The sequence below is a fragment of the Pseudomonas sp. 3B-A001-10F genome (genome assembly GCF_056313565.1).
This window is the reverse complement of sequence record NZ_JBQYFW010000020.1, coordinates 1-109734: the sequence shown is the minus strand read 5'-3', so window position 1 is coordinate 109734 and position 109734 is coordinate 1. Positions and strand designations below refer to the sequence as shown.

Annotated in this window: 114 protein-coding genes and 2 tRNA genes; 58 read left to right on the top strand and 58 right to left on the bottom strand. The window is 59.5% G+C overall.

Going from position 1 to position 109734, the window contains the following annotated elements:
- Positions 1–46: 46 nt before the first annotated feature.
- The 27 genes from AC0ZWN_RS18920 to recX all read left to right on the top strand — a co-directional run bounded on the left by AC0ZWN_RS18920 (position 47) and on the right by recX (position 20975).
- Positions 47–631, top strand: coding sequence for a phage tail terminator protein (locus AC0ZWN_RS18920; RefSeq protein ID WP_095050428.1), 585 nt, complete (start codon positions 47–49; stop codon positions 629–631).
- A complete protein-coding gene (locus AC0ZWN_RS18915) occupies positions 628–807 on the top strand; it encodes a DUF2635 domain-containing protein (RefSeq protein ID WP_093436496.1) in 180 nt (59 codons plus the stop codon). Before AC0ZWN_RS18920 ends, AC0ZWN_RS18915 begins: the two co-directional genes overlap by 4 nt.
- Positions 807–2303, top strand: a complete 1497-nt coding sequence (locus tag AC0ZWN_RS18910; RefSeq protein ID WP_095050429.1) for a phage tail sheath subtilisin-like domain-containing protein — start codon at positions 807–809, stop codon at positions 2301–2303. Before AC0ZWN_RS18915 ends, AC0ZWN_RS18910 begins: the two co-directional genes overlap by 1 nt.
- A 67-nt stretch (positions 2304–2370) precedes the next feature.
- A complete protein-coding gene (locus tag AC0ZWN_RS18905; RefSeq protein ID WP_085697365.1) occupies positions 2371–2718 on the top strand; it encodes a phage tail tube protein in 348 nt (115 codons plus the stop codon).
- The gene (locus AC0ZWN_RS18900; RefSeq protein WP_007908778.1) at positions 2715–3011 is read left to right on the top strand and encodes a phage tail assembly protein; all 297 of its coding nucleotides are present in this window, start codon (positions 2715–2717) and stop codon (positions 3009–3011) included. Before AC0ZWN_RS18905 ends, AC0ZWN_RS18900 begins: the two co-directional genes overlap by 4 nt.
- 130 nt (positions 3012–3141) lie before the next feature.
- Entirely contained in the window at positions 3142–4914 is a 1773-nt protein-coding gene (locus AC0ZWN_RS18895; RefSeq protein WP_476336081.1) for a phage tail tape measure protein, read from the top strand.
- Positions 4901–6139, top strand: coding sequence for a DNA circularization protein (locus tag AC0ZWN_RS18890; RefSeq protein WP_093436487.1), 1239 nt, complete (start codon positions 4901–4903; stop codon positions 6137–6139). Before AC0ZWN_RS18895 ends, AC0ZWN_RS18890 begins: the two co-directional genes overlap by 14 nt.
- A gap of 2 nt (positions 6140–6141) precedes the next feature.
- On the top strand, positions 6142–7191 hold the full coding sequence (locus AC0ZWN_RS18885; RefSeq protein WP_476336079.1) for a phage baseplate assembly protein: 1050 nt from the start codon (positions 6142–6144) through the stop codon (positions 7189–7191).
- 134 nt (positions 7192–7325) lie between these two features.
- Positions 7326–7835 (top strand): phage baseplate assembly protein V, encoded by a 510-nt coding sequence (locus AC0ZWN_RS18880; RefSeq protein ID WP_476336078.1) that lies wholly within the window; start codon positions 7326–7328, stop codon positions 7833–7835.
- Entirely contained in the window at positions 7835–8233 is a 399-nt protein-coding gene (locus AC0ZWN_RS18875) for a phage GP46 family protein (RefSeq protein ID WP_093436478.1), read from the top strand. The genes AC0ZWN_RS18880 and AC0ZWN_RS18875 overlap by 1 nt, the downstream gene beginning before the upstream one ends.
- Entirely contained in the window at positions 8223–9269 is a 1047-nt protein-coding gene (locus AC0ZWN_RS18870) for a baseplate J/gp47 family protein (protein ID WP_476336076.1), read from the top strand. Before AC0ZWN_RS18875 ends, AC0ZWN_RS18870 begins: the two co-directional genes overlap by 11 nt.
- Positions 9257–9856, top strand: coding sequence for a YmfQ family protein (locus AC0ZWN_RS18865; protein ID WP_093436472.1), 600 nt, complete (start codon positions 9257–9259; stop codon positions 9854–9856). Before AC0ZWN_RS18870 ends, AC0ZWN_RS18865 begins: the two co-directional genes overlap by 13 nt.
- Before the next feature lie 14 nt (positions 9857–9870).
- On the top strand, positions 9871–10752 hold the full coding sequence (locus tag AC0ZWN_RS18860) for a gp53-like domain-containing protein (RefSeq protein ID WP_476336075.1): 882 nt from the start codon (positions 9871–9873) through the stop codon (positions 10750–10752).
- A gap of 17 nt (positions 10753–10769) precedes the next feature.
- On the top strand, positions 10770–11189 hold the full coding sequence (locus AC0ZWN_RS18855; protein WP_476336073.1) for a tail fiber assembly protein: 420 nt from the start codon (positions 10770–10772) through the stop codon (positions 11187–11189).
- A 70-nt stretch (positions 11190–11259) separates the two neighbouring features.
- Positions 11260–12417: a phage tail protein gene (locus tag AC0ZWN_RS18850; RefSeq protein ID WP_476336072.1), complete on the top strand. Its 1158-nt coding sequence runs from the start codon at positions 11260–11262 to the stop codon at positions 12415–12417.
- Positions 12414–12929 (top strand): phage tail protein, encoded by a 516-nt coding sequence (locus tag AC0ZWN_RS18845; RefSeq protein WP_257357159.1) that lies wholly within the window; start codon positions 12414–12416, stop codon positions 12927–12929. The genes AC0ZWN_RS18850 and AC0ZWN_RS18845 overlap by 4 nt, the downstream gene beginning before the upstream one ends.
- 139 nt (positions 12930–13068) lie before the next feature.
- Complete coding sequence (locus AC0ZWN_RS18840) at positions 13069–14166, top strand: phage tail protein (RefSeq protein WP_476336071.1); 1098 nt, start codon at positions 13069–13071, stop codon at positions 14164–14166.
- A 7-nt stretch (positions 14167–14173) separates the two neighbouring features.
- Positions 14174–14740 carry a tail fiber assembly protein gene (locus AC0ZWN_RS18835; RefSeq protein ID WP_476336069.1) on the top strand — a complete coding sequence of 189 codons (567 nt, stop codon included), beginning with the start codon at positions 14174–14176 and terminating at the stop codon, positions 14738–14740.
- Between the two features lie 121 nt (positions 14741–14861).
- The gene (locus tag AC0ZWN_RS18830; protein ID WP_476336067.1) at positions 14862–15782 is read left to right on the top strand and encodes a gp53-like domain-containing protein; all 921 of its coding nucleotides are present in this window, start codon (positions 14862–14864) and stop codon (positions 15780–15782) included.
- Positions 15783–15784: 2 nt separating this feature from the next.
- Entirely contained in the window at positions 15785–16225 is a 441-nt protein-coding gene (locus AC0ZWN_RS18825) for a phage tail assembly chaperone (protein ID WP_476336066.1), read from the top strand.
- 32 nt (positions 16226–16257) lie between these two features.
- Positions 16258–17460, top strand: a complete 1203-nt coding sequence (locus AC0ZWN_RS18820) for a carbohydrate binding domain-containing protein (RefSeq protein ID WP_476336065.1) — start codon at positions 16258–16260, stop codon at positions 17458–17460.
- A gap of 10 nt (positions 17461–17470) precedes the next feature.
- A complete protein-coding gene (locus AC0ZWN_RS18815; RefSeq protein WP_476336063.1) occupies positions 17471–17689 on the top strand; it encodes a hypothetical protein in 219 nt (72 codons plus the stop codon).
- Positions 17690–17725: 36 nt separating this feature from the next.
- Positions 17726–18292: a glycoside hydrolase family 19 protein gene (locus AC0ZWN_RS18810; protein WP_095050439.1), complete on the top strand. Its 567-nt coding sequence runs from the start codon at positions 17726–17728 to the stop codon at positions 18290–18292.
- Positions 18271–18789: a lysis system i-spanin subunit Rz gene (locus AC0ZWN_RS18805; RefSeq protein WP_476336061.1), complete on the top strand. Its 519-nt coding sequence runs from the start codon at positions 18271–18273 to the stop codon at positions 18787–18789. Before AC0ZWN_RS18810 ends, AC0ZWN_RS18805 begins: the two co-directional genes overlap by 22 nt.
- Positions 18790–18856: 67 nt before the next feature.
- The gene (locus AC0ZWN_RS18800) at positions 18857–19357 is read left to right on the top strand and encodes a CinA family protein (RefSeq protein WP_186622122.1); all 501 of its coding nucleotides are present in this window, start codon (positions 18857–18859) and stop codon (positions 19355–19357) included.
- A gap of 83 nt (positions 19358–19440) precedes the next feature.
- A complete protein-coding gene (recA, locus tag AC0ZWN_RS18795) occupies positions 19441–20496 on the top strand; it encodes a recombinase RecA (protein ID WP_007908746.1) in 1056 nt (351 codons plus the stop codon).
- A gap of 8 nt (positions 20497–20504) precedes the next feature.
- Positions 20505–20975: a recombination regulator RecX gene (gene recX / locus AC0ZWN_RS18790; protein ID WP_476336060.1), complete on the top strand. Its 471-nt coding sequence runs from the start codon at positions 20505–20507 to the stop codon at positions 20973–20975.
- A 55-nt stretch (positions 20976–21030) separates the two neighbouring features.
- Here the strand turns inward: recX and AC0ZWN_RS18785 are convergent, their stop codons facing one another.
- Positions 21031–22149: an LOG family protein gene (locus tag AC0ZWN_RS18785; RefSeq protein ID WP_476336059.1), complete on the bottom strand. Its 1119-nt coding sequence runs from the start codon at positions 22147–22149 to the stop codon at positions 21031–21033.
- A gap of 350 nt (positions 22150–22499) precedes the next feature.
- On the opposite strand from AC0ZWN_RS18785, the gene AC0ZWN_RS18780 reads away from it, so the two are divergent.
- Complete coding sequence (locus tag AC0ZWN_RS18780) at positions 22500–22694, top strand: hypothetical protein (RefSeq protein WP_077571372.1); 195 nt, start codon at positions 22500–22502, stop codon at positions 22692–22694.
- Here AC0ZWN_RS18780 and AC0ZWN_RS18775 read toward each other — a convergent pair whose 3' ends face one another.
- On the bottom strand, positions 22695–23120 hold the full coding sequence (locus tag AC0ZWN_RS18775; protein WP_016985722.1) for a PA3611 family quorum-sensing-regulated virulence factor: 426 nt from the start codon (positions 23118–23120) through the stop codon (positions 22695–22697). It abuts the gene before it with no gap.
- Positions 23121–23306: 186 nt separating this feature from the next.
- Between AC0ZWN_RS18775 and AC0ZWN_RS18770 the strand changes: the two genes are divergently transcribed.
- Positions 23307–24056 carry a tRNA-uridine aminocarboxypropyltransferase gene (locus AC0ZWN_RS18770; RefSeq protein WP_476336056.1) on the top strand — a complete coding sequence of 250 codons (750 nt, stop codon included), beginning with the start codon at positions 23307–23309 and terminating at the stop codon, positions 24054–24056.
- A gap of 72 nt (positions 24057–24128) precedes the next feature.
- Here the strand turns inward: AC0ZWN_RS18770 and AC0ZWN_RS18765 are convergent, their stop codons facing one another.
- Positions 24129–24287 (bottom strand): hypothetical protein, encoded by a 159-nt coding sequence (locus tag AC0ZWN_RS18765; protein WP_476336055.1) that lies wholly within the window; start codon positions 24285–24287, stop codon positions 24129–24131.
- On the opposite strand from AC0ZWN_RS18765, the gene erdR reads away from it, so the two are divergent.
- Both erdR and AC0ZWN_RS18755 read left to right on the top strand, forming a co-directional pair.
- Positions 24280–24930 carry a response regulator transcription factor ErdR gene (gene erdR / locus AC0ZWN_RS18760; protein WP_093436424.1) on the top strand — a complete coding sequence of 217 codons (651 nt, stop codon included), beginning with the start codon at positions 24280–24282 and terminating at the stop codon, positions 24928–24930. The genes AC0ZWN_RS18765 and erdR overlap by 8 nt on opposite strands.
- Before the next feature lie 74 nt (positions 24931–25004).
- Positions 25005–25367, top strand: coding sequence for a diacylglycerol kinase (locus AC0ZWN_RS18755; protein ID WP_003222276.1), 363 nt, complete (start codon positions 25005–25007; stop codon positions 25365–25367).
- Here the strand turns inward: AC0ZWN_RS18755 and AC0ZWN_RS18750 are convergent.
- Complete coding sequence (locus AC0ZWN_RS18750; RefSeq protein WP_093436421.1) at positions 25364–26290, bottom strand: LysR family transcriptional regulator; 927 nt, start codon at positions 26288–26290, stop codon at positions 25364–25366. The two genes, AC0ZWN_RS18755 and AC0ZWN_RS18750, sit on opposite strands and share 4 nt — an antisense overlap.
- Before the next feature lie 133 nt (positions 26291–26423).
- On the opposite strand from AC0ZWN_RS18750, the gene fpr reads away from it, so the two are divergent.
- The gene (fpr, locus tag AC0ZWN_RS18745; protein WP_007908723.1) at positions 26424–27203 is read left to right on the top strand and encodes a ferredoxin-NADP reductase; all 780 of its coding nucleotides are present in this window, start codon (positions 26424–26426) and stop codon (positions 27201–27203) included.
- Positions 27204–27304: 101 nt separating this feature from the next.
- On the opposite strand, the gene tsaA is transcribed toward fpr, so the two are convergent.
- The 6 genes from tsaA to rimO all read right to left on the bottom strand — a co-directional run bounded on the left by tsaA (position 27305) and on the right by rimO (position 32778).
- Positions 27305–28003 carry a tRNA (N6-threonylcarbamoyladenosine(37)-N6)-methyltransferase TrmO gene (gene tsaA / locus AC0ZWN_RS18740; RefSeq protein ID WP_476336052.1) on the bottom strand — a complete coding sequence of 233 codons (699 nt, stop codon included), beginning with the start codon at positions 28001–28003 and terminating at the stop codon, positions 27305–27307.
- A 168-nt stretch (positions 28004–28171) separates the two neighbouring features.
- Positions 28172–28942 carry an SDR family oxidoreductase gene (locus AC0ZWN_RS18735; protein WP_476336051.1) on the bottom strand — a complete coding sequence of 257 codons (771 nt, stop codon included), beginning with the start codon at positions 28940–28942 and terminating at the stop codon, positions 28172–28174.
- Positions 28943–29071: 129 nt separating this feature from the next.
- Positions 29072–29542, bottom strand: coding sequence for a YehS family protein (locus tag AC0ZWN_RS18730; RefSeq protein ID WP_007908719.1), 471 nt, complete (start codon positions 29540–29542; stop codon positions 29072–29074).
- A 72-nt stretch (positions 29543–29614) separates the two neighbouring features.
- On the bottom strand, positions 29615–30325 hold the full coding sequence (locus AC0ZWN_RS18725; RefSeq protein ID WP_476336050.1) for an rRNA pseudouridine synthase: 711 nt from the start codon (positions 30323–30325) through the stop codon (positions 29615–29617).
- A 191-nt stretch (positions 30326–30516) separates the two neighbouring features.
- On the bottom strand, positions 30517–30990 hold the full coding sequence (locus AC0ZWN_RS18720) for a GNAT family N-acetyltransferase (protein ID WP_093436409.1): 474 nt from the start codon (positions 30988–30990) through the stop codon (positions 30517–30519).
- Between the two features lie 450 nt (positions 30991–31440).
- Complete coding sequence (gene rimO, locus AC0ZWN_RS18715) at positions 31441–32778, bottom strand: 30S ribosomal protein S12 methylthiotransferase RimO (protein ID WP_102355718.1); 1338 nt, start codon at positions 32776–32778, stop codon at positions 31441–31443.
- A gap of 350 nt (positions 32779–33128) precedes the next feature.
- Here rimO and AC0ZWN_RS18710 point away from each other — a divergent pair, with 350 nt between their 5' ends.
- Positions 33129–34970, top strand: coding sequence for a potassium transporter Kup (locus AC0ZWN_RS18710; RefSeq protein ID WP_443218371.1), 1842 nt, complete (start codon positions 33129–33131; stop codon positions 34968–34970).
- Positions 34971–35166: 196 nt separating this feature from the next.
- Here AC0ZWN_RS18710 and AC0ZWN_RS18705 read toward each other — a convergent pair whose 3' ends face one another.
- The 5 genes from AC0ZWN_RS18705 to AC0ZWN_RS18685 all read right to left on the bottom strand — a co-directional run bounded on the left by AC0ZWN_RS18705 (position 35167) and on the right by AC0ZWN_RS18685 (position 40670).
- Positions 35167–35493 (bottom strand): DUF3077 domain-containing protein, encoded by a 327-nt coding sequence (locus AC0ZWN_RS18705; RefSeq protein WP_476336049.1) that lies wholly within the window; start codon positions 35491–35493, stop codon positions 35167–35169.
- Positions 35494–36080: 587 nt separating this feature from the next.
- Positions 36081–37376 carry a virulence factor family protein gene (locus tag AC0ZWN_RS18700; RefSeq protein WP_095126537.1) on the bottom strand — a complete coding sequence of 432 codons (1296 nt, stop codon included), beginning with the start codon at positions 37374–37376 and terminating at the stop codon, positions 36081–36083.
- Positions 37376–40015, bottom strand: coding sequence for a bifunctional lysylphosphatidylglycerol flippase/synthetase MprF (mprF, locus tag AC0ZWN_RS18695; protein ID WP_476336048.1), 2640 nt, complete (start codon positions 40013–40015; stop codon positions 37376–37378). Before mprF ends, AC0ZWN_RS18700 begins: the two co-directional genes overlap by 1 nt.
- Positions 40016–40294: 279 nt before the next feature.
- Positions 40295–40371 (bottom strand) — tRNA-Met (locus tag AC0ZWN_RS18690).
- 222 nt (positions 40372–40593) lie between these two features.
- Positions 40594–40670 (bottom strand) — tRNA-Met (locus tag AC0ZWN_RS18685).
- A 280-nt stretch (positions 40671–40950) separates the two neighbouring features.
- On the opposite strand from AC0ZWN_RS18685, the gene dinB reads away from it, so the two are divergent.
- Positions 40951–42012 carry a DNA polymerase IV gene (gene dinB, locus AC0ZWN_RS18680; RefSeq protein WP_095049107.1) on the top strand — a complete coding sequence of 354 codons (1062 nt, stop codon included), beginning with the start codon at positions 40951–40953 and terminating at the stop codon, positions 42010–42012.
- Between the two features lie 93 nt (positions 42013–42105).
- Here the strand turns inward: dinB and AC0ZWN_RS18675 are convergent, their stop codons facing one another.
- The 4 genes from AC0ZWN_RS18675 to AC0ZWN_RS18660 form a co-directional block, all read right to left on the bottom strand.
- Positions 42106–43059, bottom strand: a complete 954-nt coding sequence (locus AC0ZWN_RS18675; RefSeq protein ID WP_093436376.1) for a hypothetical protein — start codon at positions 43057–43059, stop codon at positions 42106–42108.
- Between the two features lie 17 nt (positions 43060–43076).
- Positions 43077–44792, bottom strand: coding sequence for a proline--tRNA ligase (locus AC0ZWN_RS18670; protein WP_476336045.1), 1716 nt, complete (start codon positions 44790–44792; stop codon positions 43077–43079).
- A gap of 129 nt (positions 44793–44921) precedes the next feature.
- Entirely contained in the window at positions 44922–46481 is a 1560-nt protein-coding gene (locus AC0ZWN_RS18665) for an AmpG family muropeptide MFS transporter (protein ID WP_476336044.1), read from the bottom strand.
- Positions 46482–46524: 43 nt separating this feature from the next.
- Positions 46525–46878, bottom strand: a complete 354-nt coding sequence (locus AC0ZWN_RS18660; RefSeq protein WP_194933846.1) for an MGMT family protein — start codon at positions 46876–46878, stop codon at positions 46525–46527.
- Between the two features lie 164 nt (positions 46879–47042).
- Between AC0ZWN_RS18660 and AC0ZWN_RS18655 the strand changes: the two genes are divergently transcribed.
- Positions 47043–48050 carry a DUF481 domain-containing protein gene (locus tag AC0ZWN_RS18655; protein ID WP_476336043.1) on the top strand — a complete coding sequence of 336 codons (1008 nt, stop codon included), beginning with the start codon at positions 47043–47045 and terminating at the stop codon, positions 48048–48050.
- A 118-nt stretch (positions 48051–48168) separates the two neighbouring features.
- Here the strand turns inward: AC0ZWN_RS18655 and AC0ZWN_RS18650 are convergent, their stop codons facing one another.
- Positions 48169–48378, bottom strand: a complete 210-nt coding sequence (locus AC0ZWN_RS18650) for a cold-shock protein (protein ID WP_002554837.1) — start codon at positions 48376–48378, stop codon at positions 48169–48171.
- Between the two features lie 354 nt (positions 48379–48732).
- On the opposite strand from AC0ZWN_RS18650, the gene dcd reads away from it, so the two are divergent.
- Together dcd and AC0ZWN_RS18640 are read left to right on the top strand one after the other, a co-directional pair.
- The gene (gene dcd, locus AC0ZWN_RS18645; RefSeq protein ID WP_093436360.1) at positions 48733–49299 is read left to right on the top strand and encodes a dCTP deaminase; all 567 of its coding nucleotides are present in this window, start codon (positions 48733–48735) and stop codon (positions 49297–49299) included.
- A gap of 107 nt (positions 49300–49406) precedes the next feature.
- On the top strand, positions 49407–49616 hold the full coding sequence (locus tag AC0ZWN_RS18640) for a hypothetical protein (RefSeq protein WP_007918615.1): 210 nt from the start codon (positions 49407–49409) through the stop codon (positions 49614–49616).
- A 46-nt stretch (positions 49617–49662) separates the two neighbouring features.
- Here AC0ZWN_RS18640 and pdeM read toward each other — a convergent pair whose 3' ends face one another.
- The 11 genes from pdeM to AC0ZWN_RS18585 form a co-directional block, all read right to left on the bottom strand.
- Positions 49663–50319 carry a ligase-associated DNA damage response endonuclease PdeM gene (gene pdeM / locus AC0ZWN_RS18635; RefSeq protein WP_476336041.1) on the bottom strand — a complete coding sequence of 219 codons (657 nt, stop codon included), beginning with the start codon at positions 50317–50319 and terminating at the stop codon, positions 49663–49665.
- Positions 50316–52805: a ligase-associated DNA damage response DEXH box helicase gene (locus tag AC0ZWN_RS18630; RefSeq protein WP_476336040.1), complete on the bottom strand. Its 2490-nt coding sequence runs from the start codon at positions 52803–52805 to the stop codon at positions 50316–50318. The genes pdeM and AC0ZWN_RS18630 overlap by 4 nt, the downstream gene beginning before the upstream one ends.
- A gap of 178 nt (positions 52806–52983) precedes the next feature.
- Positions 52984–53748 carry an ABC transporter ATP-binding protein gene (locus AC0ZWN_RS18625; protein WP_476336039.1) on the bottom strand — a complete coding sequence of 255 codons (765 nt, stop codon included), beginning with the start codon at positions 53746–53748 and terminating at the stop codon, positions 52984–52986.
- A 13-nt stretch (positions 53749–53761) separates the two neighbouring features.
- The gene (locus AC0ZWN_RS18620; RefSeq protein WP_476336037.1) at positions 53762–54880 is read right to left on the bottom strand and encodes a succinylglutamate desuccinylase/aspartoacylase family protein; all 1119 of its coding nucleotides are present in this window, start codon (positions 54878–54880) and stop codon (positions 53762–53764) included.
- A 28-nt stretch (positions 54881–54908) separates the two neighbouring features.
- A complete protein-coding gene (locus AC0ZWN_RS18615) occupies positions 54909–55619 on the bottom strand; it encodes an ABC transporter permease (protein ID WP_093436336.1) in 711 nt (236 codons plus the stop codon).
- On the bottom strand, positions 55616–56344 hold the full coding sequence (locus tag AC0ZWN_RS18610; RefSeq protein WP_476336035.1) for an ABC transporter permease: 729 nt from the start codon (positions 56342–56344) through the stop codon (positions 55616–55618). The genes AC0ZWN_RS18615 and AC0ZWN_RS18610 overlap by 4 nt, the downstream gene beginning before the upstream one ends.
- Positions 56345–56400: 56 nt before the next feature.
- Positions 56401–57183 carry a transporter substrate-binding domain-containing protein gene (locus AC0ZWN_RS18605; RefSeq protein WP_007918608.1) on the bottom strand — a complete coding sequence of 261 codons (783 nt, stop codon included), beginning with the start codon at positions 57181–57183 and terminating at the stop codon, positions 56401–56403.
- A gap of 223 nt (positions 57184–57406) precedes the next feature.
- A complete protein-coding gene (locus AC0ZWN_RS18600) occupies positions 57407–59095 on the bottom strand; it encodes an ATP-dependent DNA ligase (protein WP_476336033.1) in 1689 nt (562 codons plus the stop codon).
- Positions 59092–60126: a ligase-associated DNA damage response exonuclease gene (locus AC0ZWN_RS18595; protein ID WP_476336031.1), complete on the bottom strand. Its 1035-nt coding sequence runs from the start codon at positions 60124–60126 to the stop codon at positions 59092–59094. The genes AC0ZWN_RS18600 and AC0ZWN_RS18595 overlap by 4 nt, the downstream gene beginning before the upstream one ends.
- A 520-nt stretch (positions 60127–60646) precedes the next feature.
- Positions 60647–63097 (bottom strand): penicillin acylase family protein, encoded by a 2451-nt coding sequence (locus tag AC0ZWN_RS18590; RefSeq protein WP_476336030.1) that lies wholly within the window; start codon positions 63095–63097, stop codon positions 60647–60649.
- Positions 63098–63288: 191 nt separating this feature from the next.
- Positions 63289–63933 (bottom strand): glutathione binding-like protein, encoded by a 645-nt coding sequence (locus AC0ZWN_RS18585; RefSeq protein ID WP_476336028.1) that lies wholly within the window; start codon positions 63931–63933, stop codon positions 63289–63291.
- Between the two features lie 146 nt (positions 63934–64079).
- Between AC0ZWN_RS18585 and AC0ZWN_RS18580 the strand changes: the two genes are divergently transcribed.
- A complete protein-coding gene (locus AC0ZWN_RS18580; protein ID WP_476336083.1) occupies positions 64080–64637 on the top strand; it encodes a cysteine hydrolase family protein in 558 nt (185 codons plus the stop codon).
- A 232-nt stretch (positions 64638–64869) separates the two neighbouring features.
- On the opposite strand, the gene AC0ZWN_RS18575 is transcribed toward AC0ZWN_RS18580, so the two are convergent.
- From AC0ZWN_RS18575 to AC0ZWN_RS18560, 4 genes are all read right to left on the bottom strand, one after another.
- A complete protein-coding gene (locus AC0ZWN_RS18575) occupies positions 64870–65073 on the bottom strand; it encodes an SEC-C metal-binding domain-containing protein (RefSeq protein WP_034154967.1) in 204 nt (67 codons plus the stop codon).
- A complete protein-coding gene (locus AC0ZWN_RS18570) occupies positions 65070–65564 on the bottom strand; it encodes an LEA/WHy family protein (protein ID WP_093438814.1) in 495 nt (164 codons plus the stop codon). The genes AC0ZWN_RS18575 and AC0ZWN_RS18570 overlap by 4 nt, the downstream gene beginning before the upstream one ends.
- Before the next feature lie 115 nt (positions 65565–65679).
- Entirely contained in the window at positions 65680–66156 is a 477-nt protein-coding gene (locus tag AC0ZWN_RS18565; protein ID WP_095049121.1) for a YchJ family protein, read from the bottom strand.
- Positions 66157–66160: 4 nt separating this feature from the next.
- Complete coding sequence (locus tag AC0ZWN_RS18560; protein WP_476336027.1) at positions 66161–66658, bottom strand: DUF6231 family protein; 498 nt, start codon at positions 66656–66658, stop codon at positions 66161–66163.
- A gap of 199 nt (positions 66659–66857) precedes the next feature.
- Here AC0ZWN_RS18560 and AC0ZWN_RS18555 point away from each other — a divergent pair, with 199 nt between their 5' ends.
- From AC0ZWN_RS18555 to AC0ZWN_RS18540, 4 genes are all read left to right on the top strand, one after another.
- Positions 66858–67553 (top strand): PA1041 family peptidoglycan-binding anchor lipoprotein, encoded by a 696-nt coding sequence (locus AC0ZWN_RS18555; protein WP_007918596.1) that lies wholly within the window; start codon positions 66858–66860, stop codon positions 67551–67553.
- Positions 67554–67644: 91 nt separating this feature from the next.
- Positions 67645–68367, top strand: coding sequence for a PA1041 family peptidoglycan-binding anchor lipoprotein (locus tag AC0ZWN_RS18550; RefSeq protein ID WP_476336026.1), 723 nt, complete (start codon positions 67645–67647; stop codon positions 68365–68367).
- A gap of 162 nt (positions 68368–68529) precedes the next feature.
- Positions 68530–68811, top strand: coding sequence for a DUF1145 domain-containing protein (locus AC0ZWN_RS18545; protein ID WP_095049124.1), 282 nt, complete (start codon positions 68530–68532; stop codon positions 68809–68811).
- Positions 68804–69562 (top strand): hypothetical protein, encoded by a 759-nt coding sequence (locus AC0ZWN_RS18540; protein ID WP_095119206.1) that lies wholly within the window; start codon positions 68804–68806, stop codon positions 69560–69562. The genes AC0ZWN_RS18545 and AC0ZWN_RS18540 overlap by 8 nt, the downstream gene beginning before the upstream one ends.
- Before the next feature lie 238 nt (positions 69563–69800).
- Here the strand turns inward: AC0ZWN_RS18540 and AC0ZWN_RS18535 are convergent, their stop codons facing one another.
- Complete coding sequence (locus tag AC0ZWN_RS18535; RefSeq protein ID WP_476336025.1) at positions 69801–70265, bottom strand: CopD family protein; 465 nt, start codon at positions 70263–70265, stop codon at positions 69801–69803.
- 99 nt (positions 70266–70364) lie between these two features.
- On the opposite strand from AC0ZWN_RS18535, the gene dinG reads away from it, so the two are divergent.
- From dinG to pdxH, 5 genes are all read left to right on the top strand, one after another.
- Complete coding sequence (gene dinG, locus AC0ZWN_RS18530) at positions 70365–72509, top strand: ATP-dependent DNA helicase DinG (RefSeq protein ID WP_007918588.1); 2145 nt, start codon at positions 70365–70367, stop codon at positions 72507–72509.
- A 95-nt stretch (positions 72510–72604) separates the two neighbouring features.
- Entirely contained in the window at positions 72605–75076 is a 2472-nt protein-coding gene (locus AC0ZWN_RS18525; RefSeq protein ID WP_476336024.1) for a beta-galactosidase, read from the top strand.
- A gap of 190 nt (positions 75077–75266) precedes the next feature.
- On the top strand, positions 75267–76412 hold the full coding sequence (locus tag AC0ZWN_RS18520) for a serine hydrolase domain-containing protein (protein WP_476336023.1): 1146 nt from the start codon (positions 75267–75269) through the stop codon (positions 76410–76412).
- A gap of 113 nt (positions 76413–76525) precedes the next feature.
- Positions 76526–77626 carry an OmpA family protein gene (locus tag AC0ZWN_RS18515; RefSeq protein ID WP_476336022.1) on the top strand — a complete coding sequence of 367 codons (1101 nt, stop codon included), beginning with the start codon at positions 76526–76528 and terminating at the stop codon, positions 77624–77626.
- A gap of 24 nt (positions 77627–77650) precedes the next feature.
- The gene (pdxH, locus tag AC0ZWN_RS18510) at positions 77651–78298 is read left to right on the top strand and encodes a pyridoxamine 5'-phosphate oxidase (RefSeq protein ID WP_476336021.1); all 648 of its coding nucleotides are present in this window, start codon (positions 77651–77653) and stop codon (positions 78296–78298) included.
- A 5-nt stretch (positions 78299–78303) separates the two neighbouring features.
- On the opposite strand, the gene AC0ZWN_RS18505 is transcribed toward pdxH, so the two are convergent.
- Positions 78304–78540, bottom strand: coding sequence for a hypothetical protein (locus AC0ZWN_RS18505; RefSeq protein ID WP_186623678.1), 237 nt, complete (start codon positions 78538–78540; stop codon positions 78304–78306).
- A gap of 168 nt (positions 78541–78708) precedes the next feature.
- Between AC0ZWN_RS18505 and AC0ZWN_RS18500 the strand changes: the two genes are divergently transcribed.
- Complete coding sequence (locus AC0ZWN_RS18500; RefSeq protein WP_007969461.1) at positions 78709–79173, top strand: outer membrane lipoprotein; 465 nt, start codon at positions 78709–78711, stop codon at positions 79171–79173.
- A 75-nt stretch (positions 79174–79248) separates the two neighbouring features.
- On the opposite strand, the gene AC0ZWN_RS18495 is transcribed toward AC0ZWN_RS18500, so the two are convergent.
- The 5 genes from AC0ZWN_RS18495 to nhaA form a co-directional block, all read right to left on the bottom strand.
- The gene (locus tag AC0ZWN_RS18495) at positions 79249–79500 is read right to left on the bottom strand and encodes a pyocin S6 family toxin immunity protein (RefSeq protein ID WP_476336020.1); all 252 of its coding nucleotides are present in this window, start codon (positions 79498–79500) and stop codon (positions 79249–79251) included.
- A gap of 25 nt (positions 79501–79525) precedes the next feature.
- Positions 79526–79771 carry a colicin E3-like toxin immunity protein gene (locus AC0ZWN_RS18490; protein WP_134176828.1) on the bottom strand — a complete coding sequence of 82 codons (246 nt, stop codon included), beginning with the start codon at positions 79769–79771 and terminating at the stop codon, positions 79526–79528.
- A gap of 53 nt (positions 79772–79824) precedes the next feature.
- Positions 79825–80079, bottom strand: coding sequence for a colicin E3-like toxin immunity protein (locus AC0ZWN_RS18485; RefSeq protein ID WP_273914332.1), 255 nt, complete (start codon positions 80077–80079; stop codon positions 79825–79827).
- A gap of 7 nt (positions 80080–80086) precedes the next feature.
- Positions 80087–81301 (bottom strand): S-type pyocin domain-containing protein, encoded by a 1215-nt coding sequence (locus tag AC0ZWN_RS18480; RefSeq protein ID WP_476336019.1) that lies wholly within the window; start codon positions 81299–81301, stop codon positions 80087–80089.
- A gap of 171 nt (positions 81302–81472) precedes the next feature.
- Positions 81473–82657 carry a Na+/H+ antiporter NhaA gene (gene nhaA / locus AC0ZWN_RS18475; protein ID WP_016986581.1) on the bottom strand — a complete coding sequence of 395 codons (1185 nt, stop codon included), beginning with the start codon at positions 82655–82657 and terminating at the stop codon, positions 81473–81475.
- A 250-nt stretch (positions 82658–82907) separates the two neighbouring features.
- Between nhaA and AC0ZWN_RS18470 the strand changes: the two genes are divergently transcribed.
- Entirely contained in the window at positions 82908–84002 is a 1095-nt protein-coding gene (locus tag AC0ZWN_RS18470) for a PLP-dependent cysteine synthase family protein (RefSeq protein ID WP_476336018.1), read from the top strand.
- 132 nt (positions 84003–84134) lie between these two features.
- Here the strand turns inward: AC0ZWN_RS18470 and AC0ZWN_RS18465 are convergent, their stop codons facing one another.
- The 3 genes from AC0ZWN_RS18465 to AC0ZWN_RS18455 all read right to left on the bottom strand — a co-directional run bounded on the left by AC0ZWN_RS18465 (position 84135) and on the right by AC0ZWN_RS18455 (position 87158).
- On the bottom strand, positions 84135–85748 hold the full coding sequence (locus AC0ZWN_RS18465) for an NAD(P)/FAD-dependent oxidoreductase (protein ID WP_476336017.1): 1614 nt from the start codon (positions 85746–85748) through the stop codon (positions 84135–84137).
- A 97-nt stretch (positions 85749–85845) separates the two neighbouring features.
- The gene (locus AC0ZWN_RS18460) at positions 85846–86499 is read right to left on the bottom strand and encodes a COG3650 family protein (RefSeq protein WP_095049137.1); all 654 of its coding nucleotides are present in this window, start codon (positions 86497–86499) and stop codon (positions 85846–85848) included.
- Between the two features lie 59 nt (positions 86500–86558).
- A complete protein-coding gene (locus tag AC0ZWN_RS18455; protein ID WP_476336015.1) occupies positions 86559–87158 on the bottom strand; it encodes a short chain dehydrogenase in 600 nt (199 codons plus the stop codon).
- Between the two features lie 104 nt (positions 87159–87262).
- Here AC0ZWN_RS18455 and AC0ZWN_RS18450 point away from each other — a divergent pair, with 104 nt between their 5' ends.
- Positions 87263–88177, top strand: coding sequence for a LysR family transcriptional regulator (locus tag AC0ZWN_RS18450; RefSeq protein WP_476336014.1), 915 nt, complete (start codon positions 87263–87265; stop codon positions 88175–88177).
- A gap of 111 nt (positions 88178–88288) precedes the next feature.
- Here the strand turns inward: AC0ZWN_RS18450 and AC0ZWN_RS18445 are convergent, their stop codons facing one another.
- The 4 genes from AC0ZWN_RS18445 to AC0ZWN_RS18430 are packed head-to-tail and all read right to left on the bottom strand — an operon-like array spanning position 88289 to position 90732.
- Entirely contained in the window at positions 88289–88765 is a 477-nt protein-coding gene (locus AC0ZWN_RS18445) for a DoxX family protein (protein ID WP_099758192.1), read from the bottom strand.
- Complete coding sequence (locus AC0ZWN_RS18440; RefSeq protein WP_116254516.1) at positions 88762–89520, bottom strand: HvfC/BufC N-terminal domain-containing protein; 759 nt, start codon at positions 89518–89520, stop codon at positions 88762–88764. Before AC0ZWN_RS18440 ends, AC0ZWN_RS18445 begins: the two co-directional genes overlap by 4 nt.
- Positions 89517–90404: an MNIO family bufferin maturase gene (gene bufB / locus AC0ZWN_RS18435; protein WP_093438708.1), complete on the bottom strand. Its 888-nt coding sequence runs from the start codon at positions 90402–90404 to the stop codon at positions 89517–89519. Before bufB ends, AC0ZWN_RS18440 begins: the two co-directional genes overlap by 4 nt.
- A 25-nt stretch (positions 90405–90429) precedes the next feature.
- Positions 90430–90732, bottom strand: coding sequence for a BufA1 family periplasmic bufferin-type metallophore (locus tag AC0ZWN_RS18430; protein ID WP_034154994.1), 303 nt, complete (start codon positions 90730–90732; stop codon positions 90430–90432).
- A gap of 266 nt (positions 90733–90998) precedes the next feature.
- Here AC0ZWN_RS18430 and AC0ZWN_RS18425 point away from each other — a divergent pair, with 266 nt between their 5' ends.
- Positions 90999–91250 (top strand): hypothetical protein, encoded by a 252-nt coding sequence (locus AC0ZWN_RS18425; protein WP_476336011.1) that lies wholly within the window; start codon positions 90999–91001, stop codon positions 91248–91250.
- Positions 91251–91303: 53 nt separating this feature from the next.
- Positions 91304–91537 carry an acyl carrier protein gene (gene acpP, locus AC0ZWN_RS18420; protein WP_476336010.1) on the top strand — a complete coding sequence of 78 codons (234 nt, stop codon included), beginning with the start codon at positions 91304–91306 and terminating at the stop codon, positions 91535–91537.
- Between the two features lie 115 nt (positions 91538–91652).
- Here acpP and AC0ZWN_RS18415 read toward each other — a convergent pair whose 3' ends face one another.
- The 5 genes from AC0ZWN_RS18415 to AC0ZWN_RS18395 all read right to left on the bottom strand — a co-directional run bounded on the left by AC0ZWN_RS18415 (position 91653) and on the right by AC0ZWN_RS18395 (position 96654).
- The gene (locus tag AC0ZWN_RS18415; RefSeq protein WP_008082262.1) at positions 91653–92354 is read right to left on the bottom strand and encodes an ABC transporter ATP-binding protein; all 702 of its coding nucleotides are present in this window, start codon (positions 92352–92354) and stop codon (positions 91653–91655) included.
- Positions 92355–93122, bottom strand: a complete 768-nt coding sequence (livG, locus tag AC0ZWN_RS18410) for a high-affinity branched-chain amino acid ABC transporter ATP-binding protein LivG (RefSeq protein ID WP_041478028.1) — start codon at positions 93120–93122, stop codon at positions 92355–92357.
- Positions 93119–94375: a high-affinity branched-chain amino acid ABC transporter permease LivM gene (locus AC0ZWN_RS18405; protein WP_093438700.1), complete on the bottom strand. Its 1257-nt coding sequence runs from the start codon at positions 94373–94375 to the stop codon at positions 93119–93121. The genes livG and AC0ZWN_RS18405 overlap by 4 nt, the downstream gene beginning before the upstream one ends.
- Positions 94372–95295, bottom strand: coding sequence for a high-affinity branched-chain amino acid ABC transporter permease LivH (livH, locus tag AC0ZWN_RS18400; RefSeq protein ID WP_007918526.1), 924 nt, complete (start codon positions 95293–95295; stop codon positions 94372–94374). Before livH ends, AC0ZWN_RS18405 begins: the two co-directional genes overlap by 4 nt.
- 231 nt (positions 95296–95526) lie before the next feature.
- On the bottom strand, positions 95527–96654 hold the full coding sequence (locus tag AC0ZWN_RS18395; RefSeq protein WP_093438696.1) for a branched-chain amino acid ABC transporter substrate-binding protein: 1128 nt from the start codon (positions 96652–96654) through the stop codon (positions 95527–95529).
- A gap of 352 nt (positions 96655–97006) precedes the next feature.
- Here AC0ZWN_RS18395 and AC0ZWN_RS18390 point away from each other — a divergent pair, with 352 nt between their 5' ends.
- On the top strand, positions 97007–97327 hold the full coding sequence (locus AC0ZWN_RS18390) for a DUF2288 domain-containing protein (RefSeq protein ID WP_186623706.1): 321 nt from the start codon (positions 97007–97009) through the stop codon (positions 97325–97327).
- 279 nt (positions 97328–97606) lie between these two features.
- On the opposite strand, the gene AC0ZWN_RS18385 is transcribed toward AC0ZWN_RS18390, so the two are convergent.
- Complete coding sequence (locus AC0ZWN_RS18385) at positions 97607–99805, bottom strand: hypothetical protein (protein ID WP_095049146.1); 2199 nt, start codon at positions 99803–99805, stop codon at positions 97607–97609.
- 194 nt (positions 99806–99999) lie between these two features.
- Between AC0ZWN_RS18385 and AC0ZWN_RS18380 the strand changes: the two genes are divergently transcribed.
- Positions 100000–100896 (top strand): NAD(P)-dependent oxidoreductase, encoded by an 897-nt coding sequence (locus tag AC0ZWN_RS18380; RefSeq protein ID WP_476336006.1) that lies wholly within the window; start codon positions 100000–100002, stop codon positions 100894–100896.
- Here the strand turns inward: AC0ZWN_RS18380 and AC0ZWN_RS18375 are convergent.
- The gene (locus AC0ZWN_RS18375) at positions 100787–103069 is read right to left on the bottom strand and encodes a putative bifunctional diguanylate cyclase/phosphodiesterase (protein ID WP_476336005.1); all 2283 of its coding nucleotides are present in this window, start codon (positions 103067–103069) and stop codon (positions 100787–100789) included. The two genes, AC0ZWN_RS18380 and AC0ZWN_RS18375, sit on opposite strands and share 110 nt — an antisense overlap.
- A gap of 149 nt (positions 103070–103218) precedes the next feature.
- Complete coding sequence (locus tag AC0ZWN_RS18370; RefSeq protein ID WP_034155003.1) at positions 103219–103587, bottom strand: YkgJ family cysteine cluster protein; 369 nt, start codon at positions 103585–103587, stop codon at positions 103219–103221.
- A gap of 301 nt (positions 103588–103888) precedes the next feature.
- On the opposite strand from AC0ZWN_RS18370, the gene AC0ZWN_RS18365 reads away from it, so the two are divergent.
- Complete coding sequence (locus AC0ZWN_RS18365; protein ID WP_476336003.1) at positions 103889–105238, top strand: spinster family MFS transporter; 1350 nt, start codon at positions 103889–103891, stop codon at positions 105236–105238.
- 181 nt (positions 105239–105419) lie between these two features.
- On the opposite strand, the gene rapA is transcribed toward AC0ZWN_RS18365, so the two are convergent.
- Positions 105420–108266, bottom strand: a complete 2847-nt coding sequence (gene rapA, locus AC0ZWN_RS18360) for an RNA polymerase-associated protein RapA (protein WP_476336001.1) — start codon at positions 108264–108266, stop codon at positions 105420–105422.
- 252 nt (positions 108267–108518) lie between these two features.
- On the opposite strand from rapA, the gene AC0ZWN_RS18355 reads away from it, so the two are divergent.
- From AC0ZWN_RS18355 to ccoM, 3 genes are all read left to right on the top strand, one after another.
- Positions 108519–108860, top strand: a complete 342-nt coding sequence (locus AC0ZWN_RS18355) for a hypothetical protein (protein ID WP_003222394.1) — start codon at positions 108519–108521, stop codon at positions 108858–108860.
- 116 nt (positions 108861–108976) lie between these two features.
- A complete protein-coding gene (locus AC0ZWN_RS18350) occupies positions 108977–109138 on the top strand; it encodes a hypothetical protein (protein ID WP_007918490.1) in 162 nt (53 codons plus the stop codon).
- A 145-nt stretch (positions 109139–109283) separates the two neighbouring features.
- A complete protein-coding gene (ccoM, locus tag AC0ZWN_RS18345) occupies positions 109284–109397 on the top strand; it encodes a cytochrome c oxidase subunit CcoM (RefSeq protein WP_003222396.1) in 114 nt (37 codons plus the stop codon).
- Positions 109398–109734: the final 337 nt, after the last annotated feature.

The window sequence follows — 109734 nt, the reverse complement described above, 5'->3', positions numbered from 1 at the left end:
CTCCTACAGGGGCCTGCGGTAACCCCCACTATTTTGGAACACCCCCATGAAGATCACCCCGATCCTCACGCAATTGCGTGGGCAATGCCCTGGCTTTGCCAATCACATTTCGGTGGGTGTCGATCTGGCGCTGCTACAAGGCAACCCGGATCTGCCGACACCTTCGGCCCACATGCTGCCACTGGCCGACTTGGCGAGTGAAAGCACCACCCAAAACCTCACCACCCAACCGATCCGCGACCGCTTCGAAATCGTCCTGGTGCTTGACGCCACCGACGCTACAAAAGCGCTGGATCTGTTGCACGACCTGCGCGCCGAGTTGTGGCGCGCGCTGGTCGGTTTCAAACCTGATTCCACCTACAGCGCCATCGTTTACGACGGCGGCGAGATGGTCTCGATCAACAGCAGCCGCGCCTTTTACCGGCTGCGCTTTTTTGCCGAGTTCCAGCTCGGCCGCAATCTGCCGAGTCAGCCTGCGGAGAGTTGGCACGAACGCGAACTGGACGGTTTGTCGTCCTTTACCGGGGCCACCGTGCGGGTCGATGCGATCGACCCGGCCGACCCCAACCTGAAACGCCCGGGCCCCGATGGGCGCGTGGAAATGACTTTCTCTGGAGACGTAACCCCATGAGCAATCGCATCACCGTACTGCCGGCCGCTGGCCGTGTCGTACCGGACCCGGAGGCGGGCGATCTGCTGCCGGCCGAAGGCCGTGAAGTGCTGGACAGCGCCTGGTGGCGCCGACGTCTGGCCGACGGCGATATCACCCTCAAAACCGCACCAGCCAAACAAAAGGGAGCCAAATAATGGCGATCGGATTCAGCAACATCCCCGCGGACATTCGTGTACCGCTGTTCTATGCCGAAATGGACAACTCGGCCGCCAATAGCGCGAGTTCGACCCTGCGTCGTCTGATCGTCGCTCAGGTCAACGACAACATCGCGCCGACGGAAGTCGGCAAACTGGTGCTGGTGTCCAGCGTTGCGCTGGCGAAAAGCATCGGTGGCCAAGGCTCGATGCTCGCCTCGATGTACGAGACCTTCCGCAAGGCCGACCCGATCGGTGAGATCTGGTGCCTGCCGCTGCACAACACCGAAGGCGCGATCGCCAAAGGCGTGCTGACCCTGACCGGCACCGCCACTCAGGCCGGCGTGCTCAATCTGTATGTCGGCGGCGTGCGTGTTCAAGCCACCGTGGTCAACGGTGCCACCGCTGCCCAAGCGGCCACCGCCCTGGCGCAAAAAATCAACGCCACCGCCGACCTGCCGGTCAGCGCTGCCGCTGCCGAAGGTGTGGTCACCCTGAACGCCAAATGGACTGGCGACAGCGGCAACGACATCAGCCTGCAATTCAATCGCCTGGGCAAGAGCAACGGCGAAGAAACCCCGGCTGGCCTGACCACTGCAGTCACTGCCATGACCGGCGGTGCCGGTGTGCCGGATCAGGTTGAAGCCATTGCCGCGCTGGGTGACGAGCCGTTCGAATTCATCGCACTGCCATGGTCCGATCTGTCGACCCTCAACACCTGGCAAGCGGTCATGGATGACAGCACCGGTCGCTGGTCGTGGGCCAAGCAACTGTTCGGTCACGTCTACAGCGCCAAGCGCGGCACCGTCGGTACGCTGGTCGCAGCAGGCCAGGCGCGTAACGATCAGCACATGACCATTCAGGCGCTGGAGCCGGGCGTACCGCAACCGTTCTGGGTACAAGCGGCGGCACTGGCTGCGCGCACTGCGGTGTTCATCTCTGCCGACGCCAGCCGTCCGACCCAGAGCGGCAGCCTGCCGGGCGTTGACCCGGCACCGGCGAGTGAGCGCTTCACCCTGACCGAGCGTCAGTCGCTGCTCAACTACGGCATCGCCACCGCGTACTACGAAGGCGGCTACGTGCGCATCCAGCGCTCGATCACCACTTACCAGAAAAACGCTTACGGTCAGGCCGATAACTCCTACCTGGACAGCGAAACCATGCACCAGTCGGCGTTCATCGTGCGCCGTCTGCAAAGCGTGATCACCAGCAAGTACGGCCGGCACAAACTGGCTTCCGACGGCACCCGTTTCGGCGCCGGCCAGCCAATCGTCACCCCAGCGACCATTCGCGGCGAGCTGATCGCGCAGTACGCCAAGCTGGAACTCGAAGGCCACGTGGAGAACGCCGAGCTGTTCGCCGAGCACCTGATCGTCGAGCGCGACGTGCAGGACCCGAGCCGCGTGAACGTGCTGTTCCCGCCGGATTACATCAACGGTCTGCGCGTGTTCGCACTGCTCAACCAGTTCCGTCTGCAGTACGACGACGCGGCTTGATCGCCGCGTTTGACCACCAGCATTCAGCCCACCGCGTGTGGGCTTTTTTATTCAAGGGAGTAACACCATGGGTCAACTGATTGCAGGCACCTGCTACGTCAAAGTCGACGGTGCACAACTGACTATCAACGGCGGCTGCGAAGCCCCGCTGATGGCCGTCAAACGCGAAACCGTCGTACCGGGTTTCTACAAGGAAACCGACGTCGCGCCGTCGTTCAAAGTAACCGCGCTGCACACCGCCGACTTCCCGCTGAAGAAGCTGATCGAAGGCACTGACATCACCGTCACCTGCGAATTCAGCAACGGCAAAGTCTACGTGCTGGCCGGTGCCTACCTGGTCGAAGAGCCGGTTTCCAAAGGCGATGACGCCACCATCGAACTGAAATTCGAAGGCATCAAGGGGACCTGGCAATGAGCGGCGCCGTGAAGCTTCAGGTTGCGATCGAAGCTCACGGCGAGCCCCTGACCGAACTCGTCCTGCGCCGTCCGACGGTGCAGGAGGTGCGAGCGATCAAGGCGCTGCCGTACAAGATCGACAAGAGCGAAGAAGTCAGCCTCGACATGGACGTGGCGGCCAAATACATCGCCGTGTGCGCCGGTATTCCACCGTCGTCGGTCAACCAGTTGGATCTGGCTGACCTCAATGCGCTGAGCTGGGCCGTTGCGAGTTTTTTCATGAGTGCGGCGTCGGCGCCATCACCGACCTGATCGCCGTCGCCTATGACCTGGCCTGGTTCTGGAAGGTTGACCCCGAACAGATGATGGCCAGGCCACTGGATGTGCTCCGCGAATCGCTGGAGCACGCGCAACGGATCAATGCGATGCAGCAGGTGCAGTGATGGCAGACGAAGAAAACAAACTGAAAACGCCGGTGCTGATTACGGGCATCGATGAACTGTCGCCCAAACTCGGCGCCCTGCGAGTCAAGGTCGAGAGCTTCAAGAACAATCTCGAACAGACCGGCCTCGGTAAGCTGGACATCAGTGGCCTGTTCAAGGGCGGCAGCGTGATCACGCCGTTCGTGGACGGGATCAAATCGGCGGCGGCGTTTCAGGGCAAATTGACCGAAGTCAGCGACACGGCAAAAACCGTCGACCTGCCCGCTACGCCGAAAGTCGCTGCGCAAAACATGAACGTGTTCAGTGCGTCGATGGAAAAGGTTTCCGCAGCCGTGGACGCGGCACTGGTGCCGGCGGTGGGCGCGTTGGTGGTCGGGCTGGAACCGATGCTGACCCAGGTCGGCAGCCTGCTCGCCGATAACCCGAAACTGGTCGAAGGCCTGGCGGCGGGGGCAATTGCCTTCTCTGCCATGCAAACCGCCGTTACCGGCATGACCCAGGTGATGGACGTGATGAGCATGGTGCTCAAGACCAATCCGATCATGTTGATCGCCATGGGTATCGCAGTGGCGGCCGGTTTGATTTATGCCAACTGGACGCCGATCAGCGCTTTTTTCAAAGGCATGTGGGAGGGCGTGAAAAACATCGGTGTGAGTGCGATGGCGACGTTGCGCTCGATCCTTGACTGGCGACCGCTGGATGCGCTGGCGGCTTTGTGGTCACCGATCGCGGGATTCTTCTCGGGCATTTGGGACAAGGTCAAAACCGTCACCGCGCCAGTGATCGACTTCTTCAAATCGGTGTTCTCGTGGACGCCCGCCGGCATGATCCTGGAAAACTGGGCGCCGCTGACCGGTCTGTTTTCGGCGATCTGGGAATTGCTCCAGGCCTTGAGTGTGCCGGTGATGGCGTTCCTCAAAGGTCTGTTCGACTGGACACCGTTGGGCATGATCATCAACAACTGGGGGGCGATAACGGGCTTCTTCGGCTCGATCTGGACGGCGCTGCAACCGGCGGCGCAAGCCATCAAGGACTTCTTCGGCACGTTGTTCGACTATTCCCCTCTGGGCATGATCGTCAACAACTGGGGCAGTATCGTGGCCTTCTTCGAACCGGTCTGGGCCGCATTGCAAACCTCGGCGCAGCAGATCAAAGGCTTCTTCCAGAGCCTGTTCGAATGGTCGCCGCTGGAACAGATCGCGATGTACTGGCAACCGATCAGCGAAGTGTTTTCGGCGCTGTGGGGCGTGGTGCAGGCGTTGGCCGCACCGGTACTCGAGTTTTTGCACAACATGTTCGAATGGACGCCGTTGGGGCAGATCATCAAGAACTGGGGGCCGATCACCGAGTGGTTCGGCGAGTTGTGGCAAAAACTGCAAACCGTGATTGCGCCGATCAAAGAGTTGTTCGACGGCGGCTTTGCCGGACTGATCGCCAAGGTCACTGGCAAGGTTGAAACGTTCACCGAAGCTCAGCGCCAGACCAACGCCGAAGGCAAAGGCGAACTGGCACCCGCGTTCTTTGGGGCAACGCCGCAAGCAGCCAACGGTGCACTGCAAAGTGGTTCGTTGCCACAGAGTTCTGGCGCACTGATTCAACAAAGCGCAATCAACAACCGCACGCAACTCGAAGGCGGCCTGACCGTGCGCTTCGAAAATGCGCCGGCAGGGCTGCGTACCGATCAACCGCAAACCAATCAACCAGGGCTGGCGCTGTCTTCGCGCATCGGCTATCGCTCGCTGTCGGCAGGAGGTTCCAATGAACTGGCGTGACCGTTTGTTGCCGGCATCCTTTCGTGGTGTCGGCTTCTGGATCGATCAGGCGAAAACCCCGGTCGGTCGCAAAGGTCAGTTGCATGAATACCCGCAACGCGACCTGCCGTATTTCGAGGATCTGGGCCAGCAGGCCAAGACTCACGACATCACGGCATTCATCATCGGCGCCGACTGCCTGGAGCAGCGCGACAAGCTGCTCAAGGCATTGGAGGCGGGCAATGGTGAGCTGGTGCATCCGTGGCTCGGGCGCCTGCAAGTCAAGGTCGGTGAGTGCGACATGACCCATACCCGCCAGGACGGCGGGCTGGTGACGTTCAGTCTGAAGTTCTACCCCGATCGGCCGTTGCCGTTTCCGACCGCCACCGTCAGTACGCAAAAAGTCCTGTTGGCCAAGGCTGACACTTTGCTGGGGTCCGCAGTGTCGCGTTTCGAAGAGGTCATTGTCCGGATTCAAGCGGCACGGATTGGCATTAACAATCTGCGAAACAGCCTGACCGGGGTGTTCGATGTGATTAAGGAACAGCTGAAACCACTGATCGCGCAATACAAGGAAATCACTGAACTGGTCAGAGCCGTCAAGGAGTTGCCCAAGGAAGTGGCGGCGGAGTTCAAGGGGTTGCTCGGCGATATCAAGGAGCTCAAGGCGTTCGCGAAGGAGGGCTACCGTGGCGTGATTGCCGACGTGTCCCAACAACTCGAAGCGATTCGCAAGGCTGATGCGCCGAAGATCACCACGGGCAAGGACACCAATGCGGCGGCGCAAGCCATGGCCGATCTGGTGCAGGACACTTTGATTGTCAAAGTGGCGCAATGGGTCGCTTCAATGCCGGTGGCGGCGAAACCGGTGAAGTTGCTGTCGACCCCTTCCTTGGATCAGCAGTCGAAGCAGCCGATTTCTCGACAGGAAGTGCCGGCTACCGACGATTTACAGGCGCTTCAAAAGGACTTGGTCGAGGCGCTCCAAATGGCCAAAAACAAAGCCGGTCCAGCGCACTATCAGGCTATCAGCGACGTGCAGGATGCTCTGGTGGCGCACCTCAAAGCCGTAGCGTCATCGGGGGTGCGTCTGGTCACCAAGTCGTTTCAGGAAAGTTTGCCGGCACTGGTAGTGGCTTACAAACAATTCAGTGATGCGACACGGGTGACCGAAGTGGTCCAGCGTAACGGAGCGACCAACCCGTTGTACCTGCCACCCAACGACGTGAAAGTCTCTCGGGAGTAGTCATGGACGTAATGGACAACCATGTCACGCTGACCGTCAACAACATGGAATACGGCGGCTGGAAAAGCGTGGAAATCACCGCTGATCTGGAGCGCCAGTTCCGCACCTTCAAACTCGACATCACCTGGCAGTGGCCAGGGCAGACGGTGGATCATCGGATCAAACCGGGTGACCCCTGCGAAGTGAAAATCGGCCAGGACCTGGTGCTCACCGGCTATGTGTTCAAGGCCCCGATTCGCTATGACGGACGCCAGATCAGCCTGAGCATCGAGGGCAGTTCCAAGACTCAGGATCTGGTCGATTGCGCTGCCAGGAACACGCCGAACCAGTGGCAGGAACAACCGCTGCTGAGCATCGTTCAGGCTCTGGCGATGGAGTACGGGCTTATCGTGGTCAATGAAATCCCCGAGACCGCGCGGCTGACCAAACACACGATTGTGCCGGGAGAAACGGTGTTTCAGTCGATCGACCGTTTGCTCTCGCTGCTGCGGGTGTTTTCCACCGATGACGAGCAGGGTCGGCTGGTGCTGGCCAAGCCGGGCAGCGGTGGGCGGGCCAGTGATGCGCTGGAGCTGGGCAAGAATATTTTGTCCGCCAGCGCGTCGATGGATCAGAGCCAGGTGTTTTCCGAATACCGGGTGATCGGCCAGCAGAAAGGTTCGGACAAGAAGAGCGGGGCGGCAGTCAGCGAGGTTGAATCCAGCGCGACCGATCTGAGCTTCAAACGTCGACGCACCACGATCATCAACGAGGGCACCGCGCTGACGTTCGAACTGGCCCAGCAGCGCGCCCTGTGGGAGAGCGCCACCCGTATGGGCCGGGCGCAGACCACCACCTATCAGGTGCAGGGCTGGCGCCAGTCCAACGGCGATCTGTGGCGCCATAACACGCTGGTCAAGGTCACGGATCCGGTGCTTGGATTTGATGGCGACATGCTGATTTCCAAAGTCACGTATTCGCTGTCGGCGCAAGGCTCGGTGACCACGCTGCAAGTGGCGCCGCCGCATACCTTCGATGCCAATCCGACACCCCCTAAGAAAACTTCAGCCTGACTCCGAACCCTGTGGGAGCGAGCCTGCTCGCGAAAGCGCTGGCAGCTTCAACATCAAATCGCCTGACCCACCGCATTCGCGAGCAGGCTCGCTCCCACAGTGGATCGCGTGATGCCTACCTTTGAGGACAATTCATGAGCCTACTGACACGCCTGCTGGCGCGCGGCACTGTCGTGCTCGCCAATTCGGCATCCAAGCTGCAATCGCTGCAAATGCGCCTCACCGCCGGCGAAGTGAACGACGACATGGAGCATTTCGAACCCTACGGCTTCACCAGTAACCCGCTGGCCGGCGCCGAAGGTGTCGTCACTTTTCTCGGCGGCGACCGCTCCCACGCCATCGCGCTGGTCATCGCCGACCGCCGTTATCGCCTGCAATCGCTGGCGTCGGGCGAAGTGGCGATCTACACCGACGAAGGCGACAAAATTCACTTCAAGCGCGGGCGGATCATCGACGTCGAAACCGCCACGCTGAACATCCGCGCCAGCAGCGCGGTGAACTTCGATACGCCGGTGATCAACCAGACCGGCAAGATCGTTTCCACCGGCGATCAGTTGGCCGGCGGCATCAGCCAGATCAAACACGTGCACGTCGGCGTACAGGCCGGCAGCGGCCAGACCGGCGCGCCGGCAGGAGGCAAGTGATGCTGATCAGCCCAAACCTCCACGCCGCGCTGACCCGCGCCGTACTCATCAGCCTGTTCACCTGGCGTCGCGCCGCCGATGACGACGCCCTCGACGACGAAGAACGTTTTGGCTGGTGGGGCGATACCTTTCCCACCGTCGCCGACGATCGCATCGGCTCGCGGCTGTGGCTGTTGCGCCGGGTCAAGCTGACCCGACAAACGCAGATGGACGCCGAGTTCTACGCCCGCGAAGCCTTGCAATGGCTGATCGACGACGGCCACTGCAGCGCCATCGACATTATCAGCGAACGCCTCGACGCCCAGCGCCTGAACCTGCGCACGGTCCTGACCCTGGCCGACGGCGAACGTCTGGACATCAACCCCGATAACAGTTGGCAGGTGATCTATGCCGTTTGAAACCCCTTCGCTGCCGGTGCTGATCAAGCGTACCCAAAGCGACCTGGCCGGCGATTCGCTGCGCCAGTCCGATGCGCAAGTGCTGGCCCGTACCCTCGGTGGCGCGGCTTATGGTCTGTACGGTTATCTCGACTGGATTGCCGAGCAGATCCTGCCCGACAAGGCCGATGAGTCGACCCTGGAGCGCATTGCCGCACTGCGTTTGAACCAACCGCGCAAACCCGCGCAAGTCGCCACCGGCAGCGTCAGTTTTACCGCCACGGCCGGTGCCGTGCTGGATGTCGACACGTTGTTGCAAGCGAGCGATGGCCGCACCTACAAAGTCACCACCGCACGCACCACCGTCAATGGCAGCAACACCACTACCATCGCGGCGTTGGATGCCGGCAGCCTCGGTAATGCCGACGCCGGTCTGGCGCTGACACCGGTGCAACCGATTGCCGGCGTGGTCGGCAACAGTTTCGTGGTGCTGGCGCCGGGTCTCAGCGGCGGCGTGGCACGGGAAAGTCTGGAGTCGCTGCGCTCGCGGGTGATTCGTTCCTACCGCGTGATTCCCCACGGTGGCTCGGCCAGCGACTACGAGACGTGGGCGCTGGAAGTGCCGGGCGTAACGCGCGCCTGGTGTCGTGGCGGCCTGCTCGGGCCGGGCACGGTGACGGTGTTCATCATGCGTGATGAAGACCCGCAACCGGTGCCCAACGATGAGCAATTGGCGGAGGTTCAGAACTACATCGAACCGCTGCGTCCGGTGACTGCGGAAGTGCACGTGCAGCGGCCGATTCAGGTGCCGGTGGTGTATCGCTTCAAGAGCGTCAACCCGGACACCACCGCCGTGCGTGCCGCCGTTGAAGCGCAATTGCGCGACCTGCACAACCGTGAGGCCGATCTGGGTGTGCCGTTGCTGATCAGCCATATCCGCGAAGCCATCAGCAGCGCCGGTGGTGAGTACGATCACACCCTGACCGCGCCGGCCGCTGACGTGCCTGCCGGGCAAAGCGAACTGCTGACCTTCGGAGGTTGCGTATGGGGGGCATAAGAACCGCCGCGCAATATCAGGCGCAGCTGCGCGCCTTGCTGCCCAGTGGCCCGGCGTGGGACCCGGAACGGGTGCCGGAACTAGAAGAAGTGCTGCAAGGCGTCGCCGTCGAACTGGCCCGCCTTGATGCCCGCGCCGCCGACCTGCTCAACGAGATGGACCCGGCCGGCGTCAGCGAACTGGTGCCGGACTGGGAACGGGTGATGAACCTGCCCGACCCGTGCCTGGGCGCCACGCCACTGTTCGACGACCGCCGCCTCGCCGTCCGCCGTCGCTTGCTCGCGGTCGGCAGCCAGGCTGTCGGTTACTACATCGACATCGCCAAAAGCCAGGGCTACCCCAACGCCACCATCACCGAACTCGAAGCCCCACGCATGGGCCGCTCGCGTTTCGGCTCGGCGCATTGGGGCACTTGGGAAGCGCAGTTCATGTGGACGCTCAACACCGGCGGACGCTTGCTGCTGGGGCGACGCTTCGGCGCGAGCTATTGGGGTGAGCGCTTCGGCGTCAATCCGGGCTCGGCGCTGGAATGCCTGATTCACCGCAGTGCGCCGGCGCATACCAAGGTGCACATCAATTATGACTAGGGAGGAATGAGTGGATGGATTATCCGAAGAGCATGCCCGGTGTCGGTTTGGTCAACAGTCGTTTTGTCGATGAGAACCCGATCACCGGAACCCCTGGATCGTTGATTCCTGCGGAGTGGGGCAACGCCCTTACCGAAGAGGTGTTGGCGGTTATCAAAGCGGCGGGTATCGAACCGACCGAAGGCTTGAACACCCAACTGCTCGAGGCCATCCGTGGCAAAAAGCTGTTTGAAACGCCGCCACAATTCGATGTCAGTCAGAAAGTCGCGACGACGGAGTTTGTGCAGCGCGCACTCGGCAGTCTGGCGGGGCAGACCAATTACGTGGGTGATGTTTCGTTGACGGTCGCTGACGTCGGCAAACTCTCGATCTTCACCAGCCCAGGTACGGTGACCCTGCCGGAATGGTCAACTGTGCCTGCGGGAGGCTTGGTGTCGCTGGTCGCAGGTTCCGGTAGTTTGAACGTGAAAGTCAGGAGTGGCGAGAGTCTGGGCACCGCCAGCGCTGGTGCACCGGATAACACGTTGTCATTTGTCGGTGGCAGCTACGTTACTTTTCGCCGGCTTCTGCTCGGTGGTGGCTGGGGCCTGGATTCTGGTGATGGTGCGCTCAAGTACTCGCCAGCGTTTACCGCTTCCTTGAACACTGCAGGCGGCTATCAGCGTTTGCCCAGTGGCCTGATCCTGCAATGGGGACTGGCCACGGGCGGCGCACTCAGCGAAACCATTACCTATCCGATTGCCTTTCCCAAAAGCGTGCTCTTTCTCTCGGGCGGCGATCTTTCACCGGCATTCTCCGACCTGCGCTTTTCCCTTTACCGACTCTCGCAAAGCCAGTTTCAGCGCTTCTCCAATGCTGACCCTGGTGGCTGGAACTGGTTCGCCATCGGCTTCTGAAATCAACGGTGAATGAAATGAAATACATTGATTTTGATGCCCAGGGCGAACTGCTTGGGCGCTATGACTCGGCGATTCACACGCAGATGCCTGCCACTGCTGTAGAAATCTCTGATGAGCTGTTCCTGCGCACGATCGAGGAACGCGACGGCATCTGGAAGTGGACCGACGGCAAGGTCACCAAACATGCATTGCCGAACGTATCGCTGCTGGTTGAAAGCGAACAGCGAGCATCGGCCCTGGCGCGACGTGACGAGCTGCTGGCTGAAGCCGATCAGCAGACCGTCGGTATGGCCGATGCCTACATTGCAGGATTGCTGGATGCCGAAGACATGCAGCGGTTCAAGGCGTATGCCTCCTACAAACTGGCGCTCAACAAGATCGACAGGCAGCCAGGTTATCCGCAGAACGTCGACTGGCCAGTGCTACCGGCTTGATGCTCTTTCTGACATGAAGCCTGCAAAACAGCTTCGTAAACAGTCACCCAGAATAACGGGAGGTCCCCGCGTGGATTATCCAAACAGTGTGCCCAGCGCCGGATTGGTGAATGGGAAGTTCGTTGATGAAAACCCGATGATCGGAACGCCCGGATCGCTGATTCCGGCGGATTGGGGGAATGGGGTCACGCAGGAAATTCTCAACGTGATCAATGCCGGGGGGCTGACCCCCGATGAGAAGAAATACGATCAGTTGTTGCTGGCGATTCAATCGGTGACGGCCAAGGGCTGGAACCAGGATCTGGCGTTGCCGCTATCGGCTTTGCCTTTGCCAACCGTTGCCACGGCGGATGCCCGGTTAACCATCACGCCAGCCGCCGTATCGAGCAGTGGCGGGCGAGTGTCCGTACCGGCGGGCGTATACGTCAGCCTTGGTCAGGAAGTGGTGGCGGGTCAGTTGGGGCGTTCACGTACTTTCACTACCCAGGCTTGGAGCAGCGCGGACCTGCTGCCCAGCTCGAGCTACTTTCTGCGGGCGCAAGTAGTGGGCGGTGTGCTGAGTTTCTATACCCAGCGCGGGACGATTTACGACGCGACACCCGAGACTCTTAAAGGTGTGGCCAACGGCGCTGCCGGCGGCGGGTTTCAGAGTTCGGTGTTGGACATGTGTCTGGCCTGGGTCGTCACCGGCGCGCCAGGCTCCGTGCCGACAGTGCGTGCGATTTACAACCGTGCACGCTTGACCTGGACTCAGACCGTCAACGGCACGGGTGCAGTGTTTCTGCCCCTGGATCCGCATGCGCGTGCCGCACGGCTTGTGGTGGGCAATCCGACGCCCTCATCGACGGCCATCACGAGCGTGGCGTTTCCGGCGACTGGATGGGCCGGGGGCAACTACAGCTATCTGTCACCGGTATCGACGGGTGTATCCAATAATGCGGGAGGCTGGAACCCGGCTACTGTGCAACCGTGCGTGATATTCACCAACAACATCGTCTACGACGTCACGGTTTCGACGCTGACCGCCAGTTTTGATCATGCCAATTTGCGCTCGCTCTGGCAGTCCTATCAGGCTGAGCACAATCTGGGGCAATCCAATGCTGACAGTGATGAATTGCTACTCAGCATGGGGATCAAGAGCCATCCGCTAACCGACTATACCGCCGGCATCGCGATCAATTTCGGGGAAGCTGTGAACGTCCAATTGCAGTGGGAGCTGATTCGATGATCGTCATTCAGGAACTCCATCAGATTGACGGCGAGTTGCGCCTTCCTCAACCCTCCGCTGCCCATGACTGGGACGGTGAGAAATGGGTATTGGACGACGATAAACAGGCTGCGCTGGACATGCAGGAAACTGAACGCTTGTGTGCCAAAGTCGACGCCGCCGCTGACGACGCCCGTACCGCTCTGGCTGGTGACCCGCTCAAAGCCATGGAGTACGCCCAGGCTGCCGCCGATGCTCAGGCCTATCAGGACGCCGGTTACCCGAAAAAGGAAGTGCCACTGTCGGTCGCAGCCTGGGTTGCCAAAGGACGTAGCGCCAAACAGGCCGCCGAGCAGATTTTGAGCAAGGCCTATCAACTGACCGACCATCTGCTGGCGCTGCGTACGCTGCGCCTGAAGGCCAAAGCGCAAATTCGCGCGCAGGCTGCCAAGGGCAACATGGATCTGGCGCGCAGCGCTGGTGACGAAGCTTTGATCGCCATTCGCGAATTGGCCAGCGGCCTTTCCAGCTAAGCCGAAAATTCTGCGTTCCGAGTCACCCAAGCCCACTTCGTTGTGGGCTTTTTATTTTCAGAAAACGGACCGTGGACAGGCACGCAGAAGACGCTGTGTCGACGCCGGTCATTTGTCATTTCAAAGGAACGAACAAACTATGGATTATCCAAAAAGCGTCCCTAGCGTCGGACTGGTCGATGGCCGCTTCGTCGATGAAAACCCGGTGGCGGGTACGCCGGGGTCGTTGATTCCGGCGGTGTGGGGCAACAGTGTCACTGAAGAAATTTTGAGTGTGGTTACAGGGGGTGGCTTGGTGGCCTCAGAGGCGGACACCACTCAGTTGTTCAAGGCGATTCAGTCAATTGTCGGCAACGCCAGCCCGATGCGTTCGATCATCACTCGCCTCGCCGCGACGAAGACACTCACCGAACAAGAACTTGGCCTGGTACTGATCGATGGAGGCACCGCGCCCATGACTGTGACGTTGCCAGCGGCCAATGCTGCTCTGGGTGTGCGCGATGTGATTGTTCGTCGTATGGATAACTCGGTTAACCGGTTGGTAGTCCAGGCATCCGGCGGCGACCGGATTAGGTTTCATACACATTTGTCGGCGAACGGCTATCCGTTTCTGGTGCTGATGGGCGGTGGGGACTGGTGGCAGTTGCGCAGTGACGGTGCTGGCAGTTGGTGGCCGGTTGGACGCTTCGACAATACCCCGCTGGGCAGACCCTCGTTTGAAACCACAATGGCGCTGAACCCCGGCGGTTATGGCCTGCTCAACGGTAACTTTTTCAAGCGTGCGGAATGGCCTTGGCTGTGGGACTTCGCCCAGGCTTCGGGAGTCTTGACGACCGAAGCGGCTCGATTTACCCGAGAAGGTGCGTGGACCACTGGCGACGGTGCGTCGACCTTTCGAATCCCCGAGGTTCGCGGTGAATTTCTGCGAGTTCTCGATGAAAACCGGGGTATGGATGTTGGGCGAGTCGTTGGCAGTTTGCAGAACCATGCACTGCAAAGCCACAACCACTACTTGCCGACCGGTACGGGTTCTTCCAACCGTCCTGCGCCTGCTATCCCCGATACCGTCTGGAGTGTTTCCAGCGACGTCAATTTTTATCCCACCAGCGGAACCATTGCGACGACCTATCCCAACCCGGCATTCGACTCCGACACATTCATCGGCAATATCGGTATTTTCGCCGGCGAAACCCGACCGCGAAACATCGCCCTTCCCGCGCGAATCAAACTGATCTGAGGTGCCCATGTTCAATTATCTGATAGATGACAGCGGTGCCTTGGTTGGCCCTGTCGAGTTCCCGCTCGTGCCGGGAATCGGTCTGCAACTGCCAAGCAATGCTGTGACGCTGAGCATTGAACTCGCCCCAGCGCCCGAGGGGTTTGCCTGGGCCTATGACAACGGCTCGCTGCAACAGCAGATCGATTGTCGTGGCGATGTCTATCGCACTGACACAGGCATTCGGGAAACCTGGAACGCGCTTGGCGAATTGCCGGAGGGCTTCACCCAGTTGCCTTTTCCGGGTGGCTTCCACGTCTGGGTGGGCAACGTATGGCAGGTCGATGAGGCCGCGCAACTGGCGGATCGCAAACGCATCGTTCTCGCTAAGCGCGACGCACTGCTACGCGATGCCGTGCTGCGCATCGCGCCTCTGCAATACGCCGAAGACATCGGCGATGCCAGCCATGACGAACAACTGCTGCTGATCGAGTGGAAGCTCTACAGCGTCGAGCTTAACCGTATTGAAAAACAGAGCGGTTTTCCCGATGCCGTCGCCTGGCCGGTAGTTTCCTGCGTTGTCGTGAACGACTGATACCTGCACAAGGAAACGTTTGTTCCTTTGACCGTTTCCCGGTCTTCGGCCTCGGTGTGGCTAGCCGCTTCAAGCGGCTGAGGCCTGCGCCTAATGTATTTTCAGATTAAGGAGATGAAACTTGGACTATCCCAAGAGTGTGCCCAGTGTCGGCCTGGTCAATGGCCAGTTTGTCGACGAAGACCCGATCGCCGGTAAACCCGGCTCGCTGATCCCGGCGACGTGGGGCAACAGCGTCACGCAAGAGATTCTTAACGTTGTTCAGGCGGCCGGTCTGACGCCGAACGAGTCGTCGAACAATCAGTTGTTGGCGGCGTTGCGCAGTCCGGCATTGTTCATGACTGCGCCGCAGTTTGATGGTGGACGCTCGGCAGCAACGTCCGAGTTTGTGCAGCGGGCGCTGGGCAGTTATGCCAGTGCTCGCGGTATATATGCGGCCACGTCGCTGACCCCGGCCGATGTCGGCTGCTCTATCGGTCTGGGCGGCAACGCGACGTATACCGTGACGCTTCCGGATGCCGCTGCGGTGCCGAGCGGCGCCACGATCAGCCTGCATTGCCGTAACAGTGCGCCCGTCACGGTGGCCAGTAAAACCGGCACGCAGATCAGCCCGCAAGGGGCTTATCTGGCGTCTATCGTTTTGAACAATGGTGAGAGTGCGAACTTCGTCAGGGAGTCTGGAGTGTGGGTGGTCTATGGCACCGCTGCGCTGAAGTACTCAACCAATTACGCCGCACAGTTCGCCACATCGGGATATCAAAAGTTTCCCAGCGGTTTGATCCTGCAGTGGGTAACGGGGGGCTCCGATGCGAATGGCAACATGACGGTGTCGCTGCCGATCAGGTTTCCCAATGCTGTCGTCGGCGGTGTTGCCAATGAAGGCTACCCGGCAGGTTGGGGGGCATCCAACGTCACCGTTTGGGCATTTGACGGCGCGAACTCCACGACAACGATAGCGGTGGCTCGGGTCCGAAGTGTGCAGGCTTCAAGTGTCAAGGTTGATTCGGGCATTTCGGGTCGCATTCTGGTTTGGGGGTACTGACCATGACGATTTACTTCTATGCACAAAGCCTCGGATTCGATCGAGTTGAACACCCCGGTGCGGATTTACCTGACGGCGCCGTAGAAATCACCCAGGCGCAATACGCCGAGCTGTTTGCCGGGCAGGCAAACGGCAAAGTCATCAGCGCCAGTCACTCTGGCCAGCCTGTACTGACCGAACCGCTCAGTTCCCCGGTTGCGCTTGCCAGTGATGAGCGCGCATGGCGCAACCAAGTACTTCAAAACACTCAATGGATGGTGTTTCGCGACGCCGAAGAGCTTGAAGTTGGCGGCGGCACGACCCTGCGCGCCGAAGAGTTCAAACAGCTACTTGCCTACCGACAGGCGCTGCGCGACTGGCCCAATCAGCCGGACTTCCCGGATGCCCGCTCGCGCCCGGTCGAACCTGACTGGCTTGAAGATTTGCTGCGGACCCATGGCTGAGCGGTTCGCCCTTCCATCAAGGATAGATATACATGGATTACCCAAAAAACGTCCCGGGCTCAGGCTTGGTCGACGGCAAGTTTGTCGATGAAGATGCCATCGCTGGAACGCCGGGGTCGTTGATCCCGGCGAGCTGGGGCAACAGTGTCACCCAGGAAATTCTCAGCGCGATTACCGCAGCGGGTCTGAAGCCCGATGAAAACCAGACCGATCAAATGGCTCAGGCGATCCGTCAATTGTCCAGGCCTGATCCGCTACAGCAGTTTCCTGTGCAGGTGTATCGCAGGAATGTGCTGATCAATGGCGGGTTCGATATCTGGCAGCGCGGCACGACCAACCAAGGGCCAAATATCGGTGGCTATGTAGCGGATCGTTTTCGCTGCGACTGGAATGGCAATGCTGCCGTGACCATCTCTCGCCAGGACTTTGCTCCGGGGCAGACAGAAGTGACAGGCGAGCCGGGTTATTTTTTACGCTGGCAGCAAACCTCAGCGGGCGTCGGCGCTACCGAGCACAAGATTTCCCAAAGCGTTGAGTCAGTCAGGACTCTGGCCGGACGAACCGCCACCGTGACCTTTTGGGCGCGCTCCGATGCCACACGCTCATTGAAAGTGACGATCGGCCAGTACTTTGGCAATGGTGGTTCGGAAGCCGTCGTCAAAGTAGTCGATGTTTTTCCATTGAGCACGGCATGGAGCAAGTACAGCGCAACGTTCCAAGTGCCATCGATCGCGGGGAAAATGCTGGGCGCCAATGATTGTTTGCGCTTGGCTTTTGATTTGCCGCTCAACGTTTTGCAAACCGTGGATCTGACTCAGGTTCAATTGGAAGAGGGACCGGTTTCCACTCCATTCGAATACCGTCTTTCTGGCGAAGAATTGACGTTGTGTCAGCGTTATTTCGAAAAGTCTTTTGCCAACCGTTTACCGATTCGTGCAAACAACGGCACTGGCACCTGCATCGTCTCGTTTACTCAGGCAGCGGCTGGAAATACCGGTCAATACGGTATGGTCGTAGACATGCAGACTCAGAAGAGAGTGCAGCCGACTGTTGTCCTGTATTGCCCTGGAAATGCAAGTAATCAGGTTTGGAACTATTCGCAGGGAGTGCCTTGCACAGGCACTACGGTGCAAAGTGTGACACAGCGTAGTTTCGCGATCGGCACTGTGACGCCTGTAAACAGTCAGCCCGGTAACGGATTGCAGATTGAATGGACAGCGGACGCTGAGATCTAGGAGTGACCCCATGACCTATCAACTGACCACTTGCGGAGTACTGCGCACGGAGGACTCTTCGTTTATCCCGCAGGACCCAACCAATCGCGACTGGCTTGATTATCAAGCCTGGCTGTTATCTGGCGGCCAAGTCTTGCCGTTGAATGAAACCCTCGAAAAAGCAGCCCCGGACAGCTCAGTGACAACTCTGGCAAAAAAATGGCTTGCAGGCATTGGCCGGCAACCGTGATTCAATCGGGGCAATATCCAGGGAGGATCAAGCATTATGCAAATAACTGAAAACAACCTTATCGACATCATGCCCAACGCCCGCTCCCAAGCGGGCGTTTTTGTTTCGGCGCTCAACAGCGCGATGGCGCGCCGTCATATCGACTCGCCGAAACGCGTCGCGGCGTTCCTTGCGCAAGTCGGTCACGAGTCCGGGCAATTGCGCTACGTGCGCGAACTGGGCAACAACCAATACCTGAGCAAATACGACACCGGTACGTTGGCCTTGCGTCTGGGCAACACACCAGAGGCTGACGGCGACGGACAAAAATACCGAGGGCGCGGGCTGATCCAGATCACTGGCCGCAGCAACTATCGCCAGTGCAGCGTTGGCCTGTTCGGCGATGAACGTCTGTTGTCCCTGCCCGAACTGCTCGAACAGCCACAATGGGCCGCCGAGTCTGCGGCATGGTTCTGGGAACAGAACGGCTTGAACGAACTGGCTGATCGCGATCAGTTCAACACCATTACCCGTCGCATCAACGGCGGGTTGAACGGTTTGCAGGATCGTCTGGAAATCTGGGCGCGGGCGAGGGCGGTGCTATGCCAATCCCCTGGCGAATGATCGCTGTTGTGTTGCTGGCTGCTGGTGCCTTTGCAGCGGCCTGGCAATTTCAGGAGTGGCGCTACGGCCGACAGTTGGCCGAGCAGGCCCGGTTAAACGCCGAAACCCTTAATCAACTGACGCAGACCGCCGCCACTGCGCAACAGGCTGAGCAGGATAAACGTCTGGCGCTGGAGCAACGGCTCGCGACCAGTGAACAAACCCACTACCGAGCGCTGAGCGATGCCCAACGTGATCAGGATCGCCTGCGCGATCGTCTTGCCACTGCTGATGTGCGCCTGTCAGTCCTTCTCGACGCCAGCGACGTTGCCCCAGGCTGCAACGTGCCAGCCACCGCCGGCGCCAGCGGCGTGGATCATGCAACCGTACGCGCCCGACTTGACCCGGCGCATGCTCAACGAATTATCGCCATCACCGACACCGGCGACCGTGGACTGATCGCCTTGCAGGCTTGTCAGGCCTATGTCAGAGCGCTGGCGCCCGAACATTTTGAATGAGTCTGTGTATTGAAAGCGCAACCGGCTCGTGTACGGTGGAGGCATTCCACACGATCCGGAGCACGCCGTGAAAGAGATCACTCAACTGGCCGCCGACCTTGGCCGACGTCTGCAACTGCTCAATGCCCACGTCACCACCGCTGAATCGTGTACCGGTGGCGGGATTGCCGAAGCCATCACGCGGATCCCGGGCAGTTCGGCGTGGTTTGAGGCTGGCTACGTCACGTATTCCAACCGGCAGAAAACCCAGCAACTGAATGTACCGACCGAGTTGTTCGAAACGGTGGGCGCGGTCAGTCGCGAGGTGGTTGAGGCGATGGTGCGTGGCGCTCAGGACAAAAGCCTGGCGCGATTTGCCGTAGCGGTCAGCGGTGTCGCCGGGCCGGACGGTGGCTCGCCGAACAAACCGGTCGGTACGGTGTGGCTGGCGTGGGGCGTTGGCGAGATGGTCACCACTGAGGTTCAGCACTTTCCCGGCAACCGCGATGAAGTCCGCCGACAAACGGTGAAGGCCGCGCTAGAGGGGCTCCTGCGACTAGCTGCACGAGAAATCGAAAATCAGGGGTAGGCGATCCGCGAACGCTGTGGAATAATACTGGCTACTTATACAGGTGTTGGCCGTCAGGCCTTATTGATTACGTGAGGACTTTAATGGACGACAACAAGAAGAAAGCCTTGGCTGCGGCCCTGGGTCAGATCGAACGTCAATTCGGCAAGGGTGCCGTGATGCGTATGGGCGATCAAGACCGTCAGGCGATCCCGGCTATCTCGACTGGCTCTCTGGGTCTGGACATCGCACTCGGCATCGGCGGTCTGCCAAAAGGCCGTATCGTTGAAATCTACGGTCCTGAATCTTCCGGTAAAACCACGCTGACCTTGTCGGTGATCGCCCAAGCGCAAAAAGCCGGCGCGACCTGCGCATTCGTCGACGCCGAACACGCCCTCGATCCTGAATACGCCGGCAAGCTGGGCGTCAACGTCGACGACCTGCTGGTGTCCCAGCCGGACACCGGCGAACAGGCGCTGGAAATCACCGACATGCTGGTGCGCTCCAACGCTGTTGACGTGATCATCGTCGACTCCGTGGCAGCACTGGTACCGAAGGCTGAAATCGAAGGCGAAATGGGTGACATGCACGTGGGCCTGCAAGCCCGTCTGATGTCCCAGGCGCTGCGTAAAATTACCGGTAACATCAAGAACGCCAACTGCCTGGTGATCTTCATCAACCAGATCCGTATGAAGATCGGCGTGATGTTCGGCAGCCCGGAAACCACTACCGGTGGTAACGCGCTGAAGTTCTACGCTTCGGTTCGTCTCGACATCCGCCGTACCGGCGCGGTGAAGGAAGGCGACGAAGTGGTCGGCAGCGAAACCCGCGTCAAGGTTGTGAAGAACAAGGTCGCTTCGCCGTTCCGTCAGGCCGAGTTCCAGATTCTTTATGGCAAGGGCATTTATCTCAACGGTGAGATGATCGACCTGGGCGTGCTGCACGGTTTCGTCGAGAAGTCCGGCGCCTGGTATGCCTACGAAGGCACCAAGATCGGTCAGGGCAAGGCCAACTCGGCCAAGTTCCTGGCGGATAACCCGGAAATCGCCGCGAAGCTCGAGAAGCAACTGCGTGACAAGCTGCTGACTCCAGCCGTGATCGACTCCAAGGCCTCAGCAGTCAAAGAGACTGAAGACGACCTGGCCGACGCTGACATCTGATTGCAGCGATGACCACTGCAGTACTCGATACCCTCGTCGCGGTGCGACGAACCGCCATGGACCTGCTCGCACGTCGCGAGCATGGTCGAGTCGAGCTGACGCGCAAATTGCGTCAGCGCGGCGCCGAGGCGGAGATGATCGAAACAGCCCTCGACCGTTTGACGGAAGAGGGGCTGCTTTCCGAAGCCCGCTACCTTGAAAGCTTTGTTTCCTACCGTGCCCGTTCCGGCTATGGCCCTCTGCGGATTCGCGAAGAGCTGAGCCAGCGCGGTTTGCAGCGCGCCGATATTGAACTCGCCCTGCGCGAAAGCGGTATCAGTTGGCAGGAGCAATTGCAGGAGACGTGGCAACGCAAGTTCTCCGGGCATTTACCGATTGATGCGAAAGAACGGGCCAAACAGGGCCGGTTCCTGGCCTATCGGGGGTTTTCGATGGAGATGATCAACCGCTTGTTCAGCGGTCGAGGGATAGACGATTAAACCGATTCAATAAAAACGGCCCGCTATGAAAATAGCGGGCCGTTTTTTTTTGCCCTCAAATTGCCTTTGACGGTTCGCGGCTGCGTTGCGCTGTTTGCGGTTGGGAATCTGCCCAGTTTTCCGGCAGGTTGATGTAATCGATCAACTCCCTCAGACGCCCGTGAGTGCGCGCGTTGAAAGCGAAGGCCAGTCGCGCCAGATGGCTGAACTGCGCTTCATCGTGTTCCTCGCCGGCGTAGGCGTGTTGATGAAACCGATCGCTCAGGCACAAATCGGCAAAGGCCTCCTGCATGTGCTCCAGCGCTCGATCGCTGAGTTTGTGATGCATGCGGATCACGAATTGGCGCTTGAGCCAGCGACTGGAGTGGAAGTTACTGTAGAACTGGTTGATCTGCTCCACCGCCTCGTCGACGCTGTAGACCAGTCGCATCAGTTTCATGTCGGTCGGCAGGATGTAGCGGTTGCTCTCCAGTTGCTGGCGGATAAAGTCCATCGCGCCCTGCCAGAACGTGCCGCCCGGCGCATCCAACAGCACCACTGGCACCAATGGACTTTTACCGGTCTGGATCAATGTCAGCACTTCCAGCGCTTCATCCAGCGTGCCGAAGCCACCGGGGCATAAAACCAGTGCGTCGGCCTCTTTGACGAAAAACAACTTGCGGGTAAAGAAGAAGTGGAACGGCAGCAGATTGCCGGTGCCGTCCACCGTCGGGTTGGCATGCTGTTCGAAGGGCAGGGTGATATTGAACCCGAGGCTGTGATCGCGGCCGGCACCTTCGTGCGCGGCGGCCATGATGCCGCCGCCAGCCCCGGTGATGACCATTATCCCCGAGCGGGTCAAGGCTGCACCGAGTTCGCGGGCCATCGCATACAACGGATGTTCGACCGGTGTGCGCGCCGAACCGAATACGGTGACTTTGCGTCGGCCCTTGAATTGCTCCAGTACCCGAAACGCCTGCTCCAGTTCGCGCAGGGCTTGCAAGGTGATCTTGGCATTCCAGCGGTTATGGTCTTCCTGGGCCATGCGCAGCACGGTCAGGATCATGTCGCGGTAGATGGGAATATTCGGGCTGTTGGGGGAAACACGGTTGAGTTGTTCTTCGACCTTGCTGATGAGGTCGGGGCCGCTTTCCTGAAAATGACGACTGAGCAAGTCATTCGGTTGGTAAGGCATTCAACGTCTCCTTCTGCACAGGGCGTCGGCCCTGACGAGCGGCGTCAGTGCCGCGCTGCAAAAAACACACGATCGGCAGTTCCTTGCCTGCCGTTGAAAAAAGATCGGGAATACACTGAATCTAGACCCTCGCACGGATTTGCGCTGACTTGATCATTGCGCCGTAAAGTTTTGGCTGGCAATCGTTTATTGATTTTCCGCGCGTTGCTTCACCGCTCGTCTGAACGTGCGCCGAGGGGCAATCCCTCTGATTAACTAACGTACAGGCGCCGTACGACAGCTTTGCGTCAACGATCGTACGCCAGGCGCATGCAATTCAAGGATTCGTGGGTGGCAAGGAGGCGGGACATATGGCCAGAGTGATTCTGGAGATCGATACGCAACTGTATCGGATGTTGAAAGCGGCAGCCGAGACCAATCAACTCAGTCTCGAAGAGGAGTGCTGCCGGCGGTTGGCGGGCGGCGAGCGCCGTTCACACTATCTACAGGCCTTGCTGGCCGAACTGCGCGCCGAGGATGAACAGCGGCGCGCCAATTCGCGATGATTACTTCTTCTTCGCCGGGGCGGCTTTCGGGCAATCCGATTCCTGGTAGCTGGCGGAGCCGATCGCTTTGTTGGTTTTCACTTCAGTGAAGTCGTAACGCATGATCGCACCCTTGGCCATCAGCTTGCGGAACGACGGGTTATTGCACACCGAGGCGCCCAACTGGAAATACACGGCTTTAGGGTCAGCGCGCATTTTGTCGGCGTGGCTCTTCTGCACGCTCAGGTGGTTGATCAACTGCGTGCCTTCCACGGTGAAACCCTGATCAAGAATGTCTTCACTGATGGCGCGTGGCGTGCCGACGCTGCTTTGTGCGGCGACGTTGCGCAGCTCGCGGTTCAGATTCTGCTCACTCAGGGATGCAGCCTGAGCGGTGAAGGACGACGCCAGCAGAATGGCAGCGGTAGGAACGATAAGGCGCAGCATGAAACTCTCCTGATTCAGTGACTGGTGGTTCGACCAGCCCTGTGGCTGTGCGTTCAGTGGCGCCGGATTATAGGGGAGCCGGTCGGGACGGTACAGGTTTGCACTCGCCGCTCTGGTAAACTGCCGGCCTTTATAGCCTTGCCGAGTGCTGTGCGTGTCGAGTTTTCCTGCCGTAAGGCGTTGCCCGTGACCCATCATGCCCCCAACGCCGTAGCCCGCTTGCGCGATCAGCGCGAGGACGAGGGCATCAAGCCGATTCAGGCCCGTGGCTTTCGCTCCGAACGTTGCCGCGATTGCCGGGTGATCATCAGCCATTGCCTGTGCGCATGGCGACCTAGTGTCGAGACGCGGTCGGGCGTGTGCCTGATCATGACCGGCAAGGAAGTGTTCAAACCGAGCAACACCGGTTGGCTGATTGCCGACGTGGTGCGCGATAACCATGCGTTTATCTGGTCGCGTACCGAGCCCGATCCGCAGATGCTGGCGCTGCTCAATGACCCGCAATGGCAACCGTACCTGGTGTTTCCCGGCGAATACGTGGAGCCCTCGCGAGTCACCAACACCGTCGCCATCGATAGCAGCAAGCGCCCGCTGTTCATTCTGCTCGACGCCACCTGGACCGAAGCGCGGAAGATTTTCCGCAAGAGCCCGTATTTCGACCGTTTGCCAATCCTCAGCCTGCTGCCCGATAAACTCTCACGCTACCGCTTGCGCCGTTCAACCCGCAGTGAGCACCTGTGCACCGCCGAAGTCGCGGCGTTGTGCCTGGAGCTGGCCGGTGACAGCGATGCCGCCTCGGCGTTGGACGCCTATTTCGACGTGTTCACCCAGCATTACCTCGGCGCCAAACAGCAACTGGACATGAATGAAGCGACGCCGGCTCACGCCGAGTTGTTGCCTTATATACGAAAGCCGCAGCCGGAGTTGGCCCAATAGTGGCCCATACTGTACAAGCCAGCGGCCGTGCTGCTTGACCACCCCGTCTTCGCTGGGCATGCTTGGCGCCGATTAGGGTGCGGCCAAGATTTGAAACGCCGTGTTTGCTGTTGATTGGCGTTGAACGTGCCCCTGTGGATATCGCTTGAAAGCGGCATCTTGAGTTGCTTTGGCCAGACCGGAATGCTCCGGGTCTGCCATCAAAAACAGGATCATTTGAAAAATGGCCACATACGACATCCTGATTGCCGATGATCACCCCCTGTTTCGTAGCGCCCTGCATCAAGCGGTGACGCTGGGCCTTGGCCCGGATGTACGGCTGGTGGAAGTGGCGAGCATCGCCGAGCTGGAAGCGCGTCTGACCGAAAAGGCTGATTGGGATCTGGTCCTGTTGGACCTGAACATGCCCGGCGCTTTCGGGTTTTCCGGGTTGGTCATGCTGCGCGGGCAGTACCCGCAGATTCCGGTGGTGATGGTTTCGGCGCAGGAAGAAGCTTCGGTGATGGTCAAATCCCGTGAGTTCGGCGCCAGTGGTTTTATTCCCAAGTCCAGCGACCTCAGCGTGATTCAGGAAGCGGTGCGCAAAGTGCTCGATGGCGATGTGTTCTGGCCGCCGCAAGCGTTCGAGGCAGTCGCCGTTTCCGACGAAGCCAAAGCCGCCAGCGATGGCCTTGCCAGTCTGACGCCGCAGCAGTTCCGCGTGTTGACCATGGTCTGCGAAGGCCTGCTGAACAAGCAGATTGCCTATGAACTGAGCGTGTCGGAAGCGACCATCAAGGCCCACGTCACGGCGATCTTTCGCAAGCTGAATGTGCGCACTCGCACGCAAGCGGCTTTACTGCTGCAACAACTTGAGTCAATTCCGAGCCAATAATGGCTGGCGTCTTCACGCTTTTTTGACTTTTGTTGATCTAGCTTTCCCACTTCTTTTTGGTTGGTTTCTACTTTATGTCACCTTTCAAGGGCCAGACCGGCCTGAAACGTATCCTCAATGCCTCCGGTTACTCGCTGGATGGCCTGCGCGCAGCTTTCACTGGTGAAGCGGCGTTCCGTCAGCTGGTGCTGCTCAATGTCGTGCTGATTCCGCTGACGTTCTTCCTTAATGTCAGCCGTGTCGAACAAGCGCTGTTGATCGCTGTGTGCCTGTTGGCGCTGATCGTCGAGTTGCTGAATTCGGCGGTAGAAGCGGCCATTGACCGCATCTCGCTGGAACTGCATCCACTGTCGAAGAATGCCAAGGACATGGGCAGCGCCGCACAATTCGTGGCATTGAGCATGATCGCGCTGGTGTGGGCAGTGATTCTGCTTTAAGCGATTGTCGGCAAAACGATCTCGTCGCTGCGCTGCACCCCGGCGGTGAAAGCGCGGCACAGATCGAGAAATTCGCGCATGGCAGAAGTCTGATACTTCTGTTTGTGCCAGATGAAGTAGAACTGTCGCGCCAGATCCAGATCCGGCGTTTCCACCGGCACCAGACTGCCGCGGCGGAACGCATCACGCAGCGCCAGCCGCGAGATGCAGCCAATCCCTAGTCCTGATTCCACCGCGCGTTTGATCGCTTCGGTGTGTTCCAGCTCCAGACGGATATTCAATGCGCTGCGATGGTGACGCATGGCCTGATCGAAGGTCAGCCGCGTGCCGGAACCCTGTTCACGCAGAATCCATGCCTCGCGAGTCAGTTCTTCCATGGTCGCGCTGCCGCGTTGGGCCAGCGGATGCTGCGGCGCGCAGAACACCACCAGCTCATCCTCGACCCAGCTCTGCACTTCGATGTCCGGGTGGCTGCAATCGCCTTCGATTAGACCCAGATCAATTTCGTAATGGGCGACTTGTTGCACGATATTGGCCGTGTTCTGTACGTGCAGCTTCACCTGGCTTTCCGGGTGGCGCTGCATGAAACTGCCGATCAGCAGGGTCGCCAGATAATTGCCGATGGTCAGCGTCGCGCCCACCGACAGCGAGCCGAAACCGGATTTGCCGTTGAGCAGGTCTTCGATTTCCTTGGCCTGATCGAGCAGGGCCACCGCTTGCGGCAAGAGCTGTTTGCCGAGGGCGTTGAGGCTCAGCCGTTTGCCAGCGCGGTCGAACAGCTGGCAGCTGGATTGGCGCTCGAGTTCGGTGATCGACGTGCTGGCGGCCGACTGCGAGAGGTTGAGCAGACCCGCAGCACGGGATACGCTTTCCTGCTGGGCGACGGCGACGAAGACTTGCAGTTGACGGAGAGTAAATCGCATATCGATATAACCGATAACCCTTATCTTAATAATCCAGTTAACAGATATTGTCGTCGCTATTAGAATGCGATGCAATTGCGCACCGTCGCCTTCAAAAGCCAGCGCAGACCCAATCTCCAGGAGTCAAACGTACATGAGCAACATGAACCACGAGCGTGTCCTCAGTGTTCATCACTGGAACGACACTCTGTTCAGCTTCAAGTGCACCCGCGATCCGGGCCTGCGCTTCGAGAACGGTCAGTTCGTGATGATCGGCCTGCAACAGCCCAACGGCCGGCCGCTTATGCGCGCTTACTCGATCGCCAGCCCGAACTGGGAAGAGCATCTGGAGTTCTTCAGCATCAAGGTGCAGGACGGCCCGCTGACCTCGCAACTGCAGCACTTGAAGGAAGGCGACGAGATCATCATCTCGAAGAAGCCTACCGGCACCCTGGTTCTTGACGACCTGAACCCGGGCAAGCACTTGTACCTGCTGAGCACCGGCACCGGTCTGGCGCCGTTCATGAGCGTGATTCAGGACCCGGAAACCTACGAGCGCTTTGAAAAAGTGATCCTGGTTCACGGCGTACGCTACGTCAACGAAGTCGCCTACCGCGAATTCATCACCGAGCACCTGCCGCAGAACGAGTTCTTCGGCGAGGCGCTGCGTGACAAGCTGATCTACTACCCGACCGTGACCCGCGAGCCTTTCGAGAATCAGGGCCGCCTGACCGATTTGATGCGCAGCGGCAAGCTGTTCAGCGACATCGGCCTGCCACCGATCAACCCGCAGGACGACCGCGCGATGATCTGCGGTAGCCCGAGCATGCTCGACGAGACCAGCGAAGTGCTCGACAGCTTCGGCCTGAAGATCTCGGCGCGGATGCGCGAGCCGGGTGATTACCTGATCGAGCGTGCGTTCGTCGAGAAGTAAGCCCCCCCTTAAAAAGCCCCCATTGCCTATGCAGGCAATGGGGGCTTTTTTATGCCCGAAACATTTCCTTCATGCCTGCCACGATCCATGTGGGTGCGGCCTCAGGCTGTGGCAGGAATCACTTCGAGCACGCGGATCTGCTCTGGCGTCGGGTAATGCCAGCGCACATCCAGATCCCAGAATTGCGCACCGTACTCGCGTTCAGGCGCCGGGATTTGATAGGCCGGACGCGGATCCTGGGCCAGGCACTGTTCAATCAGCTCAACCAAGGGTTCGCCAAGGCGCTGAGCGTGTGTGTGCGCTTGTTTCAGCGCTGAGTCCGTCCATTGCACGTCAATCAACTGCGGCGCGGTGCTGGCGATGCTATTGGCGGCGTCGGGGATGATATCGGCGTAAGGCACGTAGGGTTTGATGTCGAGAATCGGCGTGCCGTCGAGCAAGTCGATCCCGGAGATGAACAACCGATTGGCTTCAACCTTGTCCAGTTTCACCACCGATTGGCCGATGCCGTTTGGTCGATGGGTGGCACGGGTGGCGAATACGCCCATGGATTTGTTGCCGCCCAGTCGCGGTGGGCGGACTTTCAGCCGTGGTTTGTCTTCCAGTGCCTGATGGAACAGAAACAGCAGCCAAACGTGACTGACCTGCTCCAGCCCTTGCACGGCGTCACCCTGATCGAACGGCGCCACCAGTTCCAGCACGCCACGTGCGGCGGGGGCCAGTTGCGGTTGACGGGGGATGGCGAATTTCTCCTTGAAGCAGGAGCGCACGAAGCCGATGGGGGAGACGCTGTAAGTCATGGTGTGTATTCGAAGCGGGGCAGGGGTGGGCATGATAACCCGTCCCGCATGAGGTCTGGTGCTGGCAGGGCTGACCTCTTCGCGAGCAAGCTCGCTCCCACATTTGATCTATGGCGTGCACAAGATCCCTGTGGGAGCGAGCTTGCTCGCGAAGGCCGCGCCGCCGATCTACAGACTGAACCCACCATCCAGCGGAATAATATTCCCGGTCATATAGGCCCCAGCCGTACTCGCCAGACTGATCGCCAACGCCGCCATTTCCTCTTCACGCCCCCAACGCTTCATCGGAATCAGCGCCGTATCCTCGGCCAACACCTGCTGATCATTGCCAATATGCTGGGTCATCTTGCTCGGAAAGCGCCCCGGCGCAATCACGTTGACGTTGATGTGCTGGCTCACCAGTTCCCGCGCGAGAATCCGCGACAATTGATGCAGGGCAGCTTTACTTGGCCCGTAGGCATACGCCTGCTCGCCAAACGAAGAAATCCCCGCCACCGAACCGATGTTGATGATCCGCGCCGGGTTCGCCGCCGAACCCGCTTTGCGCAACAACGGTAGAAACTGCTGGATGCAACTGAACACCGACGTCACGTTGAGCTGCATGACTTTTTCCCAACCCTTGACCGGGTAGCTCTCCAGCGGCGCGCCCCAAGTAGTGCCGGCGTTGTTCACCAGAATATCCAGTTGCGTGATCTGCTCGCCCAGGCGCGCGGCCAGTTCCTGCACGCCTTCTTCCGTCGCCAGATTCGCCGCCACGCCGTGACACTTGCCCAAGGCGCTGAGTTCTTCCGCGGTTTGATGGCAGGCTTCGGCGTCGCGCGAGCAGACATAGACGCGCGCGCCAGCCTCGACAAAGGCTTTGGCGATCATTTTGCCGATACCACGGGTGCCGCCGGTCACCAGAGCGGTGCGGCCTTGCAGGGAGAAATACGGGTGCATGGCGAGTCCTGAGTGCTAGGGATCAATACACCCTAGTCGTCAGCCGCGAAAAGCGGAGCCACTATTTTCAGAGGGAATGAGCGGTCATGCGTTGCGGCGGCGACCATCAGTCGCCACCGCAGAAGGAGATCAGGCCGGGCGAACGCGCAGGGTCAGCCCCTTGAGGAAGTTGCGCAGCAACTGGTCGCCACACGGGCGGTAGTTGGTGTGGCCGACCTTGCGGAACAGCGCACTCAGCTCAGGCTTGGACACCGGGAACTCGGCGGCCTTGAGGATCGCGTGCATGTCGTCTTCTTTCAGTTCGAAGGCCACGCGCAGTTTTTTAAGGATGATGTTGTTGGTCACCGGCACTTCGATCGGCTGCGGCGGACGGCTTTCGTCCTTGCCACGCTTGAAGATCACCAGACCGTCGAGGAAGTGCGCGATGACTTCGTCCGGGCAGCGCACGAAACCTTCTTCGTCTTCTTCTTTCTTATCGAGCCAGGTCACTACGTCGGCGAGCGCTACTTCCATGCCGCCGAGCTTGATGATTTCGACCACTTTCTTGTCGCTGATGTCGAGCATGTAGCGCACGCTGCGCAATACGTCGTTATGAATCATGTGAGTAATCCTGATAAGCGTTGTGGGCAGCACGCAGGCGCGCTGCCGGAATGTGTGGCGGCAGTGGAAGTCTTAGAACTTCTCTTTGCCGGACAGGTAGCGCCATTGGCCGACCGGAACCTTGCCGATCGAGACGCCGCCGATACGGATGCGACGGATGCCGATGACCTTCAGGCCCACCGCTTCGCAAAACTGGGCGATGATGCCGGGCTGCGGGTTTTTCATGGCGAAGCGCAGCCGGTTTTCGTTCTGCCAGCTGGCCTTGACTGGCGGCAGCTCCTTGCCCTTGTGGGTCAGGCCGTGCTGCAGGCGATTGAGGCCGTGGGCGACCATGTCGCCTTCGACTTCGACAATGTATTCCTGCTCGATCTTCGCGGCGTCGGCGGTGAGCTTGCGGAGGATTTTCCAGTCCTGAGTGAACACCAGCAGACCGCTGGCCTTGGCTTGCAAGTCGGCGCTGGCGGTCAGGCGCAGGAAGTGCCCGCGCAACGGGCGCTTGCTAAAACGGTGCTCTTCGCTGAGGGTTTCGGCGCTCAGCGATTGCATGGCGGTCTCGACGCCCATACCGGCTGGCGCGTTGAGCAGGATGGTCACCGGCTCCGGCGCGGTGGCCCTGGCGTCCTTGTCCAGCTCGACCTTCTGCTCGCCGACCTTGAATTGCGGCTCGTCAATCACTTCGCCGTCAACGGTGACCCAGCCGCCCTCAATGAACAGTTCGGCCTCCCGGCGGGAGCAACCGACCAGTTCGATGAGGCGTTTGGAGAGGCGAATCGGGTCAGTCATGACAGGGCCGTAACAAAAAAGGGGTGGGCATTGTACCTGTGTGGCGCCGGTTAAGCCCGGTTCCATTTACAGGCGCTGAATTCAATGTGGGAGCGAGCTTGCTCGCGAAGGCGTCCTGCCAGTCTATGTGTGCAGTGACTGGTACACCGCATTCGCGAGCAAGCTCGCTCCCACAGGGGTTCCCTGGTGTATCAGCCGTTGCCTGAGCGTTGCTGATTTTGTCGCAGGCGCATGTGCAGCAACGGATACGGCTGGCCCATGCCATCCACCTCCGAACGGCCGATCACCTCAAAACCCTGCTTGAAGTAAAAGCCCAAGGCTTGTGGGTTCTGCTCGTTGACGTCGAGTTCATCGGCATTCAAGTGCTGCATCGCGTAGGTGAGCAGTTTCTTGCCCAAGCCCTGGCCACGATGTTCGGGATCGATGAACAGCATTTCAATCTTGCCCGCTGCAACTCCGGCAAATCCGGTGATGCGCTGGTTAGCATCCTTGGTGCAGATCAGCATTACTGCATCGAGATAGCGGGTGAGCACCAGATTGCGCAGCAGTTCGATATAGCTGTCCGGCAGAAAATCATGTGTCGCGCGAACCGAGGCCTCCCAGACCCGGGTCAGTTCCTGGTAATCGCTGAGTTTCGGCGTGTGGATGACCGAATGGTGACGCATGCCCGTCTGCCTCTTGTCCGTTTCAAGGGAGTCCGTCCCCCGCTAAACGATAGCCGTAAAAAAGCCCCGCATCTCGTAAAAAGAGCGGGGCTTTTTGTATTTTTTGCGGTGTCTGGCTGGATACTTCTGTCGCCAGCAAGATCTCTCCCCCTCACCCCAACCCTCTCCCCCAGAGGGGGCGAGGGGGAAGGGAGCTGATCTTCGTGCTGTTCAAAACCTGAGTTCGACTCGATATTTCAAGTCGCCGTCATTCTGAAGAGCACCTCGATCAGTCCCCTCTCCCCCAGAGAGGGCGAGGGGGAAGGGAGCTGAACTTCGTGCTTTTCAAACCTGAGTTCGACCGGATAGCTCAGGTCGATGTACCTCGAAAGAACAACACGGTCAGCTCCCTCTCCCTCTGGGAGAGGGCTGGGCGGGCGGCGTTCCGATGAGGGGCTTTTGATCTTCAGATCAGATCTGCTCAGCCCACAGGTCATATTCGTCAGCGTCAGTCACTTTGCACCAGACCTTATCGCCCGGCTTCAAATTGCTGCCGTTATCAATAAACACGTTGCCATCGATTTCCGGGGCATCGAAGAAGCAGCGGCCAACCGCGCCTTGCTCGTCGACTTCGTCCACCAGCACTTCGATTTCACGGCCGATACGCATTTGCAGGCGGGCCGAGCTGATCGCTTGCTGGTGCGCCATGAAGCGATCCCAACGATCCTGCTTGACGTCGTCCGGTACGATCTCCAGATCCAGATCATTCGCCGGAGCGCCATCCACCGGCGAGTACTGGAAGCAGCCAACGCGGTCGAGCTGGGCTTCGGTCAGCCAGTTCAGCAGGTACTGGAAATCTTCTTCGGTTTCGCCCGGGAAGCCGACGATGAAAGTCGAACGGATGATCAGGTCCGGGCAGATTTCGCGCCAGTTCTTGATGCGCGCCAAGGTCTTGTCTTCGAACGCCGGGCGTTTCATCGACTTCAACACTTTCGGGCTGGCGTGCTGGAACGGGATGTCCAGGTACGGCAGGATCTTGCCGGCGGCCATCAGCGGGATCAGCTCGTCAACGTGCGGGTATGGGTAAACGTAGTGCAGACGGACCCAGACGCCGAGGGTGCTCAGCGCTTCGCAGAGTTCGGTCATGCGGGTTTTCACCGGCGCGCCGTTCCAGAAGCCGGTGCGGTATTTCACGTCAACGCCGTAGGCGCTGGTGTCTTGCGAGATCACCAACAGCTCTTTAACGCCGGATTTGACCAGGCGCTGAGCTTCGTCGAGTACATCACCGACCGGACGGCTGACCAGTTTGCCGCGCATCGACGGGATGATGCAGAAGGAGCAGCTGTGGTTGCAGCCTTCGGAGATCTTCAGGTAGGCGTAGTGGCGCGGGGTCAGTTTGATGCCTTGCGGCGGCACCAGGTCGATCAGCGGGTTGTGATCTTTACGCGGCGGCACCACTTCGTGCACGGCGTTGACCACTTGCTCGTACTGCTGCGGACCGGTCACGGCCAGCACGCTCGGGTGCACGTCGCGGATATTGCCTTCTTCCACGCCCATGCAACCGGTGACGATAACCTTACCGTTTTCCTTGATCGCTTCGCCGATCACTTCCAGCGACTCAGCCTTGGCCGAATCAATGAAACCGCAGGTGTTGACCACGACCACGTCGGCGTCCTGATAGGTGGACACCACGTCATAGCCTTCCATACGCAGCTGGGTCAGGATGCGCTCGGAGTCGACCAGTGCTTTCGGGCAACCCAGAGATACAAAGCCAACCTTGGGATTGGCCGGCGCAGGAGTGGTGGACATGTCTAACCTCGGTATTTTGTGACATCGCTTTCTTGGTGCGAAAGCCGACGGATGGGCGCTTAGGGCGCGCCTCTGATCAAAAAGTGCGCAATTCTAGCGGTGAGGAGCGCACTTGACCAGCTTTATGCCGGGAAATACGACGAGTGCTGCGCTATGCTTCGCGCCGTTGAGCTTTACCAATTTTTTACAGTCAACAAAACGTCTGTAACAACAGGTAAAACAGCGCATGCTGCACCACAAAGCATAGTGCTTCATTCAAAGAAGCCGGTTCTGAGAAGTAGGAGTGTTGGATGGGTCAGGCAAGTAGTCATGCGGCAGGCGCCGAGGGTTCGGCAACCAAGCCGCTGAGCATGCTGGTCGCGGCAGTCGGGGTAGTTTACGGCGACATCGGCACCAGCCCGTTGTACACCCTCAAAGAAGTTTTCGCTGGTCACTATGGGGTGCCGGTCAACCACGACGGAGTTTTCGGGATTCTGTCGTTGATTTTCTGGTCGCTGATTTGGGTGGTCACGATCAAGTACGTGTTGTTCGTACTGCGCGCTGACAACCAGGGGGAAGGGGGGATCATGGCGCTGACCGCTCTGGCGCGACGTGCATCCGGCCGCTACCCGAAACTGCAGGCGGTGCTGGTGATTCTGGGGCTGATCGGTGCTGCGCTGTTTTACGGCGACAGCATGATCACGCCGGCCATCTCCGTATTGTCGGCGGTTGAAGGTCTGGAGCTGGCTTTCGACGGGCTTGAGCGTTGGGTGGTGCCACTGTCGTTGATCGTACTGGTGGCCTTGTTCCTGATTCAGAAACACGGCACCGATCGCATCGGCAAGATGTTTGGCCCGGTAATGGTGGCTTGGTTTCTGGTGCTGGGCACTCTGGGTGTAAACGGTATCGTCAAACACCCTGAAGTGCTGAGCGCGTTGAACCCGATATGGGGCGTGCGTTTCTTCATCGTACATCCTGGCATGGGCGTAGCGATCCTCGGTGCGGTTGTGCTGGCGCTGACCGGTGCCGAAGCGCTGTATGCCGACATGGGCCACTTCGGCCGCAAGCCTATCGCCCGCGCCTGGTTGGTTCTGGTGCTCCCGGCCCTGGTGCTGAACTACTTCGGTCAGGGCGCGTTGCTGCTGGAAAACCCGGAAGCGGCGCGTAACCCGTTTTACCTGCTGGCGCCGAGCTGGGCACTGGTGCCACTGGTGGTACTGGCGACCCTGGCCACGGTCATTGCTTCGCAGGCGGTGATTTCCGGCGCGTTCTCGTTGACCCGTCAGGCGATCCAGCTTGGCTACATTCCGCGCATGCACATACAGCACACTTCCAGTGCCGAACAGGGCCAGATTTACATCGGTGCGGTGAACTGGGCGCTGATGGTCGGCGTGATCCTGTTGGTCATTGGCTTCGAATCCTCGGGCGCGCTGGCGTCGGCTTACGGTGTGGCGGTGACCGGCACGATGCTGATCACCAGCATATTGGTGTCGGCAGTGATTCTGCTGTTGTGGAAATGGCCGCCGCTGCTGGCGGTGCCTATTCTGATTGGCTTCCTGCTGGTCGATGGCCTGTTCTTCGCGGCCAACGTGCCGAAGATCATTCAGGGCGGTGCATTCCCGGTACTGGCGGGGATTGTGCTGTTCATCCTGATGACCACTTGGAAACGCGGCAAGGAGCTGCTGGTCGATCGTCTCGACGAAGGCGCACTGCCGCTGCCGATCTTTATCAGCAGCATCCGCGTGCAGCCACCGCATCGAGTGCAGGGCACCGCCGTTTTCCTGACAGCGCGCTCCGACGCCGTGCCGCACGCCTTGTTGCACAACCTGCTGCACAACCAGGTGCTGCACGAGCAAGTGGTGTTGCTGACGGTGGTCTACGAAGACATCCCGCGCGTACCGCCATCGCGACGCTTTGAAGTCGAAGCGCACGGAGAAGGCTTCTTCCGGGTGATCCTGCACTTCGGTTTCACCGACGAACCGGACGTGCCGCAGGCGCTGAAGCTGTGTCATCTGGATGATCTGGACTTCAGCCCGATGCGCACCACGTACTTCCTCAGCCGCGAAACGGTGATTGCCTCGAAACTTGAGGGCATGGCGCGTTGGCGTGAAGCGTTGTTTGCGTTCATGTTGAAGAATGCCAATGGGAACTTGCGGTTCTTCAATCTGCCGCTGAACCGGGTGATTGAATTGGGGACGCAGGTGGAGATGTAAGCCCCGCCGCAACTCAAAAGCCCCCGTCAGCGTCAAGGCTGCCGGGGGCTTTTTTGTGCCTGCACATAAACCTCAAACCCACGCAAATCCCCTGTGGGAGCGAGCTTGCTCGCGAAGGCTGAGTGACAGGAGAAGCATTCTTCGGCTGACCCACCGCATTCGCGAGCAAGCTCGCTCCCACAAGGGTTCTGTGGTGTTAGTGGCTTTCAGGCAATTCTTCTTCGGATTCGGTCTTTGTGCGAGCAGGTCGTGGGATCAGCGCTTGGATCACATCATCAATCAAGGCTTTGCCCATCACCGTCAGGTAATGCGCCGCCCAGGCATGGCGGTCGGTGTCTCTGATGAAGGCTGCATCCTCGGCGAAGGATTTGGCGAGGGATAGCAGGTCGGAGGATTGCGACAAGGCATCGATGATCGGGATGCCGGCGCGGACGTTGAAGAACGCTTGATCCGAGTTGTAGAGGAAAGGGGTGAAGCCGATGGTTTTAGCGTTTGCAAGTCCGTGCAGATCAGTTTCGGTCATCGTGTTACTCCTTGGTTCGAAGTGCCGCGACTTTCGTTACCACGCGAAAGGGAGGCAGCTGTACGCAGGGTGGTAAACCGGGAACCAAGGAAACCGGCACGCCCGAAAGCGTCCCACGCACAGCCGCCATAACTTGAGGAGCGCGCTGTTGCGATGGTTTCTCCGGGTTACCACACCCGATCGCTGAATGGGTCAGCGACGTCCGGAGAGTATCCCGTCAAAAAACAGCGCAATAGAGCGGCAAAGCGCCCGAACACGAGTTTCGGAGTTTGCCTACAAGGTCTGTGGGCGTCATCTGATATTGCGAGACCAGACGTAAACGAAACTGAACGTTGCTGGCGGTTTTGTGGGTGATTGTTTGGCAGATGAATGAGTGTGGAGTTGACTATTCGATAATGCCAATCAAGCAGGTGTCCACGTTTTATGGAATGTGGACACTTGGCGTTTTTAGCTTTCTGAAGAGTCAAGAGATTTACGAGCCTTGGCACAAAACCGCAGAATCCAGCGCAATTCCCCTGTGGCTGCTGGAATGTAAAAAGCCCCCGTAACTGCGAAGTTGCGGGGGCCTTTTGTGGGCGTGGCTCAGATCACTCTTCGGCGACCGAGTCCTTGCTCTGACGCTTCTCGATCAAATCCACCAAACGCTTGGCCAGCGCCGGGTAGTTCTCGTCGAAGTGGTGGCCGCCAGGCAGTTTCACTGCTTCGCCAACAGCAGTCTTGTCCGTGCAGCCACTTTCATCGGTCTCTTCTTCACCGTAGATGCATACGACCTTGGCCGCTGGCAGCTTGGCCATTTCCGGGCCGGTGGCGGCTTCTTTGCCGGCGTTACCCAGCCAGCCTTCGACTTCGATTTCGAAGCTGCCGGTACGGGCGAAGGCCAGCAGGATGATTGCGTCGACGCGCTGCTGCTCGGTTTCTGGCAGGCGGTTGTAGATCGCCGGCAACACGTCAGCGCCGAACGAGTAACCGGTGAGGATAAAGCGCTTGGTGCCCCATTTCTGCCGGTAGTGCTGCATCAGTTCGGTCAGGTCCAGTGCGCTTTGTTCCGGGCTCTTGTGCTGCCAGTAGTAGCGCAGGGTGTCGATGCCGACCACCGGGTAGCCGATCTTGGCCATTTCACCGGCCACGTCGCGGTCGAGATCGCGCCAGCCGCCGTCACCGGAGAGGAACAGGGTCACGGTGTCTTTGGCCTGGCCGGCCGGCACTTCAACCACCGGGATCGCCAGACCGCCGTTGGCCTTGTCGCCGCCGACGAGGATCTTGCGCAGTTCGTTGTTCAGCACTTGCGGCAGGTTGATGTCGTAGTCGCTGATGCTGGTTTCGGCGTTCGGTTGATCGCGCACGAAACCTGCGCTGGCGTCGTCCGGGTTGTCGTTCCATGCCACCAGCCAGTGGCCGTGGGCGGCGGATTTCGGCAACAGGTGAGTGCAGCCGGGTTTTTCCAGCGCCAGGTCCACGGAAATCGCTTGGGCCTTGTCGTCCTTTTGCTCAGACAACCAACGCCAGGCCAGTACCGCGCCGGGGCCGATACCGCTGACCAGCGTAGCCGGGCCGTTCAGTTCGCGCAGACCGGTTTGCAGGGCGCGGCTTTGCAGCAGGCAGTCCTTGGGCAGAATCACCTGAACGATTTGCGCCGAGGCGCTGCGGCTCAGGGTGGTCAGTTGTTTTTCAGAGAGTTTCTGGTCGTCGTTGACCGCGACCAGCACCTGCGCCTTGGGTTTGGTGCCGGGGATGACGCGGGTCAAAACGGTGCCGTCTGCCGCCGTAACAGGTTCGAGCGTCGGTTCTGGTGCCGGACGTTTGAGGTACCAGAAACCGCCGCCGGCAATCACGGCCAGCACGATCAGTGCGGCCAGGATGTACTTCAGGGAGCGTTGAATCATCAGCGTTTCACCAATCCAGTCAAGCCGCCCGCGATCAGGGCAGCAGTGTCGGCCAGCGCCACCAACGGATCGAGTCCGGCGGGCACGGCCATATAACGGGGTTCCCAGTCAGGCTGGAACTTGTCTTTGAAGCGGCGCAAGCCTTGGAAGTTGTACAGCTGCTCACCACGGCGGAAAACCATCGAGCCCAGTCGCTGGGTCAGCGGTGCACCGCGCCGGGGTTGCAACCCCGACAACGGCACCATGCCCAGGCTGAAGCGCGCGTATCCGTGACTCTTATAGTGTTGAATCAGGCCGACCATCATGAATTCCATGGTCAGCTTGGGGGCGTCCGGGTGCGCACGCATCAGGTCGAGACTGGCCAGGTCATGGCTGTAAGTCTCGAGCAGGTTGGCGAATGCCACCGGGCGACCTTCGAAGCGAATCACCGCGATGCGGAAATGCTTCAGGTAATCGTCGCTGAAGCGGCCGAGGGAGAAGCCTTTCTCACGCACGTTCTTGCCGGTCAGCCACGCATCGGAAATCACTTTCAATTCGTCCATCGGCGCTTGGCCCGGTTCGTGGATTTCCAGCGACAGACCATCGCGGGTGCCACGGTTCCAGGTGTAGCGCAGGTCCTTCATCTCTTTGCCCTTGGCTTCCAGGTCAAAGCGAAGCAGATCGACCCGGGCTTCTTCGCCGAGTTTGATCGCGGTCAGGCCGATGTCCATGTAGTACGGCAGGTTCTCCGCGCGCACCTGGTAGAACACCGGGCGAGCGTGGTGAATGTCGCAGAGGTCGCGGAACTGCCAGATCATCTCGGCGCGTTGCTGGCCGGGGCCGATCGGGTCGTACAGCGCCACCAGGCTGCGGCCACGGCGTGCGTACATCAGGAACGCTTCGTCGTTCTGGTGAAACAGCAGCGCCTTGTCACCGGTCAGCGCGAGGCCACCGTCGGGTTGCGACGACGCCATCAGAATCTTCGCCGCGCGATCGAGCTCGTCAGGCGTCGGCAGGTGAATGACCGGGCGCGCGGTGCGCAGCAGCCAGGTCAGCGCGATGACCAGCAACAGCACGGCAGCGCCGAGCAGCGAGCGCAGGCCACGCGGGGCGTCAGCGTCGAGGGTGAACTGCCACCACAGTTGATGGCTGTACGGCACGTCCTGATAGGCGAACAGCAGCAGCCACGTCGAAGCACCCAGCACACAGAGGCTGGCCACCAGATACAGGGGGGAGAAGGGCAGTTCGGTCAGGCGGCTCGGGCGATAGAACGAGCGACGGAACACACCGAGCAAGGCTGCGGTGAGGGTCATCAGCGTCGCTTCTTCCCAGTCGAAACCTTTAAGCAGCGAGAGCAGGGCGCCGACCAGCAGCAGAATGGTGGTCAGCATCCACGCCGCCGACAAGCGCCGACGCAGACCCTGAGCGAGCATCAGACAGAGCACGCCGATCAGGCTGGCGCCGAAGTGCGAGGCGTCGACCAGACGGTGCGGGATCAGAAAACCGATGTGCTCCAGACGTGTATCGATCTCGGGCGTCGCGCCGGAAAACAGCAACACCACGCCGGACAGGAACACCAACACCGCCAGAATCGGTGCCGCCAGGCCGGACGCGGCGCGCATGGTCTGGGTTTGAAACAGACGCTGGCCTTCGTTGATCAGCAGCAATACGCAGGCAACCAACAGCGGCAGCACCACATAGATCAGGCGATACAGCAGCAGGGCAGCGGCCAGAGGCGCGGCACCGAGCTTGTCGGCGAAAGCGGCCAGAAGAATCGCTTCGAACACACCGACACCGCCGGGCACATGGCTGAGTACACCAGCCGCCAATGCCAACAGGTACACCAGCAGGAACGCGCCGAATGGCGGCGCTTCCGGCAGCAACAAATAAAGAACCGTGGCGGCAGCCGCAACGTCGAGGGCGGTAATGATCAGTTGCAGGAAGGTCAGGCGACGCCCCGGCAAACGCAGCGTGCGGCGGCCAACCCTAACCAGCAGGTTGTCGCGCAACGGTTGTTCCGGCAGGCGCCGACGGTAGATGCCGATAGCCAGTACTGCGCCAAGCGCCAGCACAACAGCGGCAACCGTGCCGAGCAGACCTTCGGACAAACCCAGGGCTTGAGAGGCAGCAGGCAGGTCGCTCAGCGTTGCCAGAGCAGCCAGCGGCGGCAGCGCGCAGCCCAGCGACAGGCTGGCGAACAAGGTCATGTGCGCAACTTCCGACGCTCCCAGACCCAATCGTGCATATAAACGGTAGCGCACCGAACCGCCGGACAGCAGCGACAGACCGATCGCATTGCCAATCGCAAACGCGGTGAAGCCGCCCAGCGCCAATGTGCGCGGCGGCAAGGTCACGCCGGCATAGCGACTGGCCGACCATTCATAGCCAAGCAGAATAATGAAGCCGACCACGGTCGCACCGAAGGCGCCGAGCAAGGCGGGTTTCGGCACGTCAAGAATCGAGTCGTGCAACGCATCGAGATCGAGTTCGGCGAGCAGATGACGACAGGCAATCAGCGCAATGGCGAACAACAGCAAGGTGACCCCCAGCCCGATGGGCTGACGGTATTTGCTCAACCGATCCAGCAAGCGCAGGCGCTCGGGTTTGATCGGGTGTTCCGCTGTGACGGTGTCTTGTGGATCAGACGAGTTGGCGCGCATCAATCACCTCTTGGATTGTGCGCGACAGGATGGAGGTATCCAGCCAAGTTACCAATCCCTGTAGAAAAAAATAATCACAAAATACTACGCCTCTCACCGGGCATCGGCGAGGGCAGTTCCTGGATTGCAGAGGCCTTGCCTGCGACTCAAGCATAGTCGCAAGTGAGGACTTCTGAAGATCCCAAGCGGTTCACTGCACAGTGACAGATCATTGTTGCGAAAGGACTTTTTCAACAGATACAAAAAAGGCCACTCTTTCGAGTAGCCTTTTTTGATGTTTGGTTGCGGGAGCCGGATTTGAACCGACGACCTTCGGGTTATGAGCCCGACGAGCTACCAGACTGCTCCATCCCGCGTCTGTGTGGCGGCATTCTACAGGCGAACGGCGAGGTGTCAACCGCTAATCCCATAAAGGGTCAAATAAGTGTGCAATCGCGTCAAACGGTCGCAGGTGGTGCGTTAAGTTTCGGAAATGCAAAGAATTCCTGTTTGGCGATCGCTTCTTTATAAGAAGCGGAAATCGACAAAACAGACGCGCACAAAAAAGGCCACTCTTTCGAGTAGCCTTTTTTGATGTTTGGTTGCGGGAGCCGGATTTGAACCGACGACCTTCGGGTTATGAGCCCGACGAGCTACCAGACTGCTCCATCCCGCGTCTGTGTGTCGGCATTCTACAGAGGAACGCGGGGGTGTCAACCCGCAATCTGGATAAAATCTGTTGAGGTTCAATCGGTTAGCGCTTTTTGTCGGGTGTTTTTCCTGGTGCAGGGCAGGTGGCGCAAGGCTTTCAGCTCTATTGGATGCCTCTCGTCGATTGATAAAATAAATTCAAAGGACCTTTCCTACCGCCTAGAAAGAACATTCATACCACTGGTGCTATATACAGGTGTCAGTGAGATACTGCCGATCCGGCTCGCCACGTTTCCTTTTCTGACATGACTCAGCGAAAAATCATCCACATCGACTGTGATTGCTTCTACGCCGCTATCGAGATGCGCGATGACCCGCGTCTGGCCGGCAAGCCGTTGGCGGTGGGTGGCTCGGCGGACCGGCGCGGGGTGATCGCCACCTGCAATTACGAAGCGCGGGCCTATGGCGTACGTTCGGCGATGGCTTCGGGACATGCTTTGAAGCTGTGCCCGGACCTGACCATCGTCAAGCCGCGCATGGACGCCTATCGCGAAGCGTCGAAAGAAATACACACGATCTTCAGCGACTACACCGACCTGATTGAACCGCTGTCGCTGGATGAGGCTTATCTGGATGTTTCCGATAGCGCGCATTTCGGCGGCAGTGCCACACGCATTGCCCAAGACATTCGCCGGCGGGTCTCCAATCAATTGCACATCACCGTGTCTGCGGGCGTGGCGCCGAACAAGTTTCTGGCAAAAATCGCCAGTGACTGGAAAAAGCCCAATGGACTGTTCGTTATTACGCCGGATCAGGTGGAGGAGTTTGTCAGCGGTTTGCCAGTGAGCAAGTTGCACGGCGTCGGCAAGGTCACCGCCGACAAGCTCGGCAAGCTGGGGATCGTCGACTGCCAGCACTTGCGCGAGTGGGACAAGCTGGCGCTGGTGCGCGAGTTCGGCAGTTTTGGCGAGCGACTGTGGAGTCTGGCCCGTGGGATCGATGACCGGCTGGTGCACAACGACAGTCGGCGTCAGTCGATCAGCGTGGAAAATACCTACGACGTTGATCTGCCGGATCTGCGCAGTTGCCTGGATAAATTGCCCGAACTGCTCGAAACCCTGAAAACCCGTATGGCGCGGATCGACAGCAGTTATCGGCCGGGCAAGCCGTTCGTCAAAGTGAAGTTTCATGATTTCACCCAGACCACACTGGAGCAGGCCGGGGCGGGGCGGGATCTGGGCAGTTATCAGTTGATGCTGACGCAGGCGTTTAATCGCGGCGGTAAACCGGTGCGGTTGTTGGGGGTTGGGGTAAGGCTGGAGGATTTGCGCGGCGGGTTTGAGCAGATGGAGTTGTTTGAACGGTAATTTTCCGGTGTGCGTCAGGGCCTCTTCGCGAGCAGGCTCGCTCCCACATTGAAACGCGTTCCAATGTAGGAGTGAGCCTGCTCGCGATTGGCTTTAATTCGGTCCCGGATCTGCAACCAAGCGTCCGGCATCCTTGGTCAGCGACTTGAGAAACTCGGTCTGCAACTCAGGATCATTGCGCGTCAATTCGATCAGGCTTTGTTCCAGCTCGCTGGCTTCTTCTTCCAGACCCAGTTCCGACAGACGTTTGACCCGGTGCACCCACTGGCTCACTTCGTCGTCTTCCAGGTCGTCATAAATCAGCCCGTGCGCTTCCAGCAACTTGCCGCGCAGATGACTGCTGATCATCAGCGATGAGTCAGAGTGAACGTCATCCTTGGCGTCTTCGACGCTGATCTGCAGTTTGCCGACATGATTGAGGTCATTTTCGGCAAACGGACTGTCGAGCAGGTTCAGGCGCAGCACACCGTTACGATCAGTGGTCATGTCGAAGGTCTGTTTGCCAGCCTTGACCTGCACCGGGCGTTCGCTCCACGGCAGGCTCGAATACTCCGTACGCTTGTCGCGCTGGACTTCATCGATGCCGGCCAGGTTCTGTTGCGCACGACCGTTGGACTGCGCGTTCATGAACGGGTTGAGCCCGGCAAAACCATAGCTCAGCCAGTCCTTGGTGACGCTGTCCGGCAAGTTGCCGAGGGCGAACACATTGACCACGTTGGCGCCGATGCCGCCCACCACGGCTACCGCGCCCAGCGGAATCTCATAGATCTCCCGCCAAGGCTGGTAAGGCGTGTAGCGATCGTAGCGACGCGTCACTTCGAACTCGGTGACTTCGAAGGTCTTCTGCTCGTTGATCTTTACGCGTCGCTGCGGCAGCTCAAGCTCCTTAGGCTCACCGACATCGATCTGCAGGCTGTGGTCGAGCAATTTTCGCTCGACCCGCTCTTCGTGCTCGCTGCGTTGTGACATGTGATTGGCACAGCCGCTGACCAGCAGGGCACCGCACAGGGCGGTGCCACCGAGGCCTAAGGTGTTTCGCTTGAACATGACGTCTCTATCTGGTTTCAGCGGCGGATACGGGCCTGAAGGAAGGACACCACATCGGCGACCGGCAGCGCTTGCGCTTCCGGCTCGGTACGGCTCTTGTATTCCAGGTTGCCTTCGGCGAGGCCGCGGTCGCTGACCACGATCCGGTGTGGAATGCCGATCAGCTCCATGTCCGCGAACTTGATGCCCGGGCTGGTTTTCTTGTCGCGATCGTCCAGCAGCACTTCGAAGCCGGCAGCTGTCAGTTCGGCGTACAGCTTGTCGGTGGCTTCGCGCACCTGCTCGGTTTCATAACGCAGCGGCACCAGAGCGATCTGGAACGGCGCCAAGGTGTCGCTCCAGATGATGCCGTTGGCGTCGTTGTTCTGCTCAATGGCCGCAGCCACCACGCGAGACACGCCGATGCCGTAGCAACCCATTTCCAGAGTGACTGGCTTGCCGTTCTCGCCCAGCACTTCGCACTTCATCGCTTTGCTGTACTTGTTGCCCAGCTGGAAGATGTGCCCGACTTCGATGCCACGCTTGATTTCCAGTGTGCCCTTGCCGTCCGGGCTTGGGTCACCGGCGACCACGTTACGCAGGTCAGCGACGGTCGGAACCGGCAGGTCACGCTCCCAGTTCACGCCGAAGTAGTGCTTGTCGTCGATGTTCGCGCCGATACCGAAGTCGCTCATCAGCTCGACCGAACGGTCGATGATGATTGGCAGCGGCAGGTTGAGCGGGCCGAGCGAACCGGCGCCGGCGCCAATGGCGTCACGCAGTTCGGCATCGGTGGCCATGACCAGCGGGCTGGCCACGCCAGGTTGCTGGGCAGCCTTGATTTCGTTGAGTTCGTGGTCGCCGCGGATGACCAGCGCGATCAGCTTGCCTTCTTCTTCGGCGCGCACGATCAGGGTCTTGATGGTCTTTTCAATCGGCAGATTGAATTTTTCCACCAGCGCCGCGATGGTTTTGGTGTCTGGTGTATCGACCAGGCGCAGCTCTTCGGTCGGAGCGGCGCGCGACGTTTCGCGTGGCACCGCTTCGGCTTTTTCGATGTTCGCCGCGTAGTCGGAACCGTTGCTGAAGACGATGTCGTCTTCGCCGGATTCGGCCAGTACGTGGAATTCGTGCGAACCGGCACCACCGATCGAACCGTTGTCGGCTTCAACCGGACGGAATTTCAGGCCCAAGCGGGTAAACACGTTGCAGTACGCTTGGTGCATGCGGTCATAGGTGACCTGCAGCGATGCCTGATCAGCGTGGAACGAGTAAGCATCTTTCATGATGAATTCACGGCCACGCATCAAGCCGAAGCGTGGGCGGATTTCGTCACGGAATTTGGTCTGGATCTGGTACAGGTTGATCGGCAGCTGTTTGTAGCTGCTCAACTCGTTGCGCATCAGATCGGTGATCACTTCTTCATGGGTCGGGCCCGCGCAGAAGTCGCGACCGTGGCGGTCTTTGATGCGCAGCAGCTCAGGGCCGTACTCTTCCCAGCGCCCCGATTCCTGCCACAGCTCGGCCGGTTGGGTGCTCGGCATCAACACTTCCAGAGAACCTGCAGCGTTCATCTCTTCGCGAACGATGGCTTCAACCTTGCGCATGACTCGCAGGCCCATGGGCAGCCAGGTGTACAGGCCGGAGGCGAGCTTGCGGATCATGCCGGCGCGCAGCATCAGCTGGTGGCTGATCACGACCGCGTCGGAAGGCGTTTCTTTCTGTGTGGCGAGCAAAAATTGACTGGTGCGCATGGTTGGCCGTTGTCGGTTGCTATGACTGGAAATGACTCCGCAGTGTACCGGCGAGTTTTGCCGACGTACAGGCGTGAGGTCAGTGGGGAGGCACGACGGCGGGATTCCTCCCGCCGTTGCCGAAACGTCTTACGATTCTTCTGCGACCGGTGTCGGCACAGGCTCGGGCGTTGGCGTCGGGCCTTGGCGGCGGCTCTCCTGGAACCAGTGCAACGCGATCAGAATCAGCGTCGGCACGCCGAGCAGAGCGGTGATCAGGAAGAAGCTGTGATAGCCGAACTTTTCCACCAAGACCCCGGAATACCCGCCCATCAGGCGCGGCAACAGCAGCATGATCGAGCTGAGCAGCGCGTATTGCGTGGCCGAGAACTTCAAGTTGGTCAGGCTCGACAGGTAGGCAACGAACGCCGACGTCGCCAGGCCGGAGCTGAAGTTATCGAGGGAAATGGTCACCATCAGCATCTGCAGGTTCGGACCCATGTCAGCGAGCATGACGAACAGCAGGTTGGTGGCTGCCGAGGCCGCGCCGCCGATGAACAGGATTGGCAGAATGCCGAAGCGCACGATCAGCAGGCCGCCCATACCGGCGCCGACCAGCGTCATGATCAGGCCGAAGATCTTGCTGACACTGGCAATCTGATCCTTGGTAAAACCCTGGTCGATGTAGAACACGTTGGCCATGACGCCCATCACCGTGTCCGACATTCGATAAGTGGCGATCAGGCCGAGCAACAGCAGTGCCTGCCAGCGATAGCGCAGAATGAAGTCGTTGACCGGCGTCAGCACCGGGGCGAGGCCGCGACGGCCCATGGTCGACAGGCACAGACCGGTCAGCAGCGTATACAGAATGGCGCGCAGAAACGCGCGGTCTTCAAGCAGCAGGTCGAGCGGGCTCATGCCGCCGAACAGTACGCTGGCGAAATCAGTGTTGTAGAGCTGGGTGAACATGGCCGGTACCGAGACCAGCAACACGATCAGCACAAACACCGACATCAGTTGGTGCATGAAGGTGTAACGCCCGGCCTGCAACTGAGTGCGTAGCGGCACCGGTGGCTCGCGCATGAACAGCGTGGTCAGCAGCGCGGGAATCATCAAGGCACCGAACAGCGCGTAGGTGCCGGCCCAGGCCGAATGCTGATAGTTGAAGCCAGTGGAGCCGAAGCCCTCAGCGAAGAACAGCGCGCCAGCGGTGGCCAGCAGTGCAGCCACGCGATACCCGGACATATAGCTGGCGGCGAGGGCGGCCTGGCGGTTGTCTTCGGCGATTTCCAGGCGATAGGCATCGACCGCGATGTCTTGGGTGGCGGAGGCGAAGGCGACAACAACCGCAATGGCGATCAACCAGGACAGGTGCTTTTGCGGGTCGCAGAAACCCATGCCGATCAAGCCGAGGATGACCAGGGCTTGTGAGAGCACCAGCCACGAACGGCGACGGCCAAGTTTGCCCAGCAACGGCAGGCGCCATTGGTCGAGCAGTGGTGACCAGACCCATTTGAACGCATAGGCCAGGCCGATCAGGCTGGCGTAGCCAATGGTTTCACGGGCGACACCGGCTTCACGCAGCCAGACGGATAGCGTAGAGAACACCAGCATGTACGGCAGGCCGGCGGCGAAACCGAGCAACAACAGCACGAGCGTCGAAGGACTGGCATAAGCGGCTAGCGCGGCGCGCCAGGTTTTACGGGGCATGGGCTGAAGTCTGCCTCAAGATTGCGGAAACAAAGCGCGCACTCTAACCGCTGTGCTCTACCGGACGCCAGCCATGGCGCTGAATATCCACACGATTGTTCAGGACGGTGATGCCTTCCGTGCGCAATCGGGCCCGTTGTTCATCGCCGGACGGGCTGCCCACCGGCAGGCTGATCCGACCACCGGCGCCCAGCACACGGTGCCAGGGCAGCTTTGTATCGCCGGGCAACTGACTCAAGGTGCGGCCGACCCAGCGGGCGGCGCGCCCCAGCCCGGCCAGTTCAGCTAACTGACCATAGCTGACGACTTTGCCTTCGGGCACTTGGGCGAGCGTCGAGTAGAGCGCCGTGCGTCGGATTTGCGCATCGTTTTCAACGCTGTCGAGCGGGTCTTTCACGTGCGCGGTTCCTGAGCATGAACAGTTTGATGGCTTTCAGAGTAATCGGTGATCGCGCAATTGAGAAATGAACTCATCGGAAATCGTCCGGTCAGTCCTTGTCAGGGTCTTATTCCTACGGATAATGCCGACCTTTTTCGCAAACTTGAGCCTTCGATTTGCTTATGTTGTCCAGATCCCTGCTGTGCCTTGCTGTTTTCAGTGCGTCCACGCCCCTGCTTGCCGACACCGTCTGGTTGAAGAACGGTGACAAGTTGAGCGGCACCATCACCGTGTTCGATGGCGGCAAGCTGTTGATCCAGACCAAATACGCCGGTGCGGTCACTATTGACTGGAAAGAGGTCAAGACGCTGGACAGTGATCAGCACTTGCTGGTCAAACAGGATGCCTACAGCGGTGAAGTGTCCAAGTCGCTGACGGCTGCCGAAGATGGCAAGGTCACCCTGGCCAACGGTGAGGCGCCGAAAACCGTTGAGCTGGCGAGCATTCAGCAGATTCTCAAACCGAAACCGGTAGTCGAAGATCTGGTGTGGAAGGGCAATGTCGACCTGGCGCTGGATTATCAACGCGCCGAGAAAGACACTGATGACTACGATGTCGGCTTCAAGACCACAGCACGGCATGGGCGCTGGCGTCATACCGCCGAGGGTGAATACAACCGCGAAGTGCAGGACGACGAGACCACCACCGACAACTGGCGCGCCGAATACGCACTCGACCGCTTCCTGACCGATAAATGGTTTTGGCAAGGCCGTCTGAACTACAAGCGCGATCACATCGAAGAGCTGGCACGCCAGCGTGTGGTCGGTACCGGTCCTGGCTACCAGTTCTGGGATGACGAGTTGGGCGCGTTCTCGCTGGGCTCGCTGTTTAACCGCACCGACTACGAGTATCGCGATGGCAGCAAGGACAACTTCTATTCCGTCGCGATGAAGTGGGATTACAACCGTTACCTGATCGGCAAGAAAGTCGAGTTCTTCACCAACGGTGAAGTGGGCAAGCCGCTGTCCGGTGTCGCCGATTACGCGCTGGATGCTGAATTGGGGCTGCGCTACAAGGTCACCGACTGGGCGTCGCTCAACCTCAAGGCTGAACGCGACATCATCAGCGGCACCAACGATGCCGATCTGAACAAGACCCGTTATACCGCCGGGTTTGGCGTGGCCTGGTAAGGCACCCACAAAAAATCGCAGCCCTGGCAGGCTGCGATTTTTTTTGCCTGTACAAAACAGACGCCCACAAAAAAGCCCCGCTTTTAAGGGCGGGGCTCTTTTCTAAAGAAGCTACAAGTTAGATAACTTGTACTTCTTCAGCTTGCATGCCTTTCTGACCGCGGGTAGCGATGAAAGAAACCTGTTGGCCTTCTTTCAGGCTTTTGAAGCCGTCGGATTGGATAGCTTTGAAGTGAACGAACAGGTCGTCACCGGATTGTGGAGTGATGAAGCCGAAGCCTTTTTCATCGTTGAACCACTTAACGGTACCGGTTTGGCGATTAGACATGGTGTAACTCCTTGAACAAAGATAACTGCGACTCAGGAAGAACCCTGGCCGAGACTGAGTGCAAAGAGCAGGAAAAATTCTTGTAGATGGTTGGATCGAAATTCAACATATCGTGTAGAGATTCTCAGTGACACAAGCAACACAGTGACGCCACCTTAACCCAGTTTCCGAGAAGTGCCAATGCTTCTTGCGAAGGTTTCTCTGTTTTCGAGATCGGCGGTGTGACGGTTCGTCGCCAAAGCCCGTATTTCATGGGTGTTCGGCGAGAATTGCACCGCGCACTTTGAACCGGGCGGCGCGCCCGGTAAGATGCCGGACAGAATTTTTCCACCTCGCTATTCAGGACACCCCGCCATGAGCATCAAATCGGACAAGTGGATTCGCCGCATGGCGCAGGAACAGGGCATGATCGAGCCGTTCGTCGAGCGCCAGATGCGCGGCAGCGATGACAGCCGAGTGATCTCCTACGGTGTGTCGAGCTACGGCTACGACGTGCGCTGCACCAATCACTTCAAGGTGTTCACCAACATCAACTCGTCCATCGTCGACCCGAAAAACTTCGATCCGGGCAGCTTCGTCGACGTCCACAGCGACGTTTGCATCATTCCGCCGAACTCTTTCGCCCTGGCCAGCACCGTCGAATATTTCCGCATTCCGCGCAATGTGCTGACCATCTGCCTGGGTAAAAGCACCTACGCGCGTTGCGGCATCATCGTTAACGTCACGCCGCTTGAGCCTGAGTGGGAAGGCCACGTGACCCTGGAGTTCTCCAACACCACCAACCTGCCGGCGAAAATCTACGCCAACGAAGGCGTGGCACAGATGCTGTTCCTCGAATCCGACGAGGAATGTGAAGTGTCCTACAAGGATCGCGGTGGCAAGTACCAGGGCCAGCGTGGCGTGACCTTGCCGCGCACCTGATCGGTCCATCCGACAGATCGCGGGAATTCTTTGGCGGGCAGACACTCTATGGGGTGTACTGCCCGTTTTTGCTTTCGGCAAAACGGGCCTTCGCCGAGGAGTGCCCTATGAAGATCGATCCGCAAATCACTGCCGAACTGGCAAGGCTCGAGCCCAATCAGATTGGCGTATTGGCCTGGTCCTTGTTGGCGCATCCGCCACTGAGCATGGCCGGCGGAATTCCCGGACAGCCCGATCCCGATACCCCCAACGAACAACCCACCGAGCCTGGCGAACCGACGCTTCCGGACGAGCCGCCACCGGCACCGGTTGCCTGATCTGCATTGAAAACCAATGGCCAGTCAGATGAGGTCTGCAAGGACTTCAACTGACTGGCCATATTTCGTTATCGCCGATGACGAAAATCCTGCAACTCTCTTCGCGCTCGACCGCATAGCCGCCGGTGAAGGCGCCGAATGCCGGTAGCAGGCTGAGGCGTTCGCCGAGCCTGAAACACGCCAGTCGCAAGCTTTGCCGACCCTTGCCGTGCAGCCGATAGACCGGGTGTACGTGACCCGCCAGCACGTGCCTTTCAGGGTGCGGATCAGGCTCGTGCTGCAAGGCGAATGGCCCGAGCAGCAGCGGTTCCGGCACCACCCGGATATTCAGCGATTCAGGTGGATCACCGGCGCGTTTGTCATGATTGCCGCGAATCAGTGTCATCGGCAGATCAGCGTGGCGCGCGCGCCATTGTGCCAGCGCGTCCAGCGTGCCTGGCGCATGAGAGCCGGGCCCGTGGAGGAAGTCACCGAGAAAGATCAATAACCGGCAGGGCAGCTTCGCCAGCAACTGATCAATCACTGCGATATTGCTCGCCGTGGTGCCGTGCGGAACCGGTTGACCCAGACTGCGGTAAGCCGCCGCTTTGCCGAAATGCACATCGGCAATCAGCAGGACCTGTTGCGCGGGCCAGTACAGGGCTTTTTCCGGCAAAAGCCATAGTTCTTCGCCGGCCAGGCGTACCGGGTAGCCTGAACTCATGAGGATTTATCCTTGTCGGCGCTGTTCTCCAGATCACCAACCATTCGCCTGATGCGATCAGCGAGTTTTTCCGAACTCATGCTTTCGCGCATGCGCTCCACCAGCAGCGGGAAGCCCAACGGTGTAGGACGTTTAACCTGATGCACGTCCAGTTTCATCCCGTTGATCCGCTCCAATGTCTGTTCCAAGCGACGAATATCCAGTTCTTCTCGCAGGACTTCTTCCCCGGCCTGGGCCAGCAACAGATTATCTGCGTCGTATTGTTTGAACACTTCAAAAAACAGTCCGCTGGACGCCTGCACCTGTCGGGTGCTTTTCGGTGCGCCGGGGTAGCCGGCGAAGACCAGTCCGGCAATCCGCGCGATCTCGCGAAAACGGCGCAAGGCCAGTTCGCCTGCGTTCAGACTGGCCAGAACGTCCGCTAATAAATCATCGGCATTGAAGAGATTGGCATTCAAATACTCGGCCCAGTCGATCGACGTGGCGCTGAGCAATTCCAGGCCGTAATCGTTCACCGCGATGGAAAACGTCACGGGCTGCCGTTGACTGACGCGCCATGCCAACAGGCTCGCCAGTCCCAGGTGCACCTGGCGCCCGGCAAAGGGATAGAGGAAAAGGTGCCAGCCTTCGCGGGACTTCAGCACCTCGGCCAACAGGTTTTCGGTGGTGGGCATTCCAGACCAGCGCATCTGCGTTTCCAGTAACGGCCGCAGTGCGTGCATTTCCGGCCCGACAAACTCACCCTGCGCGGCCGCGCTGAAACGACTGACGACGGCGGCGGCGAGCTCATTGGAAAGCGGCATGCGCCCGCCATTCCAGCGCGGCACGGCGGCTTTTTTCGCGGTGCTGCGTTTGACGTAAGCGGTCATGTTTTCCACTCGCACCAACTCCAGCAAACGCCCGGCGAAGAGAAAACCGTCACCCGGTTTAAGCCGCGCGATGAAACCTTCCTCAACACTGCCCAACTGTTTGCCACCGCCGCCCTTGCTCCAGAATTTCAGATGGATGCTCGCGTCACTGACGATGGTGCCGATGCTCATGCGATGGCGCCGCGCCAATCTCGCATCCGGCACTCGCCAGACGCCGTGCTCGTCTGGCTCGACCCGGCGGTAATCCGGATAGGCTGTCAGAGACATCCCGCCATGGCGTACGAAAGCCAGCGCCCAGGCCCAGTCAGCAGCTGTCAGGTCACGATAAGCCCAGGCGCCACGGACTTCTTCGTACAGCTCATCGGGTAAAAATCCACCGCCGAGGGCCATGCTGACCAAATGCTGGACCAGCACATCCAGCGGATTGTGCGGTGACTGGCGTGGTTCGATACGCCGTTGTTCGACGGCATCACGGGCGGCAGCGGCTTCGATCAGCTCAAGGCTGTGAGTCGGCACCAGCGTTACTCGCGAGGTGCGTCCCGGCGCGTGGCCTGAACGACCGGCGCGCTGCATGAGGCGCGCGACACCTTTGGCCGAACCGATTTGCAGCACGCGCTCGACTGGCAGGAAATCCACGCCCAAATCCAGGCTTGAGGTGCAGACCACGGCTTTGAGGTGCCCGTCTTTCAAGGCCTGCTCGACCCAGTCGCGAGTCTCGCGAGACAGTGAACTGTGATGCAAAGCGATCAACCCGGCCCAATCGGGTCGCGCCTCCAAGAGGGCCTGATACCAGATTTCCGATTGCGCCCGGGTATTGGTGAACACCAAAGTGCTGGCGCAGGCCTCCAGTTCGGCGACCACTTGCGGCAGCATCTTCAGGCCGATGTGTCCGGCCCACGGAAAACGTTCAATCGCCGGTGGGAGGAGGGTGTCGACCTTCAGCGCTTTTTCGTTTTGCCCCTGAATGCTGATGCCGCCGCCCTGTGGGATCAGCACTTGTTCGGCGTGGGATTGATTACCGAGAGTGGCGGACACCCCCCAGACGATCAGTTCGGGTTGCCAATGCCGCAGGCGGGCGAGGGCCAGTTGCAGTTGCACGCCGCGCTTGTTACCGAGCAGTTCGTGCCATTCATCGACGACGATCATGCGCAGGCTCGCCAGCGCCACCTGCGCATCGGCACGAGCGAGCAGTAAGGTCAGGCTTTCCGGGGTGGTGATCAGCGTGGTCGGCAGGCGCCGGCTCTGCCGGGCGCGTTCGCTGCTGCTGGTATCGCCGGTGCGCAGGCCGATGCTCCATGGGATCTGCAGATCATCGACAGGTGCTTGCAAGGCGCGAGCGGTGTCGGCGGCGAGGGCGCGCATGGGCGTGATCCACAGCACGGTCAGTGGTTCGGCCGGTGGTTTGCGCTTGCGTGGGGTTTCAACAACAGCGGCGGGTTTGGCGAAGCGATTGAGCGCGGCAAACCACACCGCATAAGTTTTACCGGCGCCGGTGCTGGCGTGGAGCAGACCGGATTGGCCGTTTTTCACCGCCGCCCAGACCTGTTTCTGAAAGGCGAACGGCTTCCAGTTGCGGGCGCTGAACCAGATTTTTGCCAGGTCGGAGGATTTCGCCATGCGGGCTGCGCGCGCTCTGGAGGGGTTCTTCCAGTGACCACATCAGTTGGCGAAAGGTTTAATCAGGGTGACCGTGTAGGAGCTGCCGAAGGCTGCGATCTTTTGATCTTGATCTTGATCTCTACAAAACAAGATCAAAAGATCGCAGCCTTCGGCAGCTCCTACAGGGGAACGTGGGCTACTTGAGGTTACCGCTGAGGAATTGCTTGAGGCGTTCGCTTTTCGGGTTGCCGAGCACTTCTTCGGGGGCGCCTTCTTCTTCCACCAAGCCTTGGTGCAGGAACAACACCTGGCTGGAAACCTTACGAGCGAAGCTCATTTCGTGGGTCACCATGATCATGGTCCGACCTTCTTCAGCCAGCCCCTGAATCACCTTCAACACTTCACCGACCAATTCCGGGTCCAGCGCCGAGGTCGGTTCATCAAACAGCATTACCTCCGGTTCCATCGCCAGCGCCCGGGCAATCGCCACGCGCTGTTGCTGACCGCCTGAGAGAAACGCCGGATATTGATCGGCCACTCGTGCCGGCAGGCCAACCTTGTCCAGATAACGCCGCGCACGTTCGTCGGCTTCCTGTTTGCTGCAACCCAGCACCCGGCGCGGGGCCATGGTGATGTTTTCCAGCACGGTCATGTGGCTCCACAGGTTGAAGTGCTGGAACACCATCGCCAACCGCGTGCGCAGGCGTTGCAGTTCATCGGCGTCGGCGACGTGCATGCCGTGGCGGTCGTTGACCATGCGGATCGCCTGGCCATCGAGGCTCATGGCGCCATCGTTAGGTTGTTCGAGAAAGTTGATGCAGCGCAAAAAGGTGCTTTTGCCCGAGCCGCTGGCGCCGATCAGGCTGATCACGTCGCCGGTCTTGGCCTTGAGCGAAACGCCTTTGAGCACCTGATGGTCGCCATAGCTTTTGTGCAGGCCTTCAACGGTCAGTTTGTACATGGGACAGACATCCTCAAGGCGAAAGTAGGTAGCCGCTGCGATAGGCTTCAGCGCCCGCGACGTGGGCGATGACCATGCCGGCAGTGGCCATGCGTCGCAGCGAGCGGGCGTACATCACGCCGGCGCTGGTGCAATGAACGGGGGTGACCCGGTCGTGGATCGGGTCGATGATTTCGGCGATCTGTTGCCCGGCTTCGAGGTATTGACCCGCCGTGGCGGTGTACACCAGCAGCCCACCGACCGGGGTGGTCACCGGTTCCACACCGGCCAGCGGCGTAGCGGGGAACGGCAACGGTGGTTGCGATTTGGTCTCGCCAACGATCGCATCGGACTGGATCAGATAGTCGATCAGCGCCTGGCAGTCGCGGCTGGCCAGCGGATGGGTGACGTCACCCTGGCCGCGCAACTCGACGGTCACCGAGAAACTGCCCAGCGGAATCTCGAAGTGTTCGCCGAAGCGCTCCTTCAGTTGCCACCACAGCAGGGTGAAGCATTCGTCGAACGACTGACCGCCGGAGTCGGTGGCCAGCAAGCTCGCCTGAGCTTCGATGTAGCGCGCCAGCGGTTCGACCTGCGGCCATGCTTCGGGCGTGGTGTAGAGGTGCACCACCGATTCGAAATCGCAGTGCAAGTCCAGCACCATGTCCGCGTCGCAGGCCAACCGTTGCAGGGTCAGACGCTGGGATTGCAGTTGCGTGCTGGCGGTCTGGCGGGCGAGCGCGTCGCGCAGATGCGTGCGGATCAGTTCGAGGTTGTGCTGCGGATCGTCGTTCAGCTTGCCTTCGATGGCGTTGCCGATTTCTTCGCTGAGGTCGACGAACCAGCGGTTGAAGTTCTGCCCGCTCTCCAGTTCGTAGCGGCCCAGCGGCACGTCCATCAGCACTTGTTCGAGGCCGACCGGGTTGGCCACCGGCACCAACACGATTTGGCTGCGCAGGCGCCCGGCGGCTTCCAGCTCCGCCAGACGCTGCTTGAGGTGCCAGGCCACGAGCATGCCGGGTAATTCATCGGCGTGCAGCGAGGACTGAATGTAGACCTTGCCTTTGGCCTGCTCCCGGCCGAAGTGGAAGCTGTGGATCTGTCGTGCGGTCCCCGGCAGCGGGGCCAGCAAGTCATGAATCAGGTGGCGCATTTTTTATCTCTTTATTCCTGAGATGGGCCTAGTGAGTCGGCCCGAGGAAGGCCAGCCATCGGCGTTCGGCAAGGCGGAACAGGCCGACCAGCGCAAAGGTGATGGTCAGGTAGATCAACGCGGCGATGCCGAACGACTGAAAGGTCAGGAAGGTCGCCGAGTTGGCGTCCCGCGCAACTTTCAGGATGTCGGGGATGGTCGCGGTGAAGGCCACGGTAGTCGAGTGCAGCATCAGGATCACTTCGTTGCTGTAATACGGCAACGAACGGCGCAGCGCCGACGGCATGATCACGTAGGCATACAGTTTCCAGCCAGTCAGCCCGTAAGCCTTGGCAGCCTCGACTTCTCCGTGGTTCATGCTGCGGATCGCCCCGGCGAAAATCTCCGTGGTGTAGGCGCAAGTGTTCAGGGCAAAGGCGAGGATCGTGCAGTTCATCGCATCGCGAAAGAAACTGTCGAGCAGCGGCTGCGCACGCACAGCGGCCAGGCTGTAGATCCCGGTGTAGCAGATCAGCAGCTGGATATACAGCGGCGTGCCGCGGAACAGGTAGGTGTAGAACTGCACCGGCCAGCGGATGTAGAAGTGGCTCGAGACGCGCGCGATCGACAACGGAATCGACACCAGGAAACCGATGAAGATCGAGGCGCTGAGTAGCCACAGCGTCATCGCCAGCCCGGTAATGTTCTGGCCGTCGGTATAGAGGAAGGCGCGCCAGTATTCCTGCAGAAGTTCGATCATCGTACGGCCTCCCGGGCACCGGCAGCATAGCGGCGTTCGAGCCAGCGCAGGATGAAGTTCGAGGCACTGGTGATCAGCAGATAGATCAACGCGGCGAGGACCAGGAAGTAGAACAGTTGATAAGTGCTTTTACCGGCGTCCTGCGCGGCTTTGACCAGGTCGGCGAGGCCGATGATCGACACCAGCGCGGTGGCCTTGAGCATCACCATCCAGTTGTTGCCGATGCCCGGCAGGGCGAAACGCATCATTTGCGGGAACACCACGAAGCGAAAGCGCTGGCCGCGTTTGAGGCCATACGCGGTGGCGGCTTCAACCTGACCGCGCGGCACGGCGAGGATCGCGCCACGGAAAGTTTCGGTGAAATACGCGCCATAGATAAAACCCAGGGTCAGCACCCCGGCGCTGAACGGGTCGATTTCGATGTATTCCCATTCCAGGTAATCGGTCAGGGACGTCAACCAGGTTTGCAGGCTGTAGAAGATCAGCAGCATCAGCACCAGGTCCGGCACCCCGCGAATCAGCGTGGTGTAGAGCTGGGCGGGCAGGCGCACCAGTTTTATTTTTGACAGTTTGGCGCTGGCGCCGAGCAGACCGAGCAACACGGCCACCAGTAGCGACAACGCCGACAATTTGATGGTCATCCAGGTGCCTTCCAACAGCAAAGGACCGAAGCCCTTGAGGCTGAAGGCGGAGAGCCCCAGATTTTGTAAGAGGTTTTCGAACATAAATCAGCAACCTGAGCGGATGGAAAAGGCGCCCATCGAGGATGGGCGCCGGGGCATTATTTGCCGCTGTACAGATTCAGATCGCCAAAGTGTTTCTTTTGAATCTCGGCGTATTTGCCGTCATCGTGTAACGCTTTGATACCTTTATCTAAAAGCGCTTTCAGCTCAGTGTTACCTTTCTTAATACCGACAGCGGTTTTGGCTGGCAGCAATTCGCTGTCGACTGGCTTGCTGACGTCATAGTCGGCGCCCTGTGGCGACTTCAAAAAGCCCAGTTCGGCTTGCAGCATGTCCTGAATGCCCGCATCGAGACGGCCGGAGGTCAGGTCGGAGTACACCTGATCCTGGTTCTGATAGGCCTGGGTTTTCACGCCGGCCTTGTCCAGCACGGCTTTGGCGTAGGCTTCCTGAATAGTGCCTTGCTCGTAACCGACGGTTTTACCTTTCAGCGACGCAACGTCGGCGGTGATGCCGGAGCCTTTCTTGAACACATAGGCGGTCGGGCCGGAGAACAGCTCGCTGGAGAAGTCGATGACTTTTTCCCGGGCCGGGGTCACGGTCATCGACGAGATCACACCGTCGAATTTGTTGGCCTTAAGGCCCGGAATCATGCCGTCGAAGTCACTTTCAACCCACTTGCACTTGACCTTGAGTTCGGCGCAGATCGCGTTGCCCAGGTCGATGTCGAAGCCCACCAGGCTGCCGTCGGCCGCTTTCGACTCGAACGGTGCGTACGAAGGGTCAACGCCAAAGCGCAGCTCTTTGTATTCCTTGGCCAGCGCGGAGCCAGCGGCCATGCACAACGCCAGTGCAGAAAGGGTCAGCAATGCTTTTTTCATTATTCAATCCCTAAGAACCAATATGAGCGCTTGTGGCGCAGAATTATTGTTACTGGAACGCGTACGACCTATAGAAAGTAGCAATTTCCGAACCAGAGTCCCGAACAAGTGTTTTAAAAGGTTGGGCGGGGAGGGATGAGGGGAACTGAGTGCACGGAAATGGGCATTGCCCAAAGCGTGCACCGATTTGTGGCCGCGTCATGTGTTGTCCCGGGAAAAGGGGTCAGGCCAGCAGATCCTGCAAAGTGGCCAAGCTATCCGCTTCATCCACGGTCTTGTCCTGCCGCCAGCGCAGCATCCGCGGAAAACGCACCGCGATCCCGCTCTTGTGTCGGCGTGACAGGGCAATACCTTCAAAGCCCAGTTCAAAAACCAGACTCGGCTTCACACTGCTCACCGGGCCGAACTTCTCCACCGTGGTCTTGCGCACGATGCTATCGACCTTGCGCATTTCCTCATCGGTCAGCCCCGAATAGGCCTTGGCAAACGGCACCAGCGCACGCTGGCTCGACTCGGGCGGGCCGTCCCACACGGCAAAGGTGTAATCGCTGTACAGACTGGCCCGGCGACCGTGACCGCGCTGCGCGTAAATCAGTACCGCATCGACGCTGAACGGATCGACCTTCCACTTCCACCAAACGCCCATGTCCTTGGTTCGCCCCACGCCATACAGCGAATCCCGCGCCTTGAGCATCATTCCCTCGACACCCAGTCGCCGCGAGGACTCGCGTTGGCGGGAGAGGTCCAACCAATCAGTGCCGGTCAGCACCGGTGAGGCCAGCAGCACCGGGCTGTTGCAGCGCGCAATCACCGCTTCCAGTTGCGCCCGACGTTTCGCTTGCGGCTGGTTGCGCCAGTCTTCGCCTTGCCATTCGAGCAGGTCGTAGGCGAGCACCACCACCGGCACGTCTTCGAGGATTTTCTTGTCGAGGGTCTTGCGACCGATGCGTTGTTGCAGCAGGGCGAAGGACTGCACGGCTGGCGGTTCGGTCGATTGCGGATCAAAGGCGTCTTCGGTGCGCGGATGCGTGCTTTTCCACACGACGATTTCGCCGTCGATCACCGTGCCATCGGGCAAGCCGTGTACCAGCACCTCCAGTTCGGGAAAACGCTCGGTCACCAGTTCCTCGCCCCGCGACCAGATCCATAGTCGGCCCTCTCGCTTGACCACTTGGGCGCGGATGCCATCCCATTTCCATTCAATCTGCCAATCGCTGGCCGGGCCGATCAGCGTTTCGAATTCTTCCACCGGCTGCGACAAGGCGTGGGCCAAGAAGAACGGATACGGCTGACCACCCCGCTGAGCATGTTCATCGCTGGATTCAGGGGCAATCAGCTTCAGGTAACTGGCGGCGCTCGGCCGGTTGGACAGATCGGTGTAACCGACCAGACGCTGCGCCACACGCTTGCTGTCCAGCCCGGCCATCGAGGCCAAGGCCCGGGTAACCAGCAATTTCGAGACGCCGACGCGGAAACTGCCGGTGATCAATTTGATGCACAGCATCAGGCTTGATCGATCCAGTTGCGCCCACAGGGCCGGCAGTTGCCGGTTCAGATATTCCGGTGCTTCACCGCGCAGTGGCAGCAGTTTGTCCTCGATCCACTCGGCGAGGCCGGCGTCGGAGGTGTGCGGGTTTTCGGCGAGTACCAGCGAAATGGTTTCCGCCAGGTCGCCGACGGCTTGATAGCTTTCCTCGAACAACCACGGTTCCAGGCCCGAGATCTCGACGGCGAGTTCACGCAGAATTCTCACCGGCACCAGTTGCCGGGGCCGGCCACCGGAGAGAAAGTACACCGCCCACGCGGCGTCGTGCGGTTCGGCCTGGGCGAAGTAGGCTTGCATCGCCGCCAGTTTGGCGTTGCTCGAGGTGGTCGCGTCGAGTTCGGCGTACAGCTCGGCGAATGCTTTCATGCGGGCATCTCTGCGATGGTCGGTTCGGTGGCGAGGTTTTCTTCTTCGTCATCGCCGTATTCGGTGTTGAAACCCTGGGCATCCAGACCCTGTTCGCGCAGATGCCGCACCAGCACGCCGATCGAACCGTGGGTGACCATGACGCGTTCCGCACCGGTTTGCTCGATGGCCCACAATAGGCCGGGCCAGTCGGCGTGATCGGAGAGCACGAAACCGCGATCGACGCCGCGCCGCCGTCGGGTACCACGCAAGCGCATCCAGCCACTGGCAAATGCGTCGCTGTACTCGCCAAAACGGCGCATCCAGCTGCTGCCACCGGCCGAAGGCGGGGCGATGACCAGGGCCTTGCGCATGATCGGGTCGTTTTTTTTCACCTCTCCGGCGTAGATCGTCGGCGGCAAATACACGCCGGCCTCGCGGTAGACCCGATTCAGCGGCTCGACCGCACCGTGGCTGAGGATCGGACCGAGGCTTTCGTCGATACCGTGGAGAATCCGTTGAGCCTTGCCGAACGAGTAACAGAACAACACGCTGGCCTTGCCGGCCGCGATGTTCGCAGCCCACCACTGGTTGATCTCGCTGAACACCTGCGCCTGTGGCTGCCAGCGATAGATAGGCAGGCCGAAGGTCGATTCGGTGATGAAGGTGTGGCAGCGCACCGGTTCGAACGGGGCGCAGGTGCCGTCCGGTTCGATCTTGTAGTCGCCGGACGCGACCCAGACTTCGCCACCGTATTCCAGGCGCACTTGTGCCGAACCGAGCACGTGACCGGCAGGGTGAAAACTCAGGGTGACACCGTGGTGCGTCAGGCGCTGGCCGTAGGCGAGGGTTTGCAGGTTGATGTCCTGCCCCAGACGCGCGCGCAAAATCCCTTCGCTGGCGCTGCTGGCCAGATAATGTTGGTTACCGGTACGGGCATGATCGCCGTGGGCATGGGTAATGACCGAGCGCTCGACGGGGCGCCACGGGTCTATGTAGAAATCTCCGGCAGGGCAGTACAAACCCTCGGGGCGGGCGATAACAAGGTCCATGTCCTTACCAGAATGGGGGGCTTGTTAGCTATGAGGCTGACGCGTGTCCGGAAGTTCTATCGACTTTGAAGAGCAACCCTCACCCCAGCCCTCTCCCTGAGGGAGAGGGGGCCGACTGAGGTGTCTGGCGAGTGACATCGACCTGAAAAACCGCGCCGAACACAGATTCTGGACCAGATCAAAAGCCCCTCACCCCAGCCCTCTCCCAGAGGGAGAGGGGGCCGACCGAGGTGTCTGGGAGAGCTACGCCGACGTGAAATACCGAGTCGAACACAGATTCTGGGCCAGATCAAAAGCCCCTCACCCCAGCCCTCTCCCAGAGGGAGAGGGCTGGGGTGAGGTGTCTGGCCAGCTACATCGACCTGAAAGACCGAGTCGATTACGGATTCGGCAAGGCACGAACCGAGTTGATTCTGGATTCGGCAGTGCACGTTCAGGTCGGCGTATGACTCAAGCATCCCCCAATCAGTCCCCTCTCCCTCCGGGAGAGGGCTAGGGTGAGGGGCTTTTGATGTACAGCTTATTTGCCGGGAGTAAGCGTCAGACGGGTCTTGCCGTAGACCCGGTCAAAGTTCTGCGGCTGCATCGGCAAGCCGATGTACTGCCCCTTCAACCACGCATCGATGCCATTGAGGTAGTTCGGACTCACCGGATTACCCGACTGCCCCGTACCGTTCTGGCCCATCAGCGGTTCGGCTTGGCCGAAGTCGACGATGAAACGCATCGACGGTGCGCGCGTCGTGGTGAAATCCTGGCCCCAGGCGAACGCCGACGTGTTCAACGTCGTGTGATCGCCACCGGCCGCCAGTGGTCCGCGCACGGTCTGGCCATTGCTGTTCTTCCAGGCATAACTGTGCAGCTTGCCCCACTGCCAGGCCCGGTGATCGCCGCCCAACTGACTCTCGCTAGCGCTGATCGCCGCCGCGAAGCTACGGGCAAGAATCACCGCTTTGTCTTCTTTCTGCGGCGTACGAATGTCGTCCCAGAACGGACTGTCCTCACGTCCCAACAGATGGTCAGCCTGCGCCGCGTAAGACAGATCACCATTGGCGATAAACGCCTTCCACGCCGGGCTCGATTCCGGACCGAGCTCATCGAGGAAGATCTGCTTCATACTTTCTTGCAGGAACAGTTCGTAGATCGCCGCATCCGCCGAGGTCGGGCTGAGCTTGCCGTCGAACGCCATCAACCGCGTGAACGCTTCGCGCGCCTTGCTGCGATCCACTTCCGGCAGGGCATCGATTGCCTGTTTCAGCGGCTGCTTCATGCCCGGTGCTTCGAAGACTTTTTTCAACTTGGCGGCGAAGGTGGTGGTCTGGTCGTACTGCATGGCGATCACGCTGCGGCTGTCGTGCTTGCTGCTGCCGGCCAGTTCCGCCAGACGCTCGCCACGTTCCGGCGCCGCCCAAGAGTTCGACAGTTGCATGCCGTAACCGTGAGGAATCACACGCTGGTTGGCGGTGCCGAGCCAGCCTTGCGCCGGATCCTGATCGTACGGATGCAGCATCGGGTCGGCGTAACCGTCCCAGTCGTAGCGACCTTCCCAGCCCGGCGACGGCAGCAAGCCTTCGCCTTCGCGGCGGTTGGGGAAACGCCCGGTCACCTGCCAACCGATGTTGCTCGCATCGGCGAACACCAGATTCAGGGCGATGGCGCGGATCTCGCGGCTCGCGTCGGAAGCGCGTTCAACGGTTTGCGCACGGGTCAGATCAAAAAACGCATCCAGCGACTTGTCATCAGTGAAGCTCGGGGTCTGCAAGGCAAGACCGAAACCGCTGCCTTGCGCGGCCGCCTGAGCACTGTTGAGCAATGCGCCGTGGCGGGTTTCGTACACCGCTTCGCGAATCGGCCGTTGGCCTTTGACGAAGTAGGTTTCGTTGCGCACGCCCAGTGGCTGCCATTTGCCGTTGACCTCGTAGGTCAGGCTGCTGCCCTGACGGCGAATTTTTTCCAGAAACAGATCCTGGTTGTCGCCGAGCACGCTGGTCATGCTCCACGCTACTTTGCCGTTGAAGCCGCCGAGGACCATCGGCAGACCGGCAACGGTGACGCCGGCGGCCTGATATTTCGGTGCGCGGATCTGCACGAAACTCCACAGCGAAGGCGCGGCCAGCGGCCCATGGGCGTCACTGGCCAGCAGGCTCTTGCCGCTGCGGCTGCGTTGCGGGGCGATCGCCCAGTTGTTCGAAGACGGGGTGCCGAGCAGGTTCAGCGCGGACAGTTGCTGGCTGGCGTTGCTCAGTTCGGTCAGGCCGGGAATCTGCCCGTTGAGCTTGAGCCCTTGCAGCTTGTCGGCCTCGGCCAGTGGCAGGTTTTCGTCAGGCGCGGACGGCGTCAGCCAGGCGAGTTTGTCGGTAGCAACGGTTTGCGCCAGCACCAGCGAGGAAATTTCTTCCGGCAGGTTGGCCGACTGGCTGAAATTCAGCAGGGCGAAAATCAGCGCCGAGTCTTCCGGTTTCCAGTATTCCGGCTTGTAACCGCTGGACGCGAGATCACCCGGCAACTTGTCGGCGTAGCGGAACAGGTAGGCGTTGACGCCTCGTGCATAGACTTCGAAGAAACGCTTGAGGCGAGGCGACGAAGCCTTGTACAGCTCGCCAGCGCTTTTCTTCAGATTGACCGCGCGCATGTAGCGGTCGGCGTCGAGCATTGACGCGCCGGACATTTCTGCCAGACGGCCCTGCGCCAACAGGCGCAAGGTCACCATCTGGTTGATGCGGTCGCTGGCGTGCACATAGCCGAGGCTGAACAGCGCGTCGTGGAAGGTGTTGCTCTCGATCAGCGGCATGCCCATGGCATTGCGACGTACCGACACGTTCTGCGCCAGACCCTTGAGCGGTTGCACGCCGGAGGTCGGCGGGAGGGTGTCCTGAGCATTCCAGGTCTGGCAACCGGACAGGCCCAAAACACCGGCCACTGCTGCGGCAACGCCGAACCGGGGAAGAAAATGTGTGAGGGCTGGCGAGGCCATGGCAAAGCTCCTGCGGGGGGTAGCGTCAGTAAAGGCGCTACGTTAGTGAGCAGGAGGTGGCCGCGCAAGCGGGGGCGGGGGTTATTTGCGTATTTCTGTCGAATGGAAAAGATCGCAGCCTGCGGCAGCTCCTATATAAGCATGCATTCCCCTGTAGGAGATGCCGAAGGCTGCGATCTTTTGCCGTTCAATCAAGCCTTCGGTGGATTGATTTTCTGCACCAACGCGTAGGCCTTCACCGTCGCCGGGCGATCCTTGATGCGGTTGAACCAGCGCTGCACATGCGGGAAGTCTTCAAGGTTCTGGCTTTGCCATTTGTGCGAGACGATCCACGGATAGATCGCCATGTCGGCAATGCTGTATTCGCTGCCGGCGACGAATTCGTTATCAGCCAGTTGCTTGTTCAATACGCCATACAACCGCGCGGTCTCGTCGATGTAGCGCTTGATCGCGTAGGGGATTTTCTCCGGGGCGAACTGGCTGAAGTGGTGATTCTGCCCGGCCATCGGCCCCAATCCGCCCATTTGCCAGAACAGCCATTGCAACGCCGTTTGCCGACCGCGCAGGTCTTGGGGCAGAAACTTCCCGGTTTTCTCCGCCAGATACAACAGGATTGCCCCGGACTCGAACAGCGACAGCGGTTCACCGCCATCGGCCGGTTCATGGTCAACGATGGCCGGAATGCGATTGTTCGGGGCGATTTTCAGAAAGTGCGGCTGAAACTGCTCACCCTGGCTGATGTTGATCGGGTGCACGTTGTACGGCAGGCCGGCTTCTTCGAGAAACAGGGAGATCTTGTGGCCGTTGGGGGTGGTCCAGTAATACAGGTCGATCATGGAGAACTCCAAAGCAGAAATGGACTTGCGTGCGGACAGCAAACGCCGGCGTCAGGTCGTCCCGTGTGCGTTCGATAGCTTGCTTAGTAGGAAGAGGTGATGCTGAACTGCGCAGAATTCAATGACTCTGCATGAGAAAAATCGCCATGGAGCTTCAGGCCAACGCTGCACTGATCATCATCGACCAGCAAAAAGGCATCCTGCAGCCGCGTTTGGGTCGAAGGAATAATCTTCAGGCGGAAGAGCGAATCCTTGATCTGCTGGGGCTGTGGCGGCGTAGCACAAGGCCGGTGATTCATGTGCAACATCTGTCGCGTGAACCGGATTCGGTGTTTTGGCCGGAGCAGGAAGGCGTGGAATTCCAGCAGCGGTTTTTGCCGCAGGACGGCGAATGGCTGATTCAGAAGCAGGTGCCGGATGCATTTTGTGCCACCGGGTTAGAGGCGCGGTTGCGCGAGGCGGGGATCGGGCAATTGGTTATTGTCGGCGTGGCCACTAACAACTCCGTGGAATCGACGGCGCGCACGGCGGGGAATCTGGGGTTTGATGCGTGGGTGGCGGAGGATGCCTGTTTCACCTTCGACAAGGCTGATTATTTCGGCACATTGCGTACGGCTGAAGAGGTGCACGGGATGTCGCTGGGGAATTTGCAGGGGGAGTATGCGACGGTGGTCAGTTCTGCACAGATTCTGGCGGCTGGCTGAAAACTTCACCATATGTGCCGGCCCCTTCGCGAGCAAGCTCGCTCCCACAGGGGAACGCATTGCAACTGAAGAAACCCGTTCAGGCGACGACGATGTTGGATGTGCCGGCCTCATCGCGAGCAGGCTCACTCCTACAGGGATTGCATTCCAACTGGAGGAACTCGATTGACTGTGGGAGCGAGCTTGCTCGCGAAGGCGGCAGGTCAGGCGAAGAGGGTCTTCGCCCCGGGCATCACGCCCCGTGGCACTTCTTGAATTTCTTGCCGTTGCCGCATGGGCACGGGTCGTTGCGGCCGACGTCTTTCAGGGCGTTGCGCACCGGTTCCTGGTGGGCGTGGCCGCAGTTCGGGCCGTGAACGTGGCCGTGGTCATGTTCGTGATGATGGTCATGATCGTGGTTGCAGTCAGGGCCATGGACATGAGGTTGCTGGGTCATCGGTGTTGCTCCGGAATTAAATCGGCGGGGATTATCACGCCATTGCGCTCAAGGTGCACGTAGTGAGCGATGAATAAACCGGTTTCCATCTCACCCTGCAAGCGATAGGGAATCTGTTGATTCGAGCTTTTCAGCATTTTCACCACATCTTTTACCCGGGGCCACAGGTTGGTGCGGATCGGCACTTTGAAGTAAGCACTGCGTTTTGGTCCGACCGTAAACCAGTGTTCATGCTCACCCTCGGCCAGCAGTATGTCGGCAAGATGAATGCGGTATTCGAGGCCGCGCACGGTCAGGTCGCTATCGTTGGGGTTATCGACGCGAAAGTGCAGGATGAATTTCTGTTCGAGCAGTTTGGCGCGCACCACTTCGACTTTCACCAGATGCACGGCGGGGTCGACGCTGTCATCGCTGAACCACGATGCGCAACCGCCGAGGTTCAGGATCAGCATCAAAAACAGAAAATGTAGTGTGCGCCAGCGACCGAGCATGGTTTTACTCCCTTTGCTGGCAGTCTAGCCGCTAAAAGATCGCAGCCTTCGGCAGCGCCTACAGGCGAAGCGCAAATCCTGTGCAGGAGCTGCCGCAGGCTGCGATCTTTTGATCTTAAGCGCCGAAATATCCCGCACAGCACTTCTTGAACTTCTGCCCACTGGCGCACGGGCAACTGTCATTGCGCCCCAGCTTCAATTGCACCGTCGGATCAATGAAGTACCAGTGCCCGGCGTTCTGCACGAACGACGAACGCTCGCGATGGCTATGCTCGCCCTGACCGTCATGCCAGCGCGCGGTGAAGGTGACGAAAGCGTGTTCCGGCTGGCCACCGAAGACTTCCGAGCTCTCGACTTCAAGGCCGAGCCAGGTGCTCTGCGCACTCCAGTCGGTGATCGATTGGCGATTGAGGCCCGCTTGCTGGGCGGGCAGGGTGGTCGCCACCAGATAGTCGATCAGCCCCAGCACATAGGCGCTGTAGCGCGAACGCATCAGCGCTTCGGCGCACGGTGCCGGATGGCCGTCGTGATAATGGCCGCAGCAGGCCTCCAACAGATTGCCGCTGCCGCACGGGCAAATGGCTGTACTCATTGCATTACCACCAGTATTTCCCGAAGTTTTCCGGATTGGCCCAGAACCGTGAGTTGAGCCAGTCGGGGACTTGTTTGTATTCAAGCAGATCATAGGTGAACAGGGTCAGCACTTGATCGTCGCGTTGAAAACATTCACTGGCTTGCAGCGCCAGTGAATAGAAGTCGGTTTCCTGCCAGCCGCTGGCCGCCAGATCCGCCAGCACGGCGATGCGGCTGGCGTTGAGATTGCGAATCCCGCCCAACAAGTTGAGGCCATCGCGTTTGGGCAAATGTTCCAGGCAATCGACCACCAGCGCCAGATCGAAACGCTGTGCCGCCAGTTCAGCAGGCAGTGCGCCGGGCGCGGCGTGGGCCACGACGGTGTCTGGATGTGCCTCTTTAAAGGCGCTCAGGGCTGGAAATTCGCTGGCGCCGATCAGCAACAGCCGCGCCGGGGCGTAGCGATCCAGCAAAACGGCCAATGCCTGTTGCGGCGTACGGGAAGAAATGGCGACGTTCATCGAAGCTCCTCAATCAGACCGCCAAGACTAGCCTGCCTGACGGTGGCGGCAAAGCGCCCTGTTCCGCCCGTTTCGGGTAAATGTGCCGAAGTCCTGTGAACAGGCTCGCAAACAGCGGTGGCCTATTGCTGGCGGAGATTAAAACTCCGGTCTTTACTCCCTGAATCGGTTCTAAGCCGATCCCTCAGGAGAAAACCAGATGAGCATAGTTCGGACAGCGTTACCTTTGATTCTGCTAACCAGTGTGTTGACTGGTTGCGCAGGTTTGCAGAAAACCGACTGGCCGACCTGTGCGGCGGTCGGTGGTGTCGTCGGTGCCGGTCTCGGCGCAACCGAAAGTTCGGCATGGGCCGGCTACGGTGCGTTGCTGGTCGGTGGCACGGCAGCGGCCTATTGCTGGGTTCACGGCGATGGCGACGAAGACGGCGATGGCGTGCCGGACAGTCGCGACAAGTGCCCGGGCACGCCTAAAGGCGTACAGGTCGATGCTGACGGTTGCCCTCCACCAGCGCCTGCACCCGTGGTCGAAGAAGCTGTAGTGGTCAAGGAAGAAACCATTGTTATCCGTGATGTGCACTTCCAGTTCGACAAAGCCACGCTGACCGGCCCTGACAAGCAAGTGCTCGACAAGGTCGCCACCCGCCTGAAACAGGAATCCTCGACGGCGCAACTGACCGTGACCGGGCATACCGACAGCGTGGGCAGCGATGCCTACAACAAAAAACTGTCGGATCGTCGTGCGCACTCGGTGGTGGATTACCTGATCCAGCAAGGTGTGCCACGCGCCAGCTTCGTTTCGGTGTCCGGTCTGGGTGAAAGCCAGCCTGTTGCCGACAACAAAACCGCTGACGGTCGCGCGCAAAACCGTCGTACCGAAATCAAAATCCAGCGTTAAGCCCCTCTCGCATCCGCGGCTTGTGCAGTCGCGGATGCGGGTCTTTACTCCTGTGTAACCGGTATGGGCCGGTGACACAGGAGCTTTCACAATGACTGTTTTCTCAAGGTCCGTCTTGCCGGTGCTGCTGCTAGGCAGTTTGCTCACCGGTTGCGCCACCCACAGCGATGGCACTGCACCCCTCAATCAACGTACGTGGCCGATCTGCAGCGTTATCGGCGGACTGGTCGGTGGCGGCCTCGGCGCTATCGAAAGCGCTGGCTGGGCCGGTGGCGGCGCAGCGCTGGGGATTCTTACCGGCGGACTGATCTGTTATGCCCAGGACGGCGATGAAGACGACGACGGCGTATTCGACCGCCGCGACCGTTGCCCGGACACCCCGGAAAATACTTCGGTCGATCACCGTGGTTGCCCGCTGCCACAGTACCCGGTCACGGAAAAAATGCCGGAGCCTGTACCGCAAACTGAGGTCATCACCTTGAGCGATGCCGGCAACGTGCTGTTCGACTTCGACAAGTCCGATCTCACGCCGGCGGCGAAAGCCCAGCTCGATACGCTGATGGACAAACTGCGCAATGCCGACGTGGTGAGCATCAAAGTCATCGGTCACACCGACAGCAAAGGGTCGGATGCCTACAACCAGGCATTGTCGGAACGGCGTGCGAGCAGTGTTGCCGCGTATCTGCTGAGCCAAGGGCTGGCGCCGAACAAACTCACCAGTGAAGGGCGCGGTGAGAGCGAGCCGGTTGCCGATAACGCCACCGATGAGGGGCGCGCGCAGAACCGTCGTGTGGAGTTGCACATCAACCGATAGGACGCGTCTGTAGGGCGCAGGCTAGAGCTGCCGGGCGATAATCACCGTCGTCCCGGCAGCCATTTGGCAGACGATCGAAGTTTTTTCATTTATCCCTCTGGCTTATCCCCCGCAGAAGCCGTTACTGTGCGCCCAAAGAATAATTCGCAACACGGGGGGCGTATGAAAGTGTTCTGGGGGCTGGGGCGGTTGTTGACCCTGCTGTTCTGCTGCGTGGTGCTGGCCAATCAGTTGGTGCCGTTCGTACATCCGTTGCATCTGCTGGTCAATCTGGCCGGCGGTCTGTTGTTGCTGATTCATCTATTCGAAGTGCTGCTGTGCAATCGCAGCCTCAAAGGTCGCCCGCACCCTTGGCGTGACCGTGGCCGCATCCTGCTGTTCGGCGTATTTCACCTGCAAACCATCCCGGCCCCGGCCGCTCCGGAGGCTTCTTCCCATGCGTAAACTCTGCTTGCTCGCTGCATTCATCAGCCCATTGGCCTGTGCCCAAGTGGTCAGCGTCGAAACCAATTCCCTGATGCGTTTGCCCAATACCACCAGCACCTTGCAGCTCGAACGTCTGGACGTGGCCGATTACGGCACCTTGCTGATTCCCGCCAACGTGACCGAATTGACCGTGGGCGAGTTGCGTCTCGGTCATGAAGCGCGCATTGCAATCGTTCCAGCTGAACAGGCGCTGGAATTGAAAGTTGCCCGCGCCGAACTGAGCGAAGGCAGTCAGATCACTGCGCGCGGGGCGCCGGGGACTTATGAAAAAGCCGCCCGTGCGGGGCGCAATCTGAATCTGCAATTCAAGGCGTTGAACGCGCCGCAGCTATTGGTCGATGCCCGTGGCGGCACCGGCGCACCGGGCTTTGTCGGCCTCGATGGCGGTAACGGCGAAGACCCTGGCTGCACTTATGGCGCGGCCGGGCACGGTTTTGATGGCAGTAACGGCAGCGATGGCCAACCGGGCGCACCGGGTGCGTTGGTGCGGCTGGAAGTGCCTCGCGAGTTTCCGGCGGAGTTGATCAAGGTCAATGTGGCAGGTGGTAACGGTGGCCCGGCGGGTGTTGGCGGCAAGGCAGGCAAGGGCGGCAAGTCCAAGGGGTGCTTGGTGTATCGCGCCGATGGTGGCAAGAACGGCAAGGCCGGGGCGGATGGCCAGCCTGGGCCGGTGGGGGCGGCGGGTGCTGTGACCGTGCAGCGCCTCTGAACGTTTTACCCTCACCCCAGCCCTCCCGAAACGTCGGACCGCCCGTAGGGAGAGGGGGCCGACCGAGGTGACTCAGGCTATCCATCGACCTGCAAAACCGAGTCGATTATGGATTCAAAGCCAATCTCTCAAGTCGGCGTAGCTCTTCAATATCCCCCACTCCAGTTCCCTCTCCCTACGGGCGGTCCGACGTTTCGGGAGGGTTAGGGTGAGGGGCTTTTGATCTCAGTCCCCAATTTCAGAATATCGGCCGAGCCGCCGCAATCGCCACCAACACCACCCCCACAATCAGATTAAGCCCCACCACCCGGCGAATTCGCCCCAGCACCGCCGCACCCGCCGGCCAGTCCTTCGCCTCCACCGCCGTACGCAGCTCAGGCAGCATCAAGCCCTGAATCCGGATAAACAGCGCCGTCATCACCACGTACAAGCCCATCATCACCTGCACATACTTCGGCGCGGTCTCAAACCCGACCTGCTGCAAATGCAACATGCCCACGCCGCTGATGGGCAAAAGAATCACCGCGACCCAGACCCACCGAAAAAAACCTTGAAACACTTCCACCCACAAGGTGAGGCGGGCTGGGCCGTCGAGGGCCTTCACAGCCGCGGGGCGCAGGACCATCCAGGCGAAAAACATGCCGCCGACCCACACCAGGGCGGACAGCACATGCAGGGGGTAAACGAGGCTAAAAGGTGTCATTGGGGCACTCCGTTCTGCGCGGGATTAATTAGCGGGGTATGATAGCCGCCATCCGAAACCACTGAAAATTTATCCAGCGTTTTTTGCGCCCGACAATCCATGATCAGTACTGAACTCAAAACCACGATCCAGGGCGCCTATTCGCGTTTTCTAGAGGCCAAGAGCCTCAAACCGCGTTACGGCCAGCGCCTGATGATCGCTGAAATCGCCAAAGTCCTCGGGGATATCGACACCGACGACGAAGGCCGGCGCAGTGGCGACCCCGCGATTGTCGCGGTGGAAGCCGGCACCGGTACCGGCAAGACAGTGGCCTACAGCCTGGCCGCGATCCCCACCGCCAAACTGGCCGGCAAACGCCTGGTCATCGCCACCGCGACCGTCGCTCTGCAGGAGCAGATCGTCTACAAGGATTTGCCCGACCTGATGCGCAACAGCGGGCTGAATTTCAGCTTCGCCCTGGCCAAGGGCCGTGGCCGCTACATGTGCCTGTCCAAGCTCGACATGCTCTTGCAGGAAGGCCACGCGCAAACCGCCACCGCGCAGCTGTTCGAAGAAGAAGGCTTCAAGATCGAGGTTGATGAGGCCAGTCAGAAGCTGTTCACCAGCATGATCGAAAAGCTCGCCGGGAATAAATGGGACGGCGACCGCGACAGCTGGCCGAATGCGCTGGAAGACGCTGACTGGGCGCGCCTGACAACCGATCACAGCCAGTGCACCAACCGCCATTGCCCGAACTTCGGCCAGTGCGCCTTCTACAAGGCCCGCGAAGGCATGGGCAAGGTCGACGTGATCGTCACCAACCACGACATGGTCCTGGCTGACCTGGCACTGGGCGGCGGCGCGGTGTTGCCGGATCCGCGCGACACCATTTACGTGTTCGACGAAGGCCATCACCTGCCGGACAAGGCCATCGGCCACTTCGCCCATTACACGCGCCTGCGTTCCACCGCCGACTGGCTGGAAACCACCGCGAAGAACCTGACCAAACTGCTGGCCCAGCATCCGCTGCCGGGCGATCTTGGCAAATTGATCGAACAAGTGCCGGAACTGGCGCGTGAGATCAAGGCTCAGCAACAGTTCATGTTCAGCGCCTGTGAGCAGGTCGCCGATTTCAAACCCGGCGAAGACGTCGAGGGTCGCGAACGGCCACGGCATCGCTTCGTCGCCGGGGTGATTCCCGAGCACATGCGCGAAATGGGCATCGAGCTGAAAAAAGGCTTTGCTCGTCTCAACGATCTGTTCACCCGTCTGACCGACCTGCTCAAGGAAGGCATGGACGGCGAGGTCAACATCGGCATCGCCAGCAATCAGGCTGAGGAATGGTATCCGCTGTTCGGCAGCCTGTTGTCGCGTGCCTCCGGCAACTGGGAGCTGTGGACTGCGTTCACCGCCGAAGACCCGGAAGACAGCCCGCCGATGGCGCGTTGGCTGACCCTGGCCGAAAGCGGTTCGCTGTTCGATATCGAGGTCAATGCCAGCCCGATCCTGGCGGCGGAAACCTTGCGCCGCAGCTTGTGGAACGTGGCTTACGGCTGCCTGGTGACCTCGGCGACCCTCACGGCGCTGGGCACTTTCGACCGCTTCCGCATGCGCGCCGGCCTGCCGAAAAAGGCCGTCACTGCTGTGGTGCCGAGCCCGTTCCATCATGCCGACGCCGGTGTGTTGCGGGTGCCGGACCTGAAAGCCGATCCACGCGATGCCGCCGCACACACGGCAGCGATCATCCGTGAGTTGCCCGATCTGGTCGAAGGCTCGCGCGGCACCCTGGTGTTGTTCTCCTCGCGCAAACAGATGCAGGACGTGTTCGACGGTCTCGACCGCGACTGGCGCAAGCAAGTGTTCATTCAAGGCAACCTGTCGAAACAGGAAACCCTGAACAAGCACAAGGCGCGGGTTGATGGCGGTGATTCCAGCGTGCTGTTCGGTCTGGCCAGTTTCGCCGAAGGTGTCGACTTGCCGGGTGCGTACTGTGAACACGTGGTAATCGCCAAGATCCCGTTCTCGGTCCCGGACGATCCGGTCGAAGCGGCGTTGTCGGAATGGATCGAGGCCCGTGGCGGCAATCCGTTCATGGAAATCTCCGTGCCCGACGCTTCGCTGAAACTGGTTCAGGCCTGCGGGCGGCTGCTGCGCACCGAAGAAGACCGCGGCACCATCACCTTGCTCGATCGGCGCCTGGTCACCCAGCGCTATGGCAAGGCGATCCTCAATGCGTTGCCTCCTTTCCGTCGTGAAATATCCTGAGACAACGGTGGGCAGTTTTGCCCGCCGTGTTGTCTATCTCTCTGCCATCGCTTTTCCATTGGCCATTGTTGGTCGTTAGGGAGAACTCCGTTCTTATGATCCGCCGTTCGTTGCCTGCCGTATTTGCCTTGATCTTCGCTGCCCCGTTGCTGGCAGCGCCCGCCGGTCAGCAGACACTGTTCAACTTTGTCCGTCCTGCCGACGTGGTGAAAATCGCCACTGAAAACGCTGATCTGCCGCAAGCCAACGCCGAGCAAACGCCTGAGGGCGAAGTGCTGCGCCGGGTGACGTTCAACCCGGTGGCGCGCCCGACCTTGCGGCTCACGCCGCAGACCGGCGCTTGGGACTGGTCGCAGTCGGGCATGATGACCCTGCGATTGCAGAGCGCAATGGACTGGGCGGTGACGGTCTACGTACAGATCCAGAGCAACGACGGCCGCACCCTGGTCAGCCGCGTCGACCTGCCGGCCGGGCCTGCGCAAACCCTGTTGGTGCCGCTGGTCGCGTCAACACCGCTGAGTCAGGGCATGAAAGCCGGGCCGCCAATGCCGATGACGGTCGATGGTCAGCGGATCCTGCTGGCCGCCAGCAGCGGCGAAATCGATCGCAGCCAAGTGGTCTCGGTGAGCCTGTCGATGGATCAGCCGAAAGTCGCGCAGAGTTTGCTGCTGGAGCGTTTCGGTGTGCAGGACGGCGAATCGGTCACCCAGGCCGTTTACGGCAATCTGGTCGACGCCTACGGGCAATCGACCCGCAGCAAGTGGCCGGAAAAGATCAGCAACGACGAACAACTGAAATCTGCCGCCGCCAAGGAACAGCAACAGCTGAAAACCTGGCTGGCCGAGCGTGAAAAGTCTTCGCTGGACAAATTTGGCGGCTGGAACAAAGGCCCGGCGTTCAAGGCCAGCGGTTTCTTCCGTACTGAAAAGCGTGATGGCCGCTGGTATCTGGTCACGCCTGAAGGTCATCCGTTTTACTCGCTGGGCGTGAACACCGTCAGCCCCCAGGTCAACCAGACCTACGTGGCTGGCCGTGAGTACATGTTCGAATCCCTGCCTAAACCTGATGAACCGTTGGCCAAGCATTTTGGCGAGGGTGACAACCGTGGCGGCAACGGTGTTGATCAGGGCCGGGGATACGGCAACGGGCGCTGGTACGACTTCTATGGCGCCAACTTGCAGCGCGTGTACGGTGAGCCGTGCAAAGCCGACAGTGAGAGCAAGTCCGGAGTCGCCGAAGCGGCCAAGTCTGCCGCCGCTGAAACGGCCGTAGTGAACTCGGCTGAACCTGTCTCGGTGCCTGCGGAGCCGAAGTCCGGCGTCGCTGAGGCAGCCAAAACTGAAACCGTACAAGCGACAGCGGAAAAGGCTGCTGAGCCGTGCAAGGCCACCATCGATGAGCAACAGTGGGCCAGCCACACGCTCGATCGCCTGCAAGCCTGGGGCTTCAACACGGTTGGTAACTGGAGTGCCGATTCGCTGAATGATGCCGAGCGTGTGCCTTACACCTTGCCGCTGTCGATCGTCGGTGACTACACCAGCATCAGCACCGGCAGCGACTGGTGGGGTGGTATGCCGGATCCGTTTGATCCGCGTTTCGCCATGGCCACCGAGCGCGCCGTCGCCATTGCCGCCCGCGATCACCGCGACGATCCGTGGCTGATCGGCTACTACGCCGACAACGAACTGGCGTGGGCTGGTCCCGGCGATGATCCGAAATCCCGCTATGCGCTGGCCTATGGCACCTTGAAGATGACCACCGACGTACCGGCCAAACGTGCGTTCCTCAAGCAATTGCGCGACAAGTACCGCAATCAGGCGGGGCTGTCGAAGGCGTGGGGCATTGATCTGCCGGCGTGGGAATTGATGGAAGACCCGGGTTTCGTGCCACCACTGCCGAACCCGGAACATCCGGAAATCGAGGCGGACTTCAAATATTTCCAGAAGGTTTTCGCCGACACCTACTTCAAAACCATTTCCGACTCGCTGAAATGGCATGCGCCGAACCAGTTGCTGCTTGGCGGTCGCTTCGCCATCAGCACGCCGGAAGCCGTGGCGTCCTGCGCGCAGTATTGCGATGTCCTGAGCTTCAACATGTACACGCTGAAACCGCAGGACGGTTATGACTTTGCCGCACTGGGCGCTTTGGACAAACCGGTAATGATCACCGAATTCAACTTTGGCTCAGCGGATCGTGGCCCGTTCTGGGGCGGCGTCACACAACTGGCCAAGGAAGAAGATCGCGGCCCGGCCTACGCCAACTTCCTCAAACAAGCGCTGAGTGAACCGTCGATTGTTGGCGTGCATTGGTTCCAGTATCTGGACCAACCGGTAACCGGCCGTCTGCTTGATGGTGAGAATGGCCACTTCGGTCTGGTGGGAGTGACTGATCTGCCGTATCAGGGTTTTGTCGAGTCAGTGCGCAAGAGCAATTTGCAGGCGATTGATCAGCTTGGCAAAGAGGCCGAGAAAGCCCTTAAGCACGAAGCCGAAGGCGGCAGGAAAGGTGAGGCAGGCAAAGGTGCGGGAGCAGAGCACGCGGGTGGGCACTCGGGGAATGGTCATTAATCTGTGATGCGCTAAAAGATCGCAGCTTGCGGCAGCTCCTGCAGAGGAACGCGATCTCATGTAGGAGCTGCCGCAGGCTGCGATCTTTTGACTTGGCTTTTAACCGTCTGGCCCGCAGCTGTTCCCAAATCCCTCAAGGGCTGGAACAATGCGGGCCACTTTGTAGAGCGTTTTCGCGGGGGAGTTGCGGGTGCAGATTCAGGGACATTACGAGCTTCAATTTGAAGCGGTGCGCGAAGCTTTCGCCGCACTGTTCGACGATCCCCAGGAACGCGGCGCAGCCCTGTGCATCAAGGTCGGTGGAGAAACCGTTCTCGACCTCTGGTCCGGCACTGCCGACAAGGATGGCACTGAGGCCTGGCACAGCGACACCATCGCCAACCTGTTCTCCTGCACCAAAACCTTCACCGTCGTCACCGCCCTGCAACTGGTCGGTGAAGGCAAGCTGCAACTGGATGTTCCGGTCGCCCGCTACTGGCCGGAATTCGCCGCTGCCGGCAAAGAATCCATCACCCTGCGCCAATTGCTCTGCCACCAGGCCGGTCTGCCGGCCCTGCGCGAGCTGCTGGCGCCGGAAGCGCTCTACGACTGGCAAACCATGGTCGACGCCCTCGCGGCAGAAGCGCCATGGTGGACGCCGGGCACCGGTCACGGTTATGCCGCGATCACTTATGGCTGGCTGATCGGTGAATTGCTGCGCCGTGCTGACGGTCGTGGGCCGGGTGAATCGATCGTCGCTCGTGTCGCCAAACCGTTGGGTCTGGATTTTCACGTCGGTCTGGCTGACGAAGAATTCCACCGGGTGGCGCATATCGCTCGCGGCAAGGGCAATGCTGGTGATGCTGCCGCGCAACGTCTGCTGCAAGTGACCATGCGCGAACCGACTGCCATGACCACCCGTGCTTTTACCAATCCGCCGTCGGTGCTGACCAGCACCAACAAACCTGAGTGGCGACGCATGCAGCAACCGGCGGCCAATGGCCACGGGAATGCGCGCAGTCTGGCCGGTTTCTACGCTGGGTTGCTCGACGGCAGCCTGCTCGAAAGCGACATGCTCGAAGAGCTGACCCGCGAACACAGCCTCGGCGAAGACAAGACTTTGTTGACCCAGACCCGTTTCGGTCTGGGCTGCATGCTTGATCAACCGGATGTGCCCAACGCCACTTACGGCCTCGGCCCACGTGCGTTCGGCCATCCGGGCGCGGGCGGTTCCATCGGTTTCGCTGATCCTGAGCATGATGTCGCCTTCGGTTTTGTGACAAATACCCTTGGGCCGTACGTCTTGATGGATCCGCGCGTGCAGAAGCTCGCGCGGGTGCTTGCCACTTGTCTGTAAAGTTTCATCCGAGGTCCCAGGGTCGGAACCTCAAGCGGTTTTTCGTTTCAAAACGGCTGTTTATCCGGGCGAAAGTGCTCTGATTTTTCATTACTTCATTTTGTGGATTTTCAATGTCATCTAAAAAGACCCTCGCCCTGGCCCTGTGTGTAGCGATCACCGGTTGTGCACAGACCCCGAAAAACGATGCGGACGGCGGTAGTTGGTGGCCGTTCGGCTCCTCCGACAAAGTAGCTGCTAAAGAACCGGCACCTGCACCTTTGAAACCTGCGGCAACCGCACCCGTGGCCAAGACTGAAAGCAGCAGCCCGTGGTACTGGCCGTTCGGTTCTGATGATGACGCGGTCAAAGCTGACATGAAGGCTGAAGTCGCCCCGGAAGCGAAAAAACCGGCGACCGTCGCCAAAGCTGAAGCCGACGCGGGTGGCAAATGGTGGTGGCCGTTTGGCGGCAAGGATCAACCCACCACCAAAGCCGTGCCGATGCCGGATCCGAAAGTGACCCAAGCCTGGCTCGACGACTACGAGCCGCGCCTGCGTGAAGCGGTCAAGAACAGCAATCTGCAACTCGAACGCCGTGAAAACGTGCTGGTCGTGACCGCGCCGGTGGAAGGCTCGTTCAATCCGGATCGTCCCGCCATGCTGCTGCCGGTCACCCTCGGTCCGTTCACCCGAGTGGCGAAAATCCTCGAAGCCGACCCGAAAACTGCCGTGCTGGTCCTTGGCCACAGCGATTCCAGTGGTGCCGCGCCTGCCAACATCAAACTCAGCCAGGAACGTGCCCAGTCCATTGCGGCGATCTTCCGTCTCAGCGGCTTGCAGCGTGATCGCCTGATGCTGCGCGGCATGGGTTCGGAAGCGCCGCGTGCGGCCAACGACAGCGTTGAAGGTCGTGCCCTGAACCGTCGTGTCGAACTGCTGGTCACTCCGCAGAACACCATGGTTGCCCTGCTGAGCAAGTACAACATGCCAGCGCCGAAGCCAGTGACCATGGTTGCTGCGCAAGACGTCAAGCCTGCCGCCAAAGCAGTCACCCCGGCCCCCGCCGCCAAGAAAGCAGCTGTGCCAGCGACCAAAAAGGCTCCGGTGAAAAAAGCCGCTGCCAAGGCACCGGCTAAAAAGGCCCCGGCCAAGGCCCCAGCGAAAAAGACTGCTCCAGCCAAAGCTGCCGCGACCGACAAGAAAGTCGCCGCGACCGATACCACCAAGAAGTGATCCGCTAACGAAAAGGAATGCGCCATGACCCAGGCTCTGGCAGATATGCGTCGTGATTACACCCGGGATGGTCTGACCGAGGAGCAAGCCCCGGCCGAGCCATTTGCGTTGTTTCACCAGTGGTTTGCCGACGCGGTGAAAACCGAACAGGCGCCGGTGGAAGCCAACGCCATGACCCTGGCCACGGTCGACCAGGATGGGCGACCGCATTGCCGCATTCTGCTGCTCAAGGGCCTGGACGAGCAGGGCTTCACCTTCTTCACCAACTACGACAGCGCCAAGGGCCAGCATCTGGCGGCCAACCCGTTTGCCGCCATGACTTTCTTCTGGCCAACCCTCGAACGCCAGGTGCGCATTGAAGGGCGGGTGGTGAAGGTCACGCCTGCGGAGTCGGATGCGTATTATCAGGTGCGTCCGCTGGGCAGCCGTCTCGGTGCCTGGGCATCACCGCAGAGCCGGGTGATCAACGGGCGCGGTGAACTGGAAGATTTGCTCAAGGCCACCGAGCAGCGTTTCTCCGATACTCAACCCGACTGCCCGGAACATTGGGGTGGTTACCGTTTGTTGCCTGAGCGCATCGAATTCTGGCAGGGCCGTCCGAGCCGTCTGCACGATCGCCTCAACTACCGTGTGCAGGGCGCCGACTGGATTCTTGAACGTCTGGCACCTTAAGCAGTCTACCGAGCGGGATAGCCTGCCGCAGCGGCCTCCAGCCACTTCGGCAGATCCCGGCGCTTGATCTTTTGCGCCTGAGCGCGAGCCAGTTGTTCGAGCATGAAGGCACGTTTTCCTTCATCCTTGCCCGCCAGTGACAGCGCCAGGTCGCGATCCATCCAGCGCTTGATCCGCACGTACAACCACCAATGGAAGTACAAACCAGCGGCAGTGGTGACGACGATGATGAAGTAATCCATGAAAATCCTTGGTGTCCGTGGCGCGGAATCGGTAATTTGGCGCTACTGTTGGGAAACCTTGCAGGCGTCTGTACCGCGCCTGAATGAAAGCCAATTTATCCGGGCGGCGTCGTGACAGGCGTCAAGCCACGGAGTTTAATGAATATATGTTCCTTTGGAGTTGATGCTATGCGTAAGTCTGTTCTGCTGGTTGCTTCCTTTTCCACGATGGCGATGTTGCTTACCGGCTGCCAATCGAGCCTGACCGGTGACTCCTACTCCCGTGACGAAGCGCGTCGTGTGCAGACGATTCGCATGGGTACCATCGAATCCCTGCGCCCGGTGAAAATCGAAGGCACCAAGACCCCGATCGGCGGCGCTGCAGGTGCAGTGGTCGGCGGCGTCGGCGGCAGCGCCATCGGCGGCGGCAAGGGCAGCATCGTTGCTGCGGTTATCGGTGCGGTGGCGGGCGGTCTGATCGGTTCGGCGACTGAAGAAGGCCTGACCCGTACCCAAGGTGTGGAAATCACCGTGCGTGAAGACGATGGCAGCATGCGTGCCTATGTGCAGCAGGTTCAGGAGAATGAAGTGTTCCGTGTTGGCGAGCGCGTGCGCATCTCCACCGTTGGCGGGACCAGCCGCGTTTCGCACTAAGCGGGATTTAGGGTAAAGAAAACCCCGATCAGGTGACTGGTCGGGGTTTTTCTTTATTGCTTCCAGCTCGTTGAGTCAGTAATCGAAACAGGTTCCCATGAAGTAATCCAAGCCTTTCGGGAAGCTCTCGTTGAGAAGAGCTTCCAGAGCAGCTATTTGATCCGTGCTCAATAACAACTCGCCGGGCTCCAGTTCGCTCACAGGCTTGGACTCAATGAGTTGCGCGACTTGCTCATTCATCTCGTTACCGGTGATGTACCGCTCGAATTGCAAGGAGTCGTCCTGAACTTTATCAGGAAAAAATCCGGTGATCGAAAGGTAGTGCATACGGTCAATCAGCCTTTTTTCGCTATTAGCTGTAGTCGAACGAAATTTGATAGTCGTTAGTACTCAGGGTGATTTGATGTTGAAAGTACGGCTGAATGGTAGCAACCCACTTTTCGACAACATTGAAGCTGCCATTATTGATGTTGCCCTCTATCGGAATGCCTAAGGCATTCAATACTGATTCATCATCCCCCAAATCTTTTGACGATTCTTCGCCTTGGAATTCCAGGGTTGCTGTGTCGTACCATTCCATTCTCAGTTTCAGTCCCATCTCTTCCTCACAGATATCTTTTTTTGATATTTTTTCGGGTATTGAATGGGTGCCTACCAGTTGTTGCGGTATACGAACGATATCTGATAGTCGTAAGACGAATATTGAATGAAGTGCTGGAAGTACGGTTGAAGAATCTTTAACCAATCGGATTTAACATCAAATCCGCCATTATTTATGTTTCTGGCAGGCGACAGGCCTAACGCTTCAATTAGTGAGCAGTCTTCACCAAAATCTTTCGACAGCTCCTCTCCTTCACCCAGTTCGGTTTGCTTGTCATACCATTCAAGCCTGGCCTTCAGTCCCATGTAATCCTCATAAATATTTTTTGATACTTCGGTTCTTTTTGGGCGGATCTATCTGTTCGCCTGTCCTATGGTCGAAAGAGCCTAAATGGCTCCCATCGCTTGCGCGGTATGCTTCAAGTTCGCCGTGCAGATAGTCCCATTCGTAAATTATCCGGCCTTTCGCGTTGATCCAGCGATCCCGAAGCCCTCCGTTGTATGGTGTTTTCTTTTTTGCTCTTCTCAAATCAGGAAAGGCTGTTATATCCACCGTTTCAGGAGCTGGGTGATAGGTATGACCCTCTTCGGCGGTACCTTTCGCAGCGCTGACAACAATGTAAATCGGTTTTACTCCCGACCCCACCGGAAAAACCAGAATGAAATCCCGGTACTCCGGCGGATAAACCGGATTCACCAGAATCCCGTCCGCTGCTTTCGTCGGTGGATACACCCAGATGTGCGGTGCCTGCGGTGCAGCCTCCAACGCGGGAATACCAAGGATGTCGGAGCCATCCACAGCAGGCGTCCAGATCAGTTCTACACCTTCACCCAAGTCAGCAATGAACTGACTGTCACGCAACTTGAACTGCGCGACATCAACCATTTCCCAATCGCGATTCTTGCCGGTGTAGAAGCCATAGCCCTTCAGGCTTCCGTCGGCCTGCTGTTCGACCCTCAACCGAACACGCGTTCGCGCCTGTTCAAGTCCACGCAGTTGTTCGTCGGTATAGAGCGCGCTGTCACCAAGGCTCGATGGCATGAACAGCGCAACCAAACCAACTAAAGGCGCAACAGCCGCACTAGATACAGCAGCGGGCAGTGCTTCAAACATTGATCCCGCCAGAGCCAGACTGCCAAATCCAACTGGAATAGCAGTTGCACCGATTTTCTTGAGAGGAACTGCGCCGCTTTCATCGGCCTCACGCGCGCCCAGCAGGATCAGCTCGCCGTAATCCTTCAGGCTGTCAGTCGGCACCATCCCCGAAGGACTGGAGTAATCGATAATCGCATCCGGCAATTTGCAGGACTTGGCGAATACGCAGCCAGCGCGCACGAGATCGGCTTTTTTGACCGCCACCTCACGACTGCGCTCGAAAGCCTCCTGCCGCGCCAGCATGGCGTCGTAAGCGTTTTGTCTGGCATCGCGCTCGGCCAGTTCAGTGGCCGTCATGTAGCGGTAGGTGACGTGATGCCCGTCGCCTTGCGGTGGGTTGGAAACCCGGGGAATGTCCTTGTTGCCAGCCACTGATCGTCCTTTCGCTCATCCATCGACAGCCCTTCGCAAAGGGCTGCGCAACGTTAACGAAGCAGGAAAATGGTGGCTGTAGGACGCGTCTCTAATGACGTGGGGATAGTTCGCGGTGTAACGGGAACGCAGGAAATTTGTGGCGAGGGAGCTTGACCCTCGCCACAGAGGTTATATCGGTTGGGAGTTCTTGCGACTCGCCGCCGCCGTCACCGCATAACCAATCAACGCTGCCAGAATCGACCCGGTCAAAATGCCCATCCGGTCCATCCCTGCGTAGTCGCTTACACCCGGTTCAAAGGCCAGCGAGCCGACGAACAGGCTCATGGTGAAGCCGATACCGCAGAGGATAGCTACGCCCATGACCTGGCCCCAGTTGGCGCCTTGGGGCAGGGTGGCGATGCCGATCTTCACGGCCAGCCATGTCAGGCCGAAAACACCGACCGTCTTGCCCAGCAGCAGGCCCACCGCGATGCCCATCGGCACATGGTGAGTGAAGCTTTCCACGGTGACACCGCTCAGCGACAGGCCGGCGTTGGCAAAGGCGAACAGCGGCAGAATGCCGTAGGCCACCCACGGGTGCAGCGCATGTTCGAGGGTCAGCAGTGGCGACGGCTCGGCGTTTTTCGTGCGCAATGGAATGCAGAAGGCCAACGTCACACCCGCCAGCGTGGCGTGGACACCGCTTTTGAGTACACAGACCCACAGGATCAAACCGATGATCATGTACGGCCCAAGCTTGACCACCCCGAGCCGGTTCATCGCCACCAGCGCCGCGATACACGCTGCTGCAAGGCCCAGGGAAAGAGTCGAGAGTTCGCCGGAGTAGAAGATCGCGATGATCACGATGGCGCCGAGGTCATCGATGATCGCCAGGGTCATCAGGAACAACTTCAGCGACACCGGTACGCGCTTGCCGAGCAGGGCCAGCACGCCGAGGGCGAAGGCGATGTCGGTCGCGGTCGGGATCGCCCAGCCGTCGAGGGCTGCCGGATTATCGCGATTGAGGAACCAGTAGATCAGCGCTGGCACCAGCATGCCGCCGATCGCTGCGGCGCCGGGCAGGACGATCTGCGACGGTTTAGACAGCTGACCGTCAAGGACTTCGCGCTTCACTTCCAGGCCGATGAGCAGGAAGAACATCGCCATCAGACCGTCGTTGATCCACAGCAGTAGGGGTTTAGCGATTTTCAACGCACCGATCTGCGCCACCACCGGGGTGTCGAGCAGGCCGGTGTACAGCCACGACAGCGGCGAGTTGTTGATAATCAGAGCCAGGATGGCCGCGGCGATCAATAACAGACCGCTGGCAGCTTCCAACTGAAAGAAACGCGTGAAAGTGCTACGCAGAGGCAAGGTCGCTCTCCATCGATAAAGTCAAAAGGTGGGACACCCTAACCCGTACAGTTAGTTGTTAAAACAAAAGTTATATTCTTTTTTGTTATATGTCGTTACAAGGTGTCTGGCTCAAGCCACGCTGAGCCTAGCAGTTGCCTGACATATTGAGACTCAGCTGTATCTGTGCGCGCTATAGGATTTTTCCTAAGCTGATAAGTGAGCCTTTCTAACAGCTTCATCTCCTGCCGATCCAACGAGAACCATCACCATGAGCGACAACCGACAGTGGGCCCGCGAAGCCATCCGCATCATCGAGGCGGATTTTCAGCGCAGCGCCGACACCCACCTGATCCCTTTGCCGCTGCCAGGTTTTGCGGGTATCGAGTTGTATTTCAAGGATGAGTCCAGTCATCCAACCGGCAGCCTCAAGCATCGGCTGGCTCGTTCGCTGTTTCTCTATGCATTGTGTAACGGCTGGCTGAAACCCGACGCGCCGGTGATCGAGGCGTCCAGCGGTTCGACGGCGATTTCCGAAGCGTATTTCGCGCGGATGCTCGGATTGCCATTCATTGCAGTGATGCCGGCGACCACCTCCAAAGAGAAGATTGCGCAGATCGCTTTCTACGGTGGCCAGAGCCATCTGGTGAAAGATCCGACGCAGATCTACGCCGAGTCCGAACGCTTGGCCCGTGAGCATGGCGGCCACTTCATCGACCAGTTCACCTACGCCGAACGTGCCACTGACTGGCGCGCGAACAACAACATTGCCGAATCGATCTTCCAGCAGATGCGCTACGAGAAGCACCCGGAACCGAGCTGGCTGATTTCCAGCCCCGGCACCGGCGGCACCACCGCGACCCTGGGGCGTTACGTGCGCTATCGCCAGCATTGCACTCGCGTGTTGTGCGCCGATGCCGAGCGTTCGGTGTTCTTCGATTACTACCAGACGGGCGATGCGAGTTTGCGCCTGGACTGCGGTTCGCGCATTGAAGGCATTGGCCGGCCGCGTGTTGAGGCGTCCTTCCTGCCGAAGGTGATCGATGCAATGGTCAAAGTGCCGGATGCCTTGTCGCTGGCGGCCATGCATTATCTGGCGCAGCGTCTGGGACGGCATGTTGGCGGGTCGAGCGGGACCAATCTGATCGGTGCGTTGATGGCGGCGCAGCAGATGAAAGCGGCGGGAGAACCGGGGTCGATCGTGGCGATTCTGTGCGATGGCGGCGAGCGGTATGCCGACACCTATTACGATCAGGATTGGCTGAAGGCGCAGGGGTATGAGTTGAGTGGGTTGATCGAAGCGGTGGCGGCGAGTGCCGAGCGCGGTGAGGCGCTGCCGACTTCAGTCCTGCGCGCCAATATCTAAAGAAACACAGAAACCAAATGTGGGAGCGAGCCTGCTCGCGAAGGCAGTGTGTCAGGCAACGTATTTGTTGAATGACACTCCGCTTTCGCGAGCAGGCTCGCTCCCACAGGGGATTTGTGTTGCTGCAGATGTTTAGTCTGTCAGGCCGAGAATATCCCGTGCTACGGCTTCGGCAATGCGAATCCCGTCAACACCCGCCGACAGAATCCCGCCCGCATAACCCGCGCCTTCACCGGCCGGGAACAAGCCCTTCACGTTCATGCTCTGCAGCAATTCATTTCGGGTAATGCGCAGCGGCGATGAAGTGCGCGTCTCGATCCCGGTCAACACCGCATCGTGCAGCGAGTAACCGCGAATCTGCTTTTCGAACGCCGGCAAGGCTTCACGAATCGCTTCGATGGCGAAGTCCGGTAGAGCCAAGGCCAGATCACCCAGCGCCACCCCCGGTTTGTACGACGGCTCGACTTCGCCCAGTTCGGTCGAAGGAATGTCGTTGATGAAGTCGCCAACCAGTTGCGCCGGCGCCTTGTAATCGCTGCCACCCAGAATGAACGCGTGAGATTCCAGACGTTCCTGCAACTCGATGCCAGCGAGCGGGCCGCCCGGATAATCGACTTCCGGGGTGATGCCGACAACGATGCCGGAGTTGGCGTTGCGCTCGTTACGCGAGTACTGGCTCATGCCGTTGGTGACCACGCGGTTCGGCTCGGAAGTCGCCGCGACCACGGTGCCGCCCGGGCACATGCAGAAACTGTAGACCGAACGACCGTTCTTGGCGTGGTGCACCAGTTTGTAGTCGGCGGCCCCGAGTTTCGGGTGGCCGGCGTACTTGCCCAGGCGCGCACGGTCGATCAGCGACTGCGGGTGCTCGATGCGGAAACCCACCGAAAACGGCTTGGCTTCCATGAACACGCCACGACTGTGGAGCATGCGGAAGGTGTCGCGGGCGCTGTGGCCGAGGGCCAGAACCACGTGTTTCGAATGCAGGGTTTCGCCGCTGGCCAGTTGCACGCCGACCAGTTGGCCGTCTTCGATCAGGACGTCGCTGACGCGCTCCTGGAAACGCACTTCGCCGCCCAATTCGCGGATCTGTTCGCGCATGTTTTCAACCATGCCGGTCAGACGGAATGTACCGATGTGCGGTTTGCTGACGTAGAGGATTTCTTCCGGCGCGCCGGCTTTGACGAATTCGTGCAGGACTTTGCGGCCAAGGAATTTCGGGTCCTTGATCTGGCTGTACAGCTTGCCGTCGGAGAATGTGCCCGCGCCGCCTTCGCCGAACTGCACGTTGGACTCGGGGTTGAGTACGCTTTTACGCCACAGGCCCCAAGTGTCCTTGGTACGCTGACGGACTTCGGTGCCGCGTTCGAGAATGATCGGCTTGAAGCCCATCTGTGCCAGCAGCAGGCCGGCGAAGATCCCGCACGGACCGAAACCGACGACGATCGGGCGCTGGCTCAGGTCGCTTGGCGCTTCGCCGACGAATTTGTAGCTGACATCCGGCGCCACGTTGACGTTACGGTCGTCGGCGAACTTGCCCAACACTTTGGCCTCGTCGCGCACTTCGAGGTCGATGGTGTAGATGAAGCACAGTTCGGAGGACTTTTTGCGCGCATCGTAGCTGCGCTTGAACAAGGTGAAATCGAGCAGATCATCGCTGGCGATGCCCAGGCGTTGCACGATGGCAACGCGCAGGTCTTCTTCGGGATGGTCGATTGGCAGCTTGAGTTCAGTGATTCGTAACATGGCGAGGATCCGGGTTCGCGGGGCGCACAACTGCGCCAGGGCGTTTGAAGGCCGCGATTATAAGCCGCAAAGGCCGGATCCGGTGAGGCTAAAACGCTCAGTCGTTGCGCGATCCGCCGAAATACCCGCAACCACGCTGCACCTGGCCGTCGATGCGCAACTCGGCGCTCATGTGCTGCACGCTGCCGGTGCTGCTGTCGACGCAGCGTTGCGGCGCGACCCACAATTCGATGCGCTGGTTGTTGGCTTCGCTGCTCAGATTGAAGCGGCCATCGCCCAATTGATCTTCAATATACGGCACAGCAAGTGGCGGCTGACCTTCGCGGTCGATGACCATGCCTTTGCCGCTGACTTTGACATTCCACTCCGGGCCATGGCCGGCGGCACGCAGGATAAGCAGTTTGAAGTTGGGATCGTCACACGCGGTGCCGGAGCGCTCGACACGATACAACTGAGTCAGGTCGAGTCGATCGCCGGCGACTTTGCCGCGAACATCGGCAAACAGTTTGCCTTGCTCATCAGCCAGCGTTGCCGCTTCTTGCAGAATGCTGGTGCCACCAATGTCATTGACCACCAGTTGACGCTGATCCTGACATGGCTGAAACACCAGTTTGCCGTCAGCAGCGGTCAGTTGACCCTGCATCCGCGACTGCCCGACGTGCGAAGCACTTTCTCGCTGGCCATCGAGCAACTGGCAAGCGGCAAACAATGGCAGCAGGGCAATAACGACTAACGAACGGGCAACACGCATCTTCGGCTCTCCAGACAAGTGCCGCCACGTTACGCAGCCTGACCGTTCATCACAAGGGTTTAGCCCACGTGAAATGTCTGACCTGTCTGCAAGCCTTCGACACTTTTCGCGTAGGCCAGCGCCACATCCGCCGCAGGAACCGGCTTGTAACCACGGAAATACGGGGCGTAGCTACCCATCGCTTCGAGCAGTACGGTCGGGCTGATCGAGTTCACTCGCAGGCCGCGTGGCAGTTCGATGGCGGCGGCGCGCACGAAGCTGTCGAGGGCGCCGTTGACCAGCGCTGCCGAGGCGCCGCTGCGGATCGGATCATGGCTGAGCACGCCGGTGGTAAAAGTGAAGGAGCCGCCGTCATTGGCGAATTCGCGGCCGATCAGCAGCAGATTGACCTGGCCCATCAGTTTGTCTTTAAGCCCGAGGGCGAAGCTGTCTTCAGTCATCTCGCCCAGCGGGGCGAAGGTCACGTTGCCGGCGGCGCACACCAGGGCATCGAACCTGCCAGTCTTTACGAACAATTTGCGGATCGATGCGCTGTCGCTGATATCCACCTGCAAATCACCGCTGGTGCGGCCAATGCGGATGACTTCATGGCGTTGCGACAGTTCTTTGTCCACCGCCGAACCAATGGTGCCGCCAGCGCCTATCAACAGAATCTTCATCGTGCCGTACCTCAAGTGATTGAACGAGGTTTCAGTCTAGAGTGGTTTTTTCTGTGGATAAGCGCGCTAATAGGCAACCTTTGGTTTTCAAATGGAAACAATCCATGAGCGAAATGGATGATCTGGCGGCGTTCGCAGTGTTGATCGAAGCGGGCAGTTTTACCCTGGCGGCGCAGCAGTTGGGCTGCAGCAAGGGGCAGTTGTCCAAACGCATCAGTCAGCTCGAAGCACAGTTTTCCGTGGTGCTGCTGCAACGCACCACCCGGCGCTTGAGCCTGACCGCCGCCGGCGCAGCATTGTTGCCGCAGGCCCAAGCGTTGGTCGTCCAGGTGGAAAGGGCGCGTCAGGCCTTGGCGCGGTTGAAGGACGATATGGCCGGACCGGTGCGCATGACGGTGCCGGTGTCGCTGGGCGAAACCTTCTTCGATGGTCTGTTGTTGGAGTTCTCGCACACATACCCCGGGGTGCAGATCGAGCTGGAGTTGAATAACAGCTACCGCGATCTGTCTCGGGATGGCTTTGATCTGGCAATCCGCAGCGAAGTGGCCAACGACGAGCGACTGGTCGCCAAACCGTTACTGGCATGGCAGGAAATGACCTGCGCGAGCCCGGCTTACCTCGAACGCTTCGGTGAACCGTTGACGCCGCAGGCACTGGCCGAGCATCGGTGCTTACTCAACAGCCACTACAGCGGGCGTGAGGAATGGCTTTATCACCAGCAACACGAATTGCTGCGGGTGCGGGTGTCGGGACCGTTTGCCAGCAACCATTACAACTTGCTGAAGAAAGCCGCGCTTAGCGGCGCCGGTATCGCGCGACTGCCTTCCTACTTGCTGCAAGCGGAATTGGCTGACGGTCGATTGCGCTGGCTCCTGCGCGATTTTCAGACCCGGCGCATGCCGATGTACCTGGTGCATCCGTATCAGGGTGGATTGCCGAAGCGCACGCAAGTACTCGCTGACTATCTGATCGGCTGGTTCAAGCGCAGTGGCGAGGCGCTGGATCGCCTTCAGCGCTGACTTCATTCTCCTGTGGGAGCGAGCCTGCTCGCGAAAGCGGTTTCACAGACACTTCATGTGTTGACTGAACTAACGCATTCGCGAGCAGGCTCGCTCCCACAAGGATTTAGTTTATTTTGCGAAATGGCGGGCGATCAGATGATCAATCGACAACTTGCCCGGCCCCGTCGCCATCAGGTACAGCAACACCGCCGCCCAGGTGCCGTGGGTCGGATAGGCATCGGGATACACAAACAGTTGAATGGTCAGGGTCATCCCCAACAGGGCCAACGCCGAAAAACGCGTAGCGAAGCCGATCAGAATCAGCAGCGGAAAAAAGTGCTCGGCGAACGCGGCCATGTGCGCGGCAATCTCTGGCGACAATAACGGCACGTGGTATTCGCTCTTGAACAACGGAATCGTCGAGTCGGCCAGACGTGGCCAGCCGAGTTGAAAAGTGCCGTCAATCAAGTCAATGGCCAAACCTTCAACCTTGGTCTGTCCTGATTTCCAGAACACCGCGGCAATCGAGAAACGCGCAATGAACGCGATCAGGCTGTGGGGGATTTTTTCCAGCAGCGCAATGGCGCGGGTGATGAGCGTTTTCATGGCAGTTCCTTGTTATTCAAGTGGGTAATGGCGTTGTGCGCGATCAGCAAGCCAAGGGTTTGCGCGAGGTCGAACTCAGGGCTGTTTTCCGCCGCTTTCAGCAGTGGCTGGCCATCGATCAGGTTGCGGATAAACGTACTGGCGCCGGGATCGAGGGCAAACACTTCGACGTCCAGGCCATTGCGCAATACCAGCGCGTGTTGCCTTTGGTTGATGTCGATGCCCTCCAGTGTCGCGTCGTGTTGATGTGCGCCCCAGATCGCCACCACGGCATAGGTTGAGTCGAGGAGGTGCAGGGAGGGATGAAGGTCGAGGCGCAGCTCACTCAGCGTTTGCGCATCAGTCAGGGCTGCCGTGATTTCTTCTGGCCGGACGGGCAGGGCGTCGGCGGCGTGATAGGCGAGGGTGCGCAGGTGCTCAAGGCGCGCCACGTCGGCCAGATAAGGCACGCTGCCGGCGGGTTCAAACGCTGCAATGAAGTCCGCAAATTGTTCGCCGTAGCAGCTCATCAACCGACTTTGCGGCGGTTGCTGTTGTACGAAAACGGCCGCCATGGCTCGGAAGAATTCTTCGCCCACCAATTGCGCAACCACCGGATAGCTGTCGCCCAACGCATTGCTCAGCGAGCCCTGCACGTTGTTGCGATACACCGCGAAACGGCTCGCCGGATCAGCGCCGTTGGCACTGCACAGACCTTCGGGGCAGGGCAGCCGCGTGTCAATGAGCGCAGCCGCGAAAGCGCGTTGAGTGCTCATGTGCGGCCTCCGGCCTCGCGCAAAAGCGCATCAGCCTGTTGCGCCTCGACCAGCAGCACTGCGAACGCCGGCACTTGATTGTCGCGTTCGATCAATGTCGCCACCGGGCCGGTGCGCTGCAGTACTTGCCGGTACAAATTCCAGACGGCTTGATCGATCGGCGCGCCGTGATCATCGATCAGCAAACGATCGCCGAGGCTGTCGCTATCTTCGGCAAACCCGGCCAGATGAATCTCGCCAACCCTGTGCAGGGGCAGGGTATCGAGATACGCCAACGGATCACGCTGATGGTTCACGCAGGAAACGTAGACATTGTTGACGTCGAGCAACAGGCCACAGCCACTGCGGCGGATGACCTCTGCGATGAAGTCTGCCTCATCGATCGTCGAGCGCTCGAACGCCAGATAGGTTGCCGGATTCTCCAGCAGCATGGGTCGTTGCAGGGTGTTCTGCACCTGATCGATATGCTCGCAGACGCGGTTCAGCGTCGGCTTGTCATAGGCCAGTGGCAGCAGATCATTGAGAAACACCGGGCCGTGGCTCGACCAGGCCAGATGTTCGGAAAAGGATTGCGGTTGATAGCGCCGAATCAGTTCGGCGAGGCGCTTGAGGTGCTGTTCATCCAGCGGCCCTTCAGCACCGATGGACAAGCCGACACCGTGCAGCGACAGCGGATACTGCTCGCGGATCAAACCGAGAAAATGATGAAACGGACCGCCGGCCACCATGTAGTTTTCAGCGTGGACTTCGAAGAAGCCGATGTCCGGTGATGAGCCGAGCACTTCACGAAAGTGCCCGGTCTTGAGTCCCAGCCCGGCACGGGGCGGGAGCCCGGTGAGGGCTGCCTGAGTGCGGGGTTGGGCATGGTCATTGAGGGTGAGCATGATCGTCACTCAGGCAGTTCGCGGATCAGGACTTGGCTTTGAACGCTTCCATCTGACCGAAACCGGTCGGCGAGGTCTTGCTCTCGGTGGTGGCGCAGGTGCCTTTCGGAACCAGTTTCCAGGCGTTGGCCTGGTAGTCCATTTTCGACGTGCCGGCGCAAGTGGTGCCTGCACCCGCGGCGCAATCGTTATGACCTTTCATGGCGACGCCGAAGCATTTTTCCATGTCGTCGGCGGCGTGGGCGGTGGAGACGGCGGCGATGCTCAGGGCAGAACCGAGGGCCAGAACCAGGGCAGTGGCGGACAGGGTGCGAGTGGTAGCAGTCATGATGTTTCTCCAGTCTTGTTCAGGGTTTTTACAAGCGGTTTGTGCTTGCTTACCCCACTAGAGAACGCTCACTGCGATGCGTTACAGCAACGCTCAAATCTTTTTCAAAAGAACACCCGCACATCGCCGGTGGAAGCAGAGGTAACCCAAGGAATTGAATAATAGTTATCGTAAACGGTTATTAAAAACTGTCATTTCTGACAGTTGGCAGGGTTTTCCGACTGAGTATATTGGGCTTGTGGCGGTACACATCAGGGAGAAAGACCATGAATTTGTCCGAATTGAAAAAGCTCGTGCAAGCCAGGATCGACGAGAAGGCCAATATCATCCTGGATGAAAAGGTTGTTAATGACGGCGCTGCATTTGGTGAACTGCAGATCTATTTTTGCCTGCGTCGCATTCTGAATAAAAAAGCCACTCTTGAAGACTTTGGTGTCTTGCACGCGGTGAGTGATTTGCTGCAGGCGACGGGCGTTATTTCTGCGAATCAGACGCTGGGCTCAAGAGTCATCCCCTAATGCGGGCATTCCCTCGCGGCTGGAACACTCAATTGAACAGAGAGGTGTTGGAAATGGACGATTTAGAGCGTTTGAAAAAGATAGTCATACAGTTGGGAGTCGATGAAAAAGAGATCAAAAACGAAAGCAGCTTTATCGGCGATCTCGGGATTGACGACCTGAAGAAGGTTGAGTTGGTGATGGCGATTGAGGAGGAGTTTGGTATGGATATCCCGGAAAATGCATTCGAGAACTTTATAACGGTGCAGGACGTGATCAATTATGTGAGTGTTCACAAACTTGTGTGATCATTCCCACACAGGCAACCTACTCTGCCCCGAAGCTGCCGAGGGCCGCTCCCAACAGGGGAATCCCAAGTACAAAAAAACGGCCCGAAGGCCGTTTTTTGTTGGCTGAAACACATCAACCGCCGAGATACGCCTCGCGTACTTTCGGGTCGGTCAGCAGCGCTTCACCGGTGCCTTGCATGACCACACGGCCGTTCTCCAGAACGTAGGCGCGGTCAGCGATTTTCAGCGCCTGGTTGGCGTTCTGCTCGACCAGGAACACCGTCACACCATCCTTGCGCAGCATTTCGATGATGTCGAAAATCTGCTGGATGATGATCGGTGCCAGGCCCAGCGACGGCTCGTCAAGCAGCAGCAGTTTTGGCTTGCTCATCAGCGCACGGCCGATGGCGAGCATTTGCTGTTCGCCGCCGGACATGGTGCCGCCGCGCTGGTTGAAGCGTTCTTTCAGGCGCGGGAACAGGCCGAGGACCTTGTCCATTTGTTCCTGATAGTCGCCCTTGTCGGTGAAGAAGCCGCCCATGGAGAGGTTTTCTTCAACGGTCAGACGGGCGAATACCCGACGACCTTCCGGCACCACCGCGATGCTCTTGCGCATGATCTGCGACGAGTCCTGGCCGACCAGTTCCTCACCCATGTAGCGGATGCTGCCGCTATGCGCTTGCGGCGAACCGCAGAGCGTCATCAGCAGCGTGGACTTGCCGGCACCGTTGGCGCCGATCAGGGTCACGATCTCGCCCTGACGGACTTCGACGTTGACGCTGTGCAGGGCCTGGATCTTGCCGTAGAAGGTGGAAACGTTTTCGAACTGCAGCATTTACGCTTCCCCCAGGTAGGCTTTGATCACTTCAGGATTGTCGCGGATCTGTTCCGGTGTGCCGTCGGCCAGAGGCGTGCCCTGGTTGATCACGACGATGTGGTCGGAAATGCTCATGACCAGTTTCATGTCGTGTTCGATCAACAGCACGGTGACGTTGTGCTCTTCACGCAGCACGCCGATCAGCGCCTTGAGGTCTTCGGTTTCCTTCGGGTTCAGACCGGCCGCCGGTTCGTCGAGCATGAGGATCCGTGGACGGGTCATCATGCAGCGAGCGATTTCCAGACGCCGTTGCTGACCGTAGGCCAGGGTGCCGGCGGTACGGTTGGCGAACTCTTTGAGGTTGACCTTTTCCAGCCAGTACTCGGCAAATTCCATGGCCTCGCGCTCGCTTTTGCGGAACGCCGGGGTCTTGAACAGACCGGCCAGGAAGTTGGTGTTCAGGTGACGGTGCTGGGCGATCAACAGGTTTTCGACCGCCGTCATGTCCTTGAACAAGCGCACGTTCTGGAAGGTGCGCACCACGCCTTTGAGGGCGATCTTGTGGCCCGGCAGGCCTTGGATCGGCTCGCCGTCCAGCAGGATGCTGCCGCCGGTGGGCTGATAGAAACCGGTCAGGCAGTTGAACACAGTGGTCTTGCCCGCGCCGTTCGGCCCGATCAATGCAACCACCTGTTTCTCTTTGACGGTCAGGGCCACACCGTTGACCGCCAGCAAGCCGCCGAAGCGCATGCTCAGGTTTTCGACTTTAAGAATCTCGCGGCTCATTTTCGCAACTCCATGTGTGGGCGTTGCATCGGCAGCAGACCTTGTGGACGCCAGATCATCATCAACACCATCAGGGCGCCGAACATCAACATCCGGTACTCGCTGAACTCACGCATCATTTCCGGCAACAGGATCATCACCACGGCCGCGAGAATCACGCCCAGTTGCGAGCCCATGCCACCCAGCACGACGATGGCGAGGATGATCGCCGACTCGATGAAGGTGAACGACTCCGGCGTCACCAGACCCTGACGTGCAGCGAAGAAGCTACCGGCGAAACCGGCGAACGCAGCGCCGAGGGTGAAGGCGGACAGCTTGATGATCGTCGGATTCAGCCCCAGCGCACGGCAAGCGATTTCGTCTTCACGCAGCGCTTCCCATGCACGGCCGATCGGCATGCGCAGCAGGCGGTTGATGACGAACAGCGCCGCCAGCGCCAGCAACAGGGCAACGAGGTAGAGGAAGATCACCTTGTTGATCGAGTTGTATTGCAGGCCGAAATACTCGTGGAAGGTTTGCATGCCTTCCGCAGCTTTGCGTTCGAAGGTCAGACCGAAGAACGTCGGTTTCTCGATGTTGCTGATGCCGTTCGGACCGCCAGTGATGTCGGTCAGGTTACGCAGGAACAGACGGATGATCTCGCCGAAGCCGAGGGTTACGATCGCCAGATAGTCACCGCGCAAACGCAACACCGGGAAGCCCAGCAGGAAACCGAACGTCGCCGCCATCAGGCCGGCAATCGGCAGGCAGATCCAGAAGCTCAGGCCGTAGTAGTGCGACAACAGCGCGTAGCTGTAGGCGCCGACGGCGTAGAAGCCGACGTAACCGAGGTCAAGCAGACCGGCCAGACCGACGACGATGTTCAGGCCGAGGCCGAGCATCACGTAGATCAGGATCAGCGTCGCGATGTCCACCGCGCCACGCGAGCCGAAGAACGGCCACACCAGCGCCACCAGAATCAGCGCAATGATGAAATAGCGCTGGGTGGTCGGCAGAGTCAGGAAGTTGCTGGCCTTGGCCGGAATCAGCGGCAAGCCCGGCGAGGATCGCCAGGCCTTGCTGATCTGCTGATTGAACAGCACGCGCAGGAACATCAGTACCGAGCAGATGGCGATGGTCGCCAGCACGGCCGGGCTGGTGTTGTGCACTTCCAGGTTGATGCCGACGATGGTCAGTTTCAGACCGAGTACCGGGTAGGCCACGGCCCACACCAGCAAAGCGCTGAACAGCGCCTGTTTAAGATTCCTAGTCATACTTTCTCAACCTCCGGACGGCCCAGAATGCCGGTCGGACGGAACAACAGCACCAGAACCAACAAGCCGAAAGCCACGACGTCCTTGTACTGGTCGCCGAAGATATCGGCACCAAAGGCTTCCGCCACCCCAAGCACCAGCCCGCCGAGCATGGCGCCGGGGATGCTGCCGATACCGCCCAGTACCGCTGCGGTGAAGGCTTTGAGGCCGACGAGGAAACCGGCGTTCGGGTTGATTACGCCGTACTGCATGCTCAGCAGCACAGCCGCAACGGCCGCCAGCGCGGCACCGATGACGAAGGTCAGGGCAATGATGTTGTTGGTGTTGATGCCGAGCAGGTTGGCCATCTTGATGTCTTCGGCGCAGGCGCGGCAGGCGCGACCCAGGCGAGAGCGGGAGATGAACAGGGTCAGGCCGAGCATGGCGATCAGGGTCACCACGAACACCACGATCTGCATGTAGGAAATCAGCACTTCTTGTGCGCCACCTGGGCCGAAGGCAATGTTGCCCGGAATCAGGTTGGGGATAGCTTTGTCCTTGGAGTCTTGCGCCAGCAGAACGGTGTTCTGCAGGAAGATCGACATACCGATTGCGGAAATCAGCGGGATCAGACGGTTGCTGCCGCGCAACGGGCGGTAGGCAATGCGTTCGATGCTGTAACCGTAGGAACTGGTGACGACGATGCTGGCGATAAACGCTGCGGTCATCAACAGCGGGACACTGTCGAGTCCCATCATGGTCAGCCCGGCGATGGCGATGAACGCCACGTAGGAACCGATCATGTACACCTCGCCGTGGGCGAAGTTGATCATTCCAATGATGCCGTAAACCATCGTGTAGCCGATGGCGATCAGGGCATACATGCTGCCAACGTTCAGGCCGTTAACCAGCTGTTGGAAGAAGTGATAGATGTCAGGCATTACAGCGCTCCTAAAAACCTGATACGCATTTCACTGGTGGAGTCATTTTCCCGCCCGGCCCCGTGGATCTTTATCCACTTCGAATCCGGGTTTTGCCAGCGAACCGCTGATGACGGTTTTGAGATTTTCAGGTGGGGAGACTGGCGGATCACGCCAGCGCGGCCCAATACATTCGTAAAACAAAGCCCACGGCACGCCGTGGGCTTTATTGGCAGTCAGTCAGGCAGCGCCTTACTGAGGCGACACTTCGGTTTTCGGCTTGCCGTTGTGCCACTCGTAGACCACGAATTTGAAGTCTTTCAAGTCGCCCTTGGCGTCGAAGCTCAGGTCGCCAGTAGGCGTCTTGAAGGTGCCGGCGTGAATGGCTTCAGCCACTTTCGCCGCGTCTTCGGACTTGGCTGCCTTGATGCCTTCGGCAATCACTTCAACCGCCGAGTAGGAAGGGAACACGAACGGGCCGCTCGGGTCTTCTTTCTTCGCCTTGAAAGCATCGGCCAGGGCAATGTTGGCTGGATCCTGGTCGAAGGATTTCGGCAGGGTCACCAGCAGGCCTTCGGCCGCGTCTTTGGCGATCTGAGTGATCGAGTCGTTACCCACGCCTTCCGGACCCATGAACTTGGCTTTCAGGCCTTTTTCCTGGGCTTGACGCAGAATCAGACCCAGCTCCGGGTGGTAGCCGCCGTAGTAAACGAAGTCGACGTTGGCTTGTTTGAGTTTGGCGATGATCGCCGAGAAGTCTTTGTCGCCGGCGTTGACGCCTTCGAACACGGCAACCTTGGTGCCTTTCTTCTCGAGGGTCGATTTCACGGCGGTGGCGATGCCTTCACCGTACTGCTGTTTGTCGTGCAGCACGCCAACGATTTTCGGTTTGACGTGATCGGCAATGTAGTTACCGGCGGCAGGGCCCTGGGCGCTGTCGAGACCGATGGTGCGGAAGATCATTTTGTAACCACGGGCGGTAATGTCCGGGCTGGTAGCAGCCGGGGTGATCATGATCACGCCTTCGTCTTCGTAGATGTCCGAAGCCGGTTGAGTGGAGCTGGAGCAAAGGTGACCAACCACGAACTTGACGCCGTCGTTGACGACCTTGTTCGCGACCGCTACCGCTTGTTTCGGATCGCAGGCATCGTCGTATTCAACGGCTTCGAGCTTCTTGCCGTCGACGCCGCCCTTGGCGTTGATTTGCTCGATGGCCATTTTCGCGCCACTGAACTGCATGTCGCCGTACTGGGCTACAGGACCGGTTTTAGGACCGGCGATACCGATTTTGATGGTGTCAGCTGCGAACGAATGGCTGGCAACCCCGGCCAGAACCATAGCGGCAAACAGTTTGGAAATCTGCTTAGTAGCCTTAGTCATAGTGCTCCACTCTTACTGTTGTAATTTTTTTGAGTTCTGGCGCCGTAGCAGCAGAACCGGGTCAGATATCTTTGCGATACCCTCCGGAAATGCCCCCGGCAACTGTACCGGTACAGTGTAGAGCGCCGGTTGTCAGCCTGGGAAGCGGGCGCCGAGGGGCAAAACTTCGGGGTGTCGCATTTTTGAATGAAAAAGACAGAATTGCGGCGGGGCGTTCGTGGGCATATATCCCAATCAGCAGCATTCCCTGGCGTTCCTGCTCTTTTCGTTCGGTGCAGCCATTTGCAACCGGGTTTTGCTGACGGACCACCGACGTTATTATTCGCGTCGATTTCTTTTCCGGACAGCACCCATGAATCAAGAACCTAGCACCCTCTATGCCAAGCTGCTTGGTGAAACCGCATCTATTACTTGGAAAGAGTTGGAGCCGTTCTTCGCCAAGGGTGCCCTATTGTGGGTCGACCCTGCGCTGGATTTGATCGCCGCTGCCGAGGCCGTGGCGTCGGATGATGGCGAGAAAGTGGCTGCCTGGCTGGCCGAAGACAAGGTCGCCAAGCTCTCTGAAACGCGGGCGCTGGATCTTTTCGAGCGTGATCCGTCGTTGTGGGCGGTGGTGGTTTCGCCGTGGATTATGATCCAGGAAAGGGCAGTCGCTGCTGACGTCGCACCGTGATAGTGCGGCCAGCCATCAGCGAAAAGTGTGTAGCGGAGTAGCGTGATGGCACGTTGCCGTAGAGAAACACCACAAGCGCGGGTGGCCTCACGGTGACGTAAACGTAACGGGAACAGTTTAGTAAGCAGCCTAACGGCTGCTTAATTGTTTCTGGATATTGGAAAGACAGAATCTTCAGTGAATGTGCCGGCCTCTTCGCGAGCAGGCTCGCTCCCACATTTGGAATGTATTCCCCTGTGGGAGCGAGCCTGCTCGCGAATGGGGCGACTCGTTCTCAGATCAGACCGAGAACGACTTGCCGGTATGGTTATTGAGGGAAATAACCTTGGTCTTGCCAATCCGGTGACGGTAAATCTCGCGCAGGTACTTGATCGACTTCTTCACGCAATCACGCGACAAACGAATGTCGTTGATCGAGACAAACTTCTCTTTGTCGTTGATCAACTCGCGGTACTTCTTCTCGTACATCGGTTTTATTGCATACCAGTTAGTGTCGAGGATCTTCGCCGGGTTCTCGAATTCGTTGAGCAGGTCGTCGATGCGGTCTTCGTCGAACTCTTCGTTGATGATGAAATCGAGGATCGAGTTGTCCAGGGTCTCGTCGAAACGGTACGGGTTCTTCGCGAAGCAGCGCTTGATGAACGCCACGATCAAGGTCAGGAAGTCATCCGACAGGCACGGGCTCTTGGCGATCAACGTGGTCAGCGAGAGGTTGGCCGAGGCGCCGATCACCAGCGCGTAACGCTTGAGCGTGGTATTGGGGAACAGGCTGTTGAGGTGGGTCTTCAACCGGTTCAGGTCCATGTACGACAGCTTGTAGTCTTTCGGCAACGAGACAATCGAGACCACCGACGAGCAGTTCTTGAAGAAGTGCAGGTCGTGCAGCGCGGCAGCGTCGTAGCCGGAATTCTTGTACTGCTCCAGCGAAGCGCGATAACGCTTGGACTCGATCGGCAACAGGCTGATGCCTTCAATCGCCTGGGTGACTTTGTTGAAGTGCGGCAGGTCGATCGAGCGGAAGAACAGATCGTCAATGTTCAGGCGCTGCGGCTCTTTGTCGAACACTTTGAACTTGTCGCTGCTCGGCGGCGGGGTTTCCGGCACCACCGATTCGGCGTAGGCAATTGCCACCGGGCCGGCCAGACTCATGAACAGGTCGTTGGCGTCGAGGCGAATGGTTTCGCCGATGTCGATGCCGGCGCGGCGGAAGTAGTTCTGGTCGTAGTCCGTGGTGACGGCCTGCGCTGTCAGAATGTTGAAGATCTGCTGCGAGATGTACTGGTTGGCGTGCTTCTCCATCGCATTGACATCAATGTTCTGGATGTTGCCGTCATCGCTTTCTTCGGCGTAACGCATGATGTCGTTGGAGATCAGCATCATCGCGTTCCAAGGGCGGATACGGCCCATGACGCTGGCTTCGCTGCTGTCTTCATTGGCGAAGTTGTAGGAGAAATCCCATTCTTCCGAAAGGTATTTGCACAGCAGGCGACCGGCGTTGATGTGCAGCGCCTCGGACATTTCGCTGCGGTGATCGGAGATGTTCGGCAGCACGCAGATGCCGCTGGTGAAGATCGGTTCGAACACGAACGAATGCCCGCTCTTGCCGTCATGCTCATCCATCGGCTTGGTGTCGAACGTCTTGTTCATGTACGAGTGCTGTTGGGCAAGACCGAATTCCGAGGCCATGCCGGAACCGGTGCCGCCGCCGGCACTGAAGATCGAGAAATACAGGCGCGACTGGTTGGCCTTGATGCCGCAGCTGTCGATCAGGTACGAATGGATCATTTTCCAGTCAGGGCTGGAGAAGCGCTGGGTGTCCTTGTTGAGGATGATCTTCGCCAGATACTGGCCGAGGATCGGCGCGTTACCGGCGCCACCGGCGTGGACTTCGGACAAGTCCATGATCTTCATTTTGCTGTAGTCGCGCAGGAAGCCGCTTTTCTCGCCCTTGCGTGAGAAACGGATGCGCCCGGCGATGTCCTTGTCGAGGTCGCCGAGCATCACCAGCGGTTCGACCAGGAACACCGGTTTGGTCGATTTGTTCGGGCCGATGCGCAGGTTGTTCTTGATCCACTGGGCCGGGCTGTAGCCCTTGTCGGCCAGACGCCGATCTGCCGCGCGGTCTTCGTTGTTGAATTCGTTGAGGTAAAACTTGCGCGCGTTGTACACCAGCTCCGCGACATCGAGCGCGATGTTGGAGCCGCAGCGACCGAGGCCGATCAGGCACACCGACGGGAATTCCTGATCGTTGTGCTGTTCGTTATCGCCTTCCAGGTGCGGCGGGCGCGGGAACACCAGATCACGCAAACCGTCGAGGTTGTCGAGGATGCGGTCGGTATTGGTTTCGGTGAAGTACAGGTATTGCTGAGTCGACAGCGGGCGCGACGGCAGCAATGGCTTCGACGGTGACGGGCTGTTGGCGGCGGGGCTCAAAGTCAGATCGGATACCGCAGTGGCGGGATTGTTTTTAGAAGTCATTGTGCGCCATATACCTGGACTGGGTTGGCTCGCGGGCTTTTGCCTGCGAACCTCACGGAATAAGATCTCGCGTCTTTGTGCGCGAATTGAGCCCGAGCATCAGGTTTTTGGCCTGACTGTCGCTGGGGGGAATCCTTTCCTGATCGTTGATGAATCGGCCATTATTCGGCGATCTTTAATCGAAAAGAGGCAAAATGATGTCAACGCTACCTTCGTTGGGGTTCGCCGGAATCGGTCTGATGGGCCTGCCCATGTGCCGGCGTTTGTTGGCGGCGGGTTATCCGCTGACCGTGTGGAACCGCAACCCGGCCAAGTGCGCGCCATTGGTCGAAGCCGGCGCGCGACAGGTAGCGAGCCCCGCTGAACTGTGCGAACACGCCGACGTGGTGATGCTGTGTCTGGCCGACACGGCGGTGGTTCGCCTGGTGGTTTTTGGTGCTGAAGGTATCGCCGAAGGCGCGAAAAACGGCCAGTTGCTGGTGGACTTTTCCAGCCTTGAGCCGACCGCCACGCGCGAGATGGCCACAGAACTGGCGGAGAAAACCGGCATGGCCTGGCTGGATTCACCGGTGTCCGGCGGCGTGGTCGGTGCCGAGGCGGGCAGTCTGGCAATCATGGTCGGTGGTGACGCTGCGGATCTTGAGCGGGTGCGCCCGGTGTTGCTCAATCTCGGTCAGCGCGTCACGCACATGGGCGGAATTGGCGCAGGGCAGGTGACCAAGGCCTGTAACCAGATGATCGTTGCCTGCAATGCTTTGGTCATCGCTGAAGTGGTGGCACTTGCCGAACAGGCTGGAGTCGACGCGAGCCTGATCGCTGAAGCGCTGGCCGGCGGTTTTGCCGATTCGAAACCGCTGCAGATCCTCGCCCCGCAAATGGCTGACAGCCGTTTCGAACCGATCAAATGGCACGTGCGAACATTGCTCAAGGATCTCGACACCGCCGTCAAATTCTCCCGCGAACAGGGTTCGGCGACGCCGATCAGCGGATTGGCCGCACAACTGATGCGCCTGCATGGGGCGCAAGGCTATTTGGCGCAGGATCCAGCGACACTGGTGCAAATGTACCGCGCGCCAGAATCAGCGGATTGACCGTGTGTGAATGCTTGCGCTGATTGATTTCTTCCAGCACCGGGCGCAACTCGTCCAGCGGCACGGGGCGACTGAGCAGGTAACCCTGGATGAAATCGCAGCCCGAGCGTTCAAGGAATTCGTACTGCTCCAGACTTTCCACGCCTTCGGTCACCACCTGCAAATGCAGGGTGTGCGCCATAACGATGATCGCCTGGACGATCTCCATGTCGGCGGTTGCCGTGGGAATGTCGAGGATAAACGAGCGGTCGATTTTCAGGGTGTTGAGCGGCAGGCGTTTGAGGTAGGCCAGCGAGGAATAACCGGTGCCGAAGTCGTCGATCGACAGTGAGACGCCAAGCGCGCGGATCTGTCTCAGCAATACCAGGGTGTTGGCAATGTTGCCCATCAACGCGTTTTCGGTGACTTCCAGTTCCAGCCGTCCCGGCGCCACCCCGGCGGTGCGTAATGCGCTTTCGATTTCCGTGGCCAGTTCTTCCCGGGCGAGGTTGAGTGGTGAGCAGTTCCAGGCAATTTTCAGTTCTTCGCAGCCATGCCGCGAGAGTTCGCCCAGATCCTTGCAGGCCCGGCGCAGCACCCAATTATCCAGCTCGGCAATCAGGCCGTTATTTTCAGCGATGGAGATAAAGCGATCCGGGGTCAGCAACCCGTGCAGTGGATGCTGCCAGCGGATCAGTGCTTCAAGCTTGGTGACGCGGCCGGTCTTCAGTTCGAAGATTGGTTGGTAATACAGCGTCAGGCCGTTTTCTTCGCGCAAGGCGTGGCGCAATTCTTCTTCCAGTTGCAGCTCGAAGCTGGCGCGGGTCTTGAGGTTGGAACTGAAAAAATGCAGGCCGTTGCGCCCCGCGCCTTTGGATTGATACAGCGCCAGATCTGCGTGTTTGAGCAATTCTTCGCAGGTGCTGCCATCCTCCGGAAACAGACTGATGCCGATGCTGGTGGTCATCACCATGCGACGTCCGGCCAGTTCGATCGGCTCCTTCATCTTGAGCATGATGCGCTGGGCCATGTTGCGGGCTTCTTCGCGGTCACGCAGGTTGATGAGGATGCAGAACTCGTCGCCGCCGAAGCGCGCGACCACGTCCTCATGGCTGCGCACCGAGCCTTTGATGTGCTGGGCGATGACTTTGAGCAGTTCGTCACCGGCGTCATGGCCGAGGCTGTCGTTGATCCGCTTGAAGTGGTCGATGTCGAGAAACATCACCGCGAGCATGCCGCCTTCGCTGGTTTTCTGGCTGAGTTTCTCGGCGAAGATCTGGTTGAAACCGCGACGGTTGATCAGGTTGGTCAGTGCGTCGTAGTTGGCCGCTTGTTGCAGCGACATGCGCGCCTGATCGAGCTGGCTGAGCAGGGCGTTGACGCGGCGCAGGTCCTCTTCTTTGTTCTGCAGTTTCTTGTCGGCCAGCGCCGCACTGATCGCACTGCCAAGGATCAGCAGGATGATCAGCGCCACGGTCAGGCCCAGTTGCAGATGCCCGTTATCGCCGCCGCTCGCTGTCAGGCCTCCCTCGGGAAGAACCAGATCCAGCGCAGCCATGCCGGTGAAATGCATGCTGATGATGCCGGCACCGAGAATCAGCGCAGCGCCGTACTTGAGCAAATGATGCGCCACGCCGCTGCCTTCGCTCAGATAGCGGGCCACCCACAGCGCGGCGAAACTGGCGCCGATGGCGATCGCCACAGACAGTGCGAACAGTCCTGGCTGATAGTAGGCGGTGGCGCTCGACTTCATCGCCGCCATGCCAACGTAATGCATGCCGGCGATGCCCAGGCCGATGACAAACGCGGTTTTCAAGCAATGCAACGCACTCGGCTGCGCTTCGCTCAGGGTTTGCATGGCCAGCCAAGAGGCGAGCAGGGCGATCAGCAACGAGAAAAGGGTGATGCCAAGGTCGTACTGAATGTCGATCGGTGTCTGGAAAGCCAGCATGCCGATAAAATGCATGGCCCAGATGCCGCCGGCCAGGCAGGTCGCGCCGATCCAGCGCCAGCTCCGCCGCGATCCCGGATCTTCGGCATTTACAACGCGCTCAGCCATATCCAGGGTGGCGAAACTGGCTGCGCAGGCGACCAGATACGCAACCATCACCAGGAGAGGGTTGTGACTGCAATCGAGGATGATCTGCCCGCTCTCCGGCAGCTCGGCAACAAACTGCAAACCAAGCCACTCCATAGCATGCCCCGTCTCTGAAGTCGTCCTGAGTGCGCGTTGAACGCAGTTGAATGTCAGGAGTATAGAGGCCGATTTCGGCGTGCAAGCGGTAGTGGCACATTGGCGCTAATGATTTTGGCATTAGCGTCATAGCGATTGGCGCTAAAAGCTTAAGCGATCTGCTCGAAAGGGATTTGCGCCCAATCGGGTTGCAGGGGCGGCAAGCCGAAACGCGCGCGGGCCTTATCGCAATCGACATTCTGCTCGCCATTTTCCCATGACGACTCGAATTCGCGGCAGGGGCTGGAGCGCAGTTCATAAATCGAGCACTTCACCTCGCTGCCGACTTCACCGACCAACGCCGTGCAACGCGGCGATTTGCAGTCGGTGCCGTTCATCGCCACCCGACTGGGACTGATCTGTGTGACCAGCTCATCAGGCACCGTGCCGCCGGAAGATGCGCACTCACCCCAAAAGAAAGACACGCGAAAATGGGAACAGCAGGCACCGCAATTCAGACACGGACTGACTTCAGACATGGGCGAGGGTATCAAAGGGATTGATCGGGAGATCCGGACGGATCCGGCGGCCATTCTAGGCTTTGCCGCAGACTTGGGAAGGGGGGCAGGAAACTATTTTTTTGTGGCAAGGTTTTGCTGCAAAAGCCCCGGTTTTCGGGGGATTTCAGGCTTATCAAGGGCTTACGTTTCGTTACAGTGCCATGGGTCGATATCAGGCAGACGAATGATCACAGACAGCCTTTGCGCGGCTGACTAGATTGCAGGTTCCGGGCTCGGATGCGGTGGCAGTGAAGCCCTATAACAATAAAGAGACGGACCCATGCAGAACTCGACCCAAGCGGCGAATGCCTGGCGCATTCTGTTCCTGCTGTTCCTCGCCAACCTGTTCAACTTTTTCGACCGCACCATTCCGGCGATCATCATCGAGCCGATCCGCATGGAATGGCACCTCAGTGACTTTCAACTGGGCATCGTCGGAACCGCATTCACCATTGTTTACGCGATTGCCGGACTGCCGCTGGGGCGGATGGCCGATACCGGTTCGCGCAGCAAGCTGATGGGCTGGGGCCTGGCAACGTGGAGTGCGCTGACGGCAGTCAACGGCTTGGTCGGCAGTTTCTGGAGCTTCCTGATCGTGCGCATGGGCATCGGCATCGGTGAAGCCAGTTATGCGCCGGCGGCCAACTCGCTGATCGGTGATTTGTTTCCGGCTCATCGTCGGGCGCGGGCGATGGGCATTTTCATGCTCGGTTTGCCGTTAGGGCTGTTGCTGGCGTTTTTCACCATCGGGGCGATGGTCAAGGCGTTCGACAGCTGGCGTGCGCCGTTCTTTATTGCCGCAGTACCAGGGTTGATCCTGGCGATTTTCATGTTCTTCATTAAAGAGCCGAAGCGCGGGGCGGCGGAAACCGTGCAGGTTTCGCAAGAAAAGGTCGACAAGCCGATCCGGCGGATTCTGGCGGTGCCGACTTTTCTCTGGCTGGTGATGGCCGGGTTGTGCTTCAACTTTGCGACGTATGCCTGTAACTCGTTTTTGGTGCCGATGCTGCAACGCTATTTCCTCATGCCGTTGCAGGAAGCGGCGGTGGCCACCGGAGTTATCGTTGGCGTGACCGGGCTGGTCGGCTTGACCCTGGGCGGCTGGATTGCCGACAAAATTCACCAGCGTGTGGCCAACGGGAGACTGTTGTTTGCCGCGCTCAGCCTGATCATTTCAACGCTGTGCACGGCGTGGGCGCTGCACGCCGGGCGTATCGAGATCGGTGTGTTCGTGGCGGTGTTCAGTGTCGGCTGGCTGTTCGCCTACAACTTCTACACCTGCGTTTATACGGCGATTCAGGACGTGGTCGAACCGCGCCTGCGAGCGACGGCGATGGCGTTGTTCTTTGCCGGGTTGTACCTGCTGGGCGGTGGTCTGGGGCCGGTGGTAGTGGGGGGCTTGTCGGATCATTTTGCGCACACGGCGATGCTGGCGGCGGGGGCGGAGCAGATGACCGAAGCGTTCAAGGCAGTCGGGCTGCATGATGCGATGTACCTGATTCCGGTGGCGCTGTTCTTGACCATGGTGTTTCTGTTTTTGGCGGCGCGGTGTTTTGTGCGCGATGCACAGCGGATGAAGGCGGGGTTGGTGGCGGTGGTTGAGCCAGAAGTTGCAGCGGCGACGGCATGATGATCGTTCCCACGCTCTGCGTGGGAACGCAGCCCGGGACGCTCTGCGTCCCTTTCCGGAGCTGGAACGCGGAGCGTCCCCTGAGGAATTCCCACGCAGAGCGTGGGAACGATCTACGGCAAACAAAAAAGGCCCGCATCACTGCGGGCCTTCTTGTTTTCAGCGATAGCGCGAGGGGCGATTAACCCGCCACCAACACCCGAATCGCTTCCAGGCGCAACGCCGCTTTATCCAGCATCGCCAGACCCTGCTCACGTTGCGTGCGCAGCGCATCCAGTTCGCTGTCACGTACGGTCGGGTTGACCGCTTGCAACGCGGTCAGGCGCGCCAGTTCTTCGTCGGTGTCGGCGGCCAGACGGCGGCGGGCCTCGGCCACGCGCTCGGCGTGACGCGGCGCGATCTTGTCTTCACCGGCGTTGATCCGTGGCGTCAGTTGATCGCGCTGGGCCTGGATGAACTTGTTGGCGCTGGCACGCGGCACGCTTTCCAACTGATCGTTCAGTGTTTCGAACGATACCCGTGGCGACAGGTCGTTGCCGTTGGCGTCGAGCAGGCAGCGCAGGGCGGCCGGCGGCAGGTAACGGCCCAGTTGCAGCGAACGCGGCGCGACCACTTCGCTGACATACAGCAATTCCAGCAACACGGTGCCCGGCTTCAGGGCTTTGTTCTTGATCAGTGCGACAGCGGTGTTGCCCATCGAACCGGACAGCACCAGATCCATGCCGCCCTGCACCATCGGGTGTTCCCAAGTGATGAACTGCATGTCTTCGCGCGACAGCGCCTGGTTGCGGTCGTAGGTGATGGTCACGCCTTCGTCGTCGCCCAGCGGGAAACTGGCGTCGAGCATTTTTTCGCTCGGCTTGAGGATCAGGGCGTTTTCCGAATGGTCTTCGCTGTCGATGCCGAACGCGTCGAACAGGGTTTCCATGTAGATCGGCAGGGCAAACTGATCGTCTTGCTCAAGGATCGCCTCGACCAGCGCTTCACCTTCGCCGGCACCGCCGGAGTTCAGCTCCAACAGACGGTCGCGGCCGGTGTGCAGCTCGGCTTCGAGACGCTCGCGCTCGGTGCGCGCTTCGTCGATCAGGGCTTGCCACTCGCTGTCGTCGGCTTCTTCGAGCAGCGGCAGCAGGCGCGGGCCGAACTGGTGCTGCAAGGCGTTGCCAGTCGGGCAGGTGTTGAGGAACGCGTTGAGCGCTTCGTGGTACCACTGGAACAGGCGCTCTTGCGGGCTGGTTTCCAGGTACGGCACGTGCAGTTCGATGATGTGTTTCTGGCCGATCCGGTCGAGACGACCGATACGCTGCTCAAGCAAATCCGGGTGCGACGGCAGATCGAACAGCACCAGGTGGTGCGCGAACTGGAAGTTACGACCTTCACTGCCGATTTCCGAGCAGATCAGCACTTGCGCGCCAAACTCTTCGTCGGCGAAGTAGGCGGCGGCGCGGTCACGCTCAAGGATGTTCATGCCTTCGTGGAACACCGTGGCCGGGATGCCGGAACGCACGCGCAAGGCGTCTTCCAGATCCATCGCGGTTTCGGCGTGGGCGCAGATCACCAGCACTTTGGTGCGCTTGAGCATTTTCAACTGATCGATCAGCCATTCGACGCGCGGGTCGAATTTCCACCAACGCTCTTCTTCGCTGGCGTCCGGCTGGGCCTGGAAGCTGACTTCCGGGTACAGCTCGGCGTGTTCGCCCAGCGGCAGTTCGAGGTATTCGTCCGGGCATGGCAGCGGGTACGGGTGCAGTTTGCGCTCCGGGAAACCCTGCACGGCGGCGCGGGTATTACGGAACAGCACGCGGCCGGTGCCGTGGCGATCGAGCAGTTCACGCACGAGGCGCGCGCTGGCTTCGGTGTCGCCATCGTTGACCGCGGTCAGCAAGGCTTCGCCTTCGTTGCCGAGGAAACCCTGAATGGTTTTGTGCGCTTTGGCCGAGAGACGGCCCTTGTCGAGCAGTTCCTGCACGGCTTCGGCCACCGGGCGATAGTTCTCGCTCTCGGCGCGGAAGGCAGCCAGGTCATGGAAACGGTTCGGGTCGAGCAGGCGCAGACGGGCGAAGTGGCTGTCCTGGCCGAGTTGTTCCGGGGTGGCGGTGAGCAGCAGCACGCCCGGAATGACTTCGGCGAGTTGCTCGACCAGCGAATATTCCGCGCTGGCTTTCTCTTCGTGCCAGACCAGGTGGTGCGCTTCGTCGACCACCAGCAAATCCCAACCGGCCGCGAACAGTGCGTCCTGGGCCTTCTCGTCGTCGACCAGCCATTCCAGCGCAACCAGCGCCAGTTGCGTGTCTTCGAACGGGTTGGCGGCATCGCTTTCGATGAAACGCTCTTCGTCGAACAGCGCAACTTGCAGGTTGAAGCGGCGGCGCATTTCAACCAGCCACTGGTGCTGGAGGTTTTCCGGGACGAGGATCAGCACGCGGTTGGCGCGGCCCGAGAGCAGTTGGCGATGGATCACCAGACCGGCTTCGATGGTTTTACCCAGACCCACTTCGTCCGCCAGCAATACGCGCGGCGCGATACGGTCCGCGACTTCGCGAGCAATGTGCAATTGGTGCGCGATCGGCTGAGCGCGAACGCCACCCAGGCCCCAGAGCGACGATTGCAGTTGGCGGCTGGTGTGTTCGAGGGTGTTGTAACGCAGCGAGAACCACGCCAGCGGATCGATCTGGCCGGCGAACAGACGGTCGCTGGCCAGACGGAACTGAATGAAGTTCGACAGCTGGGTTTCCGGCAGGGTGACGGCTTCGTTCTGCCCGTTGAGACCGTGATAGACCATCAGCCCGTCAACGTCGTCGACTTGCTGCACGGTCATTTTCCAGCCTTCGAAGTGGGTGATGCTGTCACCCGGCGAGAACCGCACGCGGGTCAGGGGCGCATTCCGTAGCGCGTACTGGCGGGTTTCGCCAGTGGCCGGGTAAAGCACGGTCAACAAGCGGCCGTCCTGTGCCAGAACGGTGCCTAAACCAAGCTCTGCTTCGCTGTCACTGATCCAGCGTTGCCCCGGTTGATACTGCTGCGCCATGCTGCCTGACTCCCACCTTGAAAAAGCGGGCTATCTTAACGGAATGCAGGCTTCAGGGCCAAAGATTACTGGCGTAGGCGCTGCCGTAGGCTGCGATCTTTTGATCTTTGAGAACCCTTGAGGTTTGAGCTGTCAGATGAATATCGCAGCCTTCGGCAGCTCCTGCACGTGCCAAGTGCGTCACAGATTTTCGACCAGTGGCTCAAGGCGCCTTTGCCGCAGCCGATAGCCTGCAGACAGGAGACCCTTTATATGTTGCCACCGATGCTCCCTCTGAGCGCTGTGCCGATCACTTCCCAGCAGGATCCGATCCGCCAGCGGCCGGACATTCCTCCGGTGGTGCCGGTGCAGGAAAGCTCCAACGAAAGCACAATCGATCTGCAAAAGCGCGATCCGGAAGAGGATCGCCTGCTGGCGCGTGAAGAACAACGCCGTCAGCAGGAGCGTGATCGACGCCGTCGCGAAGCCGACGAAGACCCGGAAGAACACCTCGCCGTGCCCGGCACCGAGCTCAACGCCGACAACACCGTGCCGGTGGTGCCGCTGATGGAAGATCAGCCGCGTCAGGGCTTGTGGGTCGATATCGAGATTTGAGTCGCTGTACCGCGTGGGGCGCGCCGGCTGGTCAGCGCGCGTCTGAGGCTGCATTATTGGCGCAGTCCTGCCGCTGATGTGGCAGTTGTGATTCTTTCAAGTGATGTACTGACGCCATGAGCCAAGACGACAAACTGATTGACCTCAGCACTGAGCGCGCCAAGCGTGTGCATGACATTAAAGAGAAGCGGCTGAACGAAGTGCGCCAGGCGTTCGAGCAGGCGATGCCGTTGGGAAAAGCCAAGAAAAAGTCGAAAAACAAGCCGAAAAAGCGTTGATCTCCCCCTGCATCCGTTGATGCAGGTCATTTAATTTCCCTCCTTTATCCTCCTTCGTTGCTGGTATTGATCCCGGTCAATTTGTGCGCCTGTGTGTTTGGTAACTTAGTCCCATCGCAGCAGAGCAGGGGCCAGGAGGCCAGTCATGTTTTTCGATAACGTGGTGTTTGCCGGGGTCCTGACTGTAGGGCTGATGGTTCTGTTTTTTGCAGGGTTTGGATTTTTTATCTGGAAGGATGCGAATAAGCGCAAGAAGTGATTCTTCTGGATTGATGAGCACGCAAGGCATTTTGGGGCGACTTCGGTTGCCCCTTTTTTTTGTGTCTTCGCGGCCTTTGGGCCGACCATGTTCTTTGGGTTTTTGGGTGTATATCCGTTGCTTCGGGGGCTGCGGCTGGCGGTTTCGCCCTTACGGCGACTCACTTTTTTACAAGCGCCTAAAAAAGTAAGCAAAAAACGCTTGCTCCTACGTGCGGCCCGCTCGCTGGGGCTCGGGGTTCCTTCGCTGCGGGATCGATCCGGGCGCAGCGTCTACGGTTTGCTTCGCTGCACCTCCTCTCGCTGTGTTTGGCTGCGCCAAACGGTCGCTGCGCTCC

Bases quoted from the DNA above. Each gene is read 5' to 3' on its own strand.
- AC0ZWN_RS18515 (WP_476336022.1), top strand. From the start codon at position 76,526: ATGTCATCTAAAAAGACCCTCGCCCTGGCCCTGTGTGTAGCGATCACC.
- AC0ZWN_RS18580 (WP_476336083.1), top strand. From the start codon at position 64,080: ATGGAGCTTCAGGCCAACGCTGCACTGATCATCATCGACCAGCAAAAA.
- AC0ZWN_RS18845 (WP_257357159.1), top strand. From the start codon at position 12,414: ATGATCGTCATTCAGGAACTCCATCAGATTGACGGCGAGTTGCGCCTT.
- AC0ZWN_RS18655 (WP_476336043.1), top strand. From the start codon at position 47,043: ATGTTGTCCAGATCCCTGCTGTGCCTTGCTGTTTTCAGTGCGTCCACG.
- AC0ZWN_RS18470 (WP_476336018.1), top strand. From the start codon at position 82,908: ATGAGCGACAACCGACAGTGGGCCCGCGAAGCCATCCGCATCATCGAG.
- AC0ZWN_RS18650 (WP_002554837.1), bottom strand. From the start codon at position 48,378: ATGTCTAATCGCCAAACCGGTACCGTTAAGTGGTTCAACGATGAAAAA.
- dinB (WP_095049107.1), top strand. From the start codon at position 40,951: ATGACTCAGCGAAAAATCATCCACATCGACTGTGATTGCTTCTACGCC.
- AC0ZWN_RS18860 (WP_476336075.1), top strand. From the start codon at position 9,871: ATGGATTATCCGAAGAGCATGCCCGGTGTCGGTTTGGTCAACAGTCGT.
- AC0ZWN_RS18705 (WP_476336049.1), bottom strand. From the start codon at position 35,493: ATGACCGAAACTGATCTGCACGGACTTGCAAACGCTAAAACCATCGGC.
- AC0ZWN_RS18835 (WP_476336069.1), top strand. From the start codon at position 14,174: ATGTTCAATTATCTGATAGATGACAGCGGTGCCTTGGTTGGCCCTGTC.
- AC0ZWN_RS18355 (WP_003222394.1), top strand. From the start codon at position 108,519: ATGTTGCCACCGATGCTCCCTCTGAGCGCTGTGCCGATCACTTCCCAG.
- AC0ZWN_RS18505 (WP_186623678.1), bottom strand. From the start codon at position 78,540: ATGGATTACTTCATCATCGTCGTCACCACTGCCGCTGGTTTGTACTTC.
- dinG (WP_007918588.1), top strand. From the start codon at position 70,365: ATGATCAGTACTGAACTCAAAACCACGATCCAGGGCGCCTATTCGCGT.
- AC0ZWN_RS18735 (WP_476336051.1), bottom strand. From the start codon at position 28,942: ATGCACCCGTATTTCTCCCTGCAAGGCCGCACCGCTCTGGTGACCGGC.
- AC0ZWN_RS18855 (WP_476336073.1), top strand. From the start codon at position 10,770: ATGAAATACATTGATTTTGATGCCCAGGGCGAACTGCTTGGGCGCTAT.
- AC0ZWN_RS18640 (WP_007918615.1), top strand. From the start codon at position 49,407: ATGAAGATCGATCCGCAAATCACTGCCGAACTGGCAAGGCTCGAGCCC.
- AC0ZWN_RS18590 (WP_476336030.1), bottom strand. From the start codon at position 63,097: ATGGCCTCGCCAGCCCTCACACATTTTCTTCCCCGGTTCGGCGTTGCC.
- AC0ZWN_RS18910 (WP_095050429.1), top strand. From the start codon at position 807: ATGGCGATCGGATTCAGCAACATCCCCGCGGACATTCGTGTACCGCTG.
- AC0ZWN_RS18605 (WP_007918608.1), bottom strand. From the start codon at position 57,183: ATGAAAAAAGCATTGCTGACCCTTTCTGCACTGGCGTTGTGCATGGCC.
- rapA (WP_476336001.1), bottom strand. From the start codon at position 108,266: ATGGCGCAGCAGTATCAACCGGGGCAACGCTGGATCAGTGACAGCGAA.
- dcd (WP_093436360.1), top strand. From the start codon at position 48,733: ATGAGCATCAAATCGGACAAGTGGATTCGCCGCATGGCGCAGGAACAG.
- bufB (WP_093438708.1), bottom strand. From the start codon at position 90,404: ATGCTCACCCTCAATGACCATGCCCAACCCCGCACTCAGGCAGCCCTC.
- AC0ZWN_RS18775 (WP_016985722.1), bottom strand. From the start codon at position 23,120: ATGCTGCGCCTTATCGTTCCTACCGCTGCCATTCTGCTGGCGTCGTCC.
- acpP (WP_476336010.1), top strand. From the start codon at position 91,304: ATGGACGATTTAGAGCGTTTGAAAAAGATAGTCATACAGTTGGGAGTC.
- AC0ZWN_RS18535 (WP_476336025.1), bottom strand. From the start codon at position 70,265: ATGACACCTTTTAGCCTCGTTTACCCCCTGCATGTGCTGTCCGCCCTG.
- AC0ZWN_RS18595 (WP_476336031.1), bottom strand. From the start codon at position 60,126: ATGGACCTTGTTATCGCCCGCCCCGAGGGTTTGTACTGCCCTGCCGGA.
- AC0ZWN_RS18485 (WP_273914332.1), bottom strand. From the start codon at position 80,079: ATGGGACTGAAGGCCAGGCTTGAATGGTATGACAAGCAAACCGAACTG.
- AC0ZWN_RS18575 (WP_034154967.1), bottom strand. From the start codon at position 65,073: ATGACCCAGCAACCTCATGTCCATGGCCCTGACTGCAACCACGATCAT.
- AC0ZWN_RS18445 (WP_099758192.1), bottom strand. From the start codon at position 88,765: ATGAAAACGCTCATCACCCGCGCCATTGCGCTGCTGGAAAAAATCCCC.
- AC0ZWN_RS18895 (WP_476336081.1), top strand. From the start codon at position 3,142: ATGGCAGACGAAGAAAACAAACTGAAAACGCCGGTGCTGATTACGGGC.
- AC0ZWN_RS18615 (WP_093436336.1), bottom strand. From the start codon at position 55,619: ATGATCGAACTTCTGCAGGAATACTGGCGCGCCTTCCTCTATACCGAC.
- AC0ZWN_RS18440 (WP_116254516.1), bottom strand. From the start codon at position 89,520: ATGAGCACTCAACGCGCTTTCGCGGCTGCGCTCATTGACACGCGGCTG.
- AC0ZWN_RS18665 (WP_476336044.1), bottom strand. From the start codon at position 46,481: ATGCCCCGTAAAACCTGGCGCGCCGCGCTAGCCGCTTATGCCAGTCCT.
- AC0ZWN_RS18905 (WP_085697365.1), top strand. From the start codon at position 2,371: ATGGGTCAACTGATTGCAGGCACCTGCTACGTCAAAGTCGACGGTGCA.
- AC0ZWN_RS18875 (WP_093436478.1), top strand. From the start codon at position 7,835: ATGCTGATCAGCCCAAACCTCCACGCCGCGCTGACCCGCGCCGTACTC.
- AC0ZWN_RS18370 (WP_034155003.1), bottom strand. From the start codon at position 103,587: ATGTCTGAAGTCAGTCCGTGTCTGAATTGCGGTGCCTGCTGTTCCCAT.
- AC0ZWN_RS18375 (WP_476336005.1), bottom strand. From the start codon at position 103,069: ATGGAGTGGCTTGGTTTGCAGTTTGTTGCCGAGCTGCCGGAGAGCGGG.
- tsaA (WP_476336052.1), bottom strand. From the start codon at position 28,003: ATGACTTACAGCGTCTCCCCCATCGGCTTCGTGCGCTCCTGCTTCAAG.
- AC0ZWN_RS18450 (WP_476336014.1), top strand. From the start codon at position 87,263: ATGAGCGAAATGGATGATCTGGCGGCGTTCGCAGTGTTGATCGAAGCG.
- AC0ZWN_RS18540 (WP_095119206.1), top strand. From the start codon at position 68,804: ATGCGTAAACTCTGCTTGCTCGCTGCATTCATCAGCCCATTGGCCTGT.
- AC0ZWN_RS18460 (WP_095049137.1), bottom strand. From the start codon at position 86,499: ATGCGTGTTGCCCGTTCGTTAGTCGTTATTGCCCTGCTGCCATTGTTT.
- AC0ZWN_RS18560 (WP_476336027.1), bottom strand. From the start codon at position 66,658: ATGAACGTCGCCATTTCTTCCCGTACGCCGCAACAGGCATTGGCCGTT.
- AC0ZWN_RS18880 (WP_476336078.1), top strand. From the start codon at position 7,326: ATGAGCCTACTGACACGCCTGCTGGCGCGCGGCACTGTCGTGCTCGCC.
- AC0ZWN_RS18610 (WP_476336035.1), bottom strand. From the start codon at position 56,344: ATGTTCGAAAACCTCTTACAAAATCTGGGGCTCTCCGCCTTCAGCCTC.
- AC0ZWN_RS18820 (WP_476336065.1), top strand. From the start codon at position 16,258: ATGGATTACCCAAAAAACGTCCCGGGCTCAGGCTTGGTCGACGGCAAG.
- AC0ZWN_RS18915 (WP_093436496.1), top strand. From the start codon at position 628: ATGAGCAATCGCATCACCGTACTGCCGGCCGCTGGCCGTGTCGTACCG.
- AC0ZWN_RS18390 (WP_186623706.1), top strand. From the start codon at position 97,007: ATGAATCAAGAACCTAGCACCCTCTATGCCAAGCTGCTTGGTGAAACC.
- AC0ZWN_RS18565 (WP_095049121.1), bottom strand. From the start codon at position 66,156: ATGAGTACAGCCATTTGCCCGTGCGGCAGCGGCAATCTGTTGGAGGCC.
- AC0ZWN_RS18570 (WP_093438814.1), bottom strand. From the start codon at position 65,564: ATGCTCGGTCGCTGGCGCACACTACATTTTCTGTTTTTGATGCTGATC.
- AC0ZWN_RS18490 (WP_134176828.1), bottom strand. From the start codon at position 79,771: ATGGGACTGAAACTGAGAATGGAATGGTACGACACAGCAACCCTGGAA.
- AC0ZWN_RS18890 (WP_093436487.1), top strand. From the start codon at position 4,901: ATGAACTGGCGTGACCGTTTGTTGCCGGCATCCTTTCGTGGTGTCGGC.
- AC0ZWN_RS18920 (WP_095050428.1), top strand. From the start codon at position 47: ATGAAGATCACCCCGATCCTCACGCAATTGCGTGGGCAATGCCCTGGC.
- AC0ZWN_RS18620 (WP_476336037.1), bottom strand. From the start codon at position 54,880: ATGCGCCACCTGATTCATGACTTGCTGGCCCCGCTGCCGGGGACCGCA.
- AC0ZWN_RS18455 (WP_476336015.1), bottom strand. From the start codon at position 87,158: ATGAAGATTCTGTTGATAGGCGCTGGCGGCACCATTGGTTCGGCGGTG.
- AC0ZWN_RS18600 (WP_476336033.1), bottom strand. From the start codon at position 59,095: ATGAAAGCATTCGCCGAGCTGTACGCCGAACTCGACGCGACCACCTCG.
- AC0ZWN_RS18585 (WP_476336028.1), bottom strand. From the start codon at position 63,933: ATGATCGACCTGTATTACTGGACCACCCCCAACGGCCACAAGATCTCC.
- pdeM (WP_476336041.1), bottom strand. From the start codon at position 50,319: ATGAGTTCAGGCTACCCGGTACGCCTGGCCGGCGAAGAACTATGGCTT.
- AC0ZWN_RS18415 (WP_008082262.1), bottom strand. From the start codon at position 92,354: ATGCTGCAGTTCGAAAACGTTTCCACCTTCTACGGCAAGATCCAGGCC.
- AC0ZWN_RS18900 (WP_007908778.1), top strand. From the start codon at position 2,715: ATGAGCGGCGCCGTGAAGCTTCAGGTTGCGATCGAAGCTCACGGCGAG.
- AC0ZWN_RS18405 (WP_093438700.1), bottom strand. From the start codon at position 94,375: ATGACTAGGAATCTTAAACAGGCGCTGTTCAGCGCTTTGCTGGTGTGG.
- AC0ZWN_RS18725 (WP_476336050.1), bottom strand. From the start codon at position 30,325: ATGACTGACCCGATTCGCCTCTCCAAACGCCTCATCGAACTGGTCGGT.
- AC0ZWN_RS18755 (WP_003222276.1), top strand. From the start codon at position 25,005: ATGTCACCTTTCAAGGGCCAGACCGGCCTGAAACGTATCCTCAATGCC.
- AC0ZWN_RS18625 (WP_476336039.1), bottom strand. From the start codon at position 53,748: ATGTACAAACTGACCGTTGAAGGCCTGCACAAAAGCTATGGCGACCAT.
- AC0ZWN_RS18785 (WP_476336059.1), bottom strand. From the start codon at position 22,149: ATGCCTTACCAACCGAATGACTTGCTCAGTCGTCATTTTCAGGAAAGC.
- AC0ZWN_RS18425 (WP_476336011.1), top strand. From the start codon at position 90,999: ATGAATTTGTCCGAATTGAAAAAGCTCGTGCAAGCCAGGATCGACGAG.
- AC0ZWN_RS18525 (WP_476336024.1), top strand. From the start codon at position 72,605: ATGATCCGCCGTTCGTTGCCTGCCGTATTTGCCTTGATCTTCGCTGCC.
- AC0ZWN_RS18700 (WP_095126537.1), bottom strand. From the start codon at position 37,376: ATGATTCAACGCTCCCTGAAGTACATCCTGGCCGCACTGATCGTGCTG.
- AC0ZWN_RS18465 (WP_476336017.1), bottom strand. From the start codon at position 85,748: ATGTTACGAATCACTGAACTCAAGCTGCCAATCGACCATCCCGAAGAA.
- AC0ZWN_RS18670 (WP_476336045.1), bottom strand. From the start codon at position 44,792: ATGCGCACCAGTCAATTTTTGCTCGCCACACAGAAAGAAACGCCTTCC.
- AC0ZWN_RS18815 (WP_476336063.1), top strand. From the start codon at position 17,471: ATGACCTATCAACTGACCACTTGCGGAGTACTGCGCACGGAGGACTCT.
- AC0ZWN_RS18865 (WP_093436472.1), top strand. From the start codon at position 9,257: ATGGGGGGCATAAGAACCGCCGCGCAATATCAGGCGCAGCTGCGCGCC.
- AC0ZWN_RS18810 (WP_095050439.1), top strand. From the start codon at position 17,726: ATGCAAATAACTGAAAACAACCTTATCGACATCATGCCCAACGCCCGC.
- AC0ZWN_RS18500 (WP_007969461.1), top strand. From the start codon at position 78,709: ATGCGTAAGTCTGTTCTGCTGGTTGCTTCCTTTTCCACGATGGCGATG.
- AC0ZWN_RS18495 (WP_476336020.1), bottom strand. From the start codon at position 79,500: ATGCACTACCTTTCGATCACCGGATTTTTTCCTGATAAAGTTCAGGAC.
- mprF (WP_476336048.1), bottom strand. From the start codon at position 40,015: ATGCGCGCCAACTCGTCTGATCCACAAGACACCGTCACAGCGGAACAC.
- fpr (WP_007908723.1), top strand. From the start codon at position 26,424: ATGAGCAACATGAACCACGAGCGTGTCCTCAGTGTTCATCACTGGAAC.
- recX (WP_476336060.1), top strand. From the start codon at position 20,505: ATGACCACTGCAGTACTCGATACCCTCGTCGCGGTGCGACGAACCGCC.
- AC0ZWN_RS18350 (WP_007918490.1), top strand. From the start codon at position 108,977: ATGAGCCAAGACGACAAACTGATTGACCTCAGCACTGAGCGCGCCAAG.
- AC0ZWN_RS18550 (WP_476336026.1), top strand. From the start codon at position 67,645: ATGACTGTTTTCTCAAGGTCCGTCTTGCCGGTGCTGCTGCTAGGCAGT.
- recA (WP_007908746.1), top strand. From the start codon at position 19,441: ATGGACGACAACAAGAAGAAAGCCTTGGCTGCGGCCCTGGGTCAGATC.
- AC0ZWN_RS18710 (WP_443218371.1), top strand. From the start codon at position 33,129: ATGCTGGTCGCGGCAGTCGGGGTAGTTTACGGCGACATCGGCACCAGC.
- AC0ZWN_RS18395 (WP_093438696.1), bottom strand. From the start codon at position 96,654: ATGACTAAGGCTACTAAGCAGATTTCCAAACTGTTTGCCGCTATGGTT.
- AC0ZWN_RS18780 (WP_077571372.1), top strand. From the start codon at position 22,500: ATGGCCAGAGTGATTCTGGAGATCGATACGCAACTGTATCGGATGTTG.
- livG (WP_041478028.1), bottom strand. From the start codon at position 93,122: ATGAGCCGCGAGATTCTTAAAGTCGAAAACCTGAGCATGCGCTTCGGC.
- AC0ZWN_RS18805 (WP_476336061.1), top strand. From the start codon at position 18,271: ATGCCAATCCCCTGGCGAATGATCGCTGTTGTGTTGCTGGCTGCTGGT.
- ccoM (WP_003222396.1), top strand. From the start codon at position 109,284: ATGTTTTTCGATAACGTGGTGTTTGCCGGGGTCCTGACTGTAGGGCTG.
- livH (WP_007918526.1), bottom strand. From the start codon at position 95,295: ATGCCTGACATCTATCACTTCTTCCAACAGCTGGTTAACGGCCTGAAC.
- AC0ZWN_RS18555 (WP_007918596.1), top strand. From the start codon at position 66,858: ATGAGCATAGTTCGGACAGCGTTACCTTTGATTCTGCTAACCAGTGTG.
- AC0ZWN_RS18380 (WP_476336006.1), top strand. From the start codon at position 100,000: ATGATGTCAACGCTACCTTCGTTGGGGTTCGCCGGAATCGGTCTGATG.
- AC0ZWN_RS18720 (WP_093436409.1), bottom strand. From the start codon at position 30,990: ATGCGTCACCATTCGGTCATCCACACGCCGAAACTCAGCGATTACCAG.
- AC0ZWN_RS18385 (WP_095049146.1), bottom strand. From the start codon at position 99,805: ATGACTTCTAAAAACAATCCCGCCACTGCGGTATCCGATCTGACTTTG.
- pdxH (WP_476336021.1), top strand. From the start codon at position 77,651: ATGACCCAGGCTCTGGCAGATATGCGTCGTGATTACACCCGGGATGGT.
- AC0ZWN_RS18840 (WP_476336071.1), top strand. From the start codon at position 13,069: ATGGATTATCCAAAAAGCGTCCCTAGCGTCGGACTGGTCGATGGCCGC.
- AC0ZWN_RS18545 (WP_095049124.1), top strand. From the start codon at position 68,530: ATGAAAGTGTTCTGGGGGCTGGGGCGGTTGTTGACCCTGCTGTTCTGC.
- AC0ZWN_RS18885 (WP_476336079.1), top strand. From the start codon at position 6,142: ATGGACGTAATGGACAACCATGTCACGCTGACCGTCAACAACATGGAA.
- AC0ZWN_RS18675 (WP_093436376.1), bottom strand. From the start codon at position 43,059: ATGTTCAAGCGAAACACCTTAGGCCTCGGTGGCACCGCCCTGTGCGGT.
- AC0ZWN_RS18750 (WP_093436421.1), bottom strand. From the start codon at position 26,290: ATGCGATTTACTCTCCGTCAACTGCAAGTCTTCGTCGCCGTCGCCCAG.
- erdR (WP_093436424.1), top strand. From the start codon at position 24,280: ATGGCCACATACGACATCCTGATTGCCGATGATCACCCCCTGTTTCGT.
- rimO (WP_102355718.1), bottom strand. From the start codon at position 32,778: ATGTCCACCACTCCTGCGCCGGCCAATCCCAAGGTTGGCTTTGTATCT.
- AC0ZWN_RS18365 (WP_476336003.1), top strand. From the start codon at position 103,889: ATGCAGAACTCGACCCAAGCGGCGAATGCCTGGCGCATTCTGTTCCTG.
- AC0ZWN_RS18430 (WP_034154994.1), bottom strand. From the start codon at position 90,732: ATGACTGCTACCACTCGCACCCTGTCCGCCACTGCCCTGGTTCTGGCC.
- AC0ZWN_RS18870 (WP_476336076.1), top strand. From the start codon at position 8,223: ATGCCGTTTGAAACCCCTTCGCTGCCGGTGCTGATCAAGCGTACCCAA.
- AC0ZWN_RS18825 (WP_476336066.1), top strand. From the start codon at position 15,785: ATGACGATTTACTTCTATGCACAAAGCCTCGGATTCGATCGAGTTGAA.
- AC0ZWN_RS18730 (WP_007908719.1), bottom strand. From the start codon at position 29,542: ATGATTCATAACGACGTATTGCGCAGCGTGCGCTACATGCTCGACATC.
- AC0ZWN_RS18630 (WP_476336040.1), bottom strand. From the start codon at position 52,805: ATGGCGAAATCCTCCGACCTGGCAAAAATCTGGTTCAGCGCCCGCAAC.